This is a genomic window from Thauera sp., from assembly GCF_047601425.1.
In the GTDB taxonomy this organism is placed as follows: domain Bacteria; phylum Pseudomonadota; class Gammaproteobacteria; order Burkholderiales; family Rhodocyclaceae; genus Thauera.
Window position 1 is genome coordinate 1806010 of the sequence record NZ_JASGJL010000001.1, and the last position, 110444, is coordinate 1916453.

A 110444-nucleotide genomic window follows, 5' to 3' on the forward strand; every position below is an offset into this window, starting at 1 on the left:
CCGCCCGCCGCCCCCGCTGGCTTCCCTGAGCAGGATCCCGAACATGGCAGACCATCAATACGGCTTCGACACCCTGTGCCTGCACGCAGGCCAGATTCCCGACGCGGCCACCGGCAGCCGCGCCGTCCCCATCTACCAGACCACCTCCTACGTCTTCGACAGCCCCGAGGAGGCCGCCAGCCTCTTCAACCTGCAGACCTTCGGCAACGTCTATTCGCGCATTTCCAACCCCACCGTGGCGGTGTTCGAGGAGCGCATCGCCGCGCTCGAAGGCGGCCGCGCCGCGGTCGCCACCGGCAGCGGCATGGCCGCGCAGATGATCGCGCTGCTCAACATCTGCGAAGCCGGCGACCAGATCGTCGCCGCGCGCACGCTGTACGGCGGCACCCACACCCAGCTCGACGTCAATTTCCGCAAGCTCGGCATCGACACCGTGTTCGTCGACCCCGACGAACCGGAAAACTTCGCCCGCGCGATCACGCCCAGGACCAAGGCCATTTATGCCGAAACGCTGGGCAATCCCTCGCTCAACGTGCTCGACATCGAGGCGGTGGCGAAGATCGCCAACGGTGCCGGCCTGCCGCTGTTCATCGACAACACTTTCGCCAGCCCCTACCTGTGCCGACCCTTCGAATGGGGCGCGGCGATCAGCGTGCATTCGGCGACCAAGTTCATCGGCGGCCACGGCACGACGATGGGCGGCGTGATCGTTGAATCCGGCAGGTTCCCGTGGGACAACGGCAAGTTCCCGAGCATGACCGAGCCTTCGCCCGGCTACCACGGTGTGCGTTTCTTCGAGACCTTCGGCGACTTCGGCTTCACGATGAAGTGCCGCATGGAAGGCATGCGCACCTTCGGCCCGGTGCTCTCGCCCTTCGCCGCTTTCCAGCTTTTGCAGGGGGTCGAAACCCTGCCGCTGCGCATGGACCGCCACTGCGCCAACGCGCTGGCGGTGGCCCGCCACCTGGAGTCGCACCCCAAGGTCGCCTGGGTCAATTACCCCGGCCTGGAAAGCAGCCACTATCACGCCCTGGCGCAGAAATACCTGCCGCGCGGCGCCGGCGCGGTGCTGAGCTTCGGCATCAAGGGCGGCGCTGCGGCCGGGCAGAAGTTCATCGACTCGGTCGAATTCCTGTCCCACCTCGCCAACATCGGCGACGCCAAGACCCTGGTCATCCACCCTGCCTCCACCACCCACCGCCAGCTCTCCGAGGAACAGCAGGTCGCCGCCGGCGTGCCGCCCGACCTGATCCGGCTGTCGGTCGGGCTGGAAACGCTGGACGACATCCTGTGGGACATCGATCAGGCGCTGGCCAGGACCTGAGGGCGCGGTATCGGGCCGTCCTGCCCTTCAGCCCCCGGCGGCCACGAGCCCACCGGGGGCTTTGTCCTTCCGGCACCGATGAAACACGCCCTCCCCGCTTGCCGCTTGCCGCTTGTTCATCGCCCCCTTGCTTGTGTAAGCTTGCGGCCGGGTGTCCGTGCCGCAACTCCGCCGCCGGGCAGGTTTTCGTGATGGTCGGGCCGCCTCACGGTGTATCCGTGCGCCCATGAACCGACACCCCGTCCTTCAGCCGCAAGCCGTTCGGCGAGCCATTCGGCAAGCCGTTCTTCCTCCTGTCCTGCCTGCGGCCAGCCCCATCCCGCATCTCCGCGCCTGCCCCACGCCGCCGCGCGCGCCGCCTTGAACCCGGCTTTTCACCTTGCTCCACCGGCTGCGCCCGCAGCCCCTCCCCAACTTCCTTCCGGTGAAGCCGCATGAATCCGACAACGATCCAGGTGATCGGCGCGACCTTGTTCGCCATCGCCATCATCCACACCTTCTCCACCAAGTTCTTCGAGCACCTGGCCCATACCCGGCCGGCTCATGCGGGGCTGTGGCACCTGCTCGGCGAGGTCGAAGCGGTGTTCGGCTTCTGGGCCATCGTGCTGGTGGTGTTCATGGGCTTCGCCACCGGCCTGGACAGCGCGGTCGAGTATCTGGACACGCGCAACTACACCGAGCCGATGTTCGTGTTCGCGATCATGGTGGTGGCGGCGAGCAAGCCGGTGATGCAGTTCGCCTCGGCCACGGTGCGCATGATCGCCCGCGTGGTGCCGCTGCCGGAGTCGGTGGCGACCTATTTCACCATCGTCGCCTGCGTGCCGCTGCTCGGCTCCTTCATCACCGAACCCGCCGCGATGACGCTGGCGGCGATGATGCTGCGCGAGCGCTACTACAGCCGCGGCATTTCGAGCAAGTTGATGTACGTCACCATCGGCGCGCTGTTCGTCAACGTTTCGATCGGCGGCACGCTGACCAACTTCGCCGCGCCGCCGGTGCTGATGGTGGCCTCGACCTGGGGCTGGGATTCGCTCTACATGCTGTCGCATTTCGGCTGGAAATCGGCGCTGGCGGTGTCGATCAACGCCGCTGCGGCAACGATGATCTTCTACCGCGAGCTGAATGCGCTGCCGGTGGAGGCCGAAGGACATGAGGGCGAAGTGCCGATGGCGATGGTCGGCATCCACCTCTTCCTGCTGTTCCTGATCGTCGCCTTCGCCCACCATCCGCCGATCTTCCTCGGCGTGTTCCTGCTGTTCATGGGCCTGGCGACCGCCTATCCGCGCTTCCAGGAACGCCTGATCCTGCGCGAAGGCCTGATGGTCGCCTTCTTCCTCGCCGGCCTGGTGGTGCTGGGCGGCCAGCAGGCCTGGTGGCTGCAGCCGCTGCTGTCGAAGATGGATTCGACCACGGTGTACTTCGGTGCGACCGCTCTGACCGCCGTCACCGACAACGCCGCGCTGACCTACCTGGCTTCGCTGGTCGAGGGCCTGACCGACGAGTTCAAGCATGCCATCGTCGCCGGTGCGGTGACCGGCGGCGGCCTCACCGTGATCGCCAACGCGCCCAACCCGGCCGGCATGTCCATCCTGCGCCGCGACTTCGACCAGGGTGCGGTCAATCCGCTCGGCCTGTTCGTTGCCGCGGTGCCGCCGACCCTGGTCGCGATCCTGGCCTTCCGCGTGCTGTAGACACCGACCGCGGGGCGCCGCCCGATCCTGGCAGCGCCCCGCGTACCGCAACTGAGGATCAGAAAACCGTCATCAGGCGCAGGTTGACGCGCAGGTTCTCGCGAACGCCCTGCTCCAAAGACAGATCCCGCCCGACAGAACCCATCAATTGCCAGTTCGGCGCCAGGAAGTGGGATGCGCCGATCATCATCCGCGTGCGGCGCTGGCGATCGTCCTGATCCACGCGATCGATTTCCGTTTCACCGCCTTCGACCCGATGCAGGCTGGCACTGAGCGTGGTGGCCGGCGACAGGTGGTAGCGCAGGTGGGTCTGCAGTTCCCACAGCTGCTTCTGGCTCATGGTCTGCTTGCTTTCGCCGAAGCGCTTGTTGTCGCCATGGAACTGCACGTCGCCGATCACATCCAGCGTGAATTTGTCGCTCAACGGCAGCACGCCCGCCGCCTGCAGCGTGAACTTCCAGCGGTTCTCGCCGAAGGGATTCAGCGTGCGGTGGCGGTCGTATTGGCCAGTGGGCAGGGTCAGGTAGGGCATGATGCCGAACACGCGGCGCTGGTCGTCGCGGTACAGATAGACGGCACTGGCCAGGATGATGTCGCCGATGCCGTTACGGACGGTCGCGCCGCCGAGATCGCCGCCGGTATGGACGGAACCGAACGGCAGGATGATCTGCGGCGTCATCGTGAAGCCGGCCACCTCCACGAACCTGACCAGCCTCAGCATGCCCACCTGCGCACGCAGGCTGGCGTCGCTCGAAACCTTGTCGCCGCCGGCATAGAGCTTGTCCCCCTTGCTGTACTGGTAGTACAGCAGCCCCAGGTTGGTGCCCGCCGGGGCGTAATCCCAATCGCCTGGATCGACGCTTATCGCCGAAGCCTGCTGCGCCGTCGCAGTAAGCAGCGTGGCACCGAGCAAGGCCGTGATGCGGCCACGGCGCTGGCGCCCCGTTCGCACGGACGCGCCTTGTTCGGCACACGTCTCCATTGCCGGGGAAATACCGGGCATGGGTCCGGCTGGATCTCTTTCGATCATCTTGTCTGTCTCCTTCGGTGGGGCCGCGCATTCGATTCGATGCGCTGTCGCGCCCGATGGTGAATCCTCCGGAAATGGCCGCGGGAAATGCTTCATTTCCAGGAGGTGTCTTCTCGAAGCGGATTTCTTCTTGCTTTCGACGGCCACGTCATGTGGCCGGGAAAACTTTAACTTGGATCAAAGACATTCCGCCGCAGCTTCAAAGCGGTTTCACCGATTTGTTCAAAACATCGCCAAGAACAGACAAGATGCCCGGCGCAATACGCCTATAGATTCTCCTCCGGCATGAAACGAAACGCGTCCATCGAGGCGCGGCGCCACGCTACCGAATGATCTCCGATCATCGGGAAAACCCTTATAAATAGAGGTAAAGGAGACAAGAATGGGTACTGCACAAGTACAGGAAAAGCGCGCCGGAAACCAGGCGGCAAGCGGGCATTTCGACGCCATCGTCATTGGCGCGGGCGTGGCCGGGCTTTATCAGCTGCATCGCCTGCGGGAAATGGGTTTGAATGTGCGCGCCTATGAAACCGGCAGCGACGTCGGCGGCACCTGGTATTGGAACCGCTATCCCGGCGCCCGCTTCGATTCCCAGGCGGAGATCTACCAATACTGGTTCTCCGAAGAATTGTACAAATCATGGCAGCCTTCCGAACGTTTTCCCGCCCAGCCGGAAACCGAACGCTGGCTCAATTACGTCGCCGACAAGCTCGATCTGAAAAAGGACATCCAGTTCAATACCCGGATCGCCTCTGCCCATTACGACGAATCCCGGGATATCTGGCGCCTCACCACCGCCGACGGCGAACAGGTGACGACCCAGTACCTGGTCGCCTGCTGCGGCATGCTGTCGGCACCGATCACCGAGCGTTTCCCCGGCCAATCCACCTTCAAGGGCGAGCTCTACATCACCGGCCTGTGGCCCAGGGAACCGGTCAACCTGAAAGGCAAGCGCGTCGCCGTGGTCGGCACCGGCGCCACCGGCATCCAGGTGATCCAGACGATCGCGCCCGAAGTCGGCTCGATGAAGATCTTCACCCGCACGCCGCAATACGTCGTGCCAATGAAGAACCCCAAATACAGCGCGGCGGACTGGGAAAAGTGGGGTTCCCGCTTCCATGAGCTGAAGCAGCGCGTGCGCAGCACCTTCGCCGGCTTCGACTACGATTTCGACAAGGGCTCGTGGGCCGAGAACACGCCGGAACAGCGCCTGGCCGTCATGGAGGCGCTGTGGGAGGATGGCTCGCTGGCGCCGTGGCTGGCCGGCTTCCCGGAAATGTTCTTCGACGAGGCGATCAGCGAAGAGGTGTCGGAGTTCGTCCGCGGCAAGATGCGCGAACGCCTGAAGAGCCGCCCCGACCTGTGGGAGATGCTGATTCCGCAGGACTACGGCTTCGGCACCCACCGCGTGCCGCTGGAAACCAAGTACCTCGAGGTCTATCTCCAGCCCAACGTCGAAGCGGTGGACTGCCGCAAGACGCCGATCGAGCGGGTCGTGCCGGAAGGTTTCCAGACCTCCGACGGCAAGGTACATGAAGTCGACGTGATCATCCTCGCGGTCGGCTTCGACGCCGGTTCGGGCGCGCTGAGCCGCATCGACATCCGCGGCCGCGGCAATCGCTCGCTGAAGGAGCAATGGAGCAAGGAGATCCGCACCGCGATGGGCCTGCAGGTCCACGGCTACCCCAACTTGTTCACCACCGGTGCGCCGCTCGCGCCCTCCGCCGCGCTGTGCAACATGCCCACCTGCCTGCAGCAGCAGGTCGACTGGATCACCGACTGCATCGCCTATGCGCGCAAGAACGGCAAGAAGGTCGTCGAGGCCACGCAGGAATTCGAGGATGAATGGGTCAGGCACCATGACGAGGTCGCCAACGCCACGCTGCTGACCAAGACCGACTCGTGGTACATGGGCTCCAACATCGAAGGCAAGCCGCGCCGGCTGCTCTCTTACGTCGGCGGCGCAGGCACCTACCACGGCAAGTGCGACGAACTGGCCATGCAGGGTTATCCCGGCTTCGCCATGAACTGACCCCGATCCAGACCGGAGAAAACATATGAATCGACTTGCTGGAAAGGTGGCGGTCGTCACCGGCGGCAGCAGCGGGCTCGGTCTGGCCATCGTCCGGCGCATGGCCGAGGAAGGCGCGGCAGTCGCCATCCTCGACCGTGATGCGCAGGGCGAAGCGGTGGCTGAAGCCGTTCGCAGCGCGGGCGGCAAGGCGCTGTTCGTGCAGGTGGACGTGACCGACGAGGACCGCGTCAGCGCAGCCATGCAGGCCGCCGCCACGCAGTTCGGCGCCGGGTTCAACCGAATCGACGTGCTGGTGAACAACGCCGGCATCGAGGGCGAGAACACGCCGACCGACAAGCTGGCGCTGGCCGAATGGAACCGGGTGATGGCGGTGAACGTGACGGCGGTGTTCCTGTGCACCAAGCACGCCGTACCGTACATGCGCCAGGCGGGCGGAGGCTCGATCATCAACGTGTCGTCGATCTACGGCATCGTCGGCGGCGGCGACATCCCGCCCTACCACGCCGCCAAGGGCGCGGTGCGGACGATGAGCAAGAACGACGCCCTGCTCTACGCCGCCGAGAAGATCCGGGTCAATTCCCTGCATCCGGGCTTCGTGTTCACACCGATGGTGGACCGCTATGCCAGGGACAACGGCCTGGCGCGCGACGCGGCGAAAGCGCACCTGGATGCGCTGCACCCGCTGGGCGGCACCGGGACGCCGGACGACATCGCCTGGGGCGCGGTCTACCTCGCGTCGGACGAGGCGCGCTGGGTCACCGGCTCCGAGCTCGTCATCGACGGCGGCTACACCGCACGCTGATTCCACAGGCACCGGCCGCCAGCGTGCGGCCGGCCCTGCCCCGCCCCAACAAGGACTCCCACATGAATGCCTACTACACCCAGGAAAACCACGGCCCTTACAAGCTCGTCAACATCGGCCGGCTCGAACTCGAAGAAGGTGGGGTGCTGGAAGAATGCACCCTGGCAGTCGCCACCCACGGCCAGCTCAACGACTCGCGCGACAACGCGATCCTCGTCCCGACCTGGTATTCGGGCACGAACAAGATCATGGAGCAGGTCTATATCGGGCCCGGCCGTGCACTCGACCCGGAGCGCTACTTCATCATCGTCGTCAACCAGATCGGCAACGGCCTGTCGCTGTCGCCCAGCAACGCGCCGGCCGAGATCGCCGGGCCGAAATTCCCCCGCGTGCGCATCGGCGACGACGTCCGCGCCCAGCACCGCCTGCTCACCGAGCACTTCGGCATCAAACGCCTGGCGCTGGTGGTGGGCGGCTCGATGGGTGCGCAGCAGACCTACGAATGGGCAGTGCGCTACCCCGACATGGTCGAACGCGCCGCCCCCATCGCCGGCACTGCCTGCAACACCGAGCACGATTTCATGTTCGGCGAGACCCTGATCGACACCCTCGTCACCGATCCGGCTTTCCGCGACGGCAACTACGCCGATTCCGCCGAGGTCGCGGCCGGCCTGCGCCGCCACGCCAAGCTGTGGACGGTGATGGGCTGGAGCACCGACTTCTTCCGCGGCGGCCGCCACAAGGCACTGGGCTTCGACAACATGGAGGCCTTCGTCGACCAGTTCATGACCGGCTACTTCGCGCCGATGGACCCGAACAACCTGTTGTGCATGATCTGGAAATGGCAGCGCGGCGACGTCAGCCGCAACAGCGGCGGCAATCTGGCCGAGGCACTCGGCCGCATCACGGCGAAAACCTTCGTGATGCCGATCAGCCACGACATGTTCTTTCCGCCCAACGACTGCCTGGCCGAGCAGAAGCTGATCCCCAACAGCGAATTCCGCCCGCTGAACAGCATCGACGGCCACCTCGGCCTGTTCGGCACCGATGGCAACTGCATCGCCGAACTGGACGACAACCTCCGGCAACTGCTGGGCCCCCGGCCCGACGCATGACGGGCCCACCTCCTGCCGCATCAGCAGCAGGAATTACTGGCCGCAGCCTCCAACAAAGCTGCGGTTTTTTTTATTCTTGTTCCAGCCTGATGCCGCCCGTCTTTCTCAGACAGGCTGGCGTCACGCCCATCCTGCTCCGCATCACCCGCGTCAGATGGGCCTGGTCCGAAAACCCGCACATCGCCGCGACCTGCTTGATCGCCTGCCCGTCGGTGGTCAGCAGGCGGGCCGCCCGCTCCAGGCGCCGGCGGACGACGTACTCGTGCGGCGAAACGCCGGTGCTGGCGCGGAAATGCTTCGAGAAAGTCCATACGCCGAGGCCGATCGCCTCGGCCATCTGCTCGATGGTGATGCCCTTGTGCAGATTGGCTTCGACGTATTCCTCCAGGCGGCGCATCTGCCGGGGCGCCAGCGGCCCCACCGGCGTGTCGTCGCGGATGTCGATGGCAGCGTACTTGCGGAACAGGTGGACGGCCAGTTGCAGGGCAAGGCCCTCGACGTAGATGTTGCCGCCCGGCGCGCACTGCTCAGCTTCGGCAGTGATGGCATCGACGATGCCGGTGACGATCGGGTCCTGCGCCTGCAGCACATCCTGCAGGCGGACATCGACCATGCTGCGCCCGGTGATGTCCACCGCCACCCGCTGCAGCAGCGCTCCCGAAAGATAGGTGTGGGACACGCTGATGCACTCGGTCCAGTGCCAGTGGGACATTTCCGAATGCGTTGAACAGCGAGAAATCGCCCGGCGTGCACTTCTTGCGGCTCCAGCGCCCTTCAACCTGCCGATCCATCGGCGTCTGGCCGCTGCGATAGCGGACGATCATGCAGTGATCGAGCGGCGGAACCTGCACATCCAGGCCGGTATATAGATAGGCGCGGTGAGCCACGTCCTTCCAGCCCAGCCCATCACTGGCGGACAGAACCCGCCCTGGCACCCATGTAGGCAGGTCTCTTGGAGTTATCAAGGTGCTCATTCGAAGACCATCCAGAAGCTGACCGCATTCGTTGGAAAGACCGTGGCGGACACGGAGAAACCATCAGATTACAAGAAAAACCAAATAATTTAATCAAAATTTCTGATTCATAATCACGCCTGAACCAGCCCTTGCGGACAGACGAAAAACCCTTCTGCGACACCCGGGCTCACACCGCCCAGCCTCGACTCGGGAAGCGGCCGGAGGCACACCCGGGATGCACTGCGCGGCATGCAGGCAGATGCGCCACTTCCCCGGGATGCGAACCCCGCTGCCGGACATCTGACCCGCCGGCTTGCCAGGGCAGCGCAGGCGGGAATGGCGCAGATGCACGCGTGGCTACACCAGCGTCCGTGTATCGATCCAATCCACCTGGCCGGTGCGCTGTTTAACTTCCTGGTACATGTGCGCGGTCCCGCCCGGACCGTCTGCGCCGCCGCCGTTCCACAGGCAGATGAAGTTCGCCTTGTCCGCGCCGAAAGCAAGCGCGCTGTGCAGCAGCCACAGGTTGCAGCGCTCGAACGGGTCTGCCCCTTCGGGCAACGGGCCGAGTTCGACCGGCATGACGCGCGGGCTGATCGCTGCTTCAGCCCTGAGTGCGCGGTAGCGCTGCAGCCAGGCATCGCCATTGGCCGACGGGCGAATGGAACGCTCAATGAACTCCGGCTCGTCGAACGGCAGCAGCACTTCGCAGCACACGCCGCGCCGATGGCAGGCTTCGAGGAACAGCAGGTCGCCCCCCGCGGCGGCCTGGGCCAGCGCCAGATCATCCGGGCCGGCCTGGTGGCGGTCGAGCGCCGCGGCGATCTCCCGTGCGGCGGCGGCTTCCCTGTGCGGCGGAAAGCGCGGGCTGGGGCGGTCCGGAGCGTCGATCATGTGGCCGCTGAACAGGAACACCCGCCGCGGCGGCCGGCTGCGGGCACGCAGCAGCCTGTCGCTCGCCCGCTTGAATGTGGCGGCTTCGGACTCCGCTGCCGAACGAGACTCGGGCCCGTTTTCGCAATCCCGCTGGCCGGACGAAGGTTCGCATTGCGCCATCAGACAACCTCGCATGGTCGCCCGGACCGGGGACCGCCCCCTTCCGCCGACGACGCGCCCAATCTGCCATGATGCACGCGCCGTAACAAACCAGGAAAGCCCTCATCAGGACGGGCCTCCTGCCCGCGCAAGGCAGCGCTCAGTGTTTCCCCTGCGCCGGCTCCCCGCCGTCCGCCGGCCGGCGCAGGAACAGCGCGGCGATGAGCGCCGTGACCAGCATGATGGCCGCGCCGATCAACGCGTTGACATGCAGCGCCGCCGAAAACGCTTCGCGCGCGACATGCAGCAGCGCAGCGCCGGTCTCGCCCGGCAGCCGCTCCGCCGCGCCGAGTGCGCCGCCCAGGGTATCGACCGCAGACGCAGCGAGTTCGGCCGGCAGTCCTTCGGGCAACCCGGCCAGCATGCGGCCGCGGTAGATCGCCGCGCCGACGCTGCCGATGATCGCGATGCCCAGCGCCATGCCGAGCTCGGTGGCGGTCTCCGAGGTGGCGGCGGCAGCGCCGGTCTTGGCCGGCGGCGCGGCGCCGACCACCAGGTCGGTGCCCAGGATCATCATCGGCATCACGCCGACGCCCAGCACCGAGGTGCCGCCGACCAGCAGCCACAGCGAGGCCGGGCCGCCCACCAGCATCATCGCGACGAAGCCCGGCAGCGCCAGCAGCAGGCCGGCGCTGACCAGCCGATGCGGCGGATGGCGGCGTGCCAGCCGGGGCACCCACATCGAGGCGAGCACCTGCAGCAGCGCCGGCGGCAGCATGACGATGCCGGCATCGAGCGGCGACAGGCCGAGCACGCCCTGCAGGTACTGGAACACCATCAGCCAAGTGCCGGACAGCGCCAGGATGGTCAGCAGCATTGCCGCCACCGACACCGAGAAGCCGCGGTTGGCAAACAGGCCGAGATCGAACATCGGCTGCGCCAGGCGGCGCTGGCGGCGCACGAACAGCAGACCGATGACCAGCCCGAGCAGCACCGCCGCCAGCGCGGCGAGCGTCACACCGTCGCGCGCGACCGATTTGATGCCGAAGATCACCGCCAGCACCATGCTTATCGACAACAGCGCGCTCGGCAGGTCGAGCGGGCCGGCCGCGTCGTCGCGGAATTCCGGCAGCAGCAAGGGGCCGGCGACCAGCAGCACCAGCATCACCGGCACGCCGAGCAGGAACACCGATCCCCAGGGGAAATATTCGAGCAGCACGCCACCCACCAGCGGGCCGATCGCGCTGCCGACGATGAAGCCGGTCATCCACACCGTGATCGCCACCGTGCGTTCGCGCTCGACGTGGAACATGTTGCGGATCAGGGACAGCGTTGACGGCATCAGCGTGGCGCCGGCGATGCCGAGCAGCGCCCGGGTGGCGATCAGCATCGCCGCCGTGGCCGACAAGGCCGCCAGCACCGAGGCCACACCAAAGGCGAAGGCGCCGGCCAGCAGCAGGCGGCGCCGGCCGATGCGGTCGCCCAGCGTGCCCATCGTGACCAGGAAGCCGGCGATCATGAAGCCGTAGATGTCCAGGATCCACAGCAGCTCGCTGCTGCTCGGCCGCAGGTCGGCGCTCAGGTGCGGCGCGGCCAGGTGCAGCACCGTCATGTCCAGCGCCAGCAGCAGCGTCGGCAGCACCAGCACGGCCAGGCCCCACCATTCGCGGCGGGTGGCGGGACGGGGCGGCATGGCGGAGACGGGCGGAGGCGAGGACATGGAGGCAGGCTACGAAAACGGAGCGCGGATTATCGCGCCCGGATGATGACAGTGCCACCAGCCCGCCGCAGGGCTGGCCACCCCCTGCCCTCAGTCACGCCGGGCATTCAGCATATCGACGTACAAGGCCTCGACCTGCGCGCGGGCCCAGGGCGTGCGGCGCAGGAACTTGAGGCTGGAAGCGATGCTGGGCTCGTGGGTGAAGCAGCGGATCGCCACGCGGCGGCCGAGCCCGGCCCAGCCGTAGTGCTCGACCAGCGCATGGAGCAGATTTTCGAGGGTGATGCCGTGCAGCGGGTTGTCGGGCTGAGTGCTCATGCGGATATCCATCAATGATCGAGTTGCAGCGCGGCGAGCCGGGCGTAAAGGCCGCCCTGGCGGCGCAGGTCGGCCGGCGTGCCGACTTCGACGATGCGCCCGCCGTCGAGCACGACGATGCGGTCCACCCGCTGCACCGTCGCCAGGCGGTGGGCGATGACCAGCGTGGTGCGCCTATGCATCGCCGCATCCAGGCCCTGCTGCACCAGAATCTCGGATTCGGCGTCGAGCGCACTGGTGGCTTCGTCGAGCAGCAGCAGGCGGGCGTCCTTGAGAATGGCGCGGGCGATCGCGATGCGCTGGCGCTGGCCGCCCGACAGACGGGTGCCGCGCTCGCCGAGGAAAGTGCCATAGCCTTCAGGCAGGCGGGCGATGAAATCGTCGGCGCCGGCCGCACGCGCGGCTGCGCGCACCGCCTCGTCGTCGGCGTCGGGTCGGCCGTAGCGGATGTTGTCCAGCGCGCTGGCGGAGAAGATCACCGGGTCCTGCGGCACGATCGCGATGTCCTGCCGCAGCGCGCGCAGCGCCAGCGAGCGGATGTCCTGGCCGTCGATCAGGATGGCGCCGGCCGAAATCTCGTAGTAGCGCAGCAGCAGCTGGAACAGGGTGGTCTTGCCCGCGCCGGACGGGCCGACCAGCGCCACACGCTCGCCGGCCGCGATCTCCAGGCAGACGTCGTCGAGCGCTCGTACTTGCGGCCGCGCCGGGTAGGCGAAACCGACGTGGTCGAAGCGGATCGCCATCTGCGGCAGGCGCCGCGGCACGGCCGGCACCGCAGCGTCGCGGATCGCCGGCTCGGCCTGCAGCAGTTCGAGCAGGCGGCCGGTGGCGCCGGCCGCGCGCATGACGTCGCCCCAGACTTCGGCCAGCGTGCCCGCGCCGCCGGCGACCAGCGCCGCGTACAGCACGAAGGCGGCGAGCTCGCCGGTGCTCAGCTCACCGGCATGCACCTGCTGCGCGCCGACCCACAGCACGAAGATGATGCTGCCCATCACCGCGGCGATGATCAGCGCGGTCAGGCCCGCCCTCGTCCGGGTGCGGCGGATCGCGGCGAGAAAACCCGTCTCGCTGCGCTCGGCGAAGCGGCGCGCCTCCGCCGCCTCCTGGGTGAAGGCCTGCACCGTGGGCATGGCGTTGAGGATCTCGCCGGCCAGCGCCGAGGCGTCGGCGATGCGGTCCTGCGATTCGCGCGACAGCTGTCTGAGCCGGCGCCCGATCAGCACGATCGGTACCGCGAGCACCACCATCAGGCCGAGATTGAGTGCGAACAGGCCGAAGCTGGTGACCGCCAGCATCACCATGCCGCCAAGGAACTGGAACAGGCTGCGCAAGCCCATCGACACCGAGCTGCCGACCACGGTCTGGATCAGCGTGGTATCGCCGGTCAACCGCGACAGCACTTCGCCGGTCTGCAGGGTCTCGAAAAACTGCGGCGACTGGCCGAGCACGCGTGCATAGACCGCGTTGCGCAGGTCGGCGGTGACCCGCTCGCCGATCCAGGACACGGTGTAATAGCGGGCCGCCACCACCATGCCCCAGAACGCCGCCAGTACGAACAATTGCAGGAAATGGCCGTCGAGCGCGGTTGCCGTTTCCGCTCCACCGGCGCTGCCGAAGCCGAAATCCACCAGGTCGCGGAAAGTCAGCGGCACCAGCAGCAGCGTGGCCGAGCCGAGGCACAGCAAGACGAAGGCCAGGACGATGCGCGCGCGGTACGGGCGCAGGAAAGGCAGCAGTCCGCTCAGCGCCGACAGGCGGCGCGGCGGCGTATCGGCAGGCATGGGAGCAGCGCCGGGCTGCACGGGGGATGACGCGGTCGATTCGGGCATGCCCGATTATCGTCGATCAGGCCCCTGCCGTGCCTGCCGATCCCGGCAGGCAAGCTCAGCGCAGGCCGGCCGCCTCGTACGCCCGCCGGAGCTGGGCGACGTTGCCCAGCAGCGCCGACGGGCCGGCGCCGCCCATCAGGTACCAGCCCTTGGGATCGAGGAACACCACCTGCCCCTTCTGCCCGGCCGCCGTGCCCTTGATCTGGGCGTTGTCGAACACCTTCTGCGACGGGATGATGTCACCGCCGCCCGCGGCCTGGCCGGTCGCGGTGTTGCGGTCGATCACGTAGATCCATTGAGGGTTCAGCTTGACCAGGTCGTCGAAGGTGTAGGCGGTGCCTTGCGGCGGCAGATCCTCGCTGCCGACGGCCGACTTCGCCCCCAGCACGTCGAACAGGAAGCCGAAGCGCGAACCCGGCACCTGCGGGATGATCTTCTCGTTGATCGCCATCAGCAGCAGACCCGGCTCGGCCTGGCCGGCGAGGCGGCGCAGGTCGGCCACTTCGCGGTCGATGCGCTCGGTCAGGGCCTTGCCCTCGGCCTGCCTGCCGAACAGGCCGGCCAGCATGCTCACGTTGCGCTTGATGTCGCCCAGCATCTGCTTGCCGTCGATGGACATATCCAGTGTGGGCGCAATCCGGCTCAGGGTCTCGAGGCTGGCGCTGGAACGGCCGCCGACGATGATCAGGTCGGGCTTGATGCTGCTCAGTGCTTCATAGTCCGGCTCGAACAGGCTGCCGGCAACGGCGTAGCGGCTGGCGTAGTCCGCCAGGTAACCAGGCATCTGCGCCTTGGGGCCGCCTGCCACCGGCACGCCCAGGGCCTGCAGCGCATCCAGTGCGCCCAGGTCATACACCACCACGCGCCTGGGCGCGGTGGGCACTTCGGCCGTGCCCTTGGCGTGCGTCAGCACCACCGTCGCGGGCTGGGCGGCCAATGCGGGCATGGTCATGCTGCAGGTGGCGGCGAGGATCGCGCCCGCCAGGACGCGGCGGCGGACGAGGGAAAGGCGGTTGCTCATGCGATGGCTCCTTGCACAATACGGTCATACGAAAAAACGGCGCCAGCCGGTGCAGGGGCTGGCGTCGCACAGCGCGGGCCCGCTGCCCACGCGCAGGAACGGGAGGGTCAGAACATCGTCCGCACCGAGAACGAGAAGGTCCTCGGCTCGCCCAGCGCCAGGCTGTTTGACCAGTACACTTCGTCCGTGATGTTCTGGATGCTGAAGTTGAAGCTCGTCGGGTATTGCCCGATCCTCGTCGCATACCTGACACCGGCGTCGAACAAGGTGTAGGACGGCACCACGTCGGTGTTCATGTCGTCCTGGTATTTCTTGCCGGTGTAATAGGCGCCGCCCGACACCGACAGGCCCTTGACGGTCGGCACGCTGTATTCGGCAAAGATCTTTGCCATGACCCTGGCCGCGCCGGTCGGCTTCTTGCCTTCCAGCGCGCTGTTGGTGGCCTTGTCGATGCTCAGATCCATCAAGGTGCCGCCGGCGATGATGGTCAGGTCGTCCGTCACCTTGCCGGTGATGCCGAGTTCGATGCCCTGGTGGACCTGCTCGCCGTCCTGCGTCCGCGTCGGCTTCGGCGTGGTCTGGATGTCGTAGGCGTTGGCCTTCTCGATCCTGAACAGCGCCGAGTTGATCGACACCCGGTCGTTCAGGGTGTACTTCGCGCCGATTTCGTACTGCTTGCTGACGTAGGGGTCCAGCACCTCGTTTTCGTTCAGGTAGGTGCTGCCGACGACCGAGCCGGCCTCCAGGCTCTCGATGTAGGTCGCATAGGTGGTCAGCTCGCTGAACGGCTTGTACATCAGCGACAGCGTCGGCGTCAGCGCTGATTCGTCGTACTTGACCCGCGAGCGGTAGTTCTCGCTCATCGTCGTCGCATAGTTGAAGCCGACCAGCGCGGACCAGCGCTCGTTGAAGACGATGTCGTCGCCGATCAGGATGTTGTCGTATCTGACCTTCGAGCTCGCCGTCCTCGGCGACTGCCCCACACTGCCCCAGGTACTGGGCCTGGGGTAGTTCCTGAACTCGTCGAGCGTCATGTCGACCGGGATCTGGTAGCTCCTCGAATTGTCCGTGCTGCTGATCGTCTTGTCGGACGACGAGGAGTAGCCCACCGTCAGCGTGTGCGAGATGCCGAAGGTCTCGAACCTGGAATCCAGGTAGGCGCTGATGCCCTTCTTCTCGTTCTCCTGCAGGGCGTAGTCGCCGAACCAGGAGGTCGCCAGCACCTTCCTGTCCAGGTACCGCATGCGGGCGTCGCCGCCGGTTTTCTCGACTTCTTCGTAGAGCAGGTTGGTCCGCAGCGTGAAGACCTCGTTGATGTCCCACCTGATGCCGCTCTCGATCCTGTTCGAGGTGAATTCCTGCACCAGCCAGTCGGGCGTGTGGCTGCGGTTCCGGCTGATGCCGCTGCGGTCGATCTGGCCCCCGGTCGCCCAGAAGATCGTCGGTCCCGGCGCTTCGGTGTCCTTGTAGCTGTAGCGCAGGTCGGCATAGAAGTCGTCCGTCGGCTTCCAGTCGAACACCAGGCTGACCGCCTTCTGCTTCTTCTCTTCCTTCCTGCTGGTTTCACCGCCCTGATTGAACAGGCTGAAGCGGTAGCCGAAGACATCGTTGTCGTCGAACTGCCCGCTCAGTTCGGCATGGCCGAAATACGAACTGCCGCCATAGCTGCCGGCGGCTACGCTTCTCCGGGTGTCGATCGTCGGCTTCTTGGTGACGTAGTTCACCGCACCGCCGACACGCCCGCCGCCATACAGGAAACCGGTCGCGCCGTTGATCATCTCCACGCGCTCGATGTCCTGCATCATCGGCGTGCCGGCAATCCGGCTTGCATAAGGGATGCCGTTGATGATCGGGAAGTTGACCTGGAACCCGCGCATCGTCACCCACAGGTTGTCGGTGGCATCGCTGGCGATGCTCGCCGTTTCCTGCGTCGTCGGATTCATCTTGAAGATCTGGTTCATGTCCTTGGCGATCACGTTCTCGATCAGATCGCCCGATATGATGCTCATCGAATAAGGCGTGTCCTGCAGGCTTCTTTCGCCCCAGATCCCCACGCCGGTGATGCTCTTGACGAGGTAGCCGTCCTCCGCGCTGCCGTTCTGTTCGGCCCTGACCGTGACGGCAGGCAACTGGGCGACACCGGATTCGGTTGCCGCCGCAGTCTGCGCCTGGGCCGCTGCCGATGTCAGCATCGCAAGCGCGACGAGGTTCAGGCACAGGACGGGCGGCTTGACGGCGCTGGCGGCCTGCCGTGCGTATTTCTGGCTCTCTGGGTGGGCCATCGGAATATCTCCATTCGTTGGGGGGCAGGAAGTACGGAGGGGCGGGCTTCCTGGCCGGGAGAATTCCGGTTTGGTGGCTGGCTGGTCAGTACATTAAAAAATGATAATCATTGTCATTTTCAATATCAAGTCATGAAATGCGAAATACATTCTTGCGCGCTCGCCCGGAGCGAGCCTGGGGGCATCCGCTGCATGAGCTCTGCCGGGCAGGCCTCAGCGCAGCAGGAATGGGAGGGGTAGCGATGCTGCAGGGGGTAGCCGGGGACTCGGCTCAGCAGCCGAGCAGATCGACAAGCAGTTGCGGCCTGTGATGCAGGAACCCCTGGCCGATGGTGATGCTCGTCTGCTCCAGGAGATAGCCGTTTTCTTCAGCGGTCTCGATTCCTTCGGCAACGATCGACATGTTGAGCGCCGCGCCGAGCGACTCCACCGCACGCAGGATGATCTGGTTGCGCGGCCGCTGATGAATCGACGATACCAGCGAGCGGTCGAGCTTGAGCTCGTCGACGGTCAGCTCCGCCAGCTTTGCCAGAGACGAATAGCCGGTCCCGAAGTCATCGATCGAAATGGCCACGCCGACGTTGCGCAACGCGGGCAGCACATGGGTCTGGAAGGGGCCGGTCGCGGCGAAGGACTCTTCCGTCAGTTCCAGGATGAAGCGCCCTGCCTGCCCCGAGTCGGAAAGCTGCCGGAGCAGCGTCTGCATGAATGGGATGCTGGTCGTCTGCGCTGGAGACACGTTGACGCTGTACCTGATGTCCGATCCGAACCTGGCGTCGAGGAGCGGCAGGTTCTGCAGCAGATCCACCATCACCTGCGCCGAGATTTCGTCCAGCAGGCCGAGCCGCGAGGCAGTCGGCAGAAAATGGCCCGGCCCATGGACGACGCCTTCTGCATCGACCCAGCGTGCCAGCGCCTCGAAGCCGACGACGCACCCGGTTCTGATGCTGATTTTCTGCTGCAGCGCACAGCGGAACTCACCGGCGGCGACAGCCTCCTTGATGCGCTGCTCGAGAATCAGCCGATCGTCCGCTTCGCGCCCCAGGTCGCGGGTGAAGAACGACAGGCGGCCTTTGGCCGAGGTCTTGGCCTGATACATGGCCAGGTCAGCGTGGCGTCGCAGCGTTTCGTAGTCCCTGCCGTGCTCCGGATAGAACGCGATCCCGATCGATGCCGACGGCTTGATCTGCGCCCCCTCGACCGACAGCGGCTGCCTGATGCGGTCCAGGATGCGCTCGACGATCCGGGCGACACCGCTCTGCTCGCCCGCGGGATCGAGCACGATGACGAACTCGTCGCCACTGATGCGGCCGAAAACGTCGGTACGCCTGATCTCGGCCTGCACACGGCGGGCGATCTCCTGCAGCAGCACGTCTCCCACCACGTGGCCATGCATGTCGTTGACCCGCTTGAACTCGTCGAGATCGATGAAGGCCAGCGCCAATTGGTTCGACTCGCTGTCCGGCCCGCCCCATTGCTTGCGCCCGATCATCTGATCGACGAGTTCTCGGACGTAGGCCCGGTTCGGCAGCCCCGTGAGCTGGTCGTGGTTGGCGCGGAAACGCAGCGCCTCCTGACTTGCCTCCAGCTCTTCGGCCAGATCCTTCAGGCGCCGGCTTTCCGCCTTGCTCAGGCTGGCCTGGCGGGCGGCGAAGGCATGCGAAGCCAGCAGCGAGAACTTGCGCGCGAGCGCGACGTGCGACCGATCGAAACCAGCCTGGTCCAGGCTGCGCAACAGGATCATCAGGCCGCGGCTGCCGGGGACCGCCAGGGGAAAATAGAGCGCCGGCTGGTCGCACGAGATTTCCGGCGTCAGCTCCGCCGGCCAGGCATCGCCCCCCACACCCGGCACCGTGGAAATGATGCGCCCGGAGAGCGCCTTCCGGAACAGCTTGCCGGCAGGCCAGATCGAACCGATCGCCACCGGATGGCTCGACGCGATGCATTCCAGTTGTTCACACCCCTCGCCCGGCTCGACGAGGACGATCGCATGGGAGAACTCGAAGACCGGCATCAGGGCAGCGAAGACGCCGTCGAACGGGTCGTCGTCGCCATTCGCGCCGAGCATCGCCTCCAGCGCGTTCAGCAGAAGCTTGGCGTGCGTCGTCTCGATGCGCAGGATATCCAGTTCCCTGCGCATGTCGACCAGCGTTTCCCGCAGGCCTTCCGAATCTTCAGTCACCGTCTCGCACCCTCATTTTCCAAAGGCGATGGCCGAGATCATCAGGTTGCCATGGGCATTCCTGCCCAGGATGCTGCCCTGTTCGCCGAACGTGAAGCAGCCCAGGAAAGGCGCGCCGTCGAAGCTCGACGAGACCGCGCGCGACACCTTCGGCATTTCGTTGCCCACGGCAAGCATGCAGCCCGCGCAGTAGATGATCAGGCCGCCTGCCAGGCTGGCCGGTCCGCCAGGCAGCGTCGATGCAGCCGCAGCGGCGACCTTGCCCGCGCGCTCGACGAGGTTCGCCCTGTTGCCCCGCATGCCGAAGAGCCGCGTGCCCTCCTCAAGCGTGGCGAAGGTCGCCAGGCTTCCATCCGCCAGGATCCGGTTCGGGTGGATCAGCAGATAGTGGGAGATGTCGCCGATCTTCCCGACTTCGACGCCGACCGGGGACATGGCCGTGTCGATCATGATGTTGCCGCCGCTGGCGATCTTCCGGCCCAGCGCGCCGCCAAGCCAGCGGTTATAGACCTCGGCGGCCGGCTCCCCGTCGATGCTGACGAGCTGGCGCCCCCGGGTGCTTGCGCCGGTATCGCCTTCATCGGCGGCGCCGTCGCCCACCTGCGTCACGATCCCGCTCTCGCCGCTGGGCTCGTAGCCGCCCTGGAAGGCGAAGCCAATGCCGCCGGACGAGAACAGCACGCCGACCACCAGGCCGTCGCTCATCAGCCCGGCGGGTCCGAGCTGGCTCCACTTGCCAACGATGTCATCGTCCGCCGAGCTGCCGCCGACTATCGGGCAGCGGTCGCCGACGACGCGGCGAAGGCCGTCCAGCACGGCCTCTTCCTGCCCCGGCGCCTGGTAGATCCATATCAGCTCCGGCAGCTCTCCGGCGCAGCCTGCCGCCGCCAGCGCTTCGTGAAGTGCCTGTTCCGCGCAGTCGGCAGCATCGCCCCTCAACCGGACGGCAGCCGTACCGTAGTCGCCATCCGGATCTTCGACGAGCAGCAGCCCGATGGAATTCTCTCCTCCCAGGCCGTCTTCGCTCATGACGCCGCTGCACGAAGTCCCCCCGAGTATCGCGGCAGCGGGAAACCTGTCACGCACGAAAGCCCAGATCGCCTCGTCGTCATGCACGCAGCCATAGAAGACACAAAGAAAATCGGGCTCGATCGGCGCACTTTCCATTGCCGTCGAAAGTTCCGACAGCACGTCTGCGGTCGTATCGCCCGCAGAGACATAGGACCTCACTTGCACCATAAAGAGCGACTCCGTCCCCAGACTTTCAGAATATTTGATTTGGTTTTTTCAATGTATCACGCGCCAGCAGGCCTTAATGCGTACATTTCTCACGGCGGCGGCCAAGCGTGGGCCATGGACGGCACTGCCAGAGCTGGCTGGCATGCGGGTTGCTTCAAAGGGATCGTTATGAAGATCCATGAACAAGTTCATACGAACCCGCTGCACTCCGCCAGCGGACAGTGGCCGATGCATCGTCTCCCGCCGGGCCCGCAGCCGACCGCACGCATCGCAACGGTGCGCAAGCGCCCCGTTCCGGTGCATCGCCTGAGTTTCGCGCACCCGTGCCGAGCCTGAGCAGGCCGCACCCGCCGAACACCACCGGCCACACCGCCAGCGCAACACCCACGCGGCGCCCAGGCATGCAATTCGATTTTCCGGAACCCGCACCATGACCATGAAGAACCGCGCCCGCCTCACCCGAATCCTTCTCGCTGCCCTGCTGGCGGCGCTCGGCACAAATGCGCCGGCCCACACCGTCTGGCTCGAACGCGAGGCCTCCGCCGGGCCGTACCGCATCGTCTTCGGCGGCCACGAAGGCAGGACCGAATCCTATGACGCAAGCAAAGTCGGTCCATTGAACGCATTCACTGCCGACGGCCACGCGCTGCCGGTCTCGCGCAGCGAAACCGGTGACGGCGTGCTGGCCCACGTCAACGGCGATGCCGCGGTGATGCTGCTGAGCTTCGACAACGGCATCTGGAGCCGGGCGGAAGGCGGGCGCAGCATCGAGAAGCCGATGAACGAGGTGCCCGGCGCCACCAGCGGCGTACATGCGGTGAAGTACCACAAGACCATCGCGCACTGGAGCAAAGCCGCAACCCGCGCCTGGGGCCAGCCCTTCGAACTGGTGCCTGCCGATACTGCAGCGCCGCGCGCCGGCGTGCCGCTGAAGCTGCGCGTGCTGATCGACGGCAAGCCGGCAGCAGGCGTCGGTGTCGCGGCCGGCGAGGAAGGCGGCCCCGGCACCGTCAGCGACGCCGAGGGCTTCGCCACGATCGTGCCGCAGGCGGGCTTCAACCGCATCTGGGCGGGGCGGCGCAGCGAGGTGAAAGGCGATCCGCGCTGCACCACGCTGTCCATCGAATACCTGCTCGGCTTCGACGCGGAGCCGCAGCGATGAAGAACGCCCTTGCCGCCCTCCCTGCCATCCTGCTCGGCAGCGCCCTGCTCGCCGCCGGCCCGGCGCTCGCCCATGGCCTGTGGCTCAGCGTCCACGCCGAGGGTGAGGCGGTGGTAGGCCAGGCCCGCTACTCGGACCAGACGGCCGCTGCCGGCCTGTTCGTCGAACATCCTCGACCCCGCCACCGGCGCGACGCTGGCCCAGGGCAGCAGCAGCGCCGACGGGCGCTTTCGCATCGGCGTGCCGCCGCTGCCGCGCTACCGGGTGGTGGTCGAAGGCGACGAAGGCCACCGCAGCGAAGCCGAAGCGCTACGTGTGGAGAGCGGAGCGGCGGCAGCAGCCGACGCCGATGCCTTGCGCCTGCTGCGCGAGGACATCGCGCGCCTCGAGCAGCGCATCCGCCTGCAGGATATTCTCGGCGGCATCGGCTACATCCTCGGCCTGGCCGGACTGAGCGCCTGGTTCATGGCGCGGCGGAGGGCATGATGCATCTGGCAGACGGCGTCCTGGGCGCACCAGTGCTTCTTGCCAGTGCCGCGCTGTCGGCGGCCGGCGTGGCAATCGGGCTGCGCAGCCTGCGCGAGGACAGGCTGCCGCTGGCGGCGCTGCTCGGCGCGGCCTTCTTCGTTGCCAGCACCATCCACGTGCCGGTCGGCCCGAGCAGCGTGCATCTGGTGCTCAACGGCCTGGCCGGACTGCTGCTGGGCTGGGCGGTGTTCCCGGTACTGTGCGTGGCGCTGCTGCTGCAAGCGGCGCTGTTCTCCTTCGGCGGCTTCGCCGTGCTCGGCGCCAATCTGCTGGCGGTCGCGCTGCCCGGTGTTGCTGCACACTACCTGCTGCGCGGCCAGCTCGGCCCGGCGGCGACACAGCGCCAGGCCATGCTGGCAGGTGCAGCCAGCGGCGTGATCGGCATCGGCGGCGCCGTGCTGATGATCGGCAGCCTGCTGGCAATGTCCGGCGGCCGCAGCTTCGGCGAGCTGATCGTGCTGTTCAGCCTCGCCCATCTGCCGGTGATGGCGGTGGATGCAGCGATCGGCGCCTTCACCGTGGCCGCGCTGCTGCGCATGCTGCCGCAGTCGCTGGCACCGGTGCAGTCATGAACGCGCTGCCAATGCCCGCATCGCCGCGATGGCCGCGCCTGCGCCTGGCCGCGGCGGTCGGTGCCAACCTGGCCATTTCGATGCTGTCCAGCCACGCCTGGTTGTTGGCCGCCGTCGCATGCGGCGCGACGGTGATGGCAGCGGCGCTGTGGCGCAGCAGCGATCGCTGGCGCCTGCTGCGCCGCCTGCTGGCGGTCAATGGCTTCGTCGCCTTGCTGTGGCTGAGCCTGCCCTGGCAGCTCGGTGCCGACGGCATCACCGTCTCTGCCGCCGGACGCGAACTCGCGCTGCAGATTTCATTGCGCACCAACGCGATCGCACTGTTCTGCCTCGGGCTGCTCGACGGCCTGGATTCCTTCGCCATCGGCCGCGCCGCCGCCGGGCTCGGCCTGCCGGCCCGCATGGCGCGGCTGCTGGCGCTGATGGTGCGCTACTTCGGCCTGCTCGCCGGCAGCCGCCGGCGGATCGAGCGTGCGATGCGCGCGCGCGGCTTCCGCCCGGGCATGAACCTCCGCACGCTGCGGGTCAGCGCCCAGCTGGTGGCGCTGCTGCTGGTGCAGGCCATGCTGCGGGCCGAGCGCGTCGAAGTCGCCATGCGCGCGCGCGGTTTCCGCACATGAACACGCCGCTGATCGAGGTGCGCGGCCTGGCGGTGGCGCGCCGCGGCCGCAGCGTGCTCGGCGGCCTCGACCTCGAGCTGCACGCGGGCGAACGCCTGTTCGTGCTCGGCCCCTGCGGTGCGGGCAAATCCACGCTGCTGCATGCGCTGCTCGGCTTCGTGCCGGCGGCCTCCGGCAGCATCCGCCTGCTCGGCCGCGACTGCCGCCGCGAGTCCGATTTCGCACCGCTGCGCGGCCCGCTGGGCATGCTGTTCCAGGACAGCAACGACCAGCTGTTCGGCCCGACGGTGATCGAGGACGCCGAGTTCGGTCCGCTCAACCAGGGCCTGGGCGCGACCGCTGCCCGCGCCCGGGCGCAGGAAGCGCTGCTGCGCGTCGGCATCGCCGGTCTGGCGCAGCGGCCGGTGCACGAATTGTCCGGCGGCCAGCAGCGCCTCGCCGCACTGGCCGGCGTGCTGGCGATGCAGCCCCGGGTGCTGCTGCTGGATGAACCCACTGCCGCGCTCGATGACGCCAGCGCAGCGCGCATCACCGCGATCCTGGCCGACAGCGGACTGCCGATGATCGTCGCTTCGCACGACGAGCCCCTGGTCACGGCGCTCGCGACCCGGCGCATCGTCCTCGACGCTCCTGCCACCGACATCTGAAGACACGCCGACAACCCATGGAACGCATCACCATTTCACTCGACAAGGAACTGGCCGGCGCCTTCGACGCCCTGATCGCCGAACGCGGCTACAGCAGCCGCTCGGAAGCGATGCGCGATCTGCTGCGCCGCGAACTCGAATCGAGCCGCCTTCGCGACGAGGCCGGCGGCGAATGCGTGGCGACGTTGAGCTACCTCTACCGGCATCACGAACGCGCGCTTGCCGAACGCCTGGCCCGGCTTCAGCACGAGCACCACGATCTCACGGTGTCCACACTGCACGCCCATCTCGACCACGACGACTGCATCGAATGCGCGATCCTGCGCGGGCCGGGCACCGCGGTGCGCCGCTTCGCCGAATCGATCATGGCCGAAAGCGGTGTGCGCCACGGCAGCCTGAACCTGATCGGCGTCGAGGTCAGCGCCTCGGCACATGCCCATGGCGAAGAGCACTCCCACGGGCATCCGCACAGCCCCCGCCATGTGCACTACCGCCCCCGCAGCTGAACATCAGCATTCGCGTATAAGCGCTATCAAGCAAGACATGGCAGATGAGGCGCAGGCACCACTACACTTCGGTCCAGCATACGAATCGGCCATCCGCTGCCGTGGCAGCCTGCCTCGGCGGTGCCGCGCAAGGGCCGAACAACATCTATCGGGAGATTCGCATGAGCTACGAAATCCGTTCGATCCTTTACGCCTCCGACCTCACTCCGCGTTCACCGGCGGTGTTCCACCACGCCGTCGGCCTGGCGATGAAGTTCAACGCCAAGCTGCACGCCATCACCGTCACGCTGCCCTCGACCAGCCTGCCCTACGACGACTTCCTGACGCCGGAGAAACTGGACGAGATCAAGCTGGCCGGCCACAAGAAGGCCGAAGCCCTGCTGCGCCACCGCATCGACGTCTTCGCCGAAGCCAACCCGGATCTCGACGTCAAGGGCGTGCTCGCCAGCGTGCGCGCGCTCGAAGGCGACGCCTCGCGCCGCATCCTGGACGTATCCAAGCACGTGCTGGCCGACATGATCGTCATTGGTTCGCGCGGCCACAGCACGATCGGCGAACTGCTGCTGGGCTCGGTCGCCCACAAGGTGACGATGAAGGCCGACGTGCCGGTGGTGCTGGTGCCGATCGACCGCTGATCCATCCTGGCTACCCGGCAGGCCGGCGCGCTCCGGCCTGCACGTAAGTACGTGCCGCCGCCCGCTCAGAGCGCAACCGGCACGCTGACCGCCGCATCGGCGCCGGCACCCGCGTCGATGCCCGCGACGTCGATCGGAGGCAGCCCGCCGTCCAGGTCGCGGGCAGCGTCCTCGCTGTCGCGGATCATCGCCTCGATGGCTTCCGCGTCCTTGCGCGCTTCCTTGTCGTTTTTCGCCGCGTGGCGAACCATCGCCAGCAGGGCCTTCAGCTCGCGGATCGCATCCTGGATCAGCCTGGCGTCATCCTCACGCTGCTTGAGTTCTCGCTGGCGCTCGGCACGGCTTTCCTCGGCGGCGCCGCGTATCTGCTGTGCGGCCTCCTGCGCGGCTTCCTCGCCATCCACCGACTCGTCGGCGGAAAGCTGCTCTGCGTCGTCCGCGGTGGCGGCCACGGCAGTGGCCGCCAGTTTCTCCGCTTCCGGGCCGGCTTGATCCGCATCCGGGGCGGCCGTTTCAGGCGGCGCGGCGGCGACCACCTGCGCCGCCGCCGCGACAGCGTCCGTCTGGCTCGCGCCCCCCGCTGCATCGGCGCTTGCGCCGGATGTTGCGGCAGGCTCGCGCGCGCCTTCCGCGGCAGCTACCACGCCGCCGACGTTCACCGCCGAGCCGCCATCGCCACCGCCGCCTTCCTTCAGGGTGCCGGCAGCCTGCTTCAGCTCGCTGGCCAGTTGCTTGAGCTCGCGCAGCACGGCCTTGGAAACCAGCGGGCCCATCTTGGCGACCAGCTCCTTCAGTACCTCGATGCGCTGCTTGATCTGTCCGATGCGCTCGCGCGCGCCAGCCTTGCGTGCCTCGCGCATGCTGTTGACGCCCTTGCTGAACGCCGCCGACAGGCTCTGGGCAGCCTGCATCTGCTTCTTCGCGGCATTGCTGATGGTGACGTACACGGAAGGCACGACAACCCTTTCCACGCGTTTCGCCTCCGCGTCGGCAACACGCGAACCCACCGTCGGCGCGCCGCCGGTGGGTTCGCGGATGGATGCCGCCCTGGCCCAGACACCCTGGGGGCTCAGCGGAGAAGTCATGCCATGTGCTCCATGGTTCTTGATGGCGAAAAACTGCTCTGCGTTAACGGCACAAAGCGGAAATTTTTGAGCTGCCGCAGGGATATTTTTCCTGGCTGGGCGCGGCCTCTTGCACCCTTACGTTGACGGCATGATGCGGCGGCCGCAGTCGGACAGCAGCCTGCGCAGCCAGCGGTGGCCGGTCGAATGATGATTGCGCTCGTGCCACAGCTGGTAGAAGCGCATCGGCGGGAAGGGAATCGGCGACGGCACGATCGCCAGTTTCAGCAGGTTGGCGTAGAACTGGGCGAAGTGCCGGGTGGTGGTGAACACCAGGTCGGTGTTCTGCAGCAGATAGGGGGCGGCGGTGAAGGACTGCGCCACCACGCGCTCGTCGCGGTTGATGCGCATCGACGCCAGCACGCTGTCGATCACGCCGCGCTGGCTGATCGAGTACGGCATCGGCACCACGTGCGCGGCCCGCATGTAGTCCTCGACCGACATGCCCTTGCGCACCAGCGGATGGCCGGCCGACATCAGGCAGACGATCTCGTCCTCGAGCAGCATCGACAGGTGCATGCGATGCGGCGGTTCCGGCCAGTTGCCGATCACGACGTCCAGATCGCCCTCGGCCAGCGAGCGCTCGAAATCGAAGTTCGGCCCCAGCGCATGCAGCGTCAGCCGCGCCTGCGGCGCTTCGCGGCGGAAGCGCTCGGCGACGCTGGCCATGAACATCGGCGCCAGATAGTCGGGCGAACCGATGCGGAACTCGTGGCGGGTGGTGTGCGGCTCGAAGGACTCCGGCGCATCGACCATGCGATCGATCTCGGCCAGCGCCCCCTTGGCATGCGACATCAGCGCCAGCGCGCGCTCGGTCGGCACCATGCCGCCCTTCTCTCGCACCAGCAGCGGGTCGCCCAGGATGTCGCGCAGGCGCTTCAGCGCGGCGCTGACGGCTGGCTGCGACTGGTTCATGCGCAAGGCCGTGCGCGACACGCTGCGCTCGGCGATCAGCAGCACGAAAACTCGCAGCAGATAGGTATCCAGCGGATCGTCCCCGCGCCTCAGCGTCATGATTGGCCTCCTCGTGTTGTTTTATAAGCGACAGGATATATGACTTATAAAAACATATCGCTTTCGTTAACAAAAGCCGGGCTTACACTGAGTCTCACACGATCCAGGTTTCACCCCGTTCCTCTCCCTTCCACCGTACAGAATCAGGAGCTTTCGACATGGGACGCCTCACCACTCACGTACTCGACACCGCCAACGGCAAACCCGGCCAGGGCATCTCCGTCATCGTCTATCGCCTCGACGGCGAACGCCGCGAAGTGGCACGCACCGTCACCAACCACGATGGCCGCTGTGACCAGCCGCTGCTCGAAGGCGCCGCCCTCGAAGCCGGCAAGTACGAAATCATCTTCGGCGCCGGCGACTATTTCCGCGCCCAGGGCCAGAACCTGCCCGAGCCGCTGTTCGTCGACGAAGTCGCGCTGCGCTTCGGCATCGCCGACACCGGCGCGCACTACCACGTGCCGCTGCTGGTGTCGCCGTGGAGCTATTCCACCTATCGCGGCAGCTGAGCCCCTCCTGATCTCTCGCCCCGCCCCGCCCCGACAACCATAACCACTACATAGAGACACGAGATCATGGAAGCCTACCTGCTCGACTGGGCCAACCTGCTGGTCCGCTGGGTACACCTGATCGCAGGCATCGCCTGGATCGGCGCATCCTTCTACTTCGTCATGCTGGACAACGCGCTGAAGCCGCCGAAGGACCCGGAAGCCACCAAGCGCGGCGTGTTCGGCGAACTGTGGGCAGTGCACGGCGGTGGTTTCTACCACAGCCAGAAATACCTCACCGGCCCCAAGCATGAGCCGCTCAGCAACGATCTGCACTGGTCGAAATGGGAGGCCTACAGCACCTGGCTGTCCGGCATGGGCATGCTGGCCATCGTGTATTGGATCGGCGCTTCCAGCTACCTGATCGACAGCAACGTGATGGCGCTCACCCCCGCTGCCGCCATCGGCATCTCGATCGCCTTCCTGGCGGTCGGCTGGGTGTTCTACGACATCCTGTGCCGCAACATGGTCGGCAAGGACGGCCTGCTGGTGACGATCGTGTTCGTCTTCATCATGATCGCCAACTACGTGCTGCACCAGGTGTTCTCGGCCCGCGGCGCCTACATCCACGTCGGCGCGATGATCGGCACGATGATGGCGGCCAACGTCTTCTTCCACATCATTCCCGGGCAGAAGAAGATGGTCGAGCAGATCCGCAAGGGCGAAGCGGTCGATCCGATGCCCGGCATCGTCGGCAAGCAGCGCTCGGTGCATAACACCTACTTCACGCTGCCGGTGCTGTTCATCATGATCAGCAACCACTACCCGATGACCTATGCCAACCCCAACGGCTGGCTGATCCTCGGCGTGATGATGATGGCCGGCGTGCTGATCCGCCAGTTCTTCGTGCTGCGCCACCGCGGCCAGGTCAAGTGGTGGCTGCCCGCCGCAGGTGCCGCGCTGATCCTGATGCTGATCGTGCTGATGGCGCCGAAGCCGGTCGATGCGAGCGGCGAGAAGGTGAGCTTCTCCACCATCCGGAACGTGATGAACCAGCGCTGCGTGACCTGTCACGCTGAAAAGCCCACCTACGAAGGCTTCGTGCAGGCACCCAAGGGCGTGATGCTCGAAACGCCGGAACAGGTCGGCCAGCACGCAGCCAAGATTGCCGAAACCGTCGCCAGCGGCTACATGCCGCTCGGCAATCTGACCGGGATCACCGACCAGGAGCGCGAGGCCGTCGCCATCTGGCACGCCCAGGGCGCCTCCACCGCCAACTGAACATCCAGCACGCGCGGACTTCGCCCGCGTGTGCCCGGACTGGCATTCCACCCACGAGGGAAGAGACAAATGACCAACCAGACCTCCTCTCCAGCGACCGGCACCGACGCCGCGCTGGCCGAACTGTCACGCCTGCCGCAGGACGCCTTCGTCACCCGCCTCGACGGCATCTTCGAACATTCGCCCTGGATCGCCGAGCGCGCCTGGAGCGCCGGCCCCTTCACCAGCGTCGATGGACTGCACGCCGCGATGTGCCTGGTGGTGGATAACGCCGCCCAGTCCGAACAGCTCGCGCTGATCTGCGCCCACCCGGAGCTGGCGGGCAAGGAAGCCGAGGAAGGCACGCTGACCACCGCCTCGACCGGCGAGCAGCGCGGCGCCGGCCTGGACCAGTGCAGCAAGGAAGAACTGCAGCGCCTGCGCGACCTGAACAAGGCCTACCGCGAACGCTTCGGCTTCCCCTTCGTGATCGCGGTCAAGGGCCTGACCCGCTACCAGATCATGGACGGCGTCGAAGCCCGCCTCGCCAACGACCGCAATACCGAATTCCGCACCTGCCTGAAGGAAATCGGCAAAATTGCCCGTTTCCGCCTGGATGCACTGTTCGCCGCCCAAGGCTGAACACCAGTTGAACGAGGCTCTCCGATGACTTCGCAACTCATTACGCCCTACCCCCGCGACCTGATCGGCTACGGCAAGAACCCGCCCCACGCCGACTGGCCCGGCCGCGCCCGCATCGCCGTCCAGTTCGTCCTCAACTACGAGGAAGGCGGGGAGAACTGCGTGCTGCACGGCGACCCCGGCAGCGAGCAGTTCCTCTCCGAACTCTTCAACGCCGCCAGCTATCCCGAACGCCACCTGTCGATGGAAGGCATCTACGAGTACGGCTCGCGCGTCGGCGTCTGGCGCTTCCTGCGCGAGTTCGAGCGCCGCGGCCTGCCGATGACCATCTTCGGCGTATCGATGGCGCTGGAACGCCACCCCGAACTGACCGCCGCATTCAAGGAACTCGGCCACGAGATCGCCTGCCACGGCTGGCGCTGGATCCACTACCAGAACACTCCCGAAGAGATCGAGCGCGAGCACATGCGCATCGGCATGGAGATCATCGAGCGCCTGACCGGCGAACGCGCGCTGGGCTGGTACACCGGCCGCGACTCGCCCAACACCCGGCGCCTAGTCGCCGACTACGGCGGCTTCCTGTACGACTCGGACTACTACGGCGACGACCTGCCGTTCTGGACCGAGGTGCAGAAGACCAATGGCGACACCGTGCCCCACCTCGTCGTGCCCTACACCCTCGACACCAACGACATGCGCTTCGCGCTGCCGCAGGGCTTCTCGCACGGCGACGAGTTCTTCGAATACCTGCGCGATGCCTTCGACGTGATGTATGCCGAAGGCGAGGAGCGTCCGGCGATGATGTCGATCGGCATGCACTGCCGCCTGCTCGGCCGACCGGGCCGCTTCAAGGCGCTGCAGCGCTTCCTCGACCACATCGAGAAGCACGACCGCGTATGGGTATGCCGGCGCGTCGATGTCGCCCGGCACTGGATCGAGAACCATCCTTACCAGCCCAAATAATCCACGCGGAAGCCGCCCCTGCCTCGATGCAGCCGGCGGAACCCGCACAACCCACTGAATCCAAAGGAGTCTCATATGGCCAGCCACACTCCCGGCGCCCCTGTTTTCGCCGCCCCCGCCGACCTGCCCGACTGGGCCCTGCGCTCGGTCGATCTCGCCAACCCACGCCTCGGCGCCAAGGCGATCGCCACCTCCGACGACTTCTTCGCCGAAGTCTCCCGCATGCTCAACCCCGAACCCGCTCAGTTCGTCCCCGGCAAGTTCGACACCAACGGCAAGTGGATGGACGGCTGGGAGTCCCGACGCAAGCGCGTCGCCGGCCATGACTGGGCCATCGTCCGGCTCGGCGTCAAGGGCCTCATCCGCGGCTTCGATGTCGATACCTCCCACTTCACCGGCAACTACCCGCCCGCCGTCTCCATCGAGGCCTGCGTCTCCGATTCCGACGACGCCGAGACCCTCAAGGCCGCCGCCTGGACCGAGATCCTGCCCGCCACCCCCTGCGGCCCCAACAGCCACCACATCCTCGAGTGCGCCAGCACCGAGGCCTGGACCCACCTGCGCGTGAACATGTACCCGGACGGCGGCATCGCCCGCCTGCGCGTCTATGGCCGACCGGTCGGTTCGCTTTCCGCCGCCGCCGGCGAGCTGGTCGATCTGGTGGCGATGGAGAACGGCGGCCGCGCCGTGTCGTGGAACGATGCGAGCTTCGGTTCATCCGCCGCCGCCCTGCTGCTGCCCGGGCGCGGCATGAACATGGGCGACGGCTGGGAGACCCGCCGCCGCCGCGAGCCCGGCAACGACTGGTGCGTGCTCGAGCTGGGCGCCCCCGGCACGGTCGAGCGGATCGAGGTCGATACCGCCTTCTTCAAGGGCAACTACCCGGACCGCTGCTCGGTCCAGGCCGCCTACGTCAGCGGCGGCACCGACCGCTCCATCACCACCCAGTCGATGTTCTGGCAGACCCTGCTGCCCGAGCAGAAGCTCGAGATGGATGCGATCCATACCTTCACCGAGCAGGTCGCCAAGCTCGGGACCATCACCCACGTGCGCTTCAACATCTTCCCCGACGGCGGCGTGTCGCGACTGCGCCTGTGGGGCAAGCCCGAAGCCCGGTAAAACCCGACGCAACACCTTCTGCACGCCCTTCCCGCCCCCGCCCGGGGGCGGGCCTTGTCCTTCCATTCCCCGCGAGAACGACCCATGTCCGAGACCACAGCTTTCCCGCTCCAGGTCCAGCCCCTCACCCGCGAGGCTTTCGCCCCGTTCGGCGAGGTCATCGAGGCCTGTGACGCGGTCCAGCACTTCACCATCAATGCCGGCAACACCGAGCGATACCACGACCTGGCCAACATCGAGCCCGGGCCCGACGGCCGCGTCATCGTCTCCATCTTCCGCGGCCAGCCCCGCTGCCTGCCCTTCACCGTCCAGATGATGGAGCGCCATCCGCTCGCCTCCCAGGCCTTCATCCCCATGTCCGGCAAGCCCTATCTCGTCGTCGTCGCCCCGGCCGGCGAGCCGCCCGCCGTCGAGGACCTCAAGGTCTTCCTCGCCCGGCACGACCAGGGCGTCAACTACGCCACCGGCGTATGGCACCACCCGCTGCTCGCACTCGACGACGTCTGCGACTTCATCGTCATCGACCGCAAAGGAATCGGGCACAACTGCGACGAAATAAAGCTCGAACAACACGGAATCATTGCCGACAGGGCACCTTGACATGCAGTGAGAGCAGAGCAACCCCGTTTCCCGCAGGAGCAGATGAAATCCAAAAGCCATCGCGCCAGGCCCGGTTTTTCCAGTAGAGTTCGGCTTCGGCATTGCCCGCCTGCCTGATCGCCCCCCATCTCGATCTCCAGGCACGACAGGGCAATGTCATCTTTATTTTCGCGCGGACACGATGAAGCATCCCGCTGTCGGCGCGAAATGACATCAGCCCCCAGAGTCTCGTCGAACGGGACCGCCACGGCCATGAAGAAGTCGACCAAGAAACAACTGCCGTCCCTCGTTTTCGGAAGCCTGCGCTCCACGATCGACCATGACCTGATCCAGATGCAGGAGCGGGTCAGCAGCATCACAAACTGGGTCAGCGATTTCGATGCCCTGCCTTCGGACATCGGCTTTCGCCACGTCACCACCACGTACGCCGAAGACCAGTTCTGCATGCTGGCCGTTTCCAGTTCGCCTACCGTGATGCGGGTCTACGACCCGAACTACACGATCGCCATCCCGATCAGCGGCAGCCTCAAGAGCCAGGTGGACAAATTCAGCTTCACCCTTGCCAGCCCCCATCAGGCGTTGTTCTTCCCTCCTGGCAGACGCTTCACCGAAGGCCACATCAAATCCGTATTGCTGCTCAGCGTCTCGGAGCGCCGCCTGCTGACGACCGCCCACCGCATGCTCGAGGAAAAGAGGCTCGCTTCGCTGGACCTTCATCGGCCGCGCCTGCTGGAAACCCGGCATGGCGTGATCGACTTCCTGGAGATGATCCGGCACGTCACCCGCTTCATCGACCAGTTGCATGGCAATCAGGAGCTGCTGAAACACTTCTCCCCCGGTGAGAACATCATCAGGATCATGGTCATGATGATGTTTCCAGAGTGCGTGCTGCACCAGTTGGCTGCCGAACCGGCCATCGTCAAACCCCGGGATTCGCGCATCGTGGAACTGTGCGAGTACCTGGAGGACCATCTCGACCGGCCCTTCAACCTCAGTGACCTGGAAGCGATGAGCGGTATCTCCGCACGTGTGCTGCAGCAGGAGTTCAGGAAACGCACCGGGCAATCCCCCCTGCAATGGCTGCGCGATCAGCGCCTGGACAAGGCTCGCCAGCTGCTGAGCTGTCCGAGCGGAGAGACCCGCATTTCACAGGTCGCGCTGGTCTGCGGCTTCGACAACTTCAGCGACTTCGCCAACCGCTACCGGCAGCGCTTCGGCGAACTGCCCAGCGAGACCCTGCGCCGCGCCACAAGTTGACACTGCGCCCCCATGCCAAGGATGTTTCCTGGATGACATGCGAGCCATGAGCCGCATTCTGTGCAGCATGCTGGCCCTGGCGCTGGGCGCCTGCTCCACGCTGCCCACGCCGGAAGCACGCAGTCGGCACGCCGGCGCGCTGGCACATGACCGCGGCTGGCAAGCCGTCCAGATCGAAACCCGGCCTTTCCGTTTGCGGGCCTTCCTGCCCGCCAGCTTCGTCCGCCAGGAACGCCTGACGCTCTACCTCGAAGGAGACGGCCTGGCCTGGATCACTTCCAGCCAGCCGTCGGCCGACCCGACGCCGTCCGATCCGCTCGCCTTGCGCCTGGCCCTGGCACACCCGCAAGGCAACGCTGCCTACCTGGCGCGCCCCTGCCAGTACCTGGGTGCCGCCGAAGCGCCATGCGAGCGGCGCTACTGGACCGACGCGCGCTTCGCCGAAGAGGTCGTGGCGAGCCTCGATCAGGCCATTGACGAGCTGAAGAACCGGGCCGGCGCACAGCGGCTGGTGCTGGTCGGCTACTCGGGGGGCGCTGCCCTGGCCCTGCTGCTCGCGGCACGGCGCGACGACGTCAGCCAGGTGGTCACCGTGGCCGGCAACCTCGACCACGCGGCCTGGACACGCCATCACCGCGTGCAGCCCCTGCGCCACTCGCTGAACCCGATCGAACAAGCTGCCGCGCTGGCACGGGTCGAGCAGGTGCACCTGCTGGGAGCGGCTGATCGCGTCGTTCCGCCAGGTCTGGGCCAGGCATTCGTGGCGGCCATGCCTGCCCCCGCACGGACGCAGGCATGGATACTGCCGGGCCATGATCATCACTGTTGCTGGGCGGATGAATGGCCCGACCTATGGCGGCGGGTCGCTGACTCGTTCGCCACACCCGGCACCGAATAGCACTCAGAGGAAGACGAACTTGGCGACGAACAGCACGAACAGCACGTACAGCGCGGGCGAGATGCGCTCGAACTGCCCGGTGAAGAACTTCAGCACGACGTAGCAGACGAAACCGAGCGCGATGCCGTTGGCGATCGAGAAGGTCAGCGGCATCATCACCGCGGTGACGACCGCCGGGATGGTGTCGGTGAAATCTTCCCACTCGATGTGGGCCAGCCCGGTGCTCATCAGCATCGCCACGTAGATCAGCGCGCCGGCGGTGGCATAGCCCGGAATCATGCCCGCCAGCGGCGCGAAGAACATCGCCACCAGGAACAGCAGACCGACGACGATCGCGGTCAGGCCGGTACGCCCGCCCGCGGCCACGCCCGCGCAGCTCTCGACGTAGCTCGTCACCGGCGGGCAGCCGACACAGGCGCCGAGCACGCTCGCGGTGCTGTCGACCTTCACCGCCTCGGACAGCTTCTCGATGCTGCCGTCGGGCTTCTCCAGCTTCGCGCGGTGCGCCACGCCCATCAGCGTACCGGCGGTATCGAACAGATTCACGAACAGGAAGGCGAGGATGACGCTGATCATCGCCACGTCGAAAGCACCGGCCACGTCCATCGCCAGCAGCGTCGGCGCCAGGCTGGGCGGCATCGACACCACGCCGCTGTACTCGACGATGCCCGCGGTCCAGCCGATGAAGGTGACCGTCAGGATGCTGATCAGGATCGCGCCGAACACGTTGAAGTGGCTCAGCACGCCGATCATCAGGAAGCACAGCCCGGCGAGCGCCGCCGGCAGCTCAAGCATCGACCCCATCGTCACCAGCGTGGCTTCGCTGGGCACGACGATGCCGGCGAGCTTGAGCCCGATCAGGCCGAGGAAGAGCCCGACGCCTGCCCCCATGGCGAAACGCAGGCTGCGCGGGATGCTGTCGAGCAGCCACTGGCGCAGGCCGGTGAAGCTGATCACCATGAACAGCACGCCGGACAGGAATACCGCCCCCAGCGCCACCTCCCAGCTGTAGCCCATCTCGCCGACCACGGTGTAAGTGAAGAAGGCGTTGAGCCCCATGCCCGGCGCCAGGCCGACCGGCCAGTTGGCGTAGAAGCCCATCAGCAGGCTGCTCAGCGCCGAACCGATGCAGGTGGCGACGAAGGCGGCGCCGTGGTCCATGCCGGCGGCAGCCATGATCATCGGATTGACGAAGATGATGTAGGCCATCGTGACGAAAGTCGTCAGCCCGGCGAACAGCTCGGTGCGCACGTTGGTGCCGTGCTCGGTCAGGCGGAAGCGGCGCTCCAGCCAGCTGTCGGGAAGAGCCGGGGTTGCGGGCTCGGCAGCCGTGGTCGAAGTCTGGGGTTGCATGGATGTCTCCTCGGTGCCGGCGGCAATTGCGCATCGGCTCTCGTTGGTGTTTTCTGGACGCCTGCTATGGCTGCACTGCCAGCCGGGCATTCTCTGGCCGACGCTGCACGTTTGTTAACAATTTTGGCAACGAAGACGTTCGCAGTCTAGGCAGCGCTCCCCCACACCTTCCATACCGGAATCATGATAGTGCTTATCATGTTTTGCATATGAACCACTGAACATAGGGGCTGCAGCCCCTTTCATGATCCGCAGCCTTCCTCCAGCCCCAGCAGGCGGGCGATTCCCGAATCGCCCTGCTGAGTGCCGCGGTCGAGCGACACCCGGCCCTCGAGGTGGCCGACATGCTCGATCATCAGCGCGCGGGCACGGCCGGCATCGCCGGCAGCGATGGCATCGAGGATCTGTTCGTGGTCGTCGAGCATGCAGGCGGGCGGAGACTCCCGGCGATGGGCAAGCACGACCAGCGGCATGCGGGTCACGATCTCGTCGAGAAAGGACGCCAGCACGGTATTGCCGACGGCATCGGCGAGCTGCAGATGGAAATCGACCGACAATCGCAGCGCCTTGCGTACATCCTGGGCCTCGTAGGCCTGCCGCTCCTGCCGCACCAGCGCGCGCAAGCGCGCGATGTCGGCTTCCGCCAGGCGCTCGACCGCCAGTTCGGCGATGGCCGCCTCGATGTAGCGGCGGGCGGTGAACAGGTCGCGCCCCTCGGCCGCGGATGGATGCGCGACGAACACGCCACGATTGGGCGCATGCGTGACCAGGCGATAGACCTCCAGGCGGGCGAGCGCCTGGCGGACCACCGCGCGATTCACGCCGAAGGCATCGGCAAGCGCCTGCTCCTTGAGCTGCAGGCCCGGCGGCAGGCGCTGGTCGAGCACCGCATTGCGCAGGGATTCGAACACGCGCTGGGTCTCTTCGGTAGACGGCGCCTTGCCGGCCCGGCGTGCCGCCCTTTCCCGCGTACCGCCCGCTTGCTCCGCCTCGCTCACCGCGTCTCCTCCTGTGCGCCACCGCCGCACGCGCCTGTTGCACGCGCCTGCCCTCCCACTGCCCTTGCCGCAGCAAGGGAAAGGATTATAACGAGATCGTGATTCCGCACATTTCGCTTTCGCCACCGCAAGCACTGCATCGGCCCCGCGCAATCGGCGTGCAAGCCGCAGCCATGCGTGCCCTACGCCCGGAATGCACGCCGGGATGCCTCCACAGGGATCCGGCAAATCCCGCTGCAAAATTGTTGACAATCATGTAATCAATCACCAAGATCGCCTCGCTGCCGCAGTACGTCCTGCCGGCACCGACAAGAATCACAGGCATGGCAAGGTGCAACCGCTTCCGCCTTTCGCGGGTCGACCTGCACAGCACATGCTCCACACTGGAGAAGACAATGGGCGCAGATGCAATCCGCTTTCTGCTCAATGGCGAGCCGGTCGAGGTCTCCGGCGTCGCCACCACCACCAGCCTGCTGAGCTGGCTGCGCATCCACGGCGGCCTGACCGGTACCAAGGAAGGTTGCGGCGAAGGCGACTGCGGCGCCTGTACCGTGGTCGTCGGCGAACTGAGCGGCGAGGGAGACGAGCTGCGGCTTCACAGCCTCAATGCCTGCATCCAGTTCGTGCCGGCGCTCGACGGCAAGGCCGTGTTCACCGTCGAATACCTGCGCCGCCAGACCAGCGGCAGCCTGCATCCGGTGCAGCAGGCGATGGTCGACTGCCACGGCTCGCAATGCGGCTTCTGCACGCCCGGCTTCGTGATGTCGCTGTGGGATCTCTACAACGACTGCGTCCCGGCCGGCGAGCGCCCCGATGCCGCGCGCATCCGCAGCCAGCTGACCGGCAACCTGTGCCGCTGCACCGGCTACCGGCCGATCATCGAAGCCGGCGAGCGCATGTTCGAGCTGCCCGAACAGAGCCTGGACCGCGAGGCCGTGCGCACCGCCTTGCTCGCGCTGCGCCGCAGCGCCGAGTTCGACTATGCCGCCGGCGAGCAGCATTTCCACGCCCCCCGCACACTGGCCGAACTCGTCGCGCTGCGCAACGGCAAACCCAGGGCCACCCTGCTCGCCGGCTGTACCGACATCGGCCTGTGGGTGAACAAGCAGTTCCGCGACGTCGGCGACCTGATCCACATCGGCCGGGTCGGAGAATTGCAACATGTCCGCGAGCAGGACGGCTTCCTGCGCATCGGCGCGGCAGTGTCGCTGAGCGACGCCTACGCTGCGCTGTGCCGGCACTATCCGGAACTGGGCGAGCTGTGGGAACGCTTCGCCTCGCTGCCGGTGCGCAATGCCGGCACGCTCGGCGGCAACATCGCCAACGGCTCGCCGATCGGCGATTCGGCGCCGGCGCTGATCGCCCTCGGCGCCCGCGTCGTGCTGCACGGCATGCAAGGCCGCCGCACGCTGCCGCTCGAAGCCTTCTACCTCGACTACATGAAGAAGGACCTCGCCGCAGACGAGATCGTCGAGGCGGTCGAAGTGCCCTTGCGCACACCGGCGCTGCGCTTCCGCAGCTGGAAACTGTCGAAGCGTTTCGACTCCGACATCTCGGCCGTGTGCGCGGCCTTTGCGCTGCAGCTGGAGGACGGCGTCATCCGTGCCCCGCGCATCGCCTTCGGCGGCATGGCGGCGACCTCGCGGCGCGCCACGCGCACCGAAGCGGCACTCGATGGCCGGCGCTGGGACGAAGCCGCGCTGGCCGACGCCCTGCAGGCGCTGGACCAGGACTACGCACCGCTCGGCGACCTGCGTGCCAGCGCCGGCTACCGCCGCCGCGCGGCTGCCAACCTGCTGCGCCGCTTCCACCTCGAGACCCGTGCCGAGGCCCCGCTCGATACCCGGCAGACACGCGTGTTCGCCGCCTTCGACACCTTCGCCGCCCAGCCCTGAGGCCGTCCGATGAAAGCCGAAACTCTCCCCCAGGAAGCGCAGGCCGTCCCGGCCGCGCACCACGGCCACCCGCACGAATCGGCCCACCTGCACGTCAGCGGCGAAGCCACTTATGTGGACGACATCCGCGAACTCGCCGGCACGGCCCATGCCGCGCTGGGCCTGTCGACCCAGGCCCATGCGCGCATCGTCTCGCTCGGCCTCGACGCCGTGCGGGTCATGCCGGGCGTCATCGCGGTGCTCACCGCCGCCGACATACCCGGCAGCAACGACTGCGGACCGATCATCCACGACGATCCCATCCTTGCCGACGGCGTCGTGCACTACGTCGGCCAGCCGATCTTCGCCGTGATCGCGCAGACTCACGAACTCGCGCGCCGCGCCGCCCGCCGCGCCGAAGTGGTCTACGAGCCGCTGCCCGCCGTGCTCGATCCGCAGCAGGCGATGCAGCAGAACAGCCTCGTGCTGCCGCCGATGCAGCTGGTGCGCGGCGAACCCGCCGCCCGCCTCGCGACCGCGCCGCGCCGGCTCGCCGGCAAGTGGCAGGTCGGCGGCCAGGAACAGTTCTACCTCGAAGGCCAGATCTCGTATGCCGCGCCGCGCGAGGACGGCTGCATCCACCTGTGGTGCTCGACCCAGCACCCGACCGAGATGCAGCACGTCGTCAGCCATGCGCTGGGCCTGGCGGCGAACCAGGTTGTCGTCGAGATGCGGCGCATGGGCGGTGGCTTCGGCGGCAAGGAATCGCAGTCGGCCTTGTTCGCCTGCGTCGCCGCGCTGGCCGCCTGGCGCCTGCGCCGCCCGGTCAAGCTGCGCCCCGACCGCGACGACGACATGATGATCACCGGCAAGCGCCACGACTTCCACTACGACTATGAAGTCGGCTTCGACGACGACGGCCGCATCCTCGCCGCCCGCATCGAGATGACCGCGCGCGCCGGCTTTTCGGCCGACCTGTCGGGGCCGGTGGCGACGCGCGCGATCTGCCACTTCGACAATACCTACTACCTGTCCGACGTCGACATCCGCGCGCTCTGCGCCCGCACCAACACCCAGTCGAACACCGCCTTCCGCGGCTTCGGCGGACCGCAGGGAGCGATCGCGATCGAATACATCATCGACAGCATCGCCCGCGAACTCGGCCGCGACCCGCTCGACGTGCGCAAGCTCAACTTCTACGGCGACGAGGGCCGCGACCTCACCCCCTACGGCCAGCGCGTCGAGGACAATGTGATCCACGAACTGGTGGCCGAACTCGAAGCCGGCAGCAACTACCGCGAACGCCGGCGCGAGATCGCCGCCTTCAACGCGGGCAGCCCAGTGCTGAAAAAGGGCCTGGCGCTGACGCCGCTGAAGTTCGGCATCTCCTTCAACGTCGCCCACTTCAACCAGGCCGGCGCGCTGGTGCACATCTACACCGACGGCTCGGTGCTGGTGAACCACGGCGGCACCGAGATGGGCCAGGGCCTCAACACCAAGGTCTGCCAGGTCGTCGCCAACGAGCTCGGCATCCCGCTGGCGCAGGTGCGCGCCACCGCCGCCGACACCAGCAAGGTCGCCAACACCTCGGCCACCGCTGCCTCCACCGGCGCCGACCTCAACGGCAAGGCGGCCGAGGATGCCGCCCGCCGCATTCGCCTGCGCCTGGCCGAATTCGCCGCCAACACATACGGCGGCGGGAGTATCGATGCCGGCGCGGTGCGTTTCACCAACGGCCAGGTGGAAATCGGCGACACCACATTGCCCTTCGCCGAACTGGTGATGCAGGCCTACCAGGCCCGCGTGCAGCTGTGGTCGGAAGGCTTCTACGCGACGCCCGGGCTGAGCTGGGATCGCAATACCCTGACCGGCCGCCCCTTCTACTACTTCGCCTACGGCGCCGCGGTGTCCGAGGTGCTGGTCGACACACTGACCGGCGAATGGCGGCTGCAACGCGCCGACCTGCTGCACGACGCCGGCAACTCGATCAATCCGGCGATCGACATCGGCCAGGTCGAAGGCGCTTTCATCCAGGGCATGGGCTGGCTGACGACCGAGGAACTGTGGTGGAACAAGGACGGCCGGCTGATGACCCACGCGCCCTCGACCTACAAGATCCCCGCCACCCACGACTGCCCGGCCGAGTTCCACACCCGCCTGTTCCGCAACCGCAACCACGAAGACACCATCCTGCGCTCGAAGGCCGTCGGCGAGCCGCCGCTGCTGCTGCCCTTCTCGGTGCTGCTGGCGATCCGCGACGCCGTCGCCGCAGCCGGCGACGGCCGGACCAATCCGCCGCTGCGTGCGCCGGCGACGCCCGAGGCGATCCTCGATGCAGTCGAAGCGGTGCAGGCGGCCTGCGTTCAGGCAGCCTGCAGCAAGGAGATCCAGCCATGACGACCTGGATCGAACGGCTCGCACAGTCGGTGGCCAATGGGATCCCGGCCGTGCTCGTGACCGTCGCCGCCACCCGCGGCTCGACGCCGCGCGCGCCCGGCACCCGCATGATCGTCGGCGCCGACGCCTGCCACGGCACCATCGGCGGCGGCCAGCTCGAGCTGCGCGCGATCGCCCTCGCCCGCCAGCTCCTGGCCGACGGCGCCGAGCTGCCCAGCCTGGTACGCTTTCCGCTCGGCGCCAGCGTCGGCCAGTGCTGCGGCGGTGTGATGCAGCTCACCTTCGAGCCAGTCGGCTCAGCGCAGCGCGAATGGGTCGAAGCAGCGCGGACACGCACTGCCGCAGGGCGCCCCTGGGGCCGCCTCGTCTCCCTGACCGATGGCAGCGTCCGTGTGTTCGGCGAAGAAGCGGCCGAGCTGCTCGACGATGCACGGCTCACCGAGCGCGCCCGCAGCCTGCTCGCCGGCACTGCCGACAGCGCCGCGCTGCTGGCGGGAGAAACCGTTGGCCGCGCCGATGCACTGCTCGACGTCAGCCTGCCGCCGGAACTTCAGGTCGTGCTGTTCGGCGCCGGCCACGTCGGCCGCGCCCTGGCCGAAGTCTTCGGCCGCCTGCCGATGCGGGTGCGCTGGGTCGATAGCCGCGAAGAGGAATTCCCCGCCACGGTCGCGGACAACGTCGAAGTGTGCTGCACCGACGTACCCGAAGCCGAAGTGCGCGCAGCCCCGGCCGACGCGATCTTCCTGGTGCTGACCCACAGCCACGCGCTGGATTTCGACCTGGTGCGCGCCATCCTCGATCGCAACGATTTCCGCTTCTGCGGCCTGATCGGTTCGCAGAGCAAGCGGACCAGCTTCGAGCAGCGCCTGCGCGCACGCGGTTACGGCGAACAGGCGATCGCCCGCCTGCACTGCCCAATCGGCGCCCCCGGCCTCGCCGGCAAGGAGCCCGAAGTCATCGCCATCGCAATCGCCGCCGAGGTGCTGCAGCTGCGCGGCGCTTCGCTCGCCGCACGTCCCGCACAACGCCACCGCGCGGCATGACGACGATATCCGCCTTGCCTGCCGCCCCGTTCCGAACGCCTTTCCGAGCCTGCCCGACATGAACTCTGCCGACCTGCACGCCGTCCGCGGCGAGATCCTGCACTTCCTCGCCGACCCCGCCAGCCACGGCGAGGCCGCCATCGAACACTTCGCCGACGGCCTGCTGCTGATCCGCGACGGCCACGTCGCCGAAGTCGGCCCCGCCGCCGAGCTGCTGACCCGCCTGCCGGCCGACCTGCCGGTGACCGACTACCGCGGCAAGCTGATCATGCCCGGCTTCGTTGACACCCACATCCACTACGCCCAGACCGACATCATCGCCAGCCACGGCGAGCAGTTGCTGGCCTGGCTGGAGAAATACACCTTCCCTGCCGAAGCCCGCTTCGCCGATCCGGCACATGCGCAGGCCGTCGCCGAATTCTTCTGTGACGAGTTGCTGCGCAACGGCACCACTACCGCCCTTGCCTTCGCCACCGTGCATCCGACATCGGTCGACGCGCTGTTCGAAGCCGCGCTGAAGCGGCGCATGCGGATGATCTCGGGCAAGGTGATGATGGATCGCCACTGCCCGGATTTCCTGCGCGACACCGCCGAAAGCGGCTACGCCGAATCGAAAGCCCTGATCGAACGTTGGCACGGCCGCGACCGCCTGCAGTACGCCGTCACGCCGCGCTTCGCCGCGACCTCGACGCCCGAGCAGATGACACTCGCTGGCCGCCTGTACGCCGAGCACCCCGGGCTCTACCTGCAATCCCACGTCGCCGAGAACCAGGGCGAAGTCGCCTGGGTCGCCGAACTCTACCCCGAGGCGCGCAGCTACCTGGATGTCTACGACCGCTTCGGCCAGCTCGGCGAGCGCTCGGTCTACGCCCACTGCATCTGGCTCGACGACACCGACCGCCAGCGCATGGCCGACACCGGCACCGCGATCAGCTTCTGCCCGACCTCCAACCTCTTCCTCGGCTCCGGCCTGTTCGATCTCGACCGCGCTCGCGAAATGGGCCTGCGCGTCGGCATCGGCACCGACGTCGGCGCCGGCACCAGCTTCTCGATGCTGCAGACGCTGAACGAGGCCTACAAGGTGCTGCAGCTCAAGAGCCAGAAACTGTCGGCCGCCAGCGCCTTCCACCTCGCCACCCTGGGCGGCGCGCACAGCCTCTACCTGGACGAGCGCATCGGCAACTTCCTGCCCGGCAAGGAAGCCGATTTCGTCGTCCTCGACCCAGCCGCCACGCCGCTGCTGGCGCGCCGCATGCAGGCCGCGCAGACGCTGGACGAGCGCCTGTTCGTGCTGATGATGCTGGGGGACGATCGCACCGTCGCGGCCACCCATGTGCTCGGCAAAGCCGTCTGGCAGCGCCCCGGTTGAGCTTGCTTGCAGCCTGGAAATCTTCCTGCGACTGGTGCCCGCCATCCGCGACAGCGCGCGGGCGCTGGTGCTGGCCTCGCTGGAACTGGAGATCGGGCTGGACGAAGTGTTCGAAGGCGTCGGCGCCGCCGCGTCCGTCACGGCTTCAGCCGGTAGCCCGTCCTGAACATCCACATCACGATCACGATGAACACCGCCAGGAACAGCAGCGCCATGCCGATGCTGACGCCGACCGCGACGTCGGCGCTGCCGTAGAAGCTCCAGCGGAAGCCGCTGACCAGGTACACCACCGGGTTGAACAGGCTCACCGTCCGCCACAGCGGCGGCAGCATGTCGATGGAGTAGAAGCTGCCGCCTAGGAAGGTCAGCGGCGTGATGACGAGCAGCGGCACCAGCTGCAGCTTCTCGAAGTTGTCCGCCCAGATGCCGAGGATGAAGCCCAGCAGGCTGAAGGTCAGTGCGGTCAGCACGAGGAAGAACAGCATCCACAGCGGATGCTCGATGCGCAGCGGCACGAACAGCGTGGCGGTGGCGAGGATGATCAGGCTGAGCATGATCGCCTTGGTGGCGGCCGCGCCGACGTAGCTGGCGACGATCTCGAAATGCGATATCGGCGCCGACAGCACCTCGTAGATGGTGCGCGAGAACTTCGGGAAGAAGATCGCGAAGGTGGCGTTGGCCACGCTCTGCGTCAGCAGGTTGAGCATGATCAGGCCGGGCACGATGAAGGCGCCGTAGCTGACGCCCTCGACCTGGGGGATGTAGCCGCCGATCGCCGAGCCGAACACGACGAAATACAGCGAGGTGGAAATCACCGGTGCCAGCACGCTCTGCAGCAGCGTGCGGCGGGTACGCGCCATTTCGAACTTGTAGATGGCGCGCATGGCCTGCCAGTTCATCCCTGTCCTCCCTTGTCCTCGTTCCTGCCCTTCCGCTCGCGCTCGCTGACCAGGCCGACGAAGATGTCCTCGAGCGAACGCTGCTCGGTGTGCAGGTCGGCAAAGCCGATGCCCGCATTGCCCAGGTCGCGCAGCAGTTCGGCGATGGCCGCGTCCTTCCCGCAGCCCTCGCCCTGGTAGTGATACACCAGCTCGCTGCCGCCCTTGCCCAGCACCAGCCCGTAGCACGCCAGTGCGGGCGGGATCTCGACCAGCGGTGCGGCAAGCTGCAGCGTCAGGCGCTTGCCGCCGAACTTGCGCATCAGCGTTTCCTTGTCCTCGACCAGGATCAGCTCGCCCTTGCTGATCACGCCCACGCGGTCGGCCATTTCCTCGGCTTCCTCGATGTAGTGGGTGGTCAGGATCACGGTGACGCCGGTGTCGCGCAAACGGCGGACCAGTTGCCACATGTCGTGGCGCAGCTCGACGTCCACGCCGGCGGTCGGCTCGTCGAGGAACAGGATCTGCGGCTCGTGCGACAGCGCCTTGGCGATCAGCACCCGCCGCTTCATGCCGCCGGACAGCGACACCAGGCGGGCGTCCTTCTTGCTCCACAGCGACAGCGCCTTCAGCAGTTCCTCGATATGGGCCGGATTGGGCGGCTTGCCGAACAGGCCGCGGCTGAAGCTGACGGTGTTCCACACCGATTCGAAGGCGTCGGTGGTCAGCTCCTGCGGCACCAGGCCGATCAGCGCCCGCGCCGCACGGTAGTCGCGGATGATGTCGTGGCCATCCACCGTGACCCGCCCGGCGCTGGGATTGACCAGGCCGCAGATGATGCTGATCAGCGTGGTCTTGCCGGCTCCGTTCGGCCCCAGCAGGGCGAAGATCTCGCCGCGCCGGATCTCGAGGTCAACCCGCTTGAGCGCGCTGAAGCCGCTGGCGTAGGTCTTGGACAGGCCGTCGATGGAAATGATGGGCTGCATGGAAGGCCGGACTCACATCGCCGGCACGATGATCGCCACGCGGCGGTTCTGTGCGCGCCCTTCGGCCGTGGCGTTGTCAGCGATCGGACGTGTGCTGCCGAAGCTGTGGCGCACGATGTTGCCGTAGGCCAGGCCGTGCCGTTCAAGCACGCGCGCCACCGCTTCCGCACGCCGTGCCGACAGCGCCATGTTGTAGTCGGGCGAGCCGGTATTGTCGGTATGGCCTTCGACCCGCACGGAATTGATCTCGATCCGCTTGAGCGTGTCGACGACACGTTCGATGATGGCCGACGCCTCGCTCGAGACCTGGTCGGTATCGGTGTCGAACAGGATGCTGCCATTCAGATTCAGGCCCCAGCCGTCTTCGATCTCGACGAAGCCGATCTTCTCGAGAGCCTCGATCTGCTCGGAGTTGAGGCCGAACCTGTTGGGTATCGTCTGGCAGGCGGCAAGCAGCGCCACTGCCGCCAGCATCAGCAGACAGTGGCTCAGCAGCCGACCTGGACCGGGGGGGACGATAAAGTGCTTCATTCGCTGGTCTCTCCGTGATTGAGGCGATGACGGTTGGCGGGGTCAAAAATCCGGTACTGCCCGCGCCCGTTCTCTTTTGCAGCATACATGGCCTGGTCCGCTGCGGTCAGGAGCTGGTCTGCGGTCCGCGCGTGCTCGGGGTACAGGGCAATGCCGATGCTGACGGCCGGCGCGACCCGCGCTTCACCTATTTCCAGCGGCGCCGCCATCGCAGCCAGGATCTTTTCTGCCACCAGCACCGCATCGTCAACGTCACGCACCGAATCCAGCAAGACCGTGAATTCATCGCCGCCCAGGCGGGCGACGAGATCGGTGTCGCGGATGCAGTTGCGGATACGGTCGGCAACCTCCACCAGCAGCGCATCGCCGGCAGCATGGCCGTAGCGGTCGTTGACCTGCTTGAAACGGTCGTTGTCCAGGTACAGCACACTCAGCTTGCCGCCCGAATCGCGGACTTCACCCAGCGCCCTCTCCAGCCTTTCGGTGAAACCGCGCCGGTTGGCCAGGCCGGTCAGGCCGTCGCGCAGCGCAAGCTGGGACAGGGTCTGGTTCGCCACTTCCAGGCTGGACTGGCGTGCGATCAGTTCGAGATTGCGGGCATGGAGTTCGGCGAACAAGGCGTTGAAGTCCTTGCCCAGCTGGTCGAATTCGACGATGTCCAGGGTCGGCACCCGGCGATTGAAATCCTGCTGCAGCCGGGCGCCATGGGTGGCCGAGGCCAGCGCCTCGAGCTGGGCGATGATGCGCTGGGACATCCGCCCTGCCAGACGGCGTGCGGCATAGAAGAACAAGACAATGCAGGCCAGGCCGATGCCGACGGCCTGCAGTGTGTAGATGATGAAGCGTGCGCCATTGCCATGCACCACCACGTTGCCGATGTGCTTGTTGTTGTAGCGGATCTCGGCAGTGATGGGGTCGGGGAACAGCAGGCGCCCGGCAGCTTCATCGAGATGCCCGAGCGGACCGCTGCTCTTGTATCGATGGCTGGCCAGCGTACGCTCGTCGAGCGTGACGACGCTGGCCTCCCTGAGCTGTTCGCGCTCGGCGATCTGCAGCAGGATCTCCGAAGCCGTCCGCTGGTCGTCGAAGACCACGGCAGCCTCGGCAGAGTACGCAATGGTGCGCGCGACGAGCTGCAGATGCTGCTCGAGCTGGCCGCGCAGCGTGATCAGGGTCAGGATGAGCAGCGCCGTTCCGGCAAGCGTGATGGCAAGCACCGTCGAGTCGGTGTAGAGCCGGCGCAAAGCCTGAAAGAGAGTGGTGCGTTTGATGCTCGTCATGGTTGGCTCAGCAACTGCTTGGTCAGTTGCAGGACTCGGGGGTTGACGCGCAGTTTGCTGCGGGAAATGGCGTCGAGATTGGCCGCAAAGCCTTTCCCGTCAGCCCGGTCGTCCAGACAGAACATGCCGCCGAAGGAGCAGAAATCGCGCTCTTCGCCGATCGTCAGCACCGGCCTGCCGGTGAGCGTCTTGACGAGCGCAGTCAGACGTTCCGGCGGCAGCTTGCCCACGTACAGCACGTCGCACTGCTCCGCTGCATCCTGTTCGGTGACCGCCTCCTGCACGTTGACGCCGTATTCCGGCCTGAAGCTGCCGCCGGTATGGTCCAGGGTGCCGCCATGCTCGCTGTCGCCGATCAGGCAGAGACGCAAAGGCTGGGACGGCTGCGGCCAGCTCGTGTAGCCGATGATGCCCCAGACGATGGCGGCAGCACTCAACTGCCGGTCCAGCGGCGGCGGCTCGTCCTCGGCATGGACGAGCCAGGCGCCGCTTGCGAGAGGCACGGCCACCAGGCAGTAGATGATCAGCTTGCGTAACATGTCGGTGTTTCCATCGGAAGTAGCCTGCGGCGTGGCCACGTCGGGCATCAGCGGCGGTTCCGGACGTCGGTGCAAACCAGCATGTGCCGGCCGTGATTCTAGCCCGAAGCGCCCGCCCGGTCGCGGCAAACGCAATTCCACGGGCATCGATGGACGAAGCGGACGCACTCCTTCCTGCAGGTACCGGCGCGGCGTATCGGGCCTGGACGGCAACTCGTCAGCCCAGCGTCGCCGTCGCCAGCTTGGCGCCAAAGCCGATGAACACGCCACCGACCCCCGCCGTGGCGCCGGCGGCCGCACGGCGATGGCGGCGGAAGCGGGCCGCGAGCTTCGCCCCCGAAAAGATCAGCACCGACAGGTAGAGAACGCTGCAGATCTGCACGATGACGCCGAGGATCACGAAGGACAGCCCTGGGTGGGCATAGGCCGGATCGACGAACTGGATGAAGAAGGAAACGAAGAACAGGATCGCCTTCGGATTCATCAGGCTGATGATCAGCGCGGTGCGGAAGGGATGCGGCGAACCATCCACCGCGGGATAGTCGGGGGCGGCTTCGGCATCGCTTTCATCGCCGCGCCGCCAGGCCGCGACGCTGGCGCGCAGCAGCCCGACGCCGACCCAGGCGAGATAGGCCGCGCCGGCGTACTTGATGATCATGAACAAGCCGGGGGTGGCGCGCAGCAGCGAAGCCATGCCCATCACGGCGAGCAGCATCAGGATGGTGTCGCCGACAAAGATCCCCGCAGCGCCGCGGTAGCCTGCGGCCACACCCCAGCGCGAGGCCGTCGCCATGACGTAGAGCGAATTCGGACCAGGCAGCAGCACGATGAAAACGGTGCCGAGAATGAAGGTACTCAGGTCAGTGATGCCGTAAAGCATGGCTGCATCCGCAGGCAGGTGACGAATCCGCTACTTTGCCACGCGCCATGCCGGCAAGCCAGTGCGAGGCGGCAGCACCCGCTTCCGCCTCAGCGGCGCACGGCGGTGAATTCGAGCGGTGCATCCACGCTGCCGCCGCGCTGGATCTGCAGGCGCACGCGCAGGGCATCGCCGTCGGCCCACACCTCGTAGTGCTGCACCACTTCCTGCACCGCGTCGCCGCCGACGACGGACTCGGCCCGGGTACTGAAACGCAGGCGGCCGCTGCGCCACTCGGGCTTCTCGAGCAGGCGCGGAACACCGAGAAAGCTGGCACTGCCCTCGATCACGCCATCATCCACGGCGAAATCGAATCGCTCGCGCAGGTTCAGGTTCCACGGGTAGCTCACTTCGGCCTCCCACACGCCCCGCATCGCCTGCGGACCCGGCACGGAAGCCCCTGTCCATAACCAGGCCGCACCCAGCATGCCGGCCAGCACGGCAGCCATCGCCACCCCAGGCCCGAGCCGCCGGCGCGGCGCCGGGCCAGCCGGCAGCCACTGCTCCAATGCGGCGTGCAGCCGCTGCAGGTCGGCCGACCACGAGGCATCGTTGAGCGACAGCGCATGGCGGCTCGCCAGCCCACGCAGGGATGGCGGCAACCCATCCGCGGCCGGCATCGACGCGCCCCCCACCAGCACCGGCACCACTGGCTTGCCCGAAGCCAGCGCACATTCGATTTCACGCCGCACGTAATCGTCGGCACGGTCCAGCCGGCGCTCGCCATCCCTGCCGGCACTGAGCCAGCCGGGGCCGATGATCACCAGCACCGCCTGAACCTTCTCCAGGTTGTGCCCGATGGCGATCTCGAAATCAGCGCCTGGACGGATGTCGTCCACATCGCGGAACACGCTGCCAATCCCCAGCCGCTGCTCGAGCGCATCGGTCAGCCGGCCGGCGAATCCGGCACTGTCATCACGGCGGTAGGAAACGAACAGGCTGGGCACGGACGTTCAACACGAGTGGACCACGCTTTGCATTCAAGCACGCAGATGATCGGCCGGCCACCGCCGCCTGCACCTCAGTCTCCTTGCCGGCGCGACTGCCACAGCGACCACAGGCTGGTCAGCGCCAGCGCGCCGCCGATCAGCAGCATGCCGGCGAACTCGGCTGCCGACGGCCGCTCGCCCAGTTCGACCCAGCCCGCCAGCACGCCGATCAGCGGAATGCCGAGCGCCGACAGCCCGGCCATGCCCGCCGACAGGTGCTGCAGGATGTAGAGCCACAGCAGCCAGGCCAGGCCGGTGGCGAACACCGAGTTGAAAAACAGCGCGCCATAGAAATAAGGCGTGGCATCGATCGGCCGCGACGGCAGCAGCAGCGCGACGATGCACAGCGCCAGCGCGCCGAACAGCATCTGCCAGGCCGTCAGCGCCAACAGATCGAAGTCATGGTCGCGCCGCAGGCGCTTGGCGAGGATCGCCGACAAGGCCCAGGTCAGCCCGCCGCCAACCGCCAGCAGGTTGCTGAACAGGCTGCTGTGCATCGCCCAGGGCTCGAGGATCAGCACCAGGCCGCCGCCGGCGACGGCGAGCGCCAGCCACTGCATGCCGCGGATGCGCTCGCCCAGCGCCCACCACGCCATCGGGATCACCCAGAAGGGCATGGTGTAGACCAGCACCGCCGTCTTGCCCGCGCCGCCCGCCACCAGCGCCCACTGGATCAGCGCGGTGAATGCGCCCGTCTGCACCACGCCGAGCATCGCCACGCGCGGCATCGCGGCCAGCTTCAGCGGCTTGCGCAGCACGGCCAGCACCAGGAACAGCGTCGCCGCGCCCAGCAGGGTGCGGATGGCGGAAAAGTCGAAAGGATCGACGTACTGGATGACCTGCTTCATCACCACCCAGTTGTAGCCCCAGATGGCCGACAGCAGGATCAGGGCGAGGATGGCAAGGCGAACGGGCTGCATGCGGAACTCACGGCGGGAGAGTGGATCGGGAAAGCCGGTGAGTATGGCCGAATGCCGCAGCGATTGCCAAAGCTGGCCGCGCCGAAGCCGGGCGGAGCGCGGCCGGCCCGTTTCCGAACCCATCGTGCCTCGAACCTTCAGCCCGAAAAGATCCGGACAATTCGATTCTTGTGCGTCGTTCCGCGATCGTTCTTCGCCACTCCCGCGCTGGCGGGAATCCAGCGCCTTCGACCTCGCGGCCTGGATTCACCGGATGCCCGCCCTCGCGGTCACGGCGGAACTGGTCAAAGCCGTCTCAACTACCGAAATAGGCGAAACGCCCCGCATACGGCTTGGCCCGCGGGAATGCCAGATCGCCATGCTTGCTGGTGCCCAGGCCCAGCCCGCCAAGCGCCTCGGCCAGCTTGACCGCAGCAGCGACGCCGTCGATCACCGGAATGCCGACCCCGGTCTGCAGCCGCCCGACCAGGTCGGCCATGCCGCCGCAGCCCAGCACGATCGCGCCCACGCCGTCCTCGTCGCGCGCCCGGCGGCATTCGGCGGCGATGCGTTCGAAGGCACACTCGCCGTCCTCTTCCAGGTCCAGCACCGGAATCTCCGCTGCCCTCACCTTGCGGCAGTGGTGCTCGAAACCGTAGGCACGCAGCAGATGCTCGGCGATCACCACCGTGCGGCCGAGCGTGGTCACCACCGAAAAGTGCGTGCTGATCAGGGTCGCCAGATGGAAGGCCGCTTCGGCGATGCCGATCACCGGCACGGCGGTCAGCTCGCGGGCGGCAAGCAGGCCGGAGTCGCCGAAACAGGCGATCACGTAGGCATCCACCCCTTCGCCGTCCCCGCGGCGGATCTCGTCGAGCACGCCGACCGCCGCCAGCGCTTCGTCGAAGTGCCCTTCGATCGACACCGGCCCGGACTCCGGCTGGGTGGCACTGATCCGCGTGCCTGGAGCGGCAATGCGCATCGCGGCGGCGCCGATGCGCCCGGTCATCGCCTGCGTGGTGTTGGGATTGATGAGGCGGATATGCATGGGTGACCCTTCCGGCAGGTATGGGGCCGGACGGTACCGGCGGCAAGATTTCTTGCACGGCACCAGGTCCGTGCGTGACAGCCGCCGATGAAAGCCCGCGTCCAGTCCCCTGCCTAAAAAGCAAAAACCACGCCACCCCTCTCTGCTGCTGCCCACCATTCAACGGCCGGGCTGAGGGAGCATCACCCGCCGGCTGCGCCGGCATGGAGTTCGCGCAGGCGGGAAGTGAAATGGCGGGCGATGCGCCCGGGCGCAGGGCTGCGGGCAATCGACACCACCCAGTCGCATTGATATTGCAGCGTCGCCGATTCGATGCGGCGCAAGGCGCCATCGCGCTCGAAGGCGGCGGCGTAATGCTCGGGCAGGAAACCCAGGTAGCGCCCGGAGCGGATCAGCAGCACGCTGGCTTCCTGGTCGTGCGCATGCGCGGCGGGCTTCAGCCCCAGGCGCCAGAAATGCTCCATGTTGGGCGAGTGATAGCCGAGGCCGACGAAGTCGGCGGCGCGCAAGGCATCGTCGCCGGGCATGGCGCCGCCGCGCAGCAGCGCATGCCCGGGCGCGGCATACAGGAACATGCGCTCCGAGAACAACGGCCAGCTCAGCAGGCTCTCGCTGGCGCGATGGTGGGGGTGGATGCCAACCTGGAAGCGCCCTTCCAGCAAGCCGGTCTCGATCGCGCTGGTGCTCGCGACATGCACGTCCAGCACTACCGCTGGCGCCTCGGCGCCGAAAGCGGCGATGGTTTCGGCCAGCCTGCAGGCCGGATTGGTGACGAACTTGTCGAACACCGCCAGGTTCAGTTCGCCGCGCATGCTGCCGTGCAGCCCGGCCATCTCGCGGCGGAAGCCCTCGACCTGGGCCAGCAGCCGGCGTGCCGCATCGAACACCGTGCTGCCTTCCTCGGTGAGCGCGAAGCCGGCGCGGCCGCGCTCGCACAGGCGCACGCCCAGCCGCGTCTCCAGATCCTTCAGGTGGCGGCTGATCACCGAACGGCTGATGTTGAGCCGCAGTTCGGCCGCCGCCAGGCCGCCGGCCTCGACGATGGCGATGAAGATGCGCAGCAGCCGCAAGTCGGCTTCGGCGAGATTGGTGAGCAGGGCGCGCGGTTTCATGGCTGGCCATTGTTCCATGGAATGGCGGACAGCGAAGCAAGGACCCGCATCCGCCCCCTGCTGCACCGCAATAGCGCAGAAATCTCACCAGTTTGGGGCGTGGACCGCTTGCCGCGCCTTGCCGCCCACCATCCATGACTCAGGGACGGGCGGCGAACAGGCCCGGTTCTGCCCGCATTCGCCGCTTTTTTTCCGCGCTGCGGAAAAACGGGCACACGGCTTGCGAAAGGAAGCGCGACATCAACCACCTCCCGCAAGGAAACCGCCATGTCCGTCCGCCCGCTCCGCCTGCTGCCCACCCTGCTCGGCTGTGGCCTGATCGCGCTCTCCAGCGCCTCCGGCACCGTACTGGCCCAAGAGAAGGTCCTGCGCATCGGCATGACCGCCGCCGACATCCCGCGCACCCTCGGCCAGCCCGACCAGGGTTTCGAGGGCAACCGCTTCACCGGCATTCCGATGTACGACGCCCTCACCCAGTGGGATCTGTCCAAGGCCGACGAACCCAGCGTGCTGATTCCCGGCCTGGCCACCGAATGGGCGGTCGACGCCAAGGACAAGACCAAGTGGGTGTTCAAGCTGCGCCCCGGCGTCAGCTTCCACGACGGCTCGCCGTTCAACGCCGACGCCATCGTCTGGAACGTGCAGAAGGTGCTCGACCAGAGCGCGAAGCATTTCGACGCCAGCCAGGTGGGCGTGACCGCCTCGCGCATGCCGACGCTGCGCAGCGCGCGCAAGATCGACGACATGACCGTCGAGCTCACCACCTCCGAGCCCGATTCCTTCCTGCCGCTCAACCTGCTGAACCTGTTCATCGCCTCGCCGGCGCACTGGGAAGCCAAGTACGCCGCGGTGCCGGCCAGCGTCACCGACCCGGCCGAGCGCGCCAAGCAGGCCTGGGTGGCCTTCGCCGCCGATGCCTCGGGCACCGGCCCGTTCAAGATGAGCCGCTTCGTGCCGCGCGAGCGCCTCGAGATGGTCAAGAACACCGCCTACTGGGATCCGAAGCGCAAGCCGACCATCGACCGCGTGGTGCTGCTGCCGCTGCCCGAGGCCAACGCCCGCACCGCCGCACTGCTGTCCGGCCAGGTCGACTGGATCGAAGCGCCGTCGCCCGACGCGATGGAGCAGATCAAGAGCCGCGGCTTCGTCATCCACAGCAACCCGCAGCCGCACGTGTGGCCCTGGCAACTGTCCTTCGCCGAAGGCTCGCCGTGGCTGGACAAGCGCGTGCGCCACGCCGCCAACCTGTGCGTCAATCGCGAGGAGCTGCGGGAGTTGCTCGGCGGCATGATGGGCATCCCCAAGGGCACGGTCGATCCCGGCCATCCGTGGTGGGGCAACCCGGGCTTCGACATCCGCTACGCGCCGGACGAAGCCCGCAAGCTGATGAGCGAAGCCGGTTACTCGAAGTCCAAGCCGGTCAAGGTCAAGGTGCAGATCTCGGCCTCCGGCTCCGGCCAGATGCAGCCGCTGCCGATGAACGAGTACGTGCAGCAGAACCTCAAGGACTGCTTCTTCGACGTCGAGTTCGACGTGCTGGAATGGAACACGCTGTTCACCAACTGGCGGCGCGGCGCCAAGGATGCGTCGGCCAACGGCGCCGATGCGATCAACGTCAGCTACGCGTCGATGGACCCCTTCTTCGCCATGGTGCGCTTCGTCAGCACCAAGACCTTCCCGCCGGTCTCCAACAACTGGGGCTTCTTCGGCAACGCGGAGATCGACGCGCTGATCGCCGACGCCCGCACCCGCTTCGACGAGAAGGAGCGCGACGCCGCGCTGGCCAAGCTGCACGCCCGCGTGGTGGAAGAAGCGCCCTTCGTCTGGATCGCCCGCGACGTCGGCCCGCGCGCGATGTCGGCGAAGATGAAGGGCGTGGTCCAGCCGCAGAGCTGGTTCATCGACATCGCGCCGATGCGCATCGAGTGAGCGCCACGGCCCGCGGCGGCGGCTCCGCGCCGCCGCGGGAATCGACCTGGCGGGCGGCGCGCCTCGCCGCCCTTTCGCCCCCTGTGCGGAGTCCGCGATGATCTTCTACCTGCTCAGACGCATCGTCTACACCGTGCCGATCATGCTCGGCGTGGCCTTCTTCTGTTTCCTGCTGGTGCACATCTCGCCCGGCGATCCGCTGGTTTCCATCCTGCCGCCCGACGCCTCGGTCGAGCTGCAACGCCAGATGATGACGCTGTACGGCTTCGATCGCTCCTGGATCGAGCAATTCACCAGTTGGCTGTGGCGCGCGCTGCAGGGCGACCTGGGCACCTCGATCGCCACCGGCCGGCCGGTCGCCGAGGAAGTGCTCAAGGCGGTCGGCAACACCCTGATGCTGGCCTGTCTGGCGACCCTGATCGGATTCCTGCTCGGCAGCCTGTTCGGTTTCGTCGCCGGCTACTTCCGCGATTCGTGGGTCGATCGCGCCGCCTCGATGCTGTCGGTACTGGGCGTCAGCGTGCCGCACTACTGGCTGGGCATGGTGATGGTGATCGTGTTCTCGGCCTGGCTCGGCTGGCTGCCGCCGACCGGCGCCGGCCCCGGCGGCTCGGACGCCTGGGCCTGGGACTGGGCGCACGTGCAGTACATGATCCTGCCGGCGCTGACGATGTCGGTGATCCCAATGGGCATCATCGCCCGCACCGTGCGCGCGCTGGTGGCCGACATCCTGGCGCAGGAATTCGTCGTCGGCCTCAAGGCCAAGGGCCTCACCGACCTCGGCATCTTCCTGCACGTGGTCAAGAACGCCGCGCCGACCGCGCTGGCGGTGATGGGCCTGCAGCTCGGCTACCTGCTGGGCGGCTCGATCCTGATCGAAACGGTGTTCTCCTGGCCCGGCACCGGCTTCCTGCTCAACTCCGCCATCTTCCAGCGCGACCTGCCGCTGCTGCAGGGCACGATCCTGGTGCTGGCGATGTTCTTCGTGCTGCTCAACCTGCTGGTGGACACGCTGCAGACCGCCATCGACCCGAGGATCCAGCGATGACGACGACCGCCCTCTCCCCCGCCGCCGCCGCGGCGCCGGCCTACGAACGCTCCGCCGGCTTCTGGAGCGGCGTGCTGAAGAAGCTGGCCCGCGACCCGGTCGCGGTCGGCGCCGCGCTGGTGCTGCTGTTGCTAGTGCTGGTGGCGATCTTCGCGCCGCTGATCACGCCGCACGACCCCTACCAGACCTCGATGCTGAAACGCCTGAAGCCGATCGGCTTCGAGAACTTCCTGCTCGGCACCGACGAACTCGGCCGCGACATGCTGTCGCGGCTGATGGTGGGCGCACGGCTGTCGCTGTTCATGGGCATCACGCCGGTGCTGATCGCCTTCGTGCTCGGCAGCGCGATCGGCATCCTGGCCGGCTACGCGGGCGGCTTCATCAACACCGCGATCATGCGCACCATCGACGTGCTGTATGCCTTTCCGTCGGTGCTGCTGGCGATCGCGCTGTCCGGCGCGCTGGGCGCGGGCATCGGCAACGCGCTGCTGTCGCTCACCATCGTCTTCATCCCGCCGATCGCGCGGGTGGCCGAAAGCGTCACCACCCAGGTGCGCGGCCGCGACTACGTCGAAGCGGCACGCGCCTCCGGCGCCGGGGCCTTCACCATCGTCCGCGTGCACGTGTTGGGAAACGTGCTGGGGCCGATCTTCGTCTATGCGACCAGCCTGATCGCGGTGTCGATGATCCTCGCCTCCGGCCTGTCCTTCCTCGGCCTCGGCGTGCGCCCTCCCGAGCCGGAATGGGGGCTGATGCTCAACACCCTGCGCACCGCGATCTACACCCAGCCCTGGATTGCGGCGCTGCCGGGGGTGATGATCTTCATCACCTCGATCTCCTTCAACCTCCTGTCCGACAGCCTGCGCTCGGCGATGGACGTCAAGAACTGAGCACGGAGAAACGCCATGAGCATCGGAATGAGCGTCGAACACATCGGCGCAGAAATCGACGGCGACCGCGGCGGCCCGGCCCAGCCGCTGCTGACGGTGAATGGACTGATGAAGCACTTCGAGCTGAAGAAGAGCTTCCTGGAAACGCTGAACGGCGGCGGCAAGGTGGTGCGCGCCGTCGATGGCGTCGATTTCAAGGTGCTGAAAGGCGAGACCCTGGGCGTGGTCGGCGAATCCGGCTGCGGCAAATCGACCACCGCCCGCCTGCTGATGCACCTGATCGCGCCCTCGGCCGGCGACATCGTGTTCGACGGCGAAACTGTGGGCTCCTCCGCGCTGCCGCTGCGCGAATACCACCGCCAGGTGCAGATGGTGTTCCAGGACAGCTATTCCTCGCTGAACCCGCGCCTGACCATCCAGGATTCGATCGCCTTCGGCCCCCAGGTACATGGCGTGCCGCGGCGCGAAGCCGTCACCCGCGCCCGCGACCTGCTCGCCCGCGTCGGCCTGGAGCCGCGCCGCTTCGCCGAACGCTGGCCGCACGAACTCTCCGGCGGCCAGCGCCAGCGGGTGAACATCGCCCGCGCGCTGGCGAGCGAACCGCGCCTGGTGATCCTCGACGAAGCGGTGTCGGCGCTCGACAAATCCGTCGAGGCCCAGGTGCTGAACCTGCTGATGGACCTGAAGGACGAATTCGGCCTCACCTACATCTTCATCAGCCACGACCTGCACGTGGTGCGCTACATCTCCGACCGGGTGATGGTGATGTACCTCGGCAAGGTCGCCGAAACCGGCCCAGCCGAGGCGCTGTTCGACGATCCTCGCCACCCCTACACCCGCGCGCTGCTGTCATCGATGCCGTCGATGGACCCCGACCGCCGCACCGAGGAAGCCCCGCTGGCGGGCGATCCGCCCAATCCCATCGACCCGCCGCCGGGCTGTCGCTTCCACACCCGCTGCCCGCTGGCCGAAGCAGTCTGCGCCGAGCGCGTGCCGCAACTGGCCGAGGCCGATGGCCGTGAAACCGCCTGTCTGATCCACGAGCCCGGCAGCGGTCACAGCCAGGCGGAGCCGCATCAGGACGGGACAACCACGGCCCTGCCTGGCGCGGCTCGGCCTGACTCGACCCAGCCCACCGCGCTCCAGCCTGATACGGCCCAGTCGAACACGGCCCCCGCCCTCGTCGAAGCCGCCTGAAAGGAGCGCCACCCATGAACCCGTCCTCCAGCACCACCGCAGCGCCTGCCGCCACCACTCCGCTCGTCGCCGTGCGCGACCTGCGCGTGGTCTTCACCGGCGGCAAGAAGCCGGTGGAAGCCGTCAATGGCGTCGACCTGCACGTCGCGCGCGGCGAATCGGTCACCCTGATCGGCGAATCCGGCTCCGGCAAGAGCGTCACGCTGCGCAGCCTGCTGCGCCTGCACCCGGAGCGCCGCACCCGGATCAGCGGCCGCATCGACATCGCCGGCCACGACGTGCTCGCGCTCGGCCCCAAGGCCCTGGCCGGCTATCGCGGCAAGGTGGCGTCGATGATCTTCCAGGAGCCGCTGCTGGCGCTCGACCCGGTGTATACCGTCGGCGCGCAGATCGTCGAATCCATCCGCCGCCACGAAGCCGTCAGCAAGGAAGAAGCGCGCAAGCGTGCGCTCGAACTGTTCGAGCGCGTCCGCATCCCCAGCCCGGCCCGCCGTCTCGACGCCTATCCGCACGAGATGTCCGGCGGCATGCGCCAGCGGGCGATGATCGCGCTGGCGCTGGCCTGCCGGCCGCAGGTGCTGCTGGCCGACGAACCCACCACCGCGCTCGACGCCACGGTGCAGATCCAGATCCTGCTGCTGCTGCGCGAACTGCAGCGCGAGCTGGGGCTGGCGATCATCTTCGTCACCCATGACATGGGCGCCGCTGTCGAAGTCGCCGACCGCTTCGCGGTGATGTACGGCGGCCGCATCGTCGAGGAAGGCCGTACCCGCGACATCATGCGCAACCCGCGCCACCCCTACACCCTGGCGCTGATGCAGGCGCGCGCCGACGGCGCGATGACCAAGGGCGCGCGGCTGGCGAGCATCCCCGGCTCGCCGCCCGACCTCGCCAACCTGCCGGCGGGCTGCGCCTTCGCCGAACGCTGCGCCTATGCCGAAGCGCCCTGTCACCAGACCCGCCCCGATGCAGTGGATCTCGGCGGCGGCCATCTCGCCCGCTGCCTGCGCACCGACGCCACCGCCGGCGCCATCGTCCGCCTCGCCCATGCGGCGCACGATGCCGTGCCAGCCTGAGCCCTCCACCCCCTTTTCCGCCACCACGCCATGCTGCTCGAACACGACCCCGCCCACGCCTTCGTCCCCTACCCCGGTGTCGAACTGCCCCACGCCGCCGACGGCCCCCTGGCCGGCCTGACTTTCGCCGTCAAGGATCTGTTCGACGTCGCCGGCTACCCGACCAGCGGCGGCAATCCGCACGTGCTGGCGCTGTCCGGCATCAAGACGCGAAACGCGCCCGTGGTGCAGCAACTGCTCGACGCCGGCGCGCGCTGTCTGGGCAAGACCATCACCGACGAACTGGCCTTCTCGATATCCGGCATCAACGCCCACTTCGGCGCGCCGCTCAACGGCGGTGCGCCCGAGCGGATCACCGGCGGTTCCTCGTCCGGTTCGGCAGCGGCGGTCTCGAACGGCCTGGTCGATTTCGCCCTCGGCTCCGACACCGGCGGCTCGGTGCGCTGCCCGGCCAGCCACTGCGGCCTGTTCGGCCTGCGCCCGACGCACGGCCGCATCAGCCTGGAAGCCTGCCTCGACCTCGCGCCCAGCTTCGACACCTGCGGCTTCTTCACCCGCGACGCCGCCACCTTCGCCCGCGTCGGCAGCGTCCTGCTCGGCGAGGACGACGCGCCGCTGCCCGCCTCGCCGCGCCTGCTGACACCCACCGATGGCTGGGGCCTGCTCGACCCACAGGTCGTCGACGTACTGCATCCGGCCCTGGAACGCATCGAGGCCCTGTTCGGCCCCTCGTTGCCAGTGGAGATGGCCCCACAAGGCTTCGAGCCCAACTACTGGGCCTTCCGCTACATCCAGGGCCACGAAGCCTGGCAGAGCGACGGCGAACTGATCGAGAAACACGGCCTCGTGCTCGGCCCCGGCGTAGGCGAGCGCTTCCAGTGGTCAAAGGCGGTCACCGACGCGCAGTGCGAGCAAGCCTGGACCGTCCTCCGCCAGGTCACCGCCGCGCTCACCGAACTGCTCGGCAGCGACGGCGTGATGGTGCTGCCGACGATGCCCGACGTCGCGCCGCTGCGCAGCGCCGACGAAGCCGCGCTGGAGGACTACCGCAACAAGTCCATCATGCTGCTCAGCCTCGCCGGCCTGTCGGGTTTCCCCCAGCTTTCGATGCCGCTCGCGCGCCGCAACGGCGCTCCGCTCGGCCTGTCGCTGCTCGGGCCGGCAGGCAGCGATCGCAGCTTGGTCGCGATGGCGGAGAGGATCGCAGGTCAGAGCTGAAACCGGCGTGGCGGCGCTCGCCTGTCGCTGCGGCCGTTCAGACCACTTGGCGACGATAGTCGATGGGCCGAATGCTTACGCCAATTAATTGCCAAATATCACTACAGACAGTGTCACCTAGCCGCCTTTCAAGCAACTCAAACAACTCAAGCAACTCTATGACGAGATGTACTCAGGGTCTATGCGGTCCTTGAACTGGACAATGGAATCCTCAAGAACGTCAAGATCTAGCTGGCGCGTGAACGAAGTCATGTATGTCCGCCGCTCGGAGTCATCTCTGAAGATCTCCATGACCAGATCGCCATCGATATAAGTCTCAAGGCCGATACCGTCCCGGGTGCCAACATCACTCGCCACGACGTAACTGATTTCTCTGTTGGGATGCATGTGAATCACCAGACAGTCCTAACGCGAGCATTCAGGCGCAGTGCCGCCGAAGATGGTGCCGCCACCTTCAACAGCTTGTTGAGCCAGCAAACCTTCTTGAACGGCGAAGCGTTCCAGCTTGCCTCCCAAATCGTCTGGATTCTCCCAGTACGCCTTATCAAGAGAATTCAAGGCTTCCGGCATTCGCTCCGGAAACAACGCACGCAAGAGATCTCTTCGCTCGGCTGTATCCTCCGGTACTCGGCCTTTTCCGAAGAGAGTGCGCTTTGCCTCCTGAAGCAACGACAGAGAGCGCCCGGCGCCCAAGGCATTGAGACCTTCCAAGGTCAGGAGATAGTGAGCACCAGAACTGTTCCAGAAATACTGATCGAAACCGCCGTTGTACACTTCGCCCTCCAGCACGTTCACTACCCAGTACAGCTTTTCCGAGCCTGACAATGTTGGAAACCCTCCACCTTCCGAGAAGACCTTCGCATCCAGCCTCCGCCTAAGAGCACGAAACGGGCATGTCTTCTCAAGCTCGCTCTGCTGGATGTGGTACTTCTTGCCAGCCTCAATCTGCTCCCTCGTGCCAGATTTGCACGGCATGCATAACCCACCCGTCCTCTGCGCCGTATCAGGGAGAATGAGGGTTCCGCACTTTTCACATGGGATTTTCGACATAGGTAACCTTTAGCCCTACCGATCGGAATGAGGCCAGTCGCCAGAAAAACGAAGATTTTTATCGGTCGGTTGAAACGAAGTGTCAACTGGCTTCACGCTGAATCTCGGACTGATGCACCTCAATATCGAAACCGGACTCAAGCTCCAGAACAAAACGCGGTTCAGGCTGGAGCGACAGAACGGTCACAAGCGAACCCGTGGCTCCCACATGCGAACCGGAAACAACGCGGACGTAATCGTTGTGCCAAAACTCGACGCCCGGGATCTCCGCTCGATCGAGAAATGCCTGACAGAGAGATGCGGTATCCATAATGATGGTTTGGCAAATTAGTTAAGATTCAGTTTTGTGGCCAATTTTATAGCATACACACTCTTCTATTTGACGAGATCCTCATAAGCGACGTAACGCTCCGCATCCGTATGGTTTCCGAGTCGCCATAGACAATGACACTCTGGTTGTTTCGCGCCATACCCAAAAATGGATTCGGAAGATGTTTATACGGCTCACCGTATATGGCTGCCCACACGAGCGGACGCAAGCCCCAATAAAAGACGATGTCGTATTTCAATCCCAGACCAGCGAGGTAAGCCGATGGCCTGCAGGAATATGCGGCATGTCGCAAAAGTCCTTCTCGTCGTAAGACAATCCCTCCATGACGCCATCGCTTCCCAGTTCGTCGATTGCTCGTAACCGTCGCTCGATCTCGTCCGTTTTAGATGTCGTGCAGATGGCGATGCTCTCGGCCGAAACACTATCGCCATCAAAAGTGTCTTCGTGTAGCTGCACCCGCACCCAGGCCACATCGGAGCATGCTTCCAGCTCCACGAGCCGTCGGTGAATTTCTGCCAGAGGCGGGCGGTCACAACCGCCCTCTTCGGCGGGTCCCCATTGATTCGGGGCGATGGAGTCTTCCTGGGTGTTGCCTGCAAAAAATTCGGCAAGAGTCAGCAGCGGACGTTTTCCTCCGGCCGCTTCGGAACGCCGTATTACTTCCTCGTAACTGATCATGGCATTTCCCTTTGGAACAATGTCCCTTTTTGAGTTTTCAGGTTTCACACCTATGGTTTGCGAACTCCACAAGCATCCTGGTCAGGGAGCCCTCATTCCACTCGATATCCATTATCACCCAACGATTATCTCTATGGCGCAGGACAACCGTGTCCGTCCACTGAAAATCACCGTTGGCAAGTCGAGCAGAGACACGCGCCGTACTGGCTCTGATATCGGTCTTTGTGGAAACAAGGGCGTGGGCGCCGTCCGGCCATTGGAAAAACGGACTTTGATCCAACATATGAGGCTTGATATCCGCCGGCACCAGTTTCGCACAAGCTCTTTCGTAGGCACGCTGGGCTTCCAGGGCCGAAAAAAGCTCCTGGCCCAGCAGATGTCGTACTGCACCAAGGCCTTTCCCCGGCTCCTCCGGGCCTGGCTGAATCACCCAGGCATAGAAATCCCTGACGGTGTCAGCAGGCGAATCACTTGCAACAGAGCCAAATGGGCTGAGGAACAAAAATACTGCCAGTAAAGAGACGTAATTTCGTATGTGCGGTCTAGACATAATGGTTTAACGCGTGGCGGCCCGACTCCGTAGTAACGTGGATTGGGTGCGGAAGTCCGCATACAGAGCCACACGGTTGGCGCGGTGGCGCAACCTTTGGATACAGGAGGCGGGCCATGACAAAGTCTAGCAACCTTTACGTGGGCATGGACGTACACAAGGAGTCGATCGACATCGCGCTGGCCGATGGGCAGGGGCGACAGGAAGTGCGCCATTACGGCAGCATCGGCGGTGATCTTGCGGCGTTGGATCAGGCGATCAGAAAGCTACAGGCTACGGGGAAGACACTTCACTTCGTCTATGAGGCCGGACCCTGCGGTTACGTGATCTATCGTCACCTGGCGGGTAAGGGCCTGGATTGTGTCGTCGTGGCGCCTTCGATGATTCCGAAGCGCAGCGGTGATCGCGTCAAGACCGACCGGCGCGATGCCGAAATGCTTGCGCGGCTGCACCGCGCCGGGGAATTGAGCGCGGTCTATGTCCCTCACCCTGAGGATGAAGCCGTCCGTGATCTGACGCGGGCGCGTGAGGATGCCAAGGAAGCGCAGACGCGGGCGCGTCATCAGCTCAACAGCCACGCCCGTCGCGTGCTGACCGAAGCGGCCTGGGCCTACCGACTGCCGGCGCGAATCACGCCGATCATCGCCAAGCGCCAGGACAAACTCGCCAAGCGCATCCGCGACATTGCCTGGAAGGCGCAAGTGCGGCTATGCAAGCGCTATCGCACCCTCCGGGCGAAGGGCAAGGAACAGAACAAGGTCATCACCGCAATCGCCCGCGAACTGTCTGGCTTTGCCTGGGCAATTGCCCGCGAAGTGTCTGCCGTCGTGCCGAAAGACGGCTTACCCACAGGCGCTCCGCTCCGTGCGTGAGGGGCGCCTGCGCTCCGCGCCTGTGGATAAGCCTGTGTGGGTGGGCGCGCGCCGGAAAAACCAACGCCATGGAGGTACCTATCGAACGATGAATCAGCCTGCGTGCAGGAAACGGGGTGCGGTCGCGGTATTCGGAGAATCCTCGCATTCGTTATGAGCCGGGCATTGTGTCCCGACGCTCGCTCCTAGGGCGAGGCCGCTCCGCGACGAATAGATGTCAGGCGGTAACCAACCCGCGCATATCAGCATGATCAACCGTCGCTACCACCTTGACCCCGCCCCGTTCCCTGCGCGCAGATTGCGATCACCCATTACCGCGTCATTACGCCGGTGGCCTTTCTCGTCCCGGTTGACAGGATTAAACCATATCAGCGAATGAATTCAGCGGCTGCTGTCAGCCGTCGCCTTGGGGAAGGGGTTAGGTGCCAACTTTCGCGACCTCGCTGTACGTGGGCTCGCTCGCCGAGAGAACGTTGACGACGAAATTGTCAGCGAACACGACAAAGTGCCGCATCTCTCGATTGACAAGCCTCGGGTGGCCAAGGTTGAAGGTTGCTGCCCCCCAACCATACTCAGCTAGTAGAGCTGAATCATCTTCCTCGTAGAGAAAGTCGGTGAGCTTGCGTGCGTTCGAGCCGAAAGAAAACACTGGTTCTGGGCAAACGACGAAGTGGCCGACCCCGGCGATGCGGACGGCGTACTTGCGGGACGCTGGTAGGACCATGAGGGGAAGACCAACAAAACCATCGGGTGGGCCTTCGAGCAGCTCTTCAAGGCCGATGGAGAGAGCCCCGTCCTCGAAACCGAGCTCTCGGATAACGTGGTACTGCGGCATGTCTTGGTTGGCGCCTAGCGTAAGTTTCAGCGGGCGGCAAACTGCGCAGCGGTTTGACGATCCGCTGCAAGGGAATTGTTAGAACTGCTACTCATTGAACATGTTCTTTTGAGCTGCATTCATTGCCATTTCAACGGTGTAATCCGGTAATTGCGTAACCGGGTACTGATTCGTTATCTGGATGTGCTGGACGATTGAGAAAGCGAGATCTACCGCGAGCTGAAGATCATTCCCTGTTAATCCGGCTTGAGACCAGACCTCCCTAGTATCAAGAACCGCATCCTTGTCTATGTGGAAGTGCGTCTTGTCTCGGATGTGCTTGAGCTTTTCTGTTGCGTACTCAATTGAAGTCATCTTACATCCTTCCTTCTGAAGGTAACTGTTGATGATTCCAGAGTCAGATTTGTATAGGTACCAGAAGGACGCTGATTTTGAGTTTCTGTCGAATGCCTTAATGCAGTGCGCAATGTGATCGTTGAACATGGCGTTGTATGCGGAGTGCAGAAAGTAGCTTCGGGCTCCAATCACGCGACTGATACCCTGTAGTGAAGTGCGATGAATTATTGCCCATTGAAGCTCGGCACTCACGCGTTTGACGGCAGATTTGTATCGAGCGCGCTGATCGTTCATAGCAGTTCTAACGTGGAAGTGAGCGGCCTGCGCGGCTTTTTGCGCAGGTCCGCTCGACTGCAGGGTTATGCATCGGGTTGAAGTCACCCATGGACAAAAACCTTGTGATCTTTGCCTCTGTTATCTCGCGCGGCAACGATGACTTCCTGACCACCCCTCACTAACCGATATCTGAGGTGCACCTCAGGCAATGCGGAGGGAGTGACTCTGTGATTCTCCATGTGCTTGGGTAACCACTTCATCCAGTATTCAATGGACTTGTGAAGCTTCGCCGGATATTCGCCGGCTGGTGAAACATGACCGTTGGCGAAATTAATGTCAAGCTCATGGCCGGGAACTTGGTGGGCCAACTCAGATAAGACGTCAATGATGTATTCGTCGTCAACGTAGTTCATAAGGCTCACGAAGGAATGGCCAAAGTTGTGAAGCATGGCGTCAATGTGCTTGTACTTCATGGCGTAGTCGGTCGTTATGAGCTACGGATTAGATTAGATGCATAACGAATGAAAGGGACTTCCCCGTCCCGGTCTGACCGCATTGCGGTAATCGGCACCTGAGTGCCACGATGGGAAGTGCGAACTCTCATCAATCCGTCCGGAAAGGGGAAGTCCATGAGCATTGTGACCGTTGGAATCGATCTCGCCAAGAACGTGTTTGCCGTGCATGGCGTCAATGAAGCCGGCCATGCCGGGTTGGTACGCCCGACAGTACCACGTGAGAAGCTGCATGAACTGATCGTCAGCCTGCCGCCGTGTGTGATTGGCATGGAAGCGTGCTCGGGTGCGCACCACTGGGCGCGCTTGTTTCAGGCCGCCGGCCATACCGTCCGGCTGATCGCGCCGAAGTTCGTCACGCCTTATCGCATGAGCGGGCGGCGCAGCAAGAACGATGCGGCCGATGCGGCTGCATCTGCGAGGCTGTGCAACGGCCTCACATGCGCTTTATACCGACCAAGACGCTCGATCAGCAATCGCACTTGATGGTGCATCGCGCCCTCCAGGGCTTCGTTGAGCAGCGCACCGCTACGCTCAACCGCATCCGGGTGGAGCGAGCCGCGATAAATTCGCCGCGTGAAGCGCGATAAACGAATAGCGCACCGCTTTTGCATTGGGAAACAAATTTGAGCGGTGCGAAACGTCACCAGTTGCAGATCAGTAGTTCCTGAGTGGGCTTGGTGTCGGGCCTTGCCGGACTTGCTGGATATGTCAGCGGGAACGGGGTTCGTGGGGGCGCTGCAACGCTGCCACGGGTCGCCCGTCTTTTTTCAACTGCTTATGCCCCCCTGCCGTGACGCCTGGCTTGGGAACGATGTGTAAGCGCACACGCTTTTAAACAACACAAATGGAATCGACCAGGCTGGCCGTGATCTCTCCAGTTACCGGATGAGCCGTTGCGTACCCTGGGCCGTCCTCCAGGGCGAACTCGAACGGGCCCAGGATGTGCTGCTCCGGCGAGAAGTACGCCAGCACAGCCCCTCGGCCTTGTTTGCTACCGAGCCCCTCGGCAACCAGCCCCCAGCAGCGGTTCGAGAACCTCAGAATCTGAGGGCTCACTACAAAGTTACGGAACTCGTCGTACTTACCAACCCAGCCGAAAGTCAGCCCGTTTGCGGCCTCAGGCAGGTGGGCGTAGGAATTGCTGCCGTCCACTTTTCGGCCAGACGCCAGCGCTTGCCATGAGCCGATCGTTGTCGCCCGCGGGCCATCGGTGATAGTCGAGCCGATAAACCATGTCGCGTAGGACTCCGCGATGACAGTCCCCTCTTGGGACTCGAACGAAAAATGCATCTCCGCGGATACCGGGATCGATACGCCGCCGATCAAATCGATGCCGCCGCTCCACTCGATATCGTAGCGGCCGGCAGCGGTGGCGCGATCCGGCCCTGGCGTCGTCGTCAGATCAAACGTAACAGTCCTGCTGAGCGTTAAGAGCGGCGCCACGAGTTGCAGCGAATCATCTGCGTCGTAATACCCCCCCGCCAGCCAGCGCTCACCGCACGTAACAGTGTACGAGCCCAGCGGCCGCAGAATCAGACGAGAGCCGCCGCCCGGTAGGTTGAGCTCTGCTAGGCGGTCAGTGAGGGCCTGCCCGGGGGCGGCTTCGAAGTTACCGACGAAATCGATTGAATAATCAGCGTCCCAATCCCCCGGTCCAGGTCCATGCCGCTCCCAAACGCTGAACGGCGTACTGTCATAGACTTCGACCGTGCGCTCCTGAACCAATGCGACTGCGACAGCGCTTGCGGCCGGCGGCGTGCCGCTGATGATCAGCTCCCACGCCCCGCCCGCAGGACCGCCGCCCCAAATGGATGGGCCGTTTGTCACGGTCGCCCGACCTGCGGCGGGGGCGTGCTGACCCAGCAACGATGTGCTCCGCCATTGCGACCGGCGGCCGGTGATCAGCGCCTTGCTACCTGTTGAGGAAATCGCGTCGAGTAGATACCCCGGCTCCTCTTGCCCTGTCGTCGTATGAAAAAACAAACTTTCGCCGGCGGCGCTGATGCCAGACATCGGCACGCCTATCGATTGGGCAGCGCCGGGCAGGGACGAGCGCGAGAACGCTCCAAACGGATAAAAGAACAGGCTGAGGCCGGCGCTTTGCATCTGCGCCCGCACCCGCCAGCGCGACCCGTCCGGGGCACAGTAGATCCAGCCCGGCATGCCGCCGCCCCCCAGCGCCTTGCCATACAGCCGATTGTTGATGCCGCTGATGATGCCGTAGTCGAGCCACGTCCTGCCGGCCGCCGCATCGGCCGCGATTTCATCCGGCTTACGTGTATCGGGCCGCGCGCCGGGCGGGCGGATCAGATGAGCATCGCCCCCAAGCGGCGCCACGCCGGGCGTTGCGATCTGCACACCGGCGGGCGTTGTGATCTTGCCCGTGCTCGCCCGATAGACCCCATGCGCAGCGTCACCAAAGCGGGCCAGGTGCCCCAACGGCTGATTGTGCGGGGCATTGCGATCGAGGCTCACAACAATGGCTCCGCGAACTTCGCATCATCGCCGGAACTGAGTCGGATCGACTTGATCGGCTCGACTTGCAGCGTGAACAGCCCGTCGGTCAACGTGAGCGTTTTGACCGGATAGTAGGTGCGCAGCGCCGCGTCCTTTTCTTCGAATGCGCTGCCCTTTTGCTCCGATGTTGCCGGCACGCCGGTGCCGATTGCCGCGGGCCGCGCGCCCTTGGCCTCGGGCCGGACGAATTTTTTCCAGCCCGGCTCACGCTCAAGCAGACGTTTCAGAGCCTTCTCCATTGTGCTTGCATTTGAAGACACTGCGGCCATGTTACGCATCCACCTCGATAACGCTGGATGTGCGCAGCTGGACATCGGAATAGATAGCCTCGGCCATGAGCGGCACGGTGATGCGGTAGTGGACTGCGATCACCGTGGCGCTGCTGATTGACGTCCCGATCGTTACCGGGTTACCCGGCAACGCCCCATCCAGCCCGCCGGCGCTCAGCGCCAGTCTGACTGCCGTGGCCGCCAGCCCGGCGGCGGAGTCAGCGTCGTACACCTCGATCTCGATGGGTTCGCCCCCCGGGTCAAACGCAGCCTGAAGCAGACGGCCCTCGGCGTTCGAGCCGAAATAAACGATGCCGGACTGCTCACCGCCGAACGTCGACACCGCGACCGGGAGGGACGCCAGCGGGACCGTCTTGCCCGCATCCGCAAAAAACTGCCAACTCACACTCATCACATCATCTCCAGCAAATCAGTCGGAATGTCGATTTCGTACAGCGCGGCGACCGGCAAGTCGCGCGGATCGCGATCCTCTGCCGCCAGCGCCGGTGCATGCACGCGCAACTGGTGCGGGTAGTACTCGGCGTCACCGTCGCCGCCGTCTTGATAGTTTGTGGAGAACCCAACCATGGAATCCTCGTCCCACGGCGGCGATGATGCATCGCCCCCGACGTAGGTGCCGATCTCGCACGAAAATGCCCCGACCGGCGGCACATACGTATCCTCCGGCGCCGGCGGCAGCAGCCACGCCGGCATGGCGACGTCTGCATCCCCCGGCAACCCGAACGCCAGCTCGACAGACGTGATTGCAGCGCCGCTCTGTATGTCCATTTCGTGCGAGACTTTTGCGGCCTTCCCGGCAACTCGGACGCGCGACGACTCCAGCGTGATATGCCAGTCGAGCCACAGATCGGGGCGCAGCGGCAGATCAAACGCCGCACGCCCTGTGCGCGTGCTGCCGTGAATGCGCATCCGGGCGCGATCCAACAGTGCACGCAGCAGTGCATCGCGATCCGCTGGAGCCGCGCCATCGGGCTGATGCGCGACGATCCGGTCACCGATAAAGCGAGCGCGATCGGCAATCGGCAACGGCGCGATGCTCGAATCACTCGACCAATCTGCACCGTCGAATTCGGCCTGCAGCGACGCGCCGATCTGCTCTGAAACGGGAACGCCCAGGCGGGCTTCGAGCGCCGGGCAGACAACCGTCAGCGTGTAGTCCTCGGTGACGGTCTGCAGCCAGCGCGTCGCAAACCATGCGCGGAACCCCAATGCAAAAGACGGCGCCGCGGCGGCAGTGATGTACCAGATATACGGGTTGAGCTCTGATGAACCCAGGTTCCACGTCCGAGCTGGGGGGTGATCGATCTCCCGCCCGGTGAGCATCCACCCGCCGATTGAATCCGTCGCGCCCTGGATCATGGCAGTCATCAGCATCTGCTTGCCGGGCCGCACCGCGCTCCCGGCGAGCGAAATCACAGGCTGGAAGAACGTGACCGGCTGCTGGTACTGCGCCCGCGCACCACGCGCGCGCAGGCGCTCGTAGCGGTATTCGCTACGCACTTCGACGCGCGTCACGATCTCGCCGCGGCTCGGCATATCGAGCGAAAGCGAACCGTCAACGCAGTCATCGGCCCCGATCGTCTCATGCCGCAATTCCGCCCCACGCCACGGCAGCACGCGGAACACGCCGAGCGGGTCGATCGCGTACGACGCCGGCACGCTCTGTATGCGCTGCTCCAGGTACTCCCGGTTGTTTTCCGGCTCGCCATCGATCGCAACATGCCAACTCCCGCTCACTTCGGCGTCGATCCAGTCCCGCGACAGGTTCGCAGCGCGCTCCTGTAGCTGATCGTGGCACCGGCACGTGATGATGCCGGTGTTGATGTCGATCGCCGCCACGTCGACCACGCCCGTGTAGATCGTGTAAGCCACCGGATTGGCGCGAGCGGCGAACGCAATGCGCACCGGCCTGCCGATCAGCTGATCGAGCTCGTACGCCACTGTGGGCAGCATCGAAAACTCCGCGGTCGCCGCTTGATTGTCGCCATGCGAGACGCTGACACGGCCCGATAGCCGCGTGCTGATGTCCTCGCCGCCCAGGACCACCACCGCCCGCCACGCGCCATTCGGCGCGGCCGGCCAGGGCGACGCACCTGGCGCCGCAATGGCGGCGGCAACATGTACGTCGACGGGCAGCACGAATCGGTCTGGTGTCGCCACCTGGACCCGGACGGGCAGCACGATGCGGGACGCCTGCGGGGGAGTCACCGAGACCAAAACAGGCAGCGCGATACGCAGCTCGGGATCACCCGCATCGACTACCGAGAACCCCGTGAAATCGATCCCGGGCACCGTGGTCACGATCGGCGCTGCCGCGCTACTCCCTGCGCTGCCAGCCGATGCGCTGAACAGCCCCAGGAAGTAGGACTCGGCGACGTCCCGCGCGAGCACGTCGAAGCTCACCGTAACCCCGCCGCCCGTCCGGTACCAGGTCAAGCGCAGCGCGGTGATGTACCCGGGCGACAATGTATGGATGCCGTTCCGCCCGAAGTTGTAGCCGCCCGGGGCGTGCTCGATATACCCGGCGTGCTGACCAGCAGGCTCGGGCTCTCCCGTTCTGTCGACCCACACCCCATCCTGCAGGGTCTCGATCTTTGTGACGATGACCTCGCCGGACGGCGCGCTGGCATTGATCTGCACGTAGCCCATGACCGGCCGCGCAACCGTCACGACGATCGGCAGCTCGATGGGCGGCTGCCACGGCGGGCCGACAAAGCCGGCCTCGACATCGAACGTGACAACGGTCGGCGATGTGCCCAGCTCGAACACCGTACCGCCCCACACCGAACTTCCGTCTGCGCCGTAAACGTTTACGTATGCCTCGACCTGCGGCACGGCCTCGGATCCGCGGGCGGTGATGCGAATCTGGGCGGGCAAGGGCGTTGCTGGAGACAATGCCTCGAGATGGGCATCGCACCACCACTCGCCGAGCTGGCCGACATAGCCCACGCCCGGAACATATTCAGAGAAGTTACTTTCGCCCTCCTCGACGACGGGGGCGCCGGTGTAGTCGATCCACACCCCGCCGATGAAGGCTTCGAGCTTTTCGATCGTGACGATGACGTCGTCGCGCCCAGGGGAGACTCCGAAAGCAATCGAACCGCTCACGTCACACCTCCTCGCAGACCAGTTCCCACGACGCCACTGCACCGGCGGCGTCGTACTGCGGCCGCACCCCCGACAGCGCATAGACCGTCATCACCGGGTACCACAGCACCTGATAGCTCACCGCCCCCGCCAGCACGGCCAGCGTGGCGGTATCGCCCACCATGATCACCGGCACGGGCTTGATCCGCCCCGCGGCATCCACGGCAAACCCGTAGGGCTCCGCATCGGTGCGCCGCCCCGCAGGCAGCACAAAAACGTTTCCGGCGGCCTGCAGGCTACGGGCCTGCACACAACCAAGCGCAAACGGCTGCGTCCAGTCGCGGCCGGACAAGCCGGGCGGGATCAGCCCCGTAGCCGACAGCGTCGTCCGCACCTTGCGCCAGGCCTGCTGGGGCACGGCAGCGCCCTGGCCCAGCCGCAGCAGCGTAAAGCCGCCGCTATCCTCGTACTCCTGCTGAATCCGGCCGGCGGCCTGCAGCGGCAGTCGCATGCCGTCGATCATCAAGTCGGGTTGTCGGCGGCTCATCGGCGACGCCCCCGCTGCAACGCGGCCATCTGGAAGGTGCGCACGATCTGCTCCGCCACGTCATCCTGGGCAGTCGTGCTGTAGCGGCCAAGCTGGCCGAAGTCGAGCACCACCGGCGTGCCGGCGCTGGCTGCAGGGCTGGCCGCGGCCGCCGCCGTCATGGCAGCCGGCGCCATTCCCATGGCGGCCATGTTTGGCACAGCCAGGCTCGACAGCGCCGAACCGAACGCCGAGCCCGCCGCGCCGATGCGCGACGCCGCCCGCACCAGGCCGCCCTGGGCATAGCCGTTACGCCAGATATCCAGCGCCCGCATACCAAAGCGGTTGAACAACTCCAGGAAAGGCCGCGCGCCAGGCTGGCGGACCACCTCGCGGCGGTTCACGAACTCTTCCGCATGCACGATGCCGGCTGCCTGGTACTTGCTGCCCGGCCCCGTCCAGCCGCCGATCGAAAAGCCCGGAACCCCCGCAGCATCCGAAAACGTTACCCCTGACTCGGTCACGGTCTTGATCGTTACCGTCTTCTCGGCCGGAATCGCATCGACTGCGGTTTTCACACCATCCAGCGCCGTCTTGGCATCTTTCGTGTCCGCGTTCACCTTCAGTGCAGCAGCATCAGCTTTCAGCTGCACGATACGGCCCTCGATCTCGCTCAGCTCTGTACGCAACTTCGCAATGCCTGCTTCCTTCGCGGCAAGCTCCTTCTCCTTGGCCTTCGCCTGCGCTTCCAGCGCACTGGCTTCGGCCTCCGCAACGCGGTCGAAGATTTCCGCCGCGTCGGCATCATCGGTCAGCCTGTCCGCCGCCGCGCTCGCCTGCTTGATCAGCTCCGCCGCCCGCTGCGCATACTGCTGCGCCTTCTCGGCGCGGCCATCGAGTGCAGCGTTCTGCGCCCAGGTGCTGTAGCGCGTGGCCTCGCTCAGCGCATCGTTCGCCCGCTGCCTGTTCGTCGCCTCGCGCTCTTCCGGGCTCAGCATCCGGTCGCGCCGCTCTTGGGCCTTAGCACCGGCGCCGGCCACCCCCGCGCGAATGTTCGCCGCCTGGGCCAGCAGGTCGGCAATCTCGCTCTTCAGCCGCTTGGCCTCTTCGGTGCCAGCCTTGATCGCATCCACTAAGGGCGTACGCAAACGCTCCTGCGCCGCCAGCGCGGTCTTGTTGAACTCGCCCTGCAGCTCTTTCAGCTTGCCTTGGTAGCGCGCCAGCGCCTGGATGCCCTCCGACGTCGACAACGGATCGACGCCCGGCTGTGCCTTCTGGATCTCTGCCACGGCCTCGGCATAGCCACGGGCCAGCTCTTCGAACTTGCGCAAGTCCTTTTGAGCTTCCGTATCGAAAGCCCCGTTGTCCATGAACTTCGTCCAGGCTGCGCCGCGCAGGTTGGCCAGGCCGGCGGCAACCGCCCCCTCCTGCGCCTCGATCTCGGCCAGGTACTTGCGATTTTCCTCGAGCAGCGCGCGGCTCTGCGCCGCGCGGGCCGCCACCGCCCCCGCCATGAAGCTTTCGTCCGGCTGCGCCTCATTGGCCTTCAGCAAGGCCTCATCGCGTGCAACCAAAGCCTCCAGGTGGGCGATCGCCTCACGGAAGTCTGCCGCATCGCCGGCGCCGAACTTCTTCTCGCGGTCGATTCGGCGCTTTGCCTCCTCCACCCGCTCTGCGGCTTTCGCCGCCTTCTCGCCAGCGCTTTCCGCGCGGCTGCCGAACATCGACCAGGCGATGCCGGCCAGCGACAGCACCGTGATCAGCGCGCCCACCGGCCCGCCCAGCGCCGCCACCGCCGTGCCGAATGCCGCCGTCGCCGTTGCCGCCAGCCCGGTGGCCGTCGCTGCGCCCTGGGCGGCGGCCTGCATGCCGCGCAGCTTCAAGGTCGCCGCGCCCGCCGCTTCGGTCGCGGTGGTTTCCAGCCTGCGCGCTGCCGCAATCTTTGCCGCCCCCGCAGTTGCCGCCTGCGCCACGGCCTGCTCGTTCGCCACACGTTGTGCAGCCAGCGCCGACGCCTGTGCGGCCGCTCCACGCTCGGCCGCCTGCAGCTGCTGCGACAGCGCCGCCAGCTCACGCAAGCGGGCGGCACGCCCCACGTCGTTGATCTGTGCCGCCAGGCGCTGCTTCTCCAGCGCAATCTCCTGCCGGATGATCGAAGCCGTCGCCGCGAACTGCGCCTGGCGTGCCGCAATTTCCTGCTCGGCGGCTAGGCCTGCCGACAGCACCCGCTCCCGGTCGGCTGCCACTTCAAGCTGCACCGCCGCCGACTTCGCCCGGGCAGCAGCCTGGGCTGCCAGCGCAGCCTCCTGCGCCACCAACGCCCGACGGGCCTCCGCCGCGGCCGATTCCGCCGCCGCCACCTTGGCCGCCCGTTCCGCCTGGATGCGTTCGACCGTCGCCCGCACCGCGGCGTACTGCGCGCCCACGAAGCGCCCGCCCAGCACCGCCGCCACACCCATCGCCCCGGCCGCCAGCACATTGAAATGCTCCGCCAGCGCCACGATGCCCTTCACCAACGCCGCTGTAACCCCGCTGACTTCGTCTGCGTACCCCACGAACTCGCTGAACGCCGTATTCAGCAGGGTCAGCGCATCGGCCAGAGCGGTCGGCATCCCCCGCACCTGCGCCATCACCGTTTCGTTGCCGCTCACCAGCGCCTGCGTCAGCATCTCCACCGACAGCTTGCCGCTGATGCCCAGCTTGCGGATCTCCGCCTCGGCCATGCCCGACGACTCCGCCAGCAGCGACACCACCGAGGGCATTGCACTCAGCAGGGTCTGCCAGGTGTCCACATCGACCCGCCCCGCCTGCAAGGCCTTCGACAGCGCCGCCTGCGCCTGCGCGCCACGTTCTGCACTGGCGGCATTCACCACCAGCAAACCGCTGAAGGTGTCGATCGCGTCGATGCTCTCGTTCAGCGACAAGCCCATCTGCCGCAGCACCGGGCTCATCTGGATGAACGATTCGCGCGTCTCGTTGATGCTGCGGTAGGTCTCGTTGGCGCTGCTCACCATCCGGCGCTGCGCCTGCTCGTATTCCTCCGTACTGTCCGTAGCAATGCGCATTCGGCTGGCGTACTGGCCGTAGGCATCAGCCGCCTGGCTCAGCTCGCGGAACCCCAGCAGCCCGGCTGTGAAATGCCCCATCCTCGCCATCGAGGCGGTCAGCGCGCTGGTCGCATGGGCAGTCTGGTCAATCCGGTTCTTGACATCGCCTACGCTCTGCCCGAACCTCTGCATCTCGCGCACGGCCTCGGCGCCATTGGCCGAAATGCGCAGACTGATTGATTGATTCGTGGATGCCATGCTCAACCTGATTGGGTTCCTGTTCGCCGCGGTGACGCTGTTCGTGATGGGCAGCGTCTTTCACACCGCCTTCGGCACCGGCGCGCTCGTCGCGGCCATCGCCGCCGTGGTGCTCACCGCCCTCTACCTGCCCGGCAAGGCCCCGCGCCGCTAAGCGCGCCCCGCTGCGGCCTCGTCCAGCGCCGCCATCACCTTCCTGAAGCCGTCCTGCGTCGCCTGCGCGGCACGCGCCACCACCAGCTCATCACGCTGCCGTTGCGCCGCCAGCATTCCGTGCGCGCGGGCGAAGGCGGCCAGCTGATCCAGCGTGTAGCCGCGCACATCGGAAAACGAATGCCCGGCCTCGATCAGCCGGGCGATGACAAGCGGCCAACCCCCGCCAGCATCCGTTCCACGGCCCCCAGCAGCAGAGGGCCGTACCGGACGAAAAAACTGCGGTTCGCCTCGATTGCGGCATACAGCAGGGCGGCAACGTCATCGAGCACCATCGCCTCGATCTCCTCCTGCGGCTGGCGGGTCAGCAAGGCCACGGCCTCGATCGCCACGTCCGGCTGCTCCACCAGGAGCCGCATCGGATCCATCGCCCCATCCATCCCGGTGCGGCGCAACAGGGCCATCAGGGGCGGCAGCTCGCCCAGCGTCAGCGCGCCCACCTGCACCTCGCGGCCCGCCACCTTCACGCCCACCACCTGCGGCAGGATCTGCGCCAGGCCGTCCTGGTCCTGGTCTTGTTCGGCTGGCGTATCCATCAGAACATCACCGCCCGGCCGAACACGCCCAGGTCACCGTCCGCCGGCTTGGTCGGGTCACCCAGCACCGTGCAGTTCAGCACCGCCTCGCCGCGGCTCTCGTTGATGAACTGCATCGAGGCTGGCAGCACCTTGGCGTAGTAGAAATCGAACGCCATCCGCGGCATGCCCTGCACCGCGGTGTTCTTGCCCGAAATGTGAATCCACTGCTCGCGCTCGGTATTGCTGAGCATCTTGATGTAGCTCACATCAGCGCCAGGCGTGAAGCTGCCCAGCAACGGCCCCACAAACGGCCCGCCCGCCGTCAGATCGATGATCTGGCCGCGGCCTGTCTTTGCATCCAGCGTGTAGTTCGTGCCAAGGGTCAGCGTCTTCGCGCCCGCGGGCGTGCTGTCCTCGATCGTCACCGCACCCACGTCAAAGGCGCCCAGCAAGAAGGTCATGCCCACCGCCAGCGCAGTCGGCGTTAACTCCTTGTCGACCACCGCGGTCGTATCCTGAGCAACCTTGTCGCCGCCCAGAATCAGCTCCCAGTTGGTCGTATTGACGTTGTGCATCGTGATCGCGATCGTTGCTTCCACGCCCTGGTACATCGACAGGCCAACCGTCCGGAAGCCGGTATGGTTCTCCTTGAAGTCCTCTTTCTGCGGGCTCGGCTCGAACTGGATGCTCGAGCAATCGCCCAGCCAGTTGCCGCCGACGGGCATGCCATTCACCCGATTGAAAAAGTCCACCGTGCCCTGCAGCGACCAGTACTTCAGCTCCTGCCCGTTCATGCTTCACTCCCTTCGGATTCAACGTCTTCGGCTACGCCAGCATCACGCAGCCACTTCACATTCTCGGCCCGCAGGCCCAGCTCGCGCGGCTTGATCACCTCGCCCTTCGGCCAGCTGCGGCCGGCATACTGCAGCGGGCGCTTCAGCAGCATTTCCTGCGGCACTCCCTCGGCCTCGGCCACCGGTTTGCCCTTCGTATCCTTTCCAGCCATCACAGGCCTCCTATTCCAGGGTTTCGGTTGTCACGACCAGGTCAGCGGCGTGGCACAGCACGCCTGCGAACATCACCGGGCCAGCCGCTTGCAGCTGCGCCCCCAGCTCCTTCTCGAACAGCGTCGTCTGCACCGCACCGCCCAGCGTCGGGTCAGCCTCGATTGCCAGGCGCACCGCATCCACCAGGTCGTCGAACACCAGTTCGCTCTGTGCCTCGTCCGACACGGCCATCAACCCGCGCAACAACCAGGTCGTATGCACGAATGCCCGGCTGGCGCCGTTGCGCGCCACTCGGAATGCCAGTCGGCGCACGTACCAGCCGCGCAGCTGGTCGCCCTCGGGTAGTTGCACCACGTACAGGGCGCGCAGGCGCGCCATATCCTTCGCATAGCGCTCCCAGGCATGCACCACCCCTACGTCCGGTACGGCAGCAAGAGCGGCCACCAGCGCGGCGCGGGTGGCCGCAGTGTTCTGACTCATCGTTGGATTCCAATGCGTGCGGCGATACGGCCCACGGCCGCGCCGAAGTTGTCGACCAGCTGGCGCCGGTTGGCGGCCAGCGCTCTGTTGAACATCCCCACGCCCAGGGTGCCGCGTTGCGCGATTGCGCGCGCCACCGCCCAGGCGGCGGATTCCGCCTGCTCGCCGCGCACCCCCAGCTTCTGCTTCGCCCATTCCACCAGCGGCTCGATCGGCGGCATGTGTGGGCCGCTGCCCAACTCCACGGGCACCGCATAGGCCAGCGAGCTACCCACCATACCCTCGATCGCAATGCCGGGCAGCACCCGTACGTCACCGAGGATCGATGCTCGCAATGTGCCGTGCGTCGTGGGCGTGCGCTCTCGCACCTCAGCCTGCATGTGCGCTGTCGCCTCGTGCATGTAGCGGCCCATTTCATCGACCACGACCTGCGGCGACGCCTCCATGGCTACCGCCAGCAGCTCGATGTCGTGCGCCTCGAAATCGACCCGGATCATCAGCGCCTCCGGTAAAGGCGGCCGCGGCCGTGACTGGTGGGCAGATCCAGATCCACCACCACCCCGGCCGCCTCGATACGCGGCTGCTCCACGCCCTGGGCGTTGATCTCGATGCCCAGCGTGGCGAAATAACGGTTGCGGTACGCCTTGGCACGTGCCGCCCACTCTCGCGCCGGGTGGGCCTTATCCACGCTGTCTGCGGCAATCGTCGGGTCGGACGCATTGGCATGCACCGTCGCCACTTGCTCGGCAAGCAGGCTGGCGGCATAGCAGGCCACCGCCTCGCGATGCGCGGCGGGCAGGGTATCGGCGGTGTCGGAAAGGAGATGAGGGGCGGAATACACCAAGCGCGCGACCTGGTCGGCCGGCAGCTGCATGGCAAGCTGGATTTCCTCGCCCAGCGGCGCGCGATAGACGCGCCATGCGGTAGCCGGCAGCGGAGTTGAACCCGGCGGCGTTTCGATGCTGCGCAACTGGCTTTCGCCCGGCGCCCACTGCGCAGGCAGCGGCAGAACGGCGCCGCCGGCGCTGATCACATCCTCGACGACCCCACGCGGCCGGTCCGCGCTGTAGCGCACCAGCGCCAGCCCAATCGCACGCTCGCGCTGCGTGGGTGTCACCCACTGCGCGGCATCGCGCACCAGGTCATCGACGAGATCTCGGAATTCGGCCAGCATCCTGCACCCCTTGTGAATGGGCGCATCGTGCCGCGCGCGCGCGGCAGGGCTGGACTAAAGCGGTTTGGTTTGTCGTCAGCGCGGGCCAGTCACGGGCAGCACCGCATCGAGCACCAGGCGGTCGCCGTTGCTGGTGTCCGCAGTGCAGCTCAGCAGGTATTCCGTGCCGGCCAGTCCGCCCAGCAGCCGCGCCAGCACATTCGTGCCCGACACTGCCGGCACACCGGCCAGCATCGCCTGCGGCGCGGCATCGACGCCTTTGCGCACTGTCACAACCACGGTTGCGCCTGGCGCCAAGGTCACACCTTCACCCAACTCACGGGCAAAGCGGAACGTCACGGTAACAGCCTCGGCGGGCCGCTTCTCGGGAAGCCTCTTGATCATGCACCCACCACCCATCGCCGCCCGGCGGCATCGACAGTCCAGCGCGGCGATTCGATCAGCACCAACGCTTCCGCATCCACGGCAACGGCCGCGCCGGCGGCGGTGGCGTGGCCCGCTGCAGCCAGATCCACTTGTACGACCAGGTAGCCGGCCCCCATCGCTCGAACAAAACCCGCACCGGTCAGCGTCACTTCGGCCGATACGAGCCCGGCGCCGTCCGCCACAGCACCGCCACTTGCGGCCAGGGGATGCGCAGCACCCGCATCGGCCCGAGCTTGGCCCCGGGCGCTTGCACCGCCTGCAGCTTGCAGTCGCAGCTGCAGCACCAGCGCGGCGGCCCCCAGTGCCTGAGCTGCACCATGGGCAGACAGCTGCCCAGCCTCACTCCCAACAACAGCAGCACTGCCTGCCGCCCGCGCCGCGCCACCAGCCAGCGCTTGCAACTCCAGCGCGAGCGCGGCATGCCCTGCACTCCGCGCCGCAGCGGCACCAGCGAGCAGAAGACCGGCTGACAGGCCGGCTTCGCCCGCAGCACGGGCAAGGCCGGCGGCATCGAGGGACACATTGGCGACCGCCGCACTATCCGCTGTCGCTTTACCAGTCGCGACGGACAGGCCAATGGCAGAGAGGGCAATATCGACAGCTGTGCGAGCCGCGCCGGCAATAGATCCTGCGCCTGCCGCAGCGAGCGCACCGACACCTATGGGCGCCGCACTCCCGCTGGCGACTGACACGCCGACGCCGGCGATTACGAGATCGGCGGATGCGAGCGCCGCGCCTGTCGCCTGTGCGGCGCCGGCAGCGCCGAGCGGCTGCTCGAGACCGGCATCGAAATATGCCGGGTCAAAATATGCTGGGTCGAAATACGCCATGTGATCGATCACCAGGGCGTCATGAAGAGCGGGGTGGGCGCGCGCCTGGGTACTGCAGCTGCGGTTGGAGCAGCGTCGCCATCAGTACCGAAACCGACAGCAGCGATACGCACATAACCAGTCGAATCGGAGCCTCCCATCGAACCGAAGCCGAAAATGCCCTCAGAAATAATGCGGTTCGCAGCTGTATCTGTCAGCTCAGTGAAGTTATCAGGCTCAATCGTATCTGCCGCCCACACTTTCGCGCCGAACCGCACCAATCCCGGCTCAGTCTCAACTCTCACACGCATGCAATACACTGTGTTAGCCAGCAGAGGAGCATAGAAAAAAGCGAAACGGGAGCTCTCGGCGCCAATGATGCGGCGACGAATCTCAAGCGCCGTGTTATCTCGGTGGTGGAGCACCTGATACCCAGAAGCTCCATTGACAGATGCTACTGTGCCCCGCAACACAAGCATCGGAATCGTCTTAACAGCTACCGTCGAGTGGTACCGCATGTACGCCTCAGTGACGCCACTCGTTTTAGGCGCGTCCGGTATGTACGCAATTGCGCGTCTGTTAGCCGAATCTCTGAACGAGAGACACCCGTTAACAATTGTCACCGCATCGACAACATCCCAGATGCGCACAATGCTGGACGGGAGCGGCCCGTCCGGATAGTCAGAAAAGTCGGCGAAGTATTGCGCCATCAATCACCCCACTCACCCGCGGCGACGACCTGAGGCACCGTTTGAGCAGCACCGATCGCCTTCCGCATCACCTGGCTCTGCACATGCACAGCCGCACCGCGCGCGAAGGCCGCCATCGCTACGGCCATGGCATCGGCAGGAGACAACCAACGAGTGACATCTTCACGGTCGGTGAACGGAATCGGCGCCGAAGACTCGGCAAGCAAGGCGGACGTCGCCGCCGCGTGGATCGCTAGTAGGTTTCCGAAGTCTTCATCGCGGATTTGGATGTGGCCCACCGACTCGTCCGGGAACGTGTATGCCACGCCATCGGCTCTGCGCTCAGCTCGCTCGATTTTGACCCGCCCCCACGCCAGCCCCTTCACTTCGTCGAGCGGCAGTTCCTCGACGGCCCATTCAATCACGCAGGGCGTTGACGATGCGTCGATCTGCCGTTCTCCGTATCGTTGCCACCATTCAAGCTGCGGCCGGACAACGACGCAGCGGACAACGTTGTGCAACGCCAGCTCATCATCGCTGAGATATTCCGGGTTGATGACGCCGGGGATCAGCTCTCGCAGCGACGACGTCGGCGCTCCGTCCGGCAGCATGTAATACATCATCCAGCCGGCCCTCCATCACAGATCCAAACCAGGCCCACACCGCGGCACACCAGCACATTACGGGCATTCGGCGCATCGTCGAACTCGGGCGCAGCACCGTGCATCCACTGCGCGCCAGATACCGTGATTGCCCGCCCCCCGGATTCATCGTTGTCGAGGATCAGCGTCAGGAATTCGGACAATCCGGCCTCGACGGCCGGCAGCGTAAACGTGACGTTCTCGACCACACGGCCGAGTTGCACCGCGCCGTCGTCGAGGCCGATCGTGACCGCGCCGCTGATGTCGCCGAGGTTGTGCGCGTCGGTAACGTGGCGTTCTTCCCAGGCCGTGCCGCCCACGCCTGGGCCGAACGTTTTATGCCTCTGCGACATCGGCGCCTCAGTCGTCGATCTGGAAAGTCAGCATTCCGGCCGGGAACGATACTGTCACGCCCGCCGCGCTCACGTTGAACTGCGTCGTCAGGTTGATACAGATCCACCGGTTGCCGCCGCTGGCCGCATCCATCAACCATACCGACTGCAGATTCCCCCACGCTGCAGTGCTTTGCGGGAAGCTGATCGGCACGTTGTCGCTGGTAGTGCCATTGGTGCCCGAACTTGCTGCGGTCGAGCCAGCCGCTTGCGTGCCTGCCCAGTTCGCCATCGATGCGACCACCGGCACCCGGGCGTAGCTGCCGCCTGACACCTCGGCGCCTGGCCCCGCGTCGGAGCAGAGATCGGTTCCCAATGCCCAGTGGCCGGTGGCCGGGGCATCGAGGGCTTGGCCGCGCAGCAGTGCGTTGACGATTCTGTTCTCCGCATAGTTGGACAGGTCGGCTGCGGTAGCGGCGCTGGTGAGGCAGCCGACAGCAAGCGCGGCGCAGGCGATCAGCGCACAAAAGTGCTTTTTCATCTCTGGATCTCCAGTGGTTTTGAATAGGTGGAGGGGCTCACCAAACCGCTCACCGGTTATCCACCCCTCCGCAGGTTGGCCGGCAAAGGCAGTCGCGGGGCTCCCGGTAGCAGCGGCTGCCAGCCGCCACCGATCACTGCCCTCGGCGGGGAGGTATCCCGTTACGCCACCACGTGCTTGCGCAAGCCGCGGTAGTCCATGACCGCACCGTTGTAGATATGGCGAATCTTGTAGGTGATCTTGTCGTTGCTGAACAAGCTGCCGACGTTCGGCGTGTCCTGCACGAACAGCTCCGGCTCCTCGCGCCCGTCCAGGAAGCCGATCTCGATCGTGGGAATGCGGTGCGGGTCAGCAACCGTGGCCCAGTCGTTTGCGTCCGTCCAATAGGACACGACGATCACTTCCGGGTTGATGCCCTGGACGAAGGTCTTGTCCAGGTTCTGGTTGCGCACGAAAAGATCGAATGCCCTTTCCTGCTGCTCGAAGGGCACCAGCAACGAGGCGGGGCCGAGCGCGAGCCGCTTGTTGCTGCCCGCACGCGTCTGGGTAACCATCGCTAGGCGCGCCGCGGCAAAGTTGGTCGCATCCAGCGCGGTCGCACCCAGGTTGTCGTGTGTGGCATGAAACAGCGCCACGGCGTCGTAGATCACCGGGTTGTTGCGGATGAAGTCGAACACGAATTCGTACAGCGTATTGGCCGCGGCCAGCGCCAGCTCGGTCGGGATGCGGCGAATGGCGCCAGCATCGTCGTTGCGGATCATCTCCAGCGTCACATCCTCGGTGCCACCGCGCTTGGTCACGGCATAGGTGGCCTTCTCGTCGCCGGGGCTGGACAACGCGCCGTAGGCCCCCCCCTGGCCGACGCCGGGCAAGTTGCCATAGCCGCCGATACGCGTGCGCTCTTGGGTGCGGAAGTCATTCACGGGCACGGCGTTGGCAATCTTGCGCCAGGCCTGCAGGTCGGTGGCCTGCGCATACTCGGCAAGCATCCGGCGGGTCATCGAGTCGCCGAGGACGTTCGCCCAGCTCGCGCTGGTCAGCGACTCGACGAAGCGATCACCCAGCGACTCACGCATGCGCACCTGGTCGCAATCACCCAGGTGGCCGGATACACGGCGGTCGCCAGTAATTTCGATGTAGCACTCTTTGAAGGAATGCACGCCGTCTTTGCCCGCCCAGAAGTTGTCCAGCATCTCGCCGATCTTCACGCTGCGGTCCTCGACCTGCACCGCCTCGTCGAAATGGATCACCGGCTTGCCGGACTCGGTGAAGCGGGCCAGGTACTGGCGCTCGTCCTCGATCGCCGCCGTCACCGCGGTAGCCTCGAAAGGCGCAGCGGCTTCGGTGAAGCGTTGAATGAGCCGATCCTTTGCCGGCTGCGGCAGTTTTGCGGCGCCGATCAGGTCGCGCGCCACGATGCGGCATTCGACTAGGCGCACGGCGTTGGCTACGTCGGCGCTCGCGGCGCCCTGTGCTTCGGTGACACGGCCAGCAGCAGCGAGCGCGCCAGCGTATGCCGTCACCAGCTCGTCATCGGTGACGGCGTCGCCGTCAAAATTCGGGTTGCGGGCGCGGACGGCCTCGATCATGCGTTGGCGCAGGGCCATGTCTTCATCCTCCAGGGGGGCGTGGGCTTCGACGATGCGCAGCAGCGAACCGCCAGCGCCGGGTTCAACGATCAGGTCCACCGAGTGAACCTTGAGGAATTTGGTGGCTTCGCGCAGGCGCTTACCGCCGCGGCGAACTACCTTGGTGAGGGAGTGGGCGTCGATGGAGAAGCCGAAAAGGTGGCTCAAGTGGCGTTCGTGCGCTTCACGCACTCGCACGGCGACCTCGCCAGCGGGCTGGATCAGTTTCAGGTCAGCGTGGACTTCGCCTGTGTCCGGCTGCGCGCCTTCCACAAAGCGGGCGTTGGTCAGCGCACCGAGCAGATTGCGCACACTCTTGCCGGGCACGGCACCATTGCGCGGTTCTGCCAAGTGCTCGGCGTCGGTTTTCTCGAACACGCGCACGCCCTCGAGCAGCCGCACCAAGCCCTTCAGCGCGGTGTCGCTGTAGTAGTTGCCATTGGCCGATTCACCGCCCTGGATGACGCGGATCGACCAGAGACCACCTTCGGGCTCGCCGACCGCCTCAATGAAGGCGCCGACCTCGGCGCCAGCACTAGCCTCGGCGATGCGTACCGGGTTATGAGCGGTCACGACCTCGTGCCGCTCGCCCAGCTGCACCGCGTTGTTCTCGTCGAGCGAGTAGGGGTAGGCATACTGACGGCCCTCGATCTCGACCACCAACCGGTCGGGATACACCGCATTCACGCATACCCAGTCCCGCCCAAGCAGCTTCTGCACGGCTGCGCGCACGAGCTCGATCACCGTGCGCACTTCGGTGGCCGCGGCCTCAACCAGCCGCGCACCGACGATGCCTTCGGCCGGAATGCGCTTCACTTCTCGGCCTTGCCCTTCGGCGCCGGAGCCGTCAGCTTTTCGCCGGCGGTCGTCACCACGACAAGTACGTCACCGCGCACGCGGCACGACAGCACATCACTTGCACTGATCTCGACTCCGACATCCTTGCCGGTCGGGTTGCCGTCCTCGCCGATCTCCGGCACCAGGCGCTTGACCAGCTTCGCCGCTTCCGCGGCGGGCAGATCCATGGGGGGCTGCTCGATGGGCCTGTTCATTGCATTCGCTCCGTCTATGTGACTGTGACGGGGCGAGGATGCGCGCGCGCGTGGCGGCGCCAGGACCAAACCGCTTTGGGATTTACTACCTAAGCTGCGCCCTGGGGTCCGGCCCGAGTTGCAGCTTTCAGTGCTTGCTGGCCCCGCTCGACTTCGTCGGCGTCGGGGTCCTTGATGGTGCGCTTCCAGCCCGGCACCACCGGCACGGCCGCGCAGCCGCAGTTGATCGTGTGCCGGGCCGGGGCGGTCGGGTCGTGCGGGTACATCATCGTCACCGCACCGCCTTCCAGTACAAAAGGCTTGTCCACCGGCTGCTCCTGGCCGTGGATTGCAAGGTGCGTGGCGCGCGGCTCCCGCTTGCCGCTCTTCAGCCAGCGCTTTTTCAGGCCGGGCACCACCGCGGCCGACTGCTCCATGCGAATCTGGTTCGCAGTGGAAAACGCCCGGCCCAGCTCGGTATGCACAATCGTGCGGGCACGGTTGTAGGAGTCCGCCTTCAGCGTCTTGGAAATGCGTTTGATGGCATCGAACGGCGTTTGGGCGCCGATCACCACCAGGCCGAGCTGGCCGTTGATGGCGTTGAGCGCATCCACCGCCACGTCGCGCATCTTCTCGGTCAGGAAGGCGCGCATCGCCACGAGCTGCTGCACGTCGATCGCCGGCAACACCGTGCGCACGCCCGCGGCCGCAACCACGTCGTTGACCAGCGCGCTGCCGGCTCGCCAGGCATTCACCTCGCCGGCATCGACCGCCGCTGCCGCCTCATCCCCCAGCGCCACCAGCACGCGGCGGATCTCCGCACGCAGCTGCGGCAGATACCAGGTCTGGTAGTCGGTCGGCGCTGCGGCCAGAATCGCCAGCACGGCCTGGTCGGCTTCCTCTAGCAGTTGCCGCAGCTCGGCAGCCGTGGCGTTGATCAAATCGCTGCGCCCCTTGAGCGCAGCCAGCGCGGCCTGGGTCGGTGTCATGCGCGGGTATTCCAGGCGCAGGCCACGGCGTACCAGGCCTCGTCCCGCAGCCCATCATCAGGCCCCGGCCGGTAGTCGAGCTCCCGCCCCTGCGCGCCGCATTCGACGCAGGCGCACAGCGCCCGGCGCCGGCCAAACAGCCACTCCACGTCCTGCAGCTCGGCCGCAGCACCACAGAACGGGCAAGGCAACAGCTCAGGCGTCATGCCTCATCTCCGGCGGCGGGCGCCGCGGGGCCGGGGAACACGTCTTCCTCGGCCTGCCGGGTACGCCGGCTGGCCGCCTGGGTCCTGGCGGCCTCCAGTTCGGCCGCAGGGTCGAGCTCCACCCCCAGCCGGCCCGCCACCGAGGCGATCAGGGCTGCGCCCGCTTCTTCGGTCAGCAGGCCGGCCTCGATTGCAATCATCACTCCGGTGACGACCTGGCTCAGTGCGGCGGCGTACTTCGTTGTGTCGCGCGCCGTCATTTCCGGGAAGACTGCCTCGACGGCCAGGCGCTCGTCCCACCAGTCCGGCTCACCCCTTTTCGCAATCAGCTTCTGGCGGATCACGTAGCAGCCAACGAATTCGAGCATGTGCTTCACGAACCGCTGGCGCATGCTGAACACCTTGAAGGTCGGCTCACCCATGCTGTCGCCGGTTGACCGATTCACGTCGCCGCCACCGCCGAACCAGTGCTCGGGAATGGTCGAGCCACCCAGCACATGATTGCGAAACAGGCGGCCCGCGGCGGCAGATTCATAGGCGCCGATATCCGGGCTGATCGCCTTCCATTCCTCGCCCTCGTTATGCACGCGCACCGATCCCGGCGGCGGCGCCGTAATCTCCCGTGCCCTCTTCTTCACCTTCTCTTCATCGGCTCCCGCGAGCGTCACGTCCCACACGAACGCGCGCAGGAAGTTGTAGCGCTCGATCTCGCCAAAGAGGAACTGGTCGTAGCCATCTACCCAATCTGCCGGCGCACGCAAGTCGCTACGGCCGCGGCGCGACACCGACAGATCATTCACGGTGAAGAAAAAGCAGTCGCCGTCAGCGAAGGTCTCACGGATATCCCGGGTGCGTGACGTGAAGACGCTTTCCGGGCCGTTGACGATCACTCGGTACCGTCTCACCTGGCCCTTGCGGTCCCGCACGGTCACAACGCCGATCGGCTGCTCCGGGTTGTCCGGATCGACCACAACGGTGGCGATCAGCGCAGGGTCCAAGTAGCCAAGACGCACATGGCCATCGACCTCATTGACGAACGTGGGCCAGCACTGCTCACCGAAGATCGAAAGCTCGCGCACTTTTTTCGGCAGTTTCACGTCCATGGAGTTGATCGGGTCCCGCCAGAAGCGGGTGATCGCCTCCTGCATATCAGGGTCCGACGTCCGCAGCTCCACCCCTTCGGCCAGCATGTATGCCAGCGGCAGCTCCACGATGCGGTTCGCCAGCATGTTGGCGTCCCACAAGTACAGCGCAGTCTCGCGCATGCGGTCCTGGCTCAGCGGCGACAGGTCGCGCGACGCATCGCCCGACAGTCGCCGCCAGCCGTATTCGTCGTCTGCATCGACCGTGGCACCTGCAGCCTCGACCAGGCGCGCCGACTGTTCATCCCCACCGATTGGCGCGGTCCATGGGTTCAGTTTGCGGGAGATATTGCGAAAGCCCATCTCGGTCTCACATCAGATTGCGGTGCAACGCGTGTTGCACGCGTTACAAGGCGGGTTTCGGCCGGTTTGCCGTGCATCGGGGGGCAACGCAGGACGATCGGCTGTCAGCGGGCGGAAACGCCATCACGACCGCCGTCCCAGGAATGAGCGCCCGAACAGCTTGCCGAGCAGCCCGCCCGAGCGCGGCCGCTCGGCGGCATAGGTGTCGGCTTTGGCCTCGATCGTTTCGCCGGCGGCCGGCTCGGCTTCGGCACAGCTCGCCGCCCAGGCCAGCAGGATGGCCACGCCGGCATCGCCGTGGCGCTGCTGCCCGTCGCTGCCCTTGGTGCGCACGTCGGGCACCATCGGGATGCCTTTCACGACCTGGAAGGCACGCAAGTCATCGAGCAGGTCGGCGCTGCGCGGCAGCAGGATGGTGCCGTCCTCGAACGCAGCCTTCAGCGGCGCCGTGTTCTCGCGGTACCAGGCCTGGCTCAGCATCACACACTCGATGCGCTGCGCGCCCCACTTCTGCTGTGCCTTCTCGGCCAGGTACTGTCCATTGCCGCGGCCGTCCAGCTTGCCGTGGCGAAAGCGCGGCAGCCGCTCGCCGATGTAGAACAGCGCCTCGCGCTGCTGGTCGAACGGGCAGTTCGCCAGCTCGACCAGGAAGGGGAAGCGGCGCACCAGATTGCGCTCGACCTGGAAGGGCGCGATCACCGTCAAGTCGCCGCTGCGGCCAAAGTCCTCGCCGAAGCCGCTGACCAGGTCCGGGTCCAGCGCCGCCAGCAGCGGCCCCGCATGCTCGTCCAGCCAGGCCCGCATCTCGGCCGTGCGCTGCGCGTCGCTCCACAGCACGAAGCCATCCGCGGGGGGAGACCAGCGCAGCACGGGCGCGTCGTACATGCGCGCCTCGATCAGTGCGCGATTCAGCCAGGCGCCGCCCGAGTTCTTCGGGATGCAGTCCAGCTCCTCGGCCGCGTTGTCGCGGTACTGGGCGCGGATGCCCGCCACCCACCTGTCCCTGTCTTCCTCGCTGGGCGCCTTGCCGGTGCGCAGGCACACCCGCTCGTACAGGCCATCGGCCACCGCTTCGTCGAAGGTGACGCGGTGCAGGCTGTACGGCACCTTGCCGGCGCGGATGTCCTGGCACAGCTCGTTGAACGGGTTCTCGGCGCCGTCGTGCGTCGAGATGATGTGCACCTGGCCGCCCCAGATCAGCAGCGCCATCGCTGCCTTCAGCAGCTCCGCCAGGTCGGTGTGGAACGCGGCCTCGTCGATGATCACCCGGCCCTGCTTGCCCCGCAGGTTGCGCGGGCTGGACGACAGCGCGGTGATGCGCCAGCCCGAGGCAAAGCGGATGGTGAAGGCCAGGATGCTCTGCTTCTCCTCGCCGTCGATGAAAACCTCTTCGCCTTCCTCGATCTCGCTGGCGGCAAGCCCGTAGGACCTGGCCCAGTCCGCGCAGTCGCGGATGAACTCCAGCGCCATGTCCTTCGTGTAGCCGATGTACCAGCTATCCATGCCCGACGCTGACGCGCCAAGCAGGGCCGTGTCCGCCGCCTCGCCCCAGCTCAGGCCGATACGACGGCTCTTCTCCATGACCTTCACCGGCGTGGTGTCGGCGCACCAGCGCTGCTGGTAGGGCAGTAACGCCATTGGCGTGCGTTTCTCGCGCGGCTCCAGGGCGACGGAAACGTCAGTCATTGCGGCCGCTCCTCTTCGTCGAACCGCATGAAGCTGGGATGTTCGACGGCATCGTGGGCGATGACGCCGCATTCATCGGCCGGGAGCCATCGCCCGCAAACCACGCACCAGTAGCCATGCGCGGTTTCTGCCTGCGCTGATGCATCTGCTTGCGGGACCATTTCAGCATTGCCTCCAAACGCCCCATGCGATCACACCACCCCCAGGATCTTCTGCCGGATCAGCTCCGCGGCTTCGTCGGACAAGCCCTGCGCCTTCGCCGTCTTCACCGCCTCGGTCGCCGCCTTCTTGGCAACTTCCTGGCGGATCACCAGGATGCGTTCGGTGGTCAGCTTGTCGGTGCTGGCGAGGTCCTTCATGGCCTTGGCCAGGAACATCACTTCCTGTGCATCGCCGCCTTCTTCCCGCTCGCCGATGCTGCCCAGCGTCTGGAAGGCCACGCTGCGCAGCATCTCGGGCAGCAGTCGTGCCACGTCACCGTCGGGCTCGTTCTCGAACTTGTTCACCCACACCTTCGCCACTTCCTGCGCCTCGCGGTAGCGGCGCATCTGCTCCTCGGCACGCTGGGCGTAACGGCCCAGCGCACTGCGGCTCACCGGCGCCTGGCCGCCGTTGAGGCTTGCCAGGTGGGCAATGATGTCGTCCAGCGTGTAGCGGCCGTCGCGTATCAGCCCGTCCACCGCGCTGCGCAGGCGCGGGTCCAGCTTCTGCACGCTGCTCTTGCGTGCCATGTCACACCGCTCCAGGCGCCGGCCGCTTCACACCAGGCACGGTGGTGCGGCCGCAGGCCACGTCATCGCCGCGCTGGGTCAGCTTGGCAATGCTCACGCCGCCCACCGCCTCAAGGAACACCAGATCCTGCTCCATCAGCCAGTTCAGATCCGTCTGCAAGCGATCCATGCCCACCGAATGCCCGAAGGCCTCCAGCGCCGACTGCAGCAGATAGGCGTTGCCGCGGTAGTCCGGGGCCTGTTCGAGCAGTTTCAGGATGACAAGGCGGCGGTCGGCCGCAAGGTGTTCGGCAAACGGATTCATTGCTTTCCCTGTTGCAGCATGTAGCTATGGATGAGCTGCAGCGTGTGGTTCGCACCCTTGAACTCCCCGCCCAACTCCTTCAGCGAGCCGGCCATGTCGTCGATGCGCGCATGTAGCCGCTTGATGTCCTCGTCGGTGGGCGCGTGCTTCAGGTCGCTCTCCACCCGCGTCAGCCGTTCGGCGTGCCTGTCCAGTCGGCTATCCATGTCGCCCCTTAACGATTCAACATTGCGGGTCAGCGAGTTCTGCAGGCTGGTGATGCGCTCATTCGTCACCCGGTTGCGGTTCGCCAGAAAGGTGTAGATCGCGGCTGCCCAGATCACGAGCGTGTTGATGATGCTCAGCCAGAGCTGGAGTTCTTTCGGGTCCATGGAATCAGGGCAGTGGGGTTGTGGTATGCCAGTCGATCAGCGCATCGAGTCGCCTGACGCATTCGGCGTACTCTCCGGCGGCGCCGAGTGCCCAGCGGGCCACGTCGGTGTCGGAGGCAGCTGCGCCTTCAGCCCCGTCGCGCTGCGCGGAATCGGCGGCAACGTCGGCGCCATCCGCTGCAGCAGCGCCGCCGGCGGCTGCGGGCACTCCAGGGGCGGCGATGCCAGGGGCACGGTCGAGCACGCGCAAAGCAGCACCGTCGAGGCAAGGCCGGCCAGTGGTGACTTTCGATAACGCATCGTCCAGTTCCTCGCGCAGGGTGTCGGCCGCGGCATTCGCAACGGCCAGCTGAATCGTCAGGGTGTCGCCACGTGCCTGGGCGCGCTGTAGTCGTTCGCGCGCCTCGCGCTCGATCTTTTCTTGCCGTTCGGCATGCTGGCGGTGGATTTCAGCCAGCTCGGCGTTCTTGGCCCAGGCCACCAGTTGCGCCCCGGCTGCCGCACCCGTGGTGAATACCAGCGTCACCAGCAGCCATGCAGGCACGAACCGCCGCACAAGCTCGATCACGCCGCTCACAGCTTCAGCCCCTGCGTGGTGATCACGCGCAGCACGGCATTGATCACCGGCAGTGCAATGGACATAGCCGTGTACAGGTTCACCGACAGGTGGGGCTGGAGCTTGCCGGTGACGGCCTCCAGCGCGACCAGGGCGGCCGCCAGGGCATTCACCCACAGCGTGATGCTCTTCCACCAGCACTTGCGGCACGGCTCGGTCATCGTGCGCTCCGGGCCATCAGCGCTGGCAGATCGATCTCCCACAGCGAGTGGGTTTCGCCTGGCAGCACGCAACGGCCGCCAGGCAGGCGCTGCCCGTTGCAGCGCCAGGCGCGAATCGTGCGCACGCCTGCGGCCAGCAGCTCGGCCCCCAGCGCACGCAGGTCGGCGCGCGTCAGCACGCCAGTAGCGGCCGACAGCACCACGGTGTCGTGGAACTCCCAGGTGACGACCAGACAGCCACGGCGCGCACTCCGCCCCGGCTCCCCCTCCCAGGCGCGCACGACTTCCACCAGCGGCTCGCGGCTGATGCTCATGCCAGCTCCAGGATGTGCCCGGCCAGCGGCGCCATGTCGCCCGCCAGCCAGTCGACCACGGAGAAGCCGGGGCAGGCCTTCTGCGCCCCGGTGTCACGATGGCCGCAGATGCCGCGCCAGCTGTTGGCCGCATTGGCGTGTTGCACGGGGATGTTGTAGCGCTTGCACAGGTACTGCGCCTGCTGCGCCAGTTGGTCCCACTGCAGGCGGGTGAATTTGTCTGTGCCGAGCAGGCAGATCGACAGGCTATCGGCGTTGAATCCCCTGGCGTGGGCGCCGACTTCGGAGGGATGGCGGCCACTCGCCAGGCCGCCATTGGTGTAGATCACCCAGTGGTAGCCCACATGGGGCAAACCGGGGTTGAACGACCGCGCCTCGGCGGTCTTCGGCGAGCGGCGGTAGCCGGCCTGCCTGTGCCAGCTGTCGATATCCAGCACGGTATTCCAGCGCCCGTTGGGCGTGGCCGCGCAGTGGATGATCAGGGTTCGGACATAGCGTGCGGAGTACATGCCCGCAGGCTACGCGCGCGGGCGAGGCGGGCCGGACTAAAGGGTTTTAGATGCCCCCCCTTCTTACTTGCACTCCCTTTCATATCGCCCCCGCGCCGCCGCCTGCTCGCTCTTGTACCACTCGTACAACTTCGCGCTCGCACCGGCCCGCAGCTTGGCTTCGTAGCGGTCGATTTCGCCCTGCAGGTAGCTGCAGTTCCGGCGATCCTGCCGTTCGTTTATCTCGGCAATCCGGCGGTCGTAGTCGCGTGCAATCTCTTGCCGGGCCTCGCGCTCATCTGCGCGGCGCTGCAGCTCGCGGGCGTACTCCACATCACGCTGCCGTCGAGCCGCAGGCGAGTTGTATTCAGAGCGGTCCCCTTCGCCCGCCGCGGGCTTGACCTCGATCGGTTTTGAGTCGGCATGGCACGGCCGGTCGGTGATGACGGTGCGGCCGCCTTCCTGGCATTTGTAGACCTGCGCATTGGCGGCCGAAGCCAGCAACAAGATTGCAATCGCTGCCCCCCATCTCATAAGTCCACTGCTCCCGTAACAACACCTCGGGTATCGAGGCTGAATAGCTGTTGAGAAATCACCATGCCACCAAAGCTGTTTCGCGCCCGATAGCGGACCCTGACGACATACCCAGTACAACTCCGCACCACGGGAGACCATTCGATTGCATCAAACGACCCGGGATCCTTCAGCACGCGCTTCAGGTATTGCTCGACTTGATATACACCGCCATCCCATGCGCTGTTGCGAACAACAGGAGCCTTCTTCAATTCTTCGGCACATGCTGCTTCATGCCGACGCTCGCGCTCTTCAGCCCATTTTTGCTCCTCGAGCTTTTGCTGGGCTTCAGCCTCAAGTCGAGCCGCCTCAACTTTTTTTTGCTCCTGCTCAGCCACCGCCTTCACGAGCTTAGCTTCCTCGCGCTCCGCCTGCTCTCGTTCGAACTGTGCCTGTATCTCGGCAGCCATGTTGACGCCCGGCGGGGGCAAATCATCAGCCGGCTGCGAAGACGGGGCTTTGGCTTTCTTCGGTGCTTGCCTGCAATCGATCAAGCGCTCGGAATAGGTCACCTGATCGCCATCGACGCACTTATAGAGCACCGTCTGTGCCTGAGTTTCGCCAGCCATCAGCAGAGCCAGCACGACAAGCTTTCCAATTAAACATACATGCGACATACATTCTCCGAGGCTTGCTCGAGCACCCAAACGCATCCGGCGCATGCCCCATCTCCGATTCTAGTCAGCCCGTCTTCATTGGTTTAGCCAATTGCGCCAGCGCCTCGGCCTCTGCTTCTGCCCGCACCAGGGCACATTCCAATGCAAATCGCTCGGCTCGATTCCTGCGCAGCTCTGCATAAAGCGCGTTGCGCTCACGCACCATCCACAACGCAGATGGGATCACCCCGCCGAATCCAACAATCAACACCAACGCTCCCACCGGCGAACGCGGCGGCGCTCCCCACCCCGCCAGCAGTGCCGCGACGAACAGCCCGCAACATGTCGCAAAAACCAGCACAGTTCGGTGCAACACGAACCGGCGGCGCAAGGCTCGGCCCACTTCACGAAGATGTTGGTGCTGCGCATGCAGATCCTCATGCAGCAACACCCTCGTCGCGATCCGACTACCTTCGCCAACCGACAGCTTCCCGATGTTCAGATGGATAACGCCAACGGACCGGTCTTCCGTGTAATTGCCGCCTGCCGTGCGATTTCCCTCACCCCTGACCCGAACATTCATCTCGTTACATCTTCTCGTGGTAATCGCCGCCCGCAGTGCGGTTGTTGTTGCCCTTGACCTGAGGTCCCGCGGCTGATTTTCGCGGCGTTGCGCCCGTGATCAGGCTCGCCAGCACTGCCTTGCGCTTTGCCACGGGTAACGCCCGGTAGGCGTCCAGCAGCAGCTGTTCATCGGCAGGCAACTCCTGCCGATGCTCTTCCCGCTTCTGCCCTGTGAGGATGTAGAGGACATCCCCGCCAATCGCTGCGAGGCGTTCAAGGTAGGCAGCATCTGGCGAGCGCTCGCATTTCTCATAGTTCCGTTGCGACCGAAGAGTTACCCCACAGCCCTCCGCAACTTCTTCCTGGCTCAACTTCAGCCGCTTGCGTTCCTCAAGCAGGCGATCGCCGAAAAGAGGCAATTTATTTCCCCTTTGTCAGTTGACATAGGAACGTTTGTTCCTCATAGTTAGCCCACACCGTCCCACCACGAACGGCACCTAAATCGACACGCGACAACGTGTCGCCCGCCCCTGAAGGAGCAGCACCATGAAACTTCGCACCCCCGACGAGGCCCGAGCCGAGCTTCGATCCAAGGGCATCTCGATCACCCAATGGGCGGTCGCAAACAAGTTCTCGCCCAACCTCGTGTTCGAGGTCCTGGGCGGGCGCAAGAAGTGCGTCCGCGGTCAGGCCCACGAAATCGCCGTGCGGCTGGGCATCAAGCCGGGCGAGATCTGCACCGACCCCGCGCGCGCCCTCGATCGGCCCGTCAGCCGCCAACGCGCAGCCGCGTGAGGCCAGACATGCACATCCGCAAACAGACCGCCCCTCACCTGACCGAGCTGAACACCGCCTTCATTGAGGAGTTCGTTGCCATCTGGAACACGCTCGGCCTCGATGCCGCCCGTTGCTTTGCGATCGGCGCCTGAACCATGGCCCGATTTTAGCCCCGCGCAATCGCTTTTATTTCATTCCAAACGACTTCCTTTTTAGAAGCACGCCAACCAGGTCACGCCCAATGAGTCGTCATACCTCGAAACCCTTGCCCAGCAGCCTGCGTGCCGCCTTCGAAGCGGACAAGGCGCACGCCCTGGCACGGCAGCGCCTCAACGTGGAACGCATTGCCGAACTGATGGCCACCACCCCGGCCACGCTCTACAAGTGGCTGGAGACCGATGCCATGCCCATCAACCGCCTGGCCGCGTGGGAGCACATCACCCGCAGCGACCACGTGCTGCGCTACCTGGCGGCGACTGCGCACCGGGTGGTCATCGACATCCCGGTCGGGCGTGGCGCTGACGCGGCCGATGTGCAGCAGCTGCAGGCCACGCTCAACACCGCTGTCGGGGCGCTGCTCGACTTCCACGCCGGCCGGCTCGACCGCGACGGCTGCATGGCGGCGATCACCGGTGGGCTGGAGGTGCTGGCCTGGCACCGCGAGAACGTCCGCAAGAACGACCAACCCGAACTGGAACTGTCATGAGCACATTCACCGTTACCGCCTCGGGCCTCCCGCACGTGCTGCGCAGCTCTGAGTACATCCGCCCCGACCACTCCATCAGCCTGGATGCGGTCCGCATCGGCTGGGGCGCAAAGCCCGGCATCAGGCTGCACCAGACTTTTGGCCTCTCCAGCTTCAACCAGGAACTGAGCGCCGACATGGCCCGCGCCCTCGCGGCCGAGCTGCTGGCCTGCGCTGATGCGATCGACGCCGTGATGGCCGAGCGAGGCAAGGCATGAGCAAGGCCGACTACGACAGCCCCGGCCAGCAACGCATCCTGCGCGCGCTGGTCGTCATGGCCGGCAACGAACTGCAGGGCATCACGCCCGGAGACTACGCCAAAGCCATGGGCGTTACACCCGGCACCGCCACCCGCGACCTGCACAACCTGAAGGTGGTCGGCTTTGCCGAGCAGATCCAGGAGACCGGCCGCTGGCGGCTTGGCCCCAAGCCGGTGCAGATCGCGCTGGCATTTTCCACTCACCTGAACCGCGCCCGACAACGCGTGCAGGAAATCGACAACCGCTACACCAGGGAGCTGTAACCATGGCACGCAAGGCGACAACGACGGTGCTGGCCGAAGCACCGCAGATCGATGAGCAGATCGTGCGTGCCGATCTGCAGGCGAATGATTTGATGATCGTTACCGGGCAGCAGCAGAATGCCCGCGTGCGTGCCGTAGCCCTGCGCCTGGGCTACCAACTGCCAGCGGACGCCACGGATCCCGACCTGATCCAGCGCGACATCTCGGCCAACATGCGCCGCAGCGTGGAGGCCTGCCTCGAAGTTGGACGTGGCCTGGTCGTGCTGAAGGAAGCCTGCGCGCACGGGCAGTTCATGGCGCGGCTGGATGTGCTAGGCATGGAGCACAGCGTTGCCAAACGCTTCATGCAAGCAGCCGCAAAGTTCTCAAATGGTGCGTCAACGCACCATTTGACCAAGGCTGCCGGCAACCAGACCAAGCTCTTCGAAATGCTCGTCCTCGACGACGAACAGATCGAGGAGCTGGAGCTGACCGGCCAGACCGGCGAGCTGTCGCTGGACGATGTTGCGACGATGTCGGTCAAAGAACTGCGCGCCGCGGTACGCGAAACCCGCGAGCAAAAGAAGGCGCTCGAGCGCCTGGTGGCGGGCAAGGACGCCAAGATCAACGAGCTGACCACCAGCCAGCCGGTGACCAAGGGCTGGAACGAACGCGTCGCACCGTTCAAGGCTGAAGCCTCCGCACACTTCGACACACTCGACGAACTGATCGGGCGCCTGTATGTGGCCCACGGCGAAATCCTGCAGGCCGACTTCGGCGAAGAGGAAGACCCCGAGGGGGCCAAGCTCGCCATGCGCAGCTGCGCGGTGCTCTATGGCGACCGCCTGAACCGGCTGTGCCAGCAACTTGCCGAGCTGCGCGACCAGTACGAAGCCACGCTGGCCGGTTGGGCGGTGGAGCTTGATGGCCACAGCCTCGACCCCGACGTCGGACAGGGTGCCGAGCAGGGCGAGGAAGGCTGAGGACTGCGCCATGGCCACCCACCCCGATACCACCCGCGACTACCTGCGCGAGCTTGCGCGCCGGCTTGATGCCGCGCCGCATGGCGGCAAGGGCGCACTGCTGGCGGAAGCCCGCGCGCTGTATGGCTGGAGCGCCAGCAAGTTGTACGCCGAGCTGGAGCGCGTGGCCGGCTGGACCAGCGGCCGCAAGGCTCGGGCCGACAAGGGGCACACGCGGGCATCCACGGCGCTGCTCAATACCGTGGCCGCCATGCAGCGCGGCAGCGTGCGCGCCAACGGCAAGCAGACGATGTTCACGCCGGTTGCCGCCAGCATCGCAGCAAACAACGGCCACGAGCTGACGCTGTCCGTGCGCCAGCTCAACCGTCTGACGCGCGCGCGCCGCCTGAACGTGAGCCAGCAGGCCGAGCGCTCGGCACCCGTGGGCCTGCGCAGCCTGCACCCCAACCATGCGCACCAGGTCGATCCGTCGCTGTGCCTGGTCTATTACCTGCGCGGCAAGCAGCACCTGATCCGCGACGACGAGTTCTACAAGAACAAGCTGGACCGCCTTGCCCGGGTGAAGTGGAAGGTGTGGCGCTACGTGCTGTACGACCACGCCAGCGGCTTGGTTCTGCCCTGGTACGTGGAGGCGGCCGGTGAAAGCCCGCTGAACCTGTTCAGGTTCCTGATGCATGCGTGGGGCCAGCAGCCGGGCCGGCGCTTTCATGGCGTGCCCAAGGTGCTGATGTGGGACAAGGGCAGTGCCAATACATCGAGCGCGGTACAGAACCTGCTGCGTGCGCTCGAAGTGGAGAGCATCACCCATGCCGCGGGCAATGCCCGGGCAAAGGGCGGCGTGGAAGGCGGCAACAACCTGGTGGAAACACAGTTCGAGAGCCGCCTGCGCTTCGACCCGGTGCACAGCGTGGAAGAGCTGAATGCCGCCGCCACGGCCTGGGCAGAGGCCTACAACGCGAATGCCATTCCGCACCAGGACACACGGCTGCGCCGCAATGGCATCTCCCCGGTGGCGCGCTACGACCTGTGGATGAAGATTCGCCAGGACGAGCTGCGCATTCTGCCGCCGGTAGACGTGTGCCAGGCCTTCCTGGAAGGCAAGACCCGCACCCGCACGGTGTCGCGTGAGCTGACGATCAGCTTTGTGCACCCGCGCACCAAGGGCAGCCGCACCTACGACCTGGCCGGGCTGGCGGGGATATGCGCAGGCGACAAGCTGGAAGTGTCTCCGCTGCTGTTCGGCGACTGCGCCATCAACCTGCGCGTGCCGCGCTACGACGGCGAAGACCTGGTGTATCGCCTGGAGCCGGTGGCGGAGGAGCTCGACGCATTCGGCCGTTCGCTGGCTGCACCGGTGATCGGCGAGACCTATGCCCGCCGTCCGGACTCCGACACCGACCGCAGCGGCAAGGCGCTGGATGCGCTGCTGTTCCCCGGCATGACGGCCGAGCAGATGGACAAGGCCCGCCGCAGCAACGCAACGCTGATGGGCGGCATGGTCGATGCGGTCCGTCACCTGGAGCACATCGAGATCCCGGCCGCACTGCCGCGCAAGGGCACCGACATCAACCTCGCCGCGCCGGTGTTCGAGGCGCCGCCGCTGACCCACTTCGAAGCCGCCAAGGCTCTGCGCAGCCGCGGCGTGGAGCGGCCGGACCTGCATCCCTGGCTGGCTGCTCAGTACCCCGACGGCGTTCCCGAGTCCGAGCTGGACGCGATTGTCGCCGCCATGCGCGGAAACACACAGCCGCCGCGTCTGCAAGCGGTGGGCTGACAAGGATTCGGCCTGATGTGCGCCAACACACCAGGCCGAAAGGTGGGCAGCGCAGCGCCAACTGCGAAGCCCGTTTGCAATGGAGATTGCAGTGGAGATTGTACCGATGGATGTATCTACCAGGGGCAAGGGGACCGGCAGCAAGTTCGCCGACAAGCCCGCCCCCGTGCCGATCAGGCTCAAGGCCACGCTGCTGCGGCATGGCATTCGCCACGACGAGGTTGCCGAACGGCTGATCCAGGCCGGCGGCAAGTTTGCCGGCCAGCCGCTCAGCCGCAGCGCATTCACGCTGCTGCTCAACCGCGGCTGGCGCCCCAGCCACACGCCGTGGGAGCAGATCACCGAGGCGATCGAGGCCTACCTGGTCGAGCGTGGCGTGCCCGCCGACGAGATTGCCGAGATCTGGACCGAGGACCTGATCCGCCACCACAGCACCAAGCCGCTGAACACCCGCCTGGGTGAGATCCGCCGCCACACGCCCAACGAAAACGCTATCGAGATCGAACCGGAAATGCTTTCTGCCCAAGCCAAACGCCACTTCAACCTGTTCCGCGACCCGTTCGTCGATGACGTGCAGGGGCCTGACGACCTGTTCATGTCTGCCGATCAGCGCTATGTGCGCGAGGCGATGTTCCAGGCGGCCAGGTCGGGCGGCTGGTTCATCGCCGTGGTGGGTGAGTCCGGCAGCGGCAAGACCACGCTGCGCCGCGAAACCATCGACCGCATCAACCGCGAGCATGTGCCGGCCGTCGTCATCCAGCCCAAGATCTTCGACAAGGAGAAGCTCACGGCCGGCAGCATCTGCCACGCGATCCTGGCCGACGTGAAGCCGAACGAGCACCCCAAGCGCAGCCTGGAGGCGCTTGCGCGCCAGGTGGAGAAGGCGCTGGTCGAGTCCGGCCGCAGCGGCCAGACCCATGTGCTGATGATCGAAGAGGCGCACGACCTCAACATCCAGACGCTGAAGTACCTGAAGCGCTTCTGGGAGATGGAGGACGGCTTCAAGAAGCTGCTCTCGATCGTGCTGATCGGCCAGCCCGAGCTGAACGAGAAGCTGGACGAGCGCCGCTACTTCGAAGCCCGCGAGGTGATCCGGCGCTGCGAGGTGGTGCGGCTGCTGCCGCTCGACAACCAGGTGGGCGACTACCTGGCGCTCAAGTTCCGCCGCGTGGGCTCGCACATAGAGCAGGTCATCGACCCCGCCGCGATCGACGGCTTGCGCATGCACCCGAAGCTGAGCCGCACGGTGCGCGGTAAGGGCGGCAACGAGGTCATCAGCCAGACCTACCCGCTGGTGGTGAATGCGCTGATCACCAAGGCCATGAACGAAGCCGCGCTGCACGGCGCGCCGCGCGTCACCGCCGACATCATCAAGGGGGTGTGACATGGCGACTCAACACGAAATCGAGATGACCCTGAATATCGTCGATCGCGGCGCCCGCGTGGCGCTGACGGTGGGCGAGCCGGACGGCCAGGACGTGCGCATCGTCATCCACCTGGTCAGCGGCTGCGCCACGCCGAAACGCATCGGCCACATCACGGTGTCCGAAACGACCGCCATCGGCTTGTGCATGCAACTGGGGGAGGCGCTGGGGCTATGAAGATCCTCGACACCGACTTCTGGGAAACCAAGGTGCTGCCGGTGGTGGTGGCGTTCGGCCTGGGGGTGCTGGCGACCTCCCATTCCGCTGTGATCGAGCTCGAAGCCAGGGCCGAGGCCTACCACGAGCTGGCGCAGGAAGTGGATGCAATGCGCTTCGCCTGCGGCCTTCAGCCCGATGCGGATGTGATCTTCCACATGGCCATGCAGGAGGTGCCGCAATGAGCACGAAGACGCAGACCGCCAAGGCTCCGCTCACCGAACGCATCATGGCCGCGATCGCCAAGGCAAGCAGCAAACGCCCATCAAACACGGACGACGTGCTCGCGCTGATCGGCGGCGATGAAGCCGACTTCTGGTCGGCGATCGAGCAGCTGTGGCGCGATACGCGCATCACCGGCGCAACGATGTACCGCCCCCAGACCGATGCCGCCCCGTGGCTGGGCATCTGGCCCACCGGCGTGCCGCTGTCGGCTGGCGCCTGGACCGGGCCGCGCCTGTCCTTCCTGTTCGTCCGTCACGACACCGCCGCGCTCAAGAAGGCCCACGCGCCGCGCAGCAAGGCGCGCCGGGCAACGGAGGCCGCATGAGCATCCCGACCATGCCCGACCAGGTGCGCGCGCTGACGGCCCATGCCGCGGCAAACCTGCAGGAACTCTGCGCGCCCGTGTGCAACTCGCCCGGCCAGGTTCGCGGCGCCATCAATAGGCGGCGCATCCTCGCGCTGCTCGATGCCGGCGGCCCGCAGACCAACAGCCAGGCCTGCGACGTACTCGCCGACCTCACCTTTAAAAGCACGCAGTACCTGTTCGGCGCCATGTGCGAGCAGGGCTGGGTCAGCCGCCACAAACCCGGTCGCAACAGGCTCCCCGCCGTTCTACAGCATCACGTCGGCCGGCCGGGCTGCACTGGCGATGATGCGCAGCCAGAGCACGCAACGATCGACGGAGGCAAGGACATGAACACCCCCCTTTACCCGCCCGAGGACTACGTTGTGCACGAGTGCCTGTGCGACGGCTCGGCCGAACTGTGCGAAGTGCTCTTTGTGCTCGACGACGACGGCGGCCTGAGCATCATCGACGACGACCAGGTCGTGCTGCTCGCCCCCGCCGACGTGCATCGCCTGGCTCGGCTGCTTGCCACGCTCGAGGTGTCGCGATGATCCGCCGCTTGCCGCCCGGCACGCTGCGCCGCCTGCGCATCAAGTGGCTGGCGCTCGGCGTGCTGCTCGGCGCCGGCTCGTGCGCGGCACTGGCGATGTACGCCGCCGCCATCATGCCGCCCGAGCTGGCTTACCGCAGCGCGGCGCGCAACGTCGCACCCTTGCCGCCGGCACCGCTTGCGCGCGGCCCGATGGTCGAGCTGCCGCCGTGCGCCGTGCGTGACAAGGACTGCGAAACCGCTGCCGAGCCCGCCCCATCTGCCGCCTGGCGCGAGCCCTGGCCGGTGTTCGTCCCGCTGCCCGACGCCGGGCAGGCCCGCGCCGTGCCGGCGCCGGGCACGCTGTCGCTGCTCGCGCTGGCCGCGTGCGCGCTGCTTGCGGTCCGCCGCGGGAGGCGCCCATGAAAACCCGCTGCCCCAACTGCGGTGCGGTCATGAGCCTGGACGTGTTGATGGCACACGACGACGCCCGCGAAGCGCTCACGCTCGTCTTCAAACTGTCCGGCGCGCTCGGCGCTGCGGTCACGCGATACATCGGGCTGTTCCGGCCCGCGCGGTGCGAGCTGTCGATGAATCGCGTTGCCAAGCTGCTGCGCGAGATCGTGCCCGACATCCAGCGCGGCGAGATCGAGCGTAACGGCGCCATGCACCCGGCGCCGCCCGAGGCCTGGATCGCCGCCATCGCTCAGGCGCTCGTCGCCCGCGAGCATGGCCGGCTCAAGCTGCCGCTGACCGGCCACGGCTGGCTGTACGAAGTCATCGCCAGCCAGCGCCCGGCGTCGGCCGTGACGGCGGCGCCGGTAGCGGCGCCCGCGCAATCCGCCCGCCCGTCGAAGACGCTGGGCGCCATCGCCGCACTGGAGGAGCGCGCCCGTGATTGAACGCTGGATCGAGCGCGAGGTGGCGCGCGGCCTACAGGGGCTGATCGCACTGCGCCTGCCCGGGGCGCCGGCCGAGGACGCAATCACGCTGACGCTGGACATCTGGCTGGCCGCGCTCGCAACACGCGCTGCCACCTGGGTGGAGCACGCCGATGCCCCGCGCCTGCAGGCCGCGTTCCGCGCGCTCTACGCCCAGTGCAGCACCTGGCCGGTGCCTCGGCAACTGCTCGATGCGCTGCCGGCCCCCAAGCCCGCCCCGGCGCTCCCTGCGCCACGCCTGACGCCCGAGGAACGTGCGCGCAATCGCGCCCGTCTCGACGCGATCACGCAAACCCTTTTTAAGAAAGTAGGAGACTGACATGGCAACTGCCGCCCGCCGCAAGGCAAAGACCGCCGCCGCACAGATCCAGGTGCCGCAGACGCGCGACCAGGTCGCGGCCCACATCCGCGAAATCGGCGAACGCCAGCGCGAGCTGGACCGCATCCAGGCCGACATGAACGACGAGCTGGCCACCGTGAAGGAGCGCTGGGAGATCCTGGCCGCGCCGCACGCCCAGCGCGTCGAAGCACTCACCCAGGGTGTGCAGATCTGGTGCGAGGCCAACCGCGACACCCTCACCCAGCACGGCAAGACGAAGACCGCCGCATTCCCCACCGGCGAGATCGGCTGGCGCCTCCGCCCGGCGTCGGTGCGCATCACCGGCGCCGATGCCGTGCTCGACGCACTGCGCCGCCTCGGCCTGAAGCGCTTCATCCGCGAGAAGGCAGAGGTGAACAAGGAAGCCATCCTCAACGAACCCGCCGCCGTCGCGCACGTGCCGGGCATCAGCATCAGCCAGGGCGAGGACTTCACCGTCAGCCCGTTCGAGGCCGAACTGGCGGAGGTGCAGTGATGGAAGACAAATACAAACTCCTCCGCGACAACCTGCAGCAGAGGCCATCAAGGCGCACATGCAGCTCAAGCATCCGAAGCTGGGGCAGCTTTCAACAACCGATCGCAACGCCGGCAGGAACTGGTCTGATCGCGATGCGGATGCTTTTGGCGCCGGCCGCGACGCGGGTCGTGGTGCACAACTGCACCAGGGCGTCGGCGCCAACAAACCACTGATGCTGGAGGACTGAACCATGCCGCTACTCGACAGCCAAGGCCGGCGCTTCGTCACCGACCATGAAAAGGCGGAGATCATCCGGGCCTCGATGCTCAACCTCGGGCGGCTGCTGGCGCTCGATATGGAGTTGCGCTTCTACCGTACTGCCGCCGCCGGGCCTGTGCACATGGACATCACGTGGCCCGACGGCACGACCCTCTCCGCCAAGTTCACCGGCTGCTCGCCGGTGTATCACGTGCCGATGGTCAATGCCGTCGATGGCGTGCTCGACGAGTTGGAGGTCTGATCATGGTCTCCGCCGCACTCGTATCGGCCCGCGCTGGACAACGTGCCCGGTTGGTTCGCCTCATTCACGTCGCTCGCCGCGACCTGGGCATGGCTGATGACACCTATCGCCGCCTGGTCGCCCAATACGCCAATGGGAAGAGTAGCTCTTCCGAGTGCTCGGTACCTGAGCTCAATCGCATCTTCGATCACATGAAGAGGGCGGGTTTCAAAGTCAGGAAACCCAAGACCGTCAAGCCTGTGGAACGTCGACCGCTGGCCACCGATCCCGAGGCGACGAAGCTGCGCGCGATCTGGTTGCTCCTGCACGCGATCGGCGCAACGCGGAGCAACTCGGAGGCCGCACTAGCCGCGTACGTCAAACGGATGACCGGAGTCGACGACCTCCATTTCACCCGTGGCGCGGACAAGTATCACGCGATTGAGGGGCTGAAGGCCTGGGCTGCCCGCGAGCTGCCTGCAGCAATCAACGCACGGATCGGAGAGTTGGTCGCTGTTGGCACACTGCCTACAGGACTGCACGTCACCGACATTCAGCGTGTCGTGGCGCCCACGCTCGGCCCTCGCACATTCGACTCGTTGTGGGCGGTGTGGCGTTGGCTCGAAGCCAAGCAGCAAAAAGGCGCCGAGGTATTCGACATTTCCCCCGCAGCGCGCGCAGGAGGGCGTAGCTGATGTTACCCAAGGCGCCCGCAGCCGAAGAGGACGCACTGGATCTGCTGCAGCACATCGCGGCAGATGCGGTGCGGCCTGTCGCCAGTGTCGATGCTGACGCCCTGGCGGCCCACATCGTCGAATACATCCGGCAGATGGCAGGAGGTCGTGAGGTGCGGCTGCTGCAGTCACGGCGCAATGTCACTGCCAACCTCGATCTGTTCGCCGACATCGAGCCGCCCCGGCCCACCGCGCCGCCGGAGCTGCACACCACGTCAGCACACTCGACGAATCCGGACCTCCTCCGTCTGATCCGCGATACCGTGGTGTGGGAGCTGTCGAGCCAATTGCCAAGCGTACCCATGTCCAGGGTCGCTGCCCTGGCTGACCAGGTGGCCGAGACCTTCCAAGGTTCCACCGACCGTAACGATCTGCGCTACGTGCCCAAGGGCGTCTGGCGCGCCCAGCGCGAGAACGCTCGCCGGATCTATGAGGAGTTTCGTACGAGCTCCTACGCCGAACTGGCCGCCCGCTGGAACTTGTCCGAGATGCGTATTCGCCAGATCGTCAACGAATTCCGCCGCGCCGAAGCTGCTGAGCGCAAGGCCCGTAACATCAGCCTGATCTGACGCTCCCCGCCTTTTGCAGGATCAAAGAGGTTTTTGCGGGCCGTCCCACTTCAGCCTTCCCGTTCCCGCCTCATCCCACATTTATCGTGCTCTTCCGCCCTCGGTTTTCCTGTCTTCTCTCATCCGGGGACTGCTGGCCGAGTTCGGCATCGTGCTGCCGCTCAAGGTCGCCACGGTGCGCCGGCGGGCGGGTAAGTGCCTAGAAGAACTGCCCGGCTGGGCCAATACGGTCATTGGTGACCTGCTCAGCGAGGTCGGCCGGCTCGACGAACGGATCACCCAATATGATCAGCATCTGCGGCACATTGCTCGCCAGGACAGCCGCGCTCAACGCCTGACCCGCCTGAGCGGCATCGGGGACACCACCGCCACCTGCCTGGTGGCCATGATCGGCAATGGTCATGACTTCGAGTGCGGTCGGCAGTTTGCCGCCTGGCTGGGGCTGGTGCCCAGCCAGTACAGTTCGGGTGGCAAGGCCCGATTGGGGCGCATCACCAAGGCAGGTGATCCTTACTTGCGCAGCTTGCTGGTCATGGGCGCCCGGGCCGTGTTGGCCGCAGCGAAGAACAAGACCGACACATTGAGTCGCTGGGCGATGGCCTTGCAGCAGCGGCGAGGCTACTGGAAGGCGGTGGTGGCCATCGCTGCCAAGAATGCACGCATGGCCTGGGCGGTACTGCGAAGAGGCGAAGCCTTTGTGCTGCCGGCCTGATCCAGCCCAAACCTGCAACCGTTCAGCAAGAATCGATTTGACCGCCGTGTGACGGCAAGCGTTGATGACAACAGGTCTGGACCTGCGCGGGGCGTGACCGATTAATTCAAGGGCGGCAGCATCTGCGCCGGCTAACGAATGGGTTCCCCGCGAGCGTCCTTCATCAGGGTCCGCAGCCAATAAAGTGCTGCAACAGTGACCGTTTGTAGTCTGGCCAGTCCGCACCGTGTTGTTCTCGCGCTCTGTTGCTCACTCGGAAGGGATTTGTTTGGCAAGAAAAATCATTGTCCGCCCTGCAGGTCAGGGGGAACTATTGCTTGACAAATGGGGAAGCCCTTGTAGCCTGAATTAAGCTGCGCCGCGAAGCGGCGTCGGCTTGACTACAAAAGGACTTCCCACTTCCGCCGCTGGCCTGCTCGATGCGCTCGATCAACGCCTAGCCGAGTGTGACCGGCAGATTGCCGCACAGCAGGCTGAGGATGCGGCTGTCCGGCGGGTGCGCGAATTGCCCGGCGTTGGCAATCTGACGGCCGATGCGGTCACCGCCAGCGTCGGTGACGCACGGATGTTCAAGAACGGCCGACAGTTTGCCGCCTGGCTGGGGCTGACGTCCGAGCAAGCAGCAAGCTGAAGCACCACATTGCAGATTGAAGCCACCATGACTGCGCGCAAGCGATAGGCAAAACAGGTCAGACCGACCGGCTGAGAGCCTGGCTAACACGATGGCCGACCATGAAGGGTGTCGCGGCTGATCCCCGTGCCCCGGTCGTGCCGAGGAATGATTGAGGCCAGCCGGAGCGGTTAGTCGCATGGCCCCGGCACGACCGTGCCGAACAAGGCCGATTGGGGAAAGGCAGTCTGCTCTGTCCTTGTCCATTGCGATGGCGCCAGTCACACAGTAATCACGCTCGACCGTGGTCAGCAGGAGAAGAAAATGGATGTGTGATCAAGCGTTGTTGCGGCCTGCGGCCGCAGGTCTGCAGAAAAGTGTTGACGGGAAGTCCCTTGGGGAAGGTTAGGCAGCAACTTCTAGGGTCGCAAGCGTTTATGTCATTTAGCGGGACGAACTTTCGCGAGAAGCTGAGTGACGAATTGGGCCGAACACTCGTCAGGATCAGGGTAGGCACGCTGATACAACTCAAAGCCGTCCCTCGTATCCTTTGAGGTGTAAACGTACAGAACGCCGCCGAGGCACCAATCTCGATCCTGCTGTGCAGAGATGAAGAGAAATGGATAAGTTGGCTCCGGCTCTCCTGTAGTGCGGAGCGTGACCGTGAAGCCCGCTTTTTCAAGTTCCCGGCGCAGTGAGCGGGTGCGGCTCGCCATAGAGTCTGGTCCTTGAGGAGACCAGACCATAGAGAGTCTTACTGAAGAAACAAATTTGATGTCGGTGCTTTTCTGGGACCCAGTTGAACAAGCCGAAATTCCACAAAGGCACAGCAGCAATGAAACTAGAGTTCTAGTCATAGGTGCTACTCAGTTGGCAGGCACAAAGAAGATATCAATCCCAGCGCTCTTCAATACTTTGATGATCGCTTCGATTTCTTCAGGTTTTTTCTTCTGCGCAAGACTGGACTCCGGCAGAACCAGTAGATTCAGAAACTTCACGGTGATCGAGTTGGCTCTGGTGCCTTCGGATGATCCCTCTACAGAGGCGCCAGCCTTTATATCGGTAACTCCGACCGTTTTGCCAAAGTCGAGGGTCAGCTTCGAAGAGTCTTTGGCCGACACACCAAGATTGAATGTCACTGAAACCTCAGTAGGAAGCAGGCCAGTACGCAGCCCTGATTGAGCAATGTGCATCTCGTTCAGTCCCTGTCCTACGCTCTTCAAAGCCTGCTCCAACGTAACTTCACTAGGACGAGCGATCTCCTCGGGCTTCAACGAAGCGCATCCCTGAACCAAGAGTAGGACGGCGAAACTGAGGACAAGATTTCCAGTGTGATTCATTCGTAGCCTCCGGCGAGCTTAGAAAATATGGGCGGTGACAAGTAAGCGCTTCTATCGGGCAGATCGACATCCTCAGAACTGAGGATGTGTTGAGGCCTAACAGTGTAGTAGACAGAACGCGCCAGTGAATGAGTAGACGGAATCCACATATTGTTCGCTCCAGATTATTTGTTCTAGTCCAGGCCCATGCCCTTGTCAAACCACTCCGGCACTGTCGCCCGTTTCTGGCATAAATACCGATTTTCACTTGCCGAATCCGGTGTGAAGCCGGTGGCTCTGCAGTGATACGCCCCTCATGCCACGGCCTACGTCAAAACCGCCGACGATCGGCGCCTCTCCACTCACTCGGCGGCTGTCCTGGAGTCCTGGCTGGACAGGGCAAACGGAATGCCGGCGTGGCAGCTTACACAGGCGGTGGATGCGGTGCGCCAAACGACGATAGCGCTTCACGGCTTACGCCTGGTGACAGTGATTCGGCAGCGCAATCATTCGATCCAGGGCGAGCCGATCCGCCAGGCGCTGCAGCTATAGGCAGATATGTTTCATATCAATGAAACTTCGCTGTCGCTTTCCGTCGTTTTCTACACCTTAACCTCGGGCTAGGATGGCAGAAAGATCTCTTTGCCACCCTGTTTCCTTTCGACGGATGCCCGCCATGTCCCAAGACCACGCCTACTGGTTGCCCTTCACCGCCAACCGCGCTTTCTGGAAAACCCCTCGCGTGATCACCGGCTCGCGCGGCCACTACTACACCACCGATGACGGCCGCCAGTTGCTCGACGGCTTTTCCGGGCTGTGGACCTCGGGGCTGGGCCATTGCCATCCGCGCATCGTCGAGGCGGTGCGCGAGCAGGTCGGCACGCTGGACTACGGCATGAGCTTCCAGGTCAGCAACGACCGCGCGATCGCGCTGGCGAGCGAAGTGGCAGCGCTGGCACCGCAGGGGCTGGAACGGGTGTTCTTCACCAACTCCGGCTCGGAATCGGCCGATACCGCGCTGAAGATCGCACTGGCCTACCATCGCGCCCGCGGCGAAGGCCAGCGCACCCGCCTGATCGGCCGCGAGCGCGGCTACCACGGGGTGAACTTCGGCGGCATGTCGGTGGGCGGCATCCCCGGCAACCGCAAGGTGTTCAGCGCCGCGCTGCTGCCCGGCACCGACCACATCCGCCACACCTACAGCCGTGCCGACATGGCATTCAGCCGCGGCCAGCCGGGCTGGGGCGCCGAACTGGCCGACGATCTCGAACGCCTGGTGGCGCTGCACGACGCGTCCAACATCGCCGCGCTGATCGTCGAGCCGGTGTCCGGCTCCACCGGCATCCTGGTGCCGCCGATCGGCTACCTGCAGCGCCTGCGCGAGATCTGCGACCGCCACGGCATCCTGCTGATCTTCGACGAGGTCATCACCGCCTTCGGCCGTATCGGCGCGCCCTTCGCCGCCGAACGCTTCGGCGTCGTGCCGGACATCACCACCACCGCCAAGGGCCTGACCAATGGCGTGATCCCGATGGGCGCGGTGATCGTGCGGGAAGAAATCTACCAGGCGCTGATGCAGGGCCCGGACAATGCCGTCGAGCTGTTCCATGGCTACACCTATTCCGGCCATCCGGTGGCCGCCGCCGCTGGCCTGGCAACGCTGCAGGTGTATCGCGAGGAAGACACCTTCGCCCGTGCCCGCGCCATCGAGCCGGTGTTCGAGGAGGCCATCCATGCGCTGAAGGATGCGCCGCACGTGATCGACATCCGTAACTTCGGCCTGATGGGCGGCATCGAACTCGAACCGCGCCCCGGCGAACCCGGCGCACGCGGCTTCGAAGTGTTCCTGAAATGCTTCGAAGCCGGTGTGGTGATCCGCAACGGCGGCGACATCCTGCAATTCGCGCCTTTCCTCGATTCCACCCCGGACGAGCTTGCGCGCATCTTCGACACCGTGCGCGCGGCCCTCGACGCTGTAGCCTGAACCGGAGCCCTTCCATGAACGATCGTTTGCCCCCTGCCGCCACACTGGCCGTCGACGGCGCCCGCCTGTGGCAGTCGCTGATGGATCTGGCGCTCATCGGCGCCACCGACAAGGGGGGCGTCGCCCGCCTGGCGCTGACCGAACTCGACCGACAGGCGCGCGACCTGTTCGTGCAGTGGTGCCGCGCCGAAGGCTGCAGCATCCGCATCGACGCGATCGGCAACATCTTCGCCCGCCGCCCGGGCGTGCGCGACGATCTGCCGGCGATCGCCACCGGCAGCCACATCGACACCCAGCCGACCGGCGGCAAGTTCGACGGCAACTATGGCGTGATGGCCGGGCTGGAAGTCGTCCGCACCCTGAACCGCCACGGCCTGCGCACCGAGGCACCGATCGAAGTCTGCGTATGGACCAACGAGGAAGGTTCGCGCTTCGTGCCGGTGATGATGGGCTCGGGCGTGTATTGCGGCGATTTCACCCTGGAGCACGCGCTGTCGCGCGCCGACCATGAGGGCATCACGGTGCGCGAGGCGCTCGCCGCGATCGGTTATGCCGGCCCGGCACCGGCCTCGGTGAACAGCGGCGCCCCACGTTTCGGCGCCTATTTCGAGGCCCACATCGAGCAGGGTCCGGTGCTCGAGGATGCCGGCATCGTCATCGGCGCGGTCACCGGTGCGCTCGGCCAGCGCTGGTACGACGTCAGCGTCAGCGGCATGGAATCTCACGCCGGCCCGACGCCGATGAAGCTGCGCAAGGACGCGCTATATGCCGCCACCCATCTGATGCAGCAGGTGGTGGATATCGCGCTGGCGCGCCAGCCCCACGGCCGCG

Annotated in this window: 126 protein-coding genes and 2 pseudogenes (2 of these 128 only partly in view); 59 read left to right on the forward strand and 69 right to left on the reverse strand. The window is 65.8% G+C overall.

Annotated features, from left to right (window positions below; all coding sequences use genetic code 11):
* From QM748_RS08805 to QM748_RS08815, 3 genes are all read left to right on the forward strand, one after another.
* Window positions 1-29 carry the final stretch of a CoA-binding protein gene (locus QM748_RS08805; RefSeq protein WP_415246609.1) on the forward strand. Its footprint begins 439 nt before the window's first position, so 29 of the gene's 468 nt are visible here — the last part of the coding sequence; the start codon falls outside the window, past its left edge; its stop codon occupies window positions 27-29.
* A gap of 14 nt (window positions 30-43) precedes the next feature.
* Window positions 44-1324, forward strand: a complete 1281-nt coding sequence (locus QM748_RS08810) for an O-acetylhomoserine aminocarboxypropyltransferase/cysteine synthase family protein (RefSeq protein WP_415246610.1) — start codon at window positions 44-46, stop codon at window positions 1322-1324.
* Between the two features lie 434 nt (window positions 1325-1758).
* Window positions 1759-3015, forward strand: a complete 1257-nt coding sequence (locus tag QM748_RS08815; RefSeq protein WP_415246611.1) for a putative Na+/H+ antiporter — start codon at window positions 1759-1761, stop codon at window positions 3013-3015.
* A 58-nt stretch (window positions 3016-3073) separates the two neighbouring features.
* Here the strand turns inward: QM748_RS08815 and QM748_RS08820 are convergent, their stop codons facing one another.
* Window positions 3074-3967 carry a transporter gene (locus QM748_RS08820; protein WP_415246612.1) on the reverse strand — a complete coding sequence of 298 codons (894 nt, stop codon included), beginning with the start codon at window positions 3965-3967 and terminating at the stop codon, window positions 3074-3076.
* 460 nt (window positions 3968-4427) lie between these two features.
* Between QM748_RS08820 and QM748_RS08825 the strand changes: the two genes are divergently transcribed.
* The 3 genes from QM748_RS08825 to QM748_RS08835 all read left to right on the forward strand — a co-directional run bounded on the left by QM748_RS08825 (window position 4428) and on the right by QM748_RS08835 (window position 7997).
* Window positions 4428-6077, forward strand: a complete 1650-nt coding sequence (locus tag QM748_RS08825) for a flavin-containing monooxygenase (protein WP_415246613.1) — start codon at window positions 4428-4430, stop codon at window positions 6075-6077.
* Window positions 6078-6102: 25 nt separating this feature from the next.
* On the forward strand, window positions 6103-6882 hold the full coding sequence (locus QM748_RS08830; RefSeq protein WP_415246614.1) for an SDR family NAD(P)-dependent oxidoreductase: 780 nt from the start codon (window positions 6103-6105) through the stop codon (window positions 6880-6882).
* A 62-nt stretch (window positions 6883-6944) separates the two neighbouring features.
* Window positions 6945-7997 carry an alpha/beta fold hydrolase gene (locus QM748_RS08835; protein WP_415246615.1) on the forward strand — a complete coding sequence of 351 codons (1053 nt, stop codon included), beginning with the start codon at window positions 6945-6947 and terminating at the stop codon, window positions 7995-7997.
* Window positions 7998-8067: 70 nt separating this feature from the next.
* Here the strand turns inward: QM748_RS08835 and QM748_RS08840 are convergent, their stop codons facing one another.
* The 9 genes from QM748_RS08840 to QM748_RS08880 all read right to left on the reverse strand — a co-directional run bounded on the left by QM748_RS08840 (window position 8068) and on the right by QM748_RS08880 (window position 20531).
* A complete protein-coding gene (locus QM748_RS08840; protein WP_415246616.1) occupies window positions 8068-8709 on the reverse strand; it encodes a helix-turn-helix domain-containing protein in 642 nt (213 codons plus the stop codon).
* 601 nt (window positions 8710-9310) lie between these two features.
* Window positions 9311-10009, reverse strand: coding sequence for a hypothetical protein (locus tag QM748_RS08845; protein ID WP_415246617.1), 699 nt, complete (start codon window positions 10007-10009; stop codon window positions 9311-9313).
* A gap of 139 nt (window positions 10010-10148) precedes the next feature.
* A complete protein-coding gene (locus QM748_RS08850) occupies window positions 10149-11708 on the reverse strand; it encodes an MFS transporter (RefSeq protein ID WP_415246618.1) in 1560 nt (519 codons plus the stop codon).
* A gap of 90 nt (window positions 11709-11798) precedes the next feature.
* Window positions 11799-12026, reverse strand: a complete 228-nt coding sequence (locus tag QM748_RS08855; RefSeq protein WP_415246619.1) for a VF530 family DNA-binding protein — start codon at window positions 12024-12026, stop codon at window positions 11799-11801.
* A gap of 11 nt (window positions 12027-12037) precedes the next feature.
* Complete coding sequence (locus QM748_RS08860) at window positions 12038-13807, reverse strand: ABC transporter transmembrane domain-containing protein (protein ID WP_415246620.1); 1770 nt, start codon at window positions 13805-13807, stop codon at window positions 12038-12040.
* Between the two features lie 103 nt (window positions 13808-13910).
* Window positions 13911-14876 carry a siderophore ABC transporter substrate-binding protein gene (locus QM748_RS08865; RefSeq protein WP_415246621.1) on the reverse strand — a complete coding sequence of 322 codons (966 nt, stop codon included), beginning with the start codon at window positions 14874-14876 and terminating at the stop codon, window positions 13911-13913.
* 107 nt (window positions 14877-14983) lie between these two features.
* The gene (locus QM748_RS08870) at window positions 14984-17158 is read right to left on the reverse strand and encodes a TonB-dependent siderophore receptor (RefSeq protein ID WP_415246622.1); all 2175 of its coding nucleotides are present in this window, start codon (window positions 17156-17158) and stop codon (window positions 14984-14986) included.
* Window positions 17159-17429: 271 nt separating this feature from the next.
* On the reverse strand, window positions 17430-19340 hold the full coding sequence (locus QM748_RS08875; protein ID WP_415246623.1) for a putative bifunctional diguanylate cyclase/phosphodiesterase: 1911 nt from the start codon (window positions 19338-19340) through the stop codon (window positions 17430-17432).
* Window positions 19341-19352: 12 nt separating this feature from the next.
* Window positions 19353-20531, reverse strand: coding sequence for an FIST signal transduction protein (locus tag QM748_RS08880; protein WP_415246624.1), 1179 nt, complete (start codon window positions 20529-20531; stop codon window positions 19353-19355).
* Between the two features lie 478 nt (window positions 20532-21009).
* On the opposite strand from QM748_RS08880, the gene QM748_RS08885 reads away from it, so the two are divergent.
* The 7 genes from QM748_RS08885 (at window position 21010) to QM748_RS08915 (ending at window position 25249) form a co-directional block, all read left to right on the forward strand.
* Window positions 21010-21741, forward strand: coding sequence for a DUF4198 domain-containing protein (locus QM748_RS08885; protein ID WP_415246625.1), 732 nt, complete (start codon window positions 21010-21012; stop codon window positions 21739-21741).
* Window positions 21742-21981: 240 nt separating this feature from the next.
* Window positions 21982-22227 (forward strand): hypothetical protein, encoded by a 246-nt coding sequence (locus QM748_RS08890; RefSeq protein WP_415246626.1) that lies wholly within the window; start codon window positions 21982-21984, stop codon window positions 22225-22227.
* A complete protein-coding gene (gene cbiM, locus QM748_RS08895) occupies window positions 22224-22841 on the forward strand; it encodes a cobalt transporter CbiM (protein ID WP_415246627.1) in 618 nt (205 codons plus the stop codon). The genes QM748_RS08890 and cbiM overlap by 4 nt, the downstream gene beginning before the upstream one ends.
* Window positions 22838-23461 (forward strand): energy-coupling factor transporter transmembrane component T family protein, encoded by a 624-nt coding sequence (locus QM748_RS08900; RefSeq protein ID WP_415246628.1) that lies wholly within the window; start codon window positions 22838-22840, stop codon window positions 23459-23461. The genes cbiM and QM748_RS08900 overlap by 4 nt, the downstream gene beginning before the upstream one ends.
* Window positions 23458-24108 (forward strand): energy-coupling factor ABC transporter ATP-binding protein, encoded by a 651-nt coding sequence (locus QM748_RS08905; protein WP_415246629.1) that lies wholly within the window; start codon window positions 23458-23460, stop codon window positions 24106-24108. The genes QM748_RS08900 and QM748_RS08905 overlap by 4 nt, the downstream gene beginning before the upstream one ends.
* Before the next feature lie 17 nt (window positions 24109-24125).
* Window positions 24126-24614 (forward strand): nickel-responsive transcriptional regulator NikR, encoded by a 489-nt coding sequence (nikR, locus tag QM748_RS08910; protein ID WP_415246630.1) that lies wholly within the window; start codon window positions 24126-24128, stop codon window positions 24612-24614.
* Between the two features lie 161 nt (window positions 24615-24775).
* Window positions 24776-25249, forward strand: coding sequence for a universal stress protein (locus QM748_RS08915; RefSeq protein ID WP_415246631.1), 474 nt, complete (start codon window positions 24776-24778; stop codon window positions 25247-25249).
* A 65-nt stretch (window positions 25250-25314) separates the two neighbouring features.
* Here QM748_RS08915 and QM748_RS08920 read toward each other — a convergent pair whose 3' ends face one another.
* Window positions 25315-26334 carry a hypothetical protein gene (locus tag QM748_RS08920; RefSeq protein ID WP_415246632.1) on the reverse strand — a complete coding sequence of 340 codons (1020 nt, stop codon included), beginning with the start codon at window positions 26332-26334 and terminating at the stop codon, window positions 25315-25317.
* A gap of 117 nt (window positions 26335-26451) precedes the next feature.
* The gene (locus QM748_RS08925; protein ID WP_415246633.1) at window positions 26452-27387 is read right to left on the reverse strand and encodes a LysR family transcriptional regulator; all 936 of its coding nucleotides are present in this window, start codon (window positions 27385-27387) and stop codon (window positions 26452-26454) included.
* 158 nt (window positions 27388-27545) lie between these two features.
* Between QM748_RS08925 and uraH the strand changes: the two genes are divergently transcribed.
* From uraH to QM748_RS08965, 8 genes are all read left to right on the forward strand, one after another.
* The gene (uraH, locus tag QM748_RS08930; protein WP_415246634.1) at window positions 27546-27896 is read left to right on the forward strand and encodes a hydroxyisourate hydrolase; all 351 of its coding nucleotides are present in this window, start codon (window positions 27546-27548) and stop codon (window positions 27894-27896) included.
* Between the two features lie 66 nt (window positions 27897-27962).
* Window positions 27963-29156, forward strand: coding sequence for a urate hydroxylase PuuD (locus QM748_RS08935; protein ID WP_415246635.1), 1194 nt, complete (start codon window positions 27963-27965; stop codon window positions 29154-29156).
* Window positions 29157-29225: 69 nt separating this feature from the next.
* Window positions 29226-29777: a 2-oxo-4-hydroxy-4-carboxy-5-ureidoimidazoline decarboxylase gene (gene uraD / locus QM748_RS08940; RefSeq protein ID WP_415246636.1), complete on the forward strand. Its 552-nt coding sequence runs from the start codon at window positions 29226-29228 to the stop codon at window positions 29775-29777.
* 24 nt (window positions 29778-29801) lie between these two features.
* Window positions 29802-30740, forward strand: coding sequence for an allantoinase PuuE (gene puuE, locus QM748_RS08945; RefSeq protein ID WP_415246637.1), 939 nt, complete (start codon window positions 29802-29804; stop codon window positions 30738-30740).
* Window positions 30741-30815: 75 nt separating this feature from the next.
* Entirely contained in the window at window positions 30816-31859 is a 1044-nt protein-coding gene (gene alc / locus QM748_RS08950; RefSeq protein ID WP_415246638.1) for an allantoicase, read from the forward strand.
* Window positions 31860-31943: 84 nt separating this feature from the next.
* Window positions 31944-32459 (forward strand): ureidoglycolate lyase, encoded by a 516-nt coding sequence (locus QM748_RS08955; protein WP_415246639.1) that lies wholly within the window; start codon window positions 31944-31946, stop codon window positions 32457-32459.
* Between the two features lie 252 nt (window positions 32460-32711).
* Window positions 32712-33716 (forward strand): helix-turn-helix domain-containing protein, encoded by a 1005-nt coding sequence (locus tag QM748_RS08960; RefSeq protein WP_415246640.1) that lies wholly within the window; start codon window positions 32712-32714, stop codon window positions 33714-33716.
* A 46-nt stretch (window positions 33717-33762) separates the two neighbouring features.
* Window positions 33763-34614, forward strand: a complete 852-nt coding sequence (locus tag QM748_RS08965) for an alpha/beta hydrolase family protein (RefSeq protein ID WP_415246641.1) — start codon at window positions 33763-33765, stop codon at window positions 34612-34614.
* Window positions 34615-34617: 3 nt separating this feature from the next.
* On the opposite strand, the gene QM748_RS08970 is transcribed toward QM748_RS08965, so the two are convergent.
* Together QM748_RS08970 and QM748_RS08975 are read right to left on the reverse strand one after the other, a co-directional pair.
* A complete protein-coding gene (locus tag QM748_RS08970) occupies window positions 34618-35967 on the reverse strand; it encodes an NCS2 family permease (RefSeq protein WP_415246642.1) in 1350 nt (449 codons plus the stop codon).
* A 242-nt stretch (window positions 35968-36209) separates the two neighbouring features.
* Window positions 36210-36965, reverse strand: a complete 756-nt coding sequence (locus QM748_RS08975; RefSeq protein WP_415246643.1) for a GntR family transcriptional regulator — start codon at window positions 36963-36965, stop codon at window positions 36210-36212.
* 395 nt (window positions 36966-37360) lie between these two features.
* Between QM748_RS08975 and xdhA the strand changes: the two genes are divergently transcribed.
* The 5 genes from xdhA to QM748_RS09000 are packed head-to-tail and all read left to right on the forward strand — an operon-like array spanning window position 37361 to window position 43814.
* Window positions 37361-38860 (forward strand): xanthine dehydrogenase small subunit, encoded by a 1500-nt coding sequence (gene xdhA, locus QM748_RS08980; protein WP_415246644.1) that lies wholly within the window; start codon window positions 37361-37363, stop codon window positions 38858-38860.
* A 9-nt stretch (window positions 38861-38869) separates the two neighbouring features.
* Window positions 38870-41236 carry a xanthine dehydrogenase molybdopterin binding subunit gene (gene xdhB, locus QM748_RS08985; RefSeq protein WP_415246645.1) on the forward strand — a complete coding sequence of 789 codons (2367 nt, stop codon included), beginning with the start codon at window positions 38870-38872 and terminating at the stop codon, window positions 41234-41236.
* Entirely contained in the window at window positions 41233-42279 is a 1047-nt protein-coding gene (xdhC, locus tag QM748_RS08990; RefSeq protein WP_415246646.1) for a xanthine dehydrogenase accessory protein XdhC, read from the forward strand. Before xdhB ends, xdhC begins: the two co-directional genes overlap by 4 nt.
* Window positions 42280-42337: 58 nt before the next feature.
* A complete protein-coding gene (gene guaD, locus QM748_RS08995; RefSeq protein WP_415246647.1) occupies window positions 42338-43648 on the forward strand; it encodes a guanine deaminase in 1311 nt (436 codons plus the stop codon).
* 34 nt (window positions 43649-43682) lie between these two features.
* Window positions 43683-43814: a hypothetical protein gene (locus QM748_RS09000; protein WP_415246648.1), complete on the forward strand. Its 132-nt coding sequence runs from the start codon at window positions 43683-43685 to the stop codon at window positions 43812-43814.
* On the opposite strand, the gene QM748_RS09005 is transcribed toward QM748_RS09000, so the two are convergent.
* From QM748_RS09005 to QM748_RS09050, 10 genes are all read right to left on the reverse strand, one after another.
* Window positions 43786-44547, reverse strand: coding sequence for an ABC transporter permease (locus tag QM748_RS09005; RefSeq protein ID WP_415246649.1), 762 nt, complete (start codon window positions 44545-44547; stop codon window positions 43786-43788). The genes QM748_RS09000 and QM748_RS09005 overlap by 29 nt on opposite strands.
* The gene (locus tag QM748_RS09010; protein WP_415246650.1) at window positions 44544-45512 is read right to left on the reverse strand and encodes an ABC transporter ATP-binding protein; all 969 of its coding nucleotides are present in this window, start codon (window positions 45510-45512) and stop codon (window positions 44544-44546) included. The genes QM748_RS09005 and QM748_RS09010 overlap by 4 nt, the downstream gene beginning before the upstream one ends.
* Before the next feature lie 12 nt (window positions 45513-45524).
* The gene (locus tag QM748_RS09015; RefSeq protein ID WP_415246651.1) at window positions 45525-46043 is read right to left on the reverse strand and encodes an OmpA family protein; all 519 of its coding nucleotides are present in this window, start codon (window positions 46041-46043) and stop codon (window positions 45525-45527) included.
* Window positions 46040-47323 (reverse strand): diguanylate cyclase domain-containing protein, encoded by a 1284-nt coding sequence (locus QM748_RS09020; protein ID WP_415246652.1) that lies wholly within the window; start codon window positions 47321-47323, stop codon window positions 46040-46042. Before QM748_RS09020 ends, QM748_RS09015 begins: the two co-directional genes overlap by 4 nt.
* Entirely contained in the window at window positions 47320-47862 is a 543-nt protein-coding gene (locus QM748_RS09025) for a YfiR family protein (protein ID WP_415246654.1), read from the reverse strand. Before QM748_RS09025 ends, QM748_RS09020 begins: the two co-directional genes overlap by 4 nt.
* Before the next feature lie 217 nt (window positions 47863-48079).
* Window positions 48080-48742, reverse strand: a complete 663-nt coding sequence (gene leuE / locus QM748_RS09030; RefSeq protein ID WP_415246655.1) for a leucine efflux protein LeuE — start codon at window positions 48740-48742, stop codon at window positions 48080-48082.
* 89 nt (window positions 48743-48831) lie between these two features.
* On the reverse strand, window positions 48832-49728 hold the full coding sequence (locus QM748_RS09035; protein ID WP_415246656.1) for a toll/interleukin-1 receptor domain-containing protein: 897 nt from the start codon (window positions 49726-49728) through the stop codon (window positions 48832-48834).
* 74 nt (window positions 49729-49802) lie between these two features.
* The gene (locus QM748_RS09040) at window positions 49803-50690 is read right to left on the reverse strand and encodes a DMT family transporter (RefSeq protein ID WP_415246657.1); all 888 of its coding nucleotides are present in this window, start codon (window positions 50688-50690) and stop codon (window positions 49803-49805) included.
* Window positions 50691-50985: 295 nt separating this feature from the next.
* Entirely contained in the window at window positions 50986-51717 is a 732-nt protein-coding gene (locus QM748_RS09045; RefSeq protein WP_415246658.1) for an aspartate/glutamate racemase family protein, read from the reverse strand.
* Window positions 51718-51899: 182 nt separating this feature from the next.
* Entirely contained in the window at window positions 51900-52829 is a 930-nt protein-coding gene (locus QM748_RS09050) for a LysR family transcriptional regulator (RefSeq protein ID WP_415246659.1), read from the reverse strand.
* Window positions 52830-53096: 267 nt separating this feature from the next.
* Here QM748_RS09050 and QM748_RS09055 point away from each other — a divergent pair, with 267 nt between their 5' ends.
* The 6 genes from QM748_RS09055 to QM748_RS09080 all read left to right on the forward strand — a co-directional run bounded on the left by QM748_RS09055 (window position 53097) and on the right by QM748_RS09080 (window position 60187).
* Window positions 53097-54758, forward strand: coding sequence for an ABC transporter substrate-binding protein (locus QM748_RS09055; RefSeq protein ID WP_415246660.1), 1662 nt, complete (start codon window positions 53097-53099; stop codon window positions 54756-54758).
* Window positions 54759-54855: 97 nt separating this feature from the next.
* Window positions 54856-55806 carry an ABC transporter permease gene (locus QM748_RS09060; RefSeq protein WP_415246661.1) on the forward strand — a complete coding sequence of 317 codons (951 nt, stop codon included), beginning with the start codon at window positions 54856-54858 and terminating at the stop codon, window positions 55804-55806.
* A complete protein-coding gene (locus QM748_RS09065; RefSeq protein ID WP_415246662.1) occupies window positions 55803-56696 on the forward strand; it encodes an ABC transporter permease in 894 nt (297 codons plus the stop codon). The genes QM748_RS09060 and QM748_RS09065 overlap by 4 nt, the downstream gene beginning before the upstream one ends.
* 15 nt (window positions 56697-56711) lie before the next feature.
* On the forward strand, window positions 56712-57893 hold the full coding sequence (locus QM748_RS09070) for an ABC transporter ATP-binding protein (protein WP_415246663.1): 1182 nt from the start codon (window positions 56712-56714) through the stop codon (window positions 57891-57893).
* A gap of 14 nt (window positions 57894-57907) precedes the next feature.
* Window positions 57908-58969: an ABC transporter ATP-binding protein gene (locus QM748_RS09075; RefSeq protein WP_415246664.1), complete on the forward strand. Its 1062-nt coding sequence runs from the start codon at window positions 57908-57910 to the stop codon at window positions 58967-58969.
* Between the two features lie 30 nt (window positions 58970-58999).
* Window positions 59000-60187 carry an amidase gene (locus tag QM748_RS09080; RefSeq protein ID WP_415246665.1) on the forward strand — a complete coding sequence of 396 codons (1188 nt, stop codon included), beginning with the start codon at window positions 59000-59002 and terminating at the stop codon, window positions 60185-60187.
* Between the two features lie 405 nt (window positions 60188-60592).
* On the opposite strand, the gene QM748_RS09085 is transcribed toward QM748_RS09080, so the two are convergent.
* The 4 genes from QM748_RS09085 to QM748_RS09100 all read right to left on the reverse strand — a co-directional run bounded on the left by QM748_RS09085 (window position 60593) and on the right by QM748_RS09100 (window position 62748).
* Window positions 60593-61162: a DMP19 family protein gene (locus QM748_RS09085; protein WP_415246666.1), complete on the reverse strand. Its 570-nt coding sequence runs from the start codon at window positions 61160-61162 to the stop codon at window positions 60593-60595.
* A gap of 157 nt (window positions 61163-61319) precedes the next feature.
* Window positions 61320-61547: a hypothetical protein gene (locus QM748_RS09090; RefSeq protein ID WP_415246667.1), complete on the reverse strand. Its 228-nt coding sequence runs from the start codon at window positions 61545-61547 to the stop codon at window positions 61320-61322.
* A gap of 255 nt (window positions 61548-61802) precedes the next feature.
* Window positions 61803-62246 (reverse strand): hypothetical protein, encoded by a 444-nt coding sequence (locus QM748_RS09095; protein WP_415246668.1) that lies wholly within the window; start codon window positions 62244-62246, stop codon window positions 61803-61805.
* 37 nt (window positions 62247-62283) lie between these two features.
* Window positions 62284-62748, reverse strand: a complete 465-nt coding sequence (locus QM748_RS09100; protein WP_415246669.1) for a DUF3828 domain-containing protein — start codon at window positions 62746-62748, stop codon at window positions 62284-62286.
* Between the two features lie 164 nt (window positions 62749-62912).
* Between QM748_RS09100 and QM748_RS09105 the strand changes: the two genes are divergently transcribed.
* Complete coding sequence (locus QM748_RS09105; protein WP_415246670.1) at window positions 62913-63668, forward strand: IS110 family transposase; 756 nt, start codon at window positions 62913-62915, stop codon at window positions 63666-63668.
* 418 nt (window positions 63669-64086) lie between these two features.
* Here QM748_RS09105 and QM748_RS09110 read toward each other — a convergent pair whose 3' ends face one another.
* From QM748_RS09110 to QM748_RS09120, 3 genes are all read right to left on the reverse strand, one after another.
* Window positions 64087-64503 (reverse strand): hypothetical protein, encoded by a 417-nt coding sequence (locus QM748_RS09110; RefSeq protein WP_415246671.1) that lies wholly within the window; start codon window positions 64501-64503, stop codon window positions 64087-64089.
* Between the two features lie 87 nt (window positions 64504-64590).
* Window positions 64591-64986 (reverse strand): hypothetical protein, encoded by a 396-nt coding sequence (locus QM748_RS09115; protein ID WP_415246672.1) that lies wholly within the window; start codon window positions 64984-64986, stop codon window positions 64591-64593.
* Between the two features lie 230 nt (window positions 64987-65216).
* Window positions 65217-65588, reverse strand: coding sequence for a hypothetical protein (locus QM748_RS09120; protein ID WP_415246673.1), 372 nt, complete (start codon window positions 65586-65588; stop codon window positions 65217-65219).
* 156 nt (window positions 65589-65744) lie between these two features.
* On the opposite strand from QM748_RS09120, the pseudogene QM748_RS09125 reads away from it, so the two are divergent.
* Window positions 65745-66175: pseudogene (locus QM748_RS09125) on the forward strand (IS110 family transposase); the annotation flags it as partial.
* A 286-nt stretch (window positions 66176-66461) separates the two neighbouring features.
* Here QM748_RS09125 and QM748_RS09130 read toward each other — a convergent pair.
* From QM748_RS09130 to QM748_RS09155, 6 genes are read right to left on the reverse strand one after another with little or no spacing between them, the layout of a single operon-like run.
* The gene (locus QM748_RS09130) at window positions 66462-68105 is read right to left on the reverse strand and encodes a hypothetical protein (RefSeq protein ID WP_415246674.1); all 1644 of its coding nucleotides are present in this window, start codon (window positions 68103-68105) and stop codon (window positions 66462-66464) included.
* Complete coding sequence (locus tag QM748_RS09135) at window positions 68102-68416, reverse strand: hypothetical protein (protein WP_415246675.1); 315 nt, start codon at window positions 68414-68416, stop codon at window positions 68102-68104. Before QM748_RS09135 ends, QM748_RS09130 begins: the two co-directional genes overlap by 4 nt.
* A gap of 1 nt (window position 68417) precedes the next feature.
* Window positions 68418-68828 (reverse strand): hypothetical protein, encoded by a 411-nt coding sequence (locus tag QM748_RS09140; protein ID WP_415246676.1) that lies wholly within the window; start codon window positions 68826-68828, stop codon window positions 68418-68420.
* A complete protein-coding gene (locus QM748_RS09145; RefSeq protein WP_415246677.1) occupies window positions 68828-71545 on the reverse strand; it encodes a hypothetical protein in 2718 nt (905 codons plus the stop codon). Before QM748_RS09145 ends, QM748_RS09140 begins: the two co-directional genes overlap by 1 nt.
* A gap of 1 nt (window position 71546) precedes the next feature.
* Window positions 71547-72071 carry a hypothetical protein gene (locus QM748_RS09150; RefSeq protein ID WP_415246678.1) on the reverse strand — a complete coding sequence of 175 codons (525 nt, stop codon included), beginning with the start codon at window positions 72069-72071 and terminating at the stop codon, window positions 71547-71549.
* Window positions 72068-75355: a tape measure protein gene (locus tag QM748_RS09155; protein ID WP_415246679.1), complete on the reverse strand. Its 3288-nt coding sequence runs from the start codon at window positions 75353-75355 to the stop codon at window positions 72068-72070. Before QM748_RS09155 ends, QM748_RS09150 begins: the two co-directional genes overlap by 4 nt.
* On the opposite strand from QM748_RS09155, the gene QM748_RS09160 reads away from it, so the two are divergent.
* Window positions 75345-75509, forward strand: coding sequence for a hypothetical protein (locus tag QM748_RS09160; RefSeq protein ID WP_415246680.1), 165 nt, complete (start codon window positions 75345-75347; stop codon window positions 75507-75509). The genes QM748_RS09155 and QM748_RS09160 overlap by 11 nt on opposite strands.
* On the opposite strand, the gene QM748_RS09165 is transcribed toward QM748_RS09160, so the two are convergent.
* The 30 genes from QM748_RS09165 to QM748_RS09310 form a co-directional block, all read right to left on the reverse strand.
* The gene (locus tag QM748_RS09165; RefSeq protein WP_415246681.1) at window positions 75506-75676 is read right to left on the reverse strand and encodes a hypothetical protein; all 171 of its coding nucleotides are present in this window, start codon (window positions 75674-75676) and stop codon (window positions 75506-75508) included. The genes QM748_RS09160 and QM748_RS09165 overlap by 4 nt on opposite strands.
* Before the next feature lie 26 nt (window positions 75677-75702).
* Window positions 75703-76104 (reverse strand): hypothetical protein, encoded by a 402-nt coding sequence (locus QM748_RS09170; protein ID WP_415246682.1) that lies wholly within the window; start codon window positions 76102-76104, stop codon window positions 75703-75705.
* The gene (locus tag QM748_RS09175) at window positions 76104-76880 is read right to left on the reverse strand and encodes a hypothetical protein (protein ID WP_415246683.1); all 777 of its coding nucleotides are present in this window, start codon (window positions 76878-76880) and stop codon (window positions 76104-76106) included. Before QM748_RS09175 ends, QM748_RS09170 begins: the two co-directional genes overlap by 1 nt.
* Window positions 76877-77092 carry a hypothetical protein gene (locus QM748_RS09180; RefSeq protein ID WP_415246684.1) on the reverse strand — a complete coding sequence of 72 codons (216 nt, stop codon included), beginning with the start codon at window positions 77090-77092 and terminating at the stop codon, window positions 76877-76879. The genes QM748_RS09175 and QM748_RS09180 overlap by 4 nt, the downstream gene beginning before the upstream one ends.
* 10 nt (window positions 77093-77102) lie before the next feature.
* On the reverse strand, window positions 77103-77573 hold the full coding sequence (locus QM748_RS09185) for a hypothetical protein (protein WP_415246685.1): 471 nt from the start codon (window positions 77571-77573) through the stop codon (window positions 77103-77105).
* Entirely contained in the window at window positions 77570-78070 is a 501-nt protein-coding gene (locus QM748_RS09190) for a hypothetical protein (protein ID WP_415246686.1), read from the reverse strand. Before QM748_RS09190 ends, QM748_RS09185 begins: the two co-directional genes overlap by 4 nt.
* Window positions 78070-78747 carry a hypothetical protein gene (locus tag QM748_RS09195; RefSeq protein ID WP_415246687.1) on the reverse strand — a complete coding sequence of 226 codons (678 nt, stop codon included), beginning with the start codon at window positions 78745-78747 and terminating at the stop codon, window positions 78070-78072. Before QM748_RS09195 ends, QM748_RS09190 begins: the two co-directional genes overlap by 1 nt.
* 75 nt (window positions 78748-78822) lie before the next feature.
* The gene (locus QM748_RS09200) at window positions 78823-79131 is read right to left on the reverse strand and encodes a hypothetical protein (protein WP_415246688.1); all 309 of its coding nucleotides are present in this window, start codon (window positions 79129-79131) and stop codon (window positions 78823-78825) included.
* Window positions 79128-80015: a hypothetical protein gene (locus tag QM748_RS09205; protein ID WP_415246689.1), complete on the reverse strand. Its 888-nt coding sequence runs from the start codon at window positions 80013-80015 to the stop codon at window positions 79128-79130. The genes QM748_RS09200 and QM748_RS09205 overlap by 4 nt, the downstream gene beginning before the upstream one ends.
* Window positions 80012-80692: a hypothetical protein gene (locus QM748_RS09210; RefSeq protein ID WP_415246690.1), complete on the reverse strand. Its 681-nt coding sequence runs from the start codon at window positions 80690-80692 to the stop codon at window positions 80012-80014. The genes QM748_RS09205 and QM748_RS09210 overlap by 4 nt, the downstream gene beginning before the upstream one ends.
* Window positions 80692-81294, reverse strand: a complete 603-nt coding sequence (locus QM748_RS09215) for a hypothetical protein (RefSeq protein ID WP_415246691.1) — start codon at window positions 81292-81294, stop codon at window positions 80692-80694. The genes QM748_RS09210 and QM748_RS09215 overlap by 1 nt, the downstream gene beginning before the upstream one ends.
* Window positions 81291-81632 (reverse strand): hypothetical protein, encoded by a 342-nt coding sequence (locus QM748_RS09220; protein ID WP_415246692.1) that lies wholly within the window; start codon window positions 81630-81632, stop codon window positions 81291-81293. Before QM748_RS09220 ends, QM748_RS09215 begins: the two co-directional genes overlap by 4 nt.
* A 40-nt stretch (window positions 81633-81672) precedes the next feature.
* Window positions 81673-82185, reverse strand: coding sequence for a hypothetical protein (locus tag QM748_RS09225; RefSeq protein WP_415246693.1), 513 nt, complete (start codon window positions 82183-82185; stop codon window positions 81673-81675).
* Between the two features lie 161 nt (window positions 82186-82346).
* Entirely contained in the window at window positions 82347-84557 is a 2211-nt protein-coding gene (locus QM748_RS09230) for a hypothetical protein (RefSeq protein ID WP_415246694.1), read from the reverse strand.
* Between the two features lie 68 nt (window positions 84558-84625).
* On the reverse strand, window positions 84626-84838 hold the full coding sequence (locus QM748_RS09235) for a hypothetical protein (protein ID WP_415246695.1): 213 nt from the start codon (window positions 84836-84838) through the stop codon (window positions 84626-84628).
* A 116-nt stretch (window positions 84839-84954) separates the two neighbouring features.
* Window positions 84955-85833 carry a phage minor head protein gene (locus tag QM748_RS09240; protein ID WP_415246696.1) on the reverse strand — a complete coding sequence of 293 codons (879 nt, stop codon included), beginning with the start codon at window positions 85831-85833 and terminating at the stop codon, window positions 84955-84957.
* Window positions 85830-86039 (reverse strand): Lar family restriction alleviation protein, encoded by a 210-nt coding sequence (locus QM748_RS09245; RefSeq protein ID WP_415246697.1) that lies wholly within the window; start codon window positions 86037-86039, stop codon window positions 85830-85832. The genes QM748_RS09240 and QM748_RS09245 overlap by 4 nt, the downstream gene beginning before the upstream one ends.
* On the reverse strand, window positions 86036-87484 hold the full coding sequence (locus QM748_RS09250; protein ID WP_415246698.1) for a hypothetical protein: 1449 nt from the start codon (window positions 87482-87484) through the stop codon (window positions 86036-86038). The genes QM748_RS09245 and QM748_RS09250 overlap by 4 nt, the downstream gene beginning before the upstream one ends.
* A gap of 123 nt (window positions 87485-87607) precedes the next feature.
* Entirely contained in the window at window positions 87608-89170 is a 1563-nt protein-coding gene (locus QM748_RS09255) for a terminase large subunit domain-containing protein (protein WP_415246699.1), read from the reverse strand.
* Between the two features lie 191 nt (window positions 89171-89361).
* Entirely contained in the window at window positions 89362-89901 is a 540-nt protein-coding gene (locus QM748_RS09260; protein ID WP_415246700.1) for a DUF3486 family protein, read from the reverse strand.
* Window position 89902: 1 nt separating this feature from the next.
* Entirely contained in the window at window positions 89903-90205 is a 303-nt protein-coding gene (locus QM748_RS09265; RefSeq protein WP_415246701.1) for a hypothetical protein, read from the reverse strand.
* Window positions 90202-90576 carry a hypothetical protein gene (locus QM748_RS09270; RefSeq protein WP_415246702.1) on the reverse strand — a complete coding sequence of 125 codons (375 nt, stop codon included), beginning with the start codon at window positions 90574-90576 and terminating at the stop codon, window positions 90202-90204. Before QM748_RS09270 ends, QM748_RS09265 begins: the two co-directional genes overlap by 4 nt.
* A 4-nt stretch (window positions 90577-90580) precedes the next feature.
* Entirely contained in the window at window positions 90581-91120 is a 540-nt protein-coding gene (locus tag QM748_RS09275; protein WP_415246703.1) for a hypothetical protein, read from the reverse strand.
* 29 nt (window positions 91121-91149) lie between these two features.
* Window positions 91150-91353: a hypothetical protein gene (locus tag QM748_RS09280; protein WP_415246704.1), complete on the reverse strand. Its 204-nt coding sequence runs from the start codon at window positions 91351-91353 to the stop codon at window positions 91150-91152.
* Window positions 91350-91667 (reverse strand): hypothetical protein, encoded by a 318-nt coding sequence (locus QM748_RS09285; RefSeq protein ID WP_415246705.1) that lies wholly within the window; start codon window positions 91665-91667, stop codon window positions 91350-91352. The genes QM748_RS09280 and QM748_RS09285 overlap by 4 nt, the downstream gene beginning before the upstream one ends.
* Window positions 91664-92176 (reverse strand): N-acetylmuramoyl-L-alanine amidase, encoded by a 513-nt coding sequence (locus QM748_RS09290; RefSeq protein WP_415246706.1) that lies wholly within the window; start codon window positions 92174-92176, stop codon window positions 91664-91666. Before QM748_RS09290 ends, QM748_RS09285 begins: the two co-directional genes overlap by 4 nt.
* A 63-nt stretch (window positions 92177-92239) precedes the next feature.
* A complete protein-coding gene (locus QM748_RS09295) occupies window positions 92240-92662 on the reverse strand; it encodes a DUF4124 domain-containing protein (protein WP_415246707.1) in 423 nt (140 codons plus the stop codon).
* Window positions 92663-92685: 23 nt separating this feature from the next.
* A complete protein-coding gene (locus tag QM748_RS09300) occupies window positions 92686-93312 on the reverse strand; it encodes a hypothetical protein (RefSeq protein WP_415246708.1) in 627 nt (208 codons plus the stop codon).
* A gap of 97 nt (window positions 93313-93409) precedes the next feature.
* On the reverse strand, window positions 93410-93907 hold the full coding sequence (locus QM748_RS09305; protein WP_415246709.1) for a hypothetical protein: 498 nt from the start codon (window positions 93905-93907) through the stop codon (window positions 93410-93412).
* A gap of 4 nt (window positions 93908-93911) precedes the next feature.
* A complete protein-coding gene (locus tag QM748_RS09310) occupies window positions 93912-94307 on the reverse strand; it encodes a helix-turn-helix domain-containing protein (protein WP_415246710.1) in 396 nt (131 codons plus the stop codon).
* Window positions 94308-94434: 127 nt separating this feature from the next.
* Here QM748_RS09310 and QM748_RS09315 point away from each other — a divergent pair, with 127 nt between their 5' ends.
* The 22 genes and pseudogenes from QM748_RS09315 to QM748_RS09420 all read left to right on the forward strand — a co-directional run bounded on the left by QM748_RS09315 (window position 94435) and on the right by QM748_RS09420 (window position 106331).
* Window positions 94435-94683 carry a DNA-binding protein gene (locus QM748_RS09315; protein WP_415246711.1) on the forward strand — a complete coding sequence of 83 codons (249 nt, stop codon included), beginning with the start codon at window positions 94435-94437 and terminating at the stop codon, window positions 94681-94683.
* An 8-nt stretch (window positions 94684-94691) separates the two neighbouring features.
* Window positions 94692-94817 carry a hypothetical protein gene (locus QM748_RS09320; RefSeq protein ID WP_415246712.1) on the forward strand — a complete coding sequence of 42 codons (126 nt, stop codon included), beginning with the start codon at window positions 94692-94694 and terminating at the stop codon, window positions 94815-94817.
* Between the two features lie 89 nt (window positions 94818-94906).
* A complete protein-coding gene (locus tag QM748_RS09325; RefSeq protein ID WP_415246713.1) occupies window positions 94907-95371 on the forward strand; it encodes a hypothetical protein in 465 nt (154 codons plus the stop codon).
* Window positions 95368-95628: a hypothetical protein gene (locus QM748_RS09330; RefSeq protein ID WP_415246714.1), complete on the forward strand. Its 261-nt coding sequence runs from the start codon at window positions 95368-95370 to the stop codon at window positions 95626-95628. The genes QM748_RS09325 and QM748_RS09330 overlap by 4 nt, the downstream gene beginning before the upstream one ends.
* The gene (locus tag QM748_RS09335) at window positions 95625-95933 is read left to right on the forward strand and encodes an IclR family transcriptional regulator (RefSeq protein WP_415246715.1); all 309 of its coding nucleotides are present in this window, start codon (window positions 95625-95627) and stop codon (window positions 95931-95933) included. Before QM748_RS09330 ends, QM748_RS09335 begins: the two co-directional genes overlap by 4 nt.
* Before the next feature lie 2 nt (window positions 95934-95935).
* Window positions 95936-96895 (forward strand): hypothetical protein, encoded by a 960-nt coding sequence (locus QM748_RS09340; RefSeq protein ID WP_415246716.1) that lies wholly within the window; start codon window positions 95936-95938, stop codon window positions 96893-96895.
* A 10-nt stretch (window positions 96896-96905) separates the two neighbouring features.
* A complete protein-coding gene (locus QM748_RS09345) occupies window positions 96906-98669 on the forward strand; it encodes a hypothetical protein (RefSeq protein ID WP_415246717.1) in 1764 nt (587 codons plus the stop codon).
* 106 nt (window positions 98670-98775) lie between these two features.
* On the forward strand, window positions 98776-100053 hold the full coding sequence (locus QM748_RS09350) for an ExeA family protein (RefSeq protein WP_415246718.1): 1278 nt from the start codon (window positions 98776-98778) through the stop codon (window positions 100051-100053).
* A 1-nt stretch (window position 100054) separates the two neighbouring features.
* Window positions 100055-100270: a hypothetical protein gene (locus QM748_RS09355; protein ID WP_415246719.1), complete on the forward strand. Its 216-nt coding sequence runs from the start codon at window positions 100055-100057 to the stop codon at window positions 100268-100270.
* Entirely contained in the window at window positions 100267-100494 is a 228-nt protein-coding gene (locus QM748_RS09360) for a hypothetical protein (protein ID WP_415246720.1), read from the forward strand. Before QM748_RS09355 ends, QM748_RS09360 begins: the two co-directional genes overlap by 4 nt.
* On the forward strand, window positions 100491-100859 hold the full coding sequence (locus tag QM748_RS09365; RefSeq protein WP_415246721.1) for a hypothetical protein: 369 nt from the start codon (window positions 100491-100493) through the stop codon (window positions 100857-100859). The genes QM748_RS09360 and QM748_RS09365 overlap by 4 nt, the downstream gene beginning before the upstream one ends.
* The gene (locus tag QM748_RS09370) at window positions 100856-101431 is read left to right on the forward strand and encodes a hypothetical protein (RefSeq protein WP_415246722.1); all 576 of its coding nucleotides are present in this window, start codon (window positions 100856-100858) and stop codon (window positions 101429-101431) included. Before QM748_RS09365 ends, QM748_RS09370 begins: the two co-directional genes overlap by 4 nt.
* Complete coding sequence (locus QM748_RS09375; protein ID WP_415246723.1) at window positions 101428-101835, forward strand: PEP-CTERM sorting domain-containing protein; 408 nt, start codon at window positions 101428-101430, stop codon at window positions 101833-101835. The genes QM748_RS09370 and QM748_RS09375 overlap by 4 nt, the downstream gene beginning before the upstream one ends.
* Window positions 101832-102311, forward strand: coding sequence for a hypothetical protein (locus QM748_RS09380; protein ID WP_415246724.1), 480 nt, complete (start codon window positions 101832-101834; stop codon window positions 102309-102311). Before QM748_RS09375 ends, QM748_RS09380 begins: the two co-directional genes overlap by 4 nt.
* The gene (locus QM748_RS09385; RefSeq protein WP_415246725.1) at window positions 102304-102669 is read left to right on the forward strand and encodes a hypothetical protein; all 366 of its coding nucleotides are present in this window, start codon (window positions 102304-102306) and stop codon (window positions 102667-102669) included. Before QM748_RS09380 ends, QM748_RS09385 begins: the two co-directional genes overlap by 8 nt.
* A gap of 1 nt (window position 102670) precedes the next feature.
* Window positions 102671-103204, forward strand: a complete 534-nt coding sequence (locus QM748_RS09390; RefSeq protein WP_415246726.1) for a host-nuclease inhibitor Gam family protein — start codon at window positions 102671-102673, stop codon at window positions 103202-103204.
* A 58-nt stretch (window positions 103205-103262) separates the two neighbouring features.
* The gene (locus QM748_RS09395; RefSeq protein ID WP_415246727.1) at window positions 103263-103433 is read left to right on the forward strand and encodes a hypothetical protein; all 171 of its coding nucleotides are present in this window, start codon (window positions 103263-103265) and stop codon (window positions 103431-103433) included.
* A gap of 3 nt (window positions 103434-103436) precedes the next feature.
* A complete protein-coding gene (locus QM748_RS09400; RefSeq protein WP_415246728.1) occupies window positions 103437-103706 on the forward strand; it encodes a hypothetical protein in 270 nt (89 codons plus the stop codon).
* 2 nt (window positions 103707-103708) lie between these two features.
* Window positions 103709-104380 carry a gp16 family protein gene (locus tag QM748_RS09405; RefSeq protein ID WP_415246729.1) on the forward strand — a complete coding sequence of 224 codons (672 nt, stop codon included), beginning with the start codon at window positions 103709-103711 and terminating at the stop codon, window positions 104378-104380.
* On the forward strand, window positions 104380-104988 hold the full coding sequence (locus tag QM748_RS09410; RefSeq protein WP_415246730.1) for a Mor transcription activator family protein: 609 nt from the start codon (window positions 104380-104382) through the stop codon (window positions 104986-104988). The genes QM748_RS09405 and QM748_RS09410 overlap by 1 nt, the downstream gene beginning before the upstream one ends.
* Before the next feature lie 121 nt (window positions 104989-105109).
* Window positions 105110-105700: pseudogene (locus tag QM748_RS09415) on the forward strand (IS110 family transposase); the annotation flags it as partial.
* 376 nt (window positions 105701-106076) lie between these two features.
* Entirely contained in the window at window positions 106077-106331 is a 255-nt protein-coding gene (locus tag QM748_RS09420) for a transposase (protein WP_415246731.1), read from the forward strand.
* A gap of 419 nt (window positions 106332-106750) precedes the next feature.
* Here QM748_RS09420 and QM748_RS09425 read toward each other — a convergent pair whose 3' ends face one another.
* Window positions 106751-107026 carry a hypothetical protein gene (locus tag QM748_RS09425; RefSeq protein ID WP_415246732.1) on the reverse strand — a complete coding sequence of 92 codons (276 nt, stop codon included), beginning with the start codon at window positions 107024-107026 and terminating at the stop codon, window positions 106751-106753.
* A 150-nt stretch (window positions 107027-107176) separates the two neighbouring features.
* On the reverse strand, window positions 107177-107650 hold the full coding sequence (locus QM748_RS09430; RefSeq protein WP_415246733.1) for a hypothetical protein: 474 nt from the start codon (window positions 107648-107650) through the stop codon (window positions 107177-107179).
* A 655-nt stretch (window positions 107651-108305) separates the two neighbouring features.
* On the opposite strand from QM748_RS09430, the gene QM748_RS09435 reads away from it, so the two are divergent.
* Both QM748_RS09435 and QM748_RS09440 read left to right on the forward strand, forming a co-directional pair.
* A complete protein-coding gene (locus QM748_RS09435; protein WP_415246734.1) occupies window positions 108306-109613 on the forward strand; it encodes an aspartate aminotransferase family protein in 1308 nt (435 codons plus the stop codon).
* Window positions 109614-109627: 14 nt separating this feature from the next.
* A protein-coding gene (locus QM748_RS09440; RefSeq protein ID WP_415246735.1) for a Zn-dependent hydrolase crosses the window boundary here: on the forward strand, window positions 109628-110444 show its 5' portion. Its footprint extends 455 nt past the window's final position; only the first 817 of its 1272 coding nucleotides appear in the window; the start codon lies at window positions 109628-109630; its stop codon lies off the right edge, out of view.

Excerpts from the sequence above, each read along its gene's own strand:
- QM748_RS08810 (WP_415246610.1), top strand. The coding sequence starts at position 44 with ATGGCAGACCATCAATACGGCTTCGACACCCTGTGCCTGCACGCAGGC.
- QM748_RS08815 (WP_415246611.1), top strand. The coding sequence starts at position 1,759 with ATGAATCCGACAACGATCCAGGTGATCGGCGCGACCTTGTTCGCCATC.
- QM748_RS08825 (WP_415246613.1), top strand. The coding sequence starts at position 4,428 with ATGGGTACTGCACAAGTACAGGAAAAGCGCGCCGGAAACCAGGCGGCA.
- QM748_RS08830 (WP_415246614.1), top strand. The coding sequence starts at position 6,103 with ATGAATCGACTTGCTGGAAAGGTGGCGGTCGTCACCGGCGGCAGCAGC.
- QM748_RS08835 (WP_415246615.1), top strand. The coding sequence starts at position 6,945 with ATGAATGCCTACTACACCCAGGAAAACCACGGCCCTTACAAGCTCGTC.
- QM748_RS08840 (WP_415246616.1), bottom strand. The coding sequence starts at position 8,709 with ATGTCCCACTGGCACTGGACCGAGTGCATCAGCGTGTCCCACACCTAT.
- QM748_RS08845 (WP_415246617.1), bottom strand. The coding sequence starts at position 10,009 with ATGGCGCAATGCGAACCTTCGTCCGGCCAGCGGGATTGCGAAAACGGG.
- QM748_RS08850 (WP_415246618.1), bottom strand. The coding sequence starts at position 11,708 with ATGTCCTCGCCTCCGCCCGTCTCCGCCATGCCGCCCCGTCCCGCCACC.
- QM748_RS08855 (WP_415246619.1), bottom strand. The coding sequence starts at position 12,026 with ATGAGCACTCAGCCCGACAACCCGCTGCACGGCATCACCCTCGAAAAT.
- QM748_RS08860 (WP_415246620.1), bottom strand. The coding sequence starts at position 13,807 with ATGCCTGCCGATACGCCGCCGCGCCGCCTGTCGGCGCTGAGCGGACTG.
- QM748_RS08865 (WP_415246621.1), bottom strand. The coding sequence starts at position 14,876 with ATGAGCAACCGCCTTTCCCTCGTCCGCCGCCGCGTCCTGGCGGGCGCG.
- QM748_RS08870 (WP_415246622.1), bottom strand. The coding sequence starts at position 17,158 with ATGGCCCACCCAGAGAGCCAGAAATACGCACGGCAGGCCGCCAGCGCC.
- QM748_RS08885 (WP_415246625.1), top strand. The coding sequence starts at position 21,010 with ATGACCATGAAGAACCGCGCCCGCCTCACCCGAATCCTTCTCGCTGCC.
- cbiM (WP_415246627.1), top strand. The coding sequence starts at position 22,224 with ATGATGCATCTGGCAGACGGCGTCCTGGGCGCACCAGTGCTTCTTGCC.
- QM748_RS08900 (WP_415246628.1), top strand. The coding sequence starts at position 22,838 with ATGAACGCGCTGCCAATGCCCGCATCGCCGCGATGGCCGCGCCTGCGC.
- QM748_RS08905 (WP_415246629.1), top strand. The coding sequence starts at position 23,458 with ATGAACACGCCGCTGATCGAGGTGCGCGGCCTGGCGGTGGCGCGCCGC.
- nikR (WP_415246630.1), top strand. The coding sequence starts at position 24,126 with ATGGAACGCATCACCATTTCACTCGACAAGGAACTGGCCGGCGCCTTC.
- QM748_RS08915 (WP_415246631.1), top strand. The coding sequence starts at position 24,776 with ATGAGCTACGAAATCCGTTCGATCCTTTACGCCTCCGACCTCACTCCG.
- QM748_RS08920 (WP_415246632.1), bottom strand. The coding sequence starts at position 26,334 with ATGACTTCTCCGCTGAGCCCCCAGGGTGTCTGGGCCAGGGCGGCATCC.
- QM748_RS08925 (WP_415246633.1), bottom strand. The coding sequence starts at position 27,387 with ATGACGCTGAGGCGCGGGGACGATCCGCTGGATACCTATCTGCTGCGA.
- uraH (WP_415246634.1), top strand. The coding sequence starts at position 27,546 with ATGGGACGCCTCACCACTCACGTACTCGACACCGCCAACGGCAAACCC.
- QM748_RS08935 (WP_415246635.1), top strand. The coding sequence starts at position 27,963 with ATGGAAGCCTACCTGCTCGACTGGGCCAACCTGCTGGTCCGCTGGGTA.
- uraD (WP_415246636.1), top strand. The coding sequence starts at position 29,226 with ATGACCAACCAGACCTCCTCTCCAGCGACCGGCACCGACGCCGCGCTG.
- puuE (WP_415246637.1), top strand. The coding sequence starts at position 29,802 with ATGACTTCGCAACTCATTACGCCCTACCCCCGCGACCTGATCGGCTAC.
- alc (WP_415246638.1), top strand. The coding sequence starts at position 30,816 with ATGGCCAGCCACACTCCCGGCGCCCCTGTTTTCGCCGCCCCCGCCGAC.
- QM748_RS08955 (WP_415246639.1), top strand. The coding sequence starts at position 31,944 with ATGTCCGAGACCACAGCTTTCCCGCTCCAGGTCCAGCCCCTCACCCGC.
- QM748_RS08960 (WP_415246640.1), top strand. The coding sequence starts at position 32,712 with ATGAAGAAGTCGACCAAGAAACAACTGCCGTCCCTCGTTTTCGGAAGC.
- QM748_RS08965 (WP_415246641.1), top strand. The coding sequence starts at position 33,763 with ATGAGCCGCATTCTGTGCAGCATGCTGGCCCTGGCGCTGGGCGCCTGC.
- QM748_RS08970 (WP_415246642.1), bottom strand. The coding sequence starts at position 35,967 with ATGCAACCCCAGACTTCGACCACGGCTGCCGAGCCCGCAACCCCGGCT.
- xdhA (WP_415246644.1), top strand. The coding sequence starts at position 37,361 with ATGGGCGCAGATGCAATCCGCTTTCTGCTCAATGGCGAGCCGGTCGAG.
- xdhB (WP_415246645.1), top strand. The coding sequence starts at position 38,870 with ATGAAAGCCGAAACTCTCCCCCAGGAAGCGCAGGCCGTCCCGGCCGCG.
- xdhC (WP_415246646.1), top strand. The coding sequence starts at position 41,233 with ATGACGACCTGGATCGAACGGCTCGCACAGTCGGTGGCCAATGGGATC.
- guaD (WP_415246647.1), top strand. The coding sequence starts at position 42,338 with ATGAACTCTGCCGACCTGCACGCCGTCCGCGGCGAGATCCTGCACTTC.
- QM748_RS09005 (WP_415246649.1), bottom strand. The coding sequence starts at position 44,547 with ATGAACTGGCAGGCCATGCGCGCCATCTACAAGTTCGAAATGGCGCGT.
- QM748_RS09010 (WP_415246650.1), bottom strand. The coding sequence starts at position 45,512 with ATGCAGCCCATCATTTCCATCGACGGCCTGTCCAAGACCTACGCCAGC.
- QM748_RS09015 (WP_415246651.1), bottom strand. The coding sequence starts at position 46,043 with ATGAAGCACTTTATCGTCCCCCCCGGTCCAGGTCGGCTGCTGAGCCAC.
- QM748_RS09020 (WP_415246652.1), bottom strand. The coding sequence starts at position 47,323 with ATGACGAGCATCAAACGCACCACTCTCTTTCAGGCTTTGCGCCGGCTC.
- QM748_RS09025 (WP_415246654.1), bottom strand. The coding sequence starts at position 47,862 with ATGTTACGCAAGCTGATCATCTACTGCCTGGTGGCCGTGCCTCTCGCA.
- leuE (WP_415246655.1), bottom strand. The coding sequence starts at position 48,742 with ATGCTTTACGGCATCACTGACCTGAGTACCTTCATTCTCGGCACCGTT.
- QM748_RS09040 (WP_415246657.1), bottom strand. The coding sequence starts at position 50,690 with ATGCAGCCCGTTCGCCTTGCCATCCTCGCCCTGATCCTGCTGTCGGCC.
- QM748_RS09045 (WP_415246658.1), bottom strand. The coding sequence starts at position 51,717 with ATGCATATCCGCCTCATCAATCCCAACACCACGCAGGCGATGACCGGG.
- QM748_RS09050 (WP_415246659.1), bottom strand. The coding sequence starts at position 52,829 with ATGAAACCGCGCGCCCTGCTCACCAATCTCGCCGAAGCCGACTTGCGG.
- QM748_RS09055 (WP_415246660.1), top strand. The coding sequence starts at position 53,097 with ATGTCCGTCCGCCCGCTCCGCCTGCTGCCCACCCTGCTCGGCTGTGGC.
- QM748_RS09060 (WP_415246661.1), top strand. The coding sequence starts at position 54,856 with ATGATCTTCTACCTGCTCAGACGCATCGTCTACACCGTGCCGATCATG.
- QM748_RS09065 (WP_415246662.1), top strand. The coding sequence starts at position 55,803 with ATGACGACGACCGCCCTCTCCCCCGCCGCCGCCGCGGCGCCGGCCTAC.
- QM748_RS09070 (WP_415246663.1), top strand. The coding sequence starts at position 56,712 with ATGAGCATCGGAATGAGCGTCGAACACATCGGCGCAGAAATCGACGGC.
- QM748_RS09075 (WP_415246664.1), top strand. The coding sequence starts at position 57,908 with ATGAACCCGTCCTCCAGCACCACCGCAGCGCCTGCCGCCACCACTCCG.
- QM748_RS09080 (WP_415246665.1), top strand. The coding sequence starts at position 59,000 with ATGCTGCTCGAACACGACCCCGCCCACGCCTTCGTCCCCTACCCCGGT.
- QM748_RS09085 (WP_415246666.1), bottom strand. The coding sequence starts at position 61,162 with ATGCCGTGCAAATCTGGCACGAGGGAGCAGATTGAGGCTGGCAAGAAG.
- QM748_RS09090 (WP_415246667.1), bottom strand. The coding sequence starts at position 61,547 with ATGGATACCGCATCTCTCTGTCAGGCATTTCTCGATCGAGCGGAGATC.
- QM748_RS09095 (WP_415246668.1), bottom strand. The coding sequence starts at position 62,246 with ATGATCAGTTACGAGGAAGTAATACGGCGTTCCGAAGCGGCCGGAGGA.
- QM748_RS09105 (WP_415246670.1), top strand. The coding sequence starts at position 62,913 with ATGACAAAGTCTAGCAACCTTTACGTGGGCATGGACGTACACAAGGAG.
- QM748_RS09110 (WP_415246671.1), bottom strand. The coding sequence starts at position 64,503 with ATGCCGCAGTACCACGTTATCCGAGAGCTCGGTTTCGAGGACGGGGCT.
- QM748_RS09115 (WP_415246672.1), bottom strand. The coding sequence starts at position 64,986 with ATGTTCAACGATCACATTGCGCACTGCATTAAGGCATTCGACAGAAAC.
- QM748_RS09120 (WP_415246673.1), bottom strand. The coding sequence starts at position 65,588 with ATGAAGTACAAGCACATTGACGCCATGCTTCACAACTTTGGCCATTCC.
- QM748_RS09135 (WP_415246675.1), bottom strand. The coding sequence starts at position 68,416 with ATGGCCGCAGTGTCTTCAAATGCAAGCACAATGGAGAAGGCTCTGAAA.
- QM748_RS09140 (WP_415246676.1), bottom strand. The coding sequence starts at position 68,828 with ATGAGTGTGAGTTGGCAGTTTTTTGCGGATGCGGGCAAGACGGTCCCG.
- QM748_RS09150 (WP_415246678.1), bottom strand. The coding sequence starts at position 72,071 with ATGAGCCGCCGACAACCCGACTTGATGATCGACGGCATGCGACTGCCG.
- QM748_RS09155 (WP_415246679.1), bottom strand. The coding sequence starts at position 75,355 with ATGGCATCCACGAATCAATCAATCAGTCTGCGCATTTCGGCCAATGGC.
- QM748_RS09170 (WP_415246682.1), bottom strand. The coding sequence starts at position 76,104 with ATGGATACGCCAGCCGAACAAGACCAGGACCAGGACGGCCTGGCGCAG.
- QM748_RS09175 (WP_415246683.1), bottom strand. The coding sequence starts at position 76,880 with ATGAACGGGCAGGAGCTGAAGTACTGGTCGCTGCAGGGCACGGTGGAC.
- QM748_RS09180 (WP_415246684.1), bottom strand. The coding sequence starts at position 77,092 with ATGGCTGGAAAGGATACGAAGGGCAAACCGGTGGCCGAGGCCGAGGGA.
- QM748_RS09185 (WP_415246685.1), bottom strand. The coding sequence starts at position 77,573 with ATGAGTCAGAACACTGCGGCCACCCGCGCCGCGCTGGTGGCCGCTCTT.
- QM748_RS09190 (WP_415246686.1), bottom strand. The coding sequence starts at position 78,070 with ATGATCCGGGTCGATTTCGAGGCGCACGACATCGAGCTGCTGGCGGTA.
- QM748_RS09195 (WP_415246687.1), bottom strand. The coding sequence starts at position 78,747 with ATGCTGGCCGAATTCCGAGATCTCGTCGATGACCTGGTGCGCGATGCC.
- QM748_RS09200 (WP_415246688.1), bottom strand. The coding sequence starts at position 79,131 with ATGATCAAGAGGCTTCCCGAGAAGCGGCCCGCCGAGGCTGTTACCGTG.
- QM748_RS09210 (WP_415246690.1), bottom strand. The coding sequence starts at position 80,692 with ATGGCGCAATACTTCGCCGACTTTTCTGACTATCCGGACGGGCCGCTC.
- QM748_RS09215 (WP_415246691.1), bottom strand. The coding sequence starts at position 81,294 with ATGATGTATTACATGCTGCCGGACGGAGCGCCGACGTCGTCGCTGCGA.
- QM748_RS09225 (WP_415246693.1), bottom strand. The coding sequence starts at position 82,185 with ATGAAAAAGCACTTTTGTGCGCTGATCGCCTGCGCCGCGCTTGCTGTC.
- QM748_RS09235 (WP_415246695.1), bottom strand. The coding sequence starts at position 84,838 with ATGGATCTGCCCGCCGCGGAAGCGGCGAAGCTGGTCAAGCGCCTGGTG.
- QM748_RS09240 (WP_415246696.1), bottom strand. The coding sequence starts at position 85,833 with ATGACACCGACCCAGGCCGCGCTGGCTGCGCTCAAGGGGCGCAGCGAT.
- QM748_RS09245 (WP_415246697.1), bottom strand. The coding sequence starts at position 86,039 with ATGACGCCTGAGCTGTTGCCTTGCCCGTTCTGTGGTGCTGCGGCCGAG.
- QM748_RS09250 (WP_415246698.1), bottom strand. The coding sequence starts at position 87,484 with ATGGGCTTTCGCAATATCTCCCGCAAACTGAACCCATGGACCGCGCCA.
- QM748_RS09255 (WP_415246699.1), bottom strand. The coding sequence starts at position 89,170 with ATGACTGACGTTTCCGTCGCCCTGGAGCCGCGCGAGAAACGCACGCCA.
- QM748_RS09260 (WP_415246700.1), bottom strand. The coding sequence starts at position 89,901 with ATGGCACGCAAGAGCAGCGTGCAGAAGCTGGACCCGCGCCTGCGCAGC.
- QM748_RS09265 (WP_415246701.1), bottom strand. The coding sequence starts at position 90,205 with ATGAATCCGTTTGCCGAACACCTTGCGGCCGACCGCCGCCTTGTCATC.
- QM748_RS09270 (WP_415246702.1), bottom strand. The coding sequence starts at position 90,576 with ATGGACCCGAAAGAACTCCAGCTCTGGCTGAGCATCATCAACACGCTC.
- QM748_RS09280 (WP_415246704.1), bottom strand. The coding sequence starts at position 91,353 with ATGACCGAGCCGTGCCGCAAGTGCTGGTGGAAGAGCATCACGCTGTGG.
- QM748_RS09285 (WP_415246705.1), bottom strand. The coding sequence starts at position 91,667 with ATGAGCATCAGCCGCGAGCCGCTGGTGGAAGTCGTGCGCGCCTGGGAG.
- QM748_RS09290 (WP_415246706.1), bottom strand. The coding sequence starts at position 92,176 with ATGTACTCCGCACGCTATGTCCGAACCCTGATCATCCACTGCGCGGCC.
- QM748_RS09305 (WP_415246709.1), bottom strand. The coding sequence starts at position 93,907 with ATGAATGTTCGGGTCAGGGGTGAGGGAAATCGCACGGCAGGCGGCAAT.
- QM748_RS09315 (WP_415246711.1), top strand. The coding sequence starts at position 94,435 with ATGAAACTTCGCACCCCCGACGAGGCCCGAGCCGAGCTTCGATCCAAG.
- QM748_RS09320 (WP_415246712.1), top strand. The coding sequence starts at position 94,692 with ATGCACATCCGCAAACAGACCGCCCCTCACCTGACCGAGCTGAACACC.
- QM748_RS09325 (WP_415246713.1), top strand. The coding sequence starts at position 94,907 with ATGAGTCGTCATACCTCGAAACCCTTGCCCAGCAGCCTGCGTGCCGCC.
- QM748_RS09330 (WP_415246714.1), top strand. The coding sequence starts at position 95,368 with ATGAGCACATTCACCGTTACCGCCTCGGGCCTCCCGCACGTGCTGCGC.
- QM748_RS09335 (WP_415246715.1), top strand. The coding sequence starts at position 95,625 with ATGAGCAAGGCCGACTACGACAGCCCCGGCCAGCAACGCATCCTGCGC.
- QM748_RS09340 (WP_415246716.1), top strand. The coding sequence starts at position 95,936 with ATGGCACGCAAGGCGACAACGACGGTGCTGGCCGAAGCACCGCAGATC.
- QM748_RS09345 (WP_415246717.1), top strand. The coding sequence starts at position 96,906 with ATGGCCACCCACCCCGATACCACCCGCGACTACCTGCGCGAGCTTGCG.
- QM748_RS09350 (WP_415246718.1), top strand. The coding sequence starts at position 98,776 with ATGGATGTATCTACCAGGGGCAAGGGGACCGGCAGCAAGTTCGCCGAC.
- QM748_RS09355 (WP_415246719.1), top strand. The coding sequence starts at position 100,055 with ATGGCGACTCAACACGAAATCGAGATGACCCTGAATATCGTCGATCGC.
- QM748_RS09360 (WP_415246720.1), top strand. The coding sequence starts at position 100,267 with ATGAAGATCCTCGACACCGACTTCTGGGAAACCAAGGTGCTGCCGGTG.
- QM748_RS09365 (WP_415246721.1), top strand. The coding sequence starts at position 100,491 with ATGAGCACGAAGACGCAGACCGCCAAGGCTCCGCTCACCGAACGCATC.
- QM748_RS09370 (WP_415246722.1), top strand. The coding sequence starts at position 100,856 with ATGAGCATCCCGACCATGCCCGACCAGGTGCGCGCGCTGACGGCCCAT.
- QM748_RS09375 (WP_415246723.1), top strand. The coding sequence starts at position 101,428 with ATGATCCGCCGCTTGCCGCCCGGCACGCTGCGCCGCCTGCGCATCAAG.
- QM748_RS09380 (WP_415246724.1), top strand. The coding sequence starts at position 101,832 with ATGAAAACCCGCTGCCCCAACTGCGGTGCGGTCATGAGCCTGGACGTG.
- QM748_RS09390 (WP_415246726.1), top strand. The coding sequence starts at position 102,671 with ATGGCAACTGCCGCCCGCCGCAAGGCAAAGACCGCCGCCGCACAGATC.
- QM748_RS09395 (WP_415246727.1), top strand. The coding sequence starts at position 103,263 with ATGCAGCTCAAGCATCCGAAGCTGGGGCAGCTTTCAACAACCGATCGC.
- QM748_RS09400 (WP_415246728.1), top strand. The coding sequence starts at position 103,437 with ATGCCGCTACTCGACAGCCAAGGCCGGCGCTTCGTCACCGACCATGAA.
- QM748_RS09405 (WP_415246729.1), top strand. The coding sequence starts at position 103,709 with ATGGTCTCCGCCGCACTCGTATCGGCCCGCGCTGGACAACGTGCCCGG.
- QM748_RS09410 (WP_415246730.1), top strand. The coding sequence starts at position 104,380 with ATGTTACCCAAGGCGCCCGCAGCCGAAGAGGACGCACTGGATCTGCTG.
- QM748_RS09425 (WP_415246732.1), bottom strand. The coding sequence starts at position 107,026 with ATGGCGAGCCGCACCCGCTCACTGCGCCGGGAACTTGAAAAAGCGGGC.
- QM748_RS09430 (WP_415246733.1), bottom strand. The coding sequence starts at position 107,650 with ATGAATCACACTGGAAATCTTGTCCTCAGTTTCGCCGTCCTACTCTTG.
- QM748_RS09435 (WP_415246734.1), top strand. The coding sequence starts at position 108,306 with ATGTCCCAAGACCACGCCTACTGGTTGCCCTTCACCGCCAACCGCGCT.